The 110602-nt window shown below is 65.9% G+C and carries 113 protein-coding genes and 6 tRNA genes (1 of these 119 cut by a window edge); 65 read left to right on the forward strand and 54 right to left on the reverse strand.

The features are described 5' to 3' along the window. On the reverse strand, window positions 1-734 hold a 734-nt coding region (locus tag K320_RS0114500), incomplete at its 3' end, for an acyl-CoA dehydrogenase family protein (RefSeq protein ID WP_024539552.1). Window positions 735-1053: 319 nt separating this feature from the next. Here K320_RS0114500 and K320_RS0114505 point away from each other — a divergent pair. Continuing rightward, window positions 1054-3012, forward strand: coding sequence for a sigma-54-dependent Fis family transcriptional regulator (locus K320_RS0114505; protein WP_245593898.1), 1959 nt, complete (start codon window positions 1054-1056; stop codon window positions 3010-3012). A gap of 48 nt (window positions 3013-3060) precedes the next feature. Here the strand turns inward: K320_RS0114505 and K320_RS0114510 are convergent, their stop codons facing one another. The 3 genes from K320_RS0114510 to K320_RS19240 are packed head-to-tail and all read right to left on the reverse strand — an operon-like array spanning window position 3061 to window position 5463. After that, on the reverse strand, window positions 3061-3876 hold the full coding sequence (locus K320_RS0114510) for an alpha/beta fold hydrolase (RefSeq protein ID WP_156914008.1): 816 nt from the start codon (window positions 3874-3876) through the stop codon (window positions 3061-3063). Beyond that, complete coding sequence (locus K320_RS0114515; RefSeq protein ID WP_024539555.1) at window positions 3873-4943, reverse strand: alpha/beta fold hydrolase; 1071 nt, start codon at window positions 4941-4943, stop codon at window positions 3873-3875. Before K320_RS0114515 ends, K320_RS0114510 begins: the two co-directional genes overlap by 4 nt. 7 nt (window positions 4944-4950) lie before the next feature. Then, window positions 4951-5463 (reverse strand): hypothetical protein, encoded by a 513-nt coding sequence (locus tag K320_RS19240; RefSeq protein ID WP_034343639.1) that lies wholly within the window; start codon window positions 5461-5463, stop codon window positions 4951-4953. 427 nt (window positions 5464-5890) lie between these two features. Between K320_RS19240 and K320_RS0114525 the strand changes: the two genes are divergently transcribed. The 6 genes from K320_RS0114525 to dcd all read left to right on the forward strand — a co-directional run bounded on the left by K320_RS0114525 (window position 5891) and on the right by dcd (window position 13686). Then, on the forward strand, window positions 5891-6790 hold the full coding sequence (locus K320_RS0114525; protein ID WP_024539557.1) for an SMP-30/gluconolactonase/LRE family protein: 900 nt from the start codon (window positions 5891-5893) through the stop codon (window positions 6788-6790). Window positions 6791-6834: 44 nt separating this feature from the next. After that, window positions 6835-8460, forward strand: a complete 1626-nt coding sequence (locus tag K320_RS0114530; protein WP_024539558.1) for a flavin-containing monooxygenase — start codon at window positions 6835-6837, stop codon at window positions 8458-8460. Window positions 8461-8538: 78 nt separating this feature from the next. Beyond that, a complete protein-coding gene (locus tag K320_RS0114535) occupies window positions 8539-9672 on the forward strand; it encodes an iron-containing alcohol dehydrogenase (protein ID WP_024539559.1) in 1134 nt (377 codons plus the stop codon). A 48-nt stretch (window positions 9673-9720) separates the two neighbouring features. Beyond that, entirely contained in the window at window positions 9721-11367 is a 1647-nt protein-coding gene (locus K320_RS0114540) for a 3-(methylthio)propionyl-CoA ligase (protein WP_024539560.1), read from the forward strand. Between the two features lie 16 nt (window positions 11368-11383). Continuing rightward, window positions 11384-12829 (forward strand): NAD-dependent succinate-semialdehyde dehydrogenase, encoded by a 1446-nt coding sequence (locus K320_RS0114545; protein WP_024539561.1) that lies wholly within the window; start codon window positions 11384-11386, stop codon window positions 12827-12829. A gap of 290 nt (window positions 12830-13119) precedes the next feature. Further along, window positions 13120-13686, forward strand: a complete 567-nt coding sequence (gene dcd, locus K320_RS0114550; RefSeq protein ID WP_024539562.1) for a dCTP deaminase — start codon at window positions 13120-13122, stop codon at window positions 13684-13686. Here dcd and K320_RS0114555 read toward each other — a convergent pair whose 3' ends face one another. Continuing rightward, window positions 13687-14595 (reverse strand): delta(1)-pyrroline-2-carboxylate reductase family protein, encoded by a 909-nt coding sequence (locus K320_RS0114555; protein WP_024539563.1) that lies wholly within the window; start codon window positions 14593-14595, stop codon window positions 13687-13689. It abuts the gene before it with no gap. Continuing rightward, entirely contained in the window at window positions 14573-15265 is a 693-nt protein-coding gene (locus K320_RS0114560) for a pyroglutamyl-peptidase I (protein WP_024539564.1), read from the reverse strand. Before K320_RS0114560 ends, K320_RS0114555 begins: the two co-directional genes overlap by 23 nt. 31 nt (window positions 15266-15296) lie before the next feature. Here K320_RS0114560 and ypfJ point away from each other — a divergent pair, with 31 nt between their 5' ends. Together ypfJ and K320_RS0114570 are read left to right on the forward strand one after the other, a co-directional pair. Continuing rightward, window positions 15297-16172, forward strand: coding sequence for a KPN_02809 family neutral zinc metallopeptidase (gene ypfJ / locus K320_RS0114565; protein WP_024539565.1), 876 nt, complete (start codon window positions 15297-15299; stop codon window positions 16170-16172). A 45-nt stretch (window positions 16173-16217) separates the two neighbouring features. Continuing rightward, a complete protein-coding gene (locus tag K320_RS0114570; RefSeq protein WP_024539566.1) occupies window positions 16218-17654 on the forward strand; it encodes a DEAD/DEAH box helicase in 1437 nt (478 codons plus the stop codon). A gap of 4 nt (window positions 17655-17658) precedes the next feature. On the opposite strand, the gene K320_RS0114575 is transcribed toward K320_RS0114570, so the two are convergent. After that, a complete protein-coding gene (locus tag K320_RS0114575; RefSeq protein ID WP_024539567.1) occupies window positions 17659-18501 on the reverse strand; it encodes a symmetrical bis(5'-nucleosyl)-tetraphosphatase in 843 nt (280 codons plus the stop codon). Window positions 18502-18696: 195 nt separating this feature from the next. On the opposite strand from K320_RS0114575, the gene K320_RS0114580 reads away from it, so the two are divergent. The 4 genes from K320_RS0114580 to K320_RS0114595 all read left to right on the forward strand — a co-directional run bounded on the left by K320_RS0114580 (window position 18697) and on the right by K320_RS0114595 (window position 24447). Further along, window positions 18697-18990 carry an H-NS histone family protein gene (locus K320_RS0114580; RefSeq protein WP_024539568.1) on the forward strand — a complete coding sequence of 98 codons (294 nt, stop codon included), beginning with the start codon at window positions 18697-18699 and terminating at the stop codon, window positions 18988-18990. A gap of 228 nt (window positions 18991-19218) precedes the next feature. Beyond that, window positions 19219-22008 (forward strand): aconitate hydratase AcnA, encoded by a 2790-nt coding sequence (acnA, locus tag K320_RS0114585; RefSeq protein WP_024539569.1) that lies wholly within the window; start codon window positions 19219-19221, stop codon window positions 22006-22008. Between the two features lie 21 nt (window positions 22009-22029). Then, window positions 22030-23250, forward strand: coding sequence for an FAD-dependent monooxygenase (locus K320_RS0114590; RefSeq protein ID WP_024539570.1), 1221 nt, complete (start codon window positions 22030-22032; stop codon window positions 23248-23250). Window positions 23251-23439: 189 nt separating this feature from the next. Then, the gene (locus K320_RS0114595; protein ID WP_024539571.1) at window positions 23440-24447 is read left to right on the forward strand and encodes a diaminopimelate dehydrogenase; all 1008 of its coding nucleotides are present in this window, start codon (window positions 23440-23442) and stop codon (window positions 24445-24447) included. On the opposite strand, the gene K320_RS0114600 is transcribed toward K320_RS0114595, so the two are convergent. Together K320_RS0114600 and K320_RS0114605 are read right to left on the reverse strand one after the other, a co-directional pair. Next, complete coding sequence (locus K320_RS0114600; protein ID WP_024539572.1) at window positions 24448-24888, reverse strand: thermonuclease family protein; 441 nt, start codon at window positions 24886-24888, stop codon at window positions 24448-24450. Window positions 24889-24952: 64 nt separating this feature from the next. Then, on the reverse strand, window positions 24953-25825 hold the full coding sequence (locus K320_RS0114605; RefSeq protein WP_024539573.1) for an inositol monophosphatase family protein: 873 nt from the start codon (window positions 25823-25825) through the stop codon (window positions 24953-24955). Window positions 25826-25923: 98 nt separating this feature from the next. On the opposite strand from K320_RS0114605, the gene K320_RS0114610 reads away from it, so the two are divergent. The 10 genes from K320_RS0114610 to K320_RS0114655 all read left to right on the forward strand — a co-directional run bounded on the left by K320_RS0114610 (window position 25924) and on the right by K320_RS0114655 (window position 34232). Next, a complete protein-coding gene (locus K320_RS0114610) occupies window positions 25924-26697 on the forward strand; it encodes an RNA methyltransferase (RefSeq protein ID WP_024539574.1) in 774 nt (257 codons plus the stop codon). Between the two features lie 63 nt (window positions 26698-26760). Beyond that, window positions 26761-27549, forward strand: a complete 789-nt coding sequence (gene cysE, locus K320_RS0114615; protein ID WP_024539575.1) for a serine O-acetyltransferase — start codon at window positions 26761-26763, stop codon at window positions 27547-27549. Window positions 27550-27756: 207 nt separating this feature from the next. Next, entirely contained in the window at window positions 27757-29067 is a 1311-nt protein-coding gene (gene tig / locus K320_RS0114620) for a trigger factor (RefSeq protein ID WP_024539576.1), read from the forward strand. A gap of 98 nt (window positions 29068-29165) precedes the next feature. Next, a complete protein-coding gene (clpP, locus tag K320_RS0114625) occupies window positions 29166-29774 on the forward strand; it encodes an ATP-dependent Clp endopeptidase proteolytic subunit ClpP (protein WP_024539577.1) in 609 nt (202 codons plus the stop codon). 96 nt (window positions 29775-29870) lie between these two features. Beyond that, the gene (gene clpX, locus K320_RS0114630) at window positions 29871-31136 is read left to right on the forward strand and encodes an ATP-dependent Clp protease ATP-binding subunit ClpX (RefSeq protein WP_024539578.1); all 1266 of its coding nucleotides are present in this window, start codon (window positions 29871-29873) and stop codon (window positions 31134-31136) included. An 87-nt stretch (window positions 31137-31223) separates the two neighbouring features. Next, window positions 31224-33653 carry an endopeptidase La gene (lon, locus tag K320_RS0114635; protein WP_024539579.1) on the forward strand — a complete coding sequence of 810 codons (2430 nt, stop codon included), beginning with the start codon at window positions 31224-31226 and terminating at the stop codon, window positions 33651-33653. A 72-nt stretch (window positions 33654-33725) separates the two neighbouring features. After that, window positions 33726-33801: transfer RNA gene (locus tag K320_RS0114640), tRNA-Gly, on the forward strand. A 54-nt stretch (window positions 33802-33855) separates the two neighbouring features. Then, window positions 33856-33929, forward strand: a tRNA-Cys gene (locus tag K320_RS0114645). Window positions 33930-33964: 35 nt separating this feature from the next. Continuing rightward, window positions 33965-34040 (forward strand) — tRNA-Gly (locus tag K320_RS0114650). Between the two features lie 99 nt (window positions 34041-34139). Continuing rightward, a tRNA-Leu gene (locus K320_RS0114655) sits at window positions 34140-34232 on the forward strand. Between the two features lies 1 nt (window position 34233). On the opposite strand, the gene K320_RS0114660 is transcribed toward K320_RS0114655, so the two are convergent. Next, window positions 34234-36729 carry a heavy metal translocating P-type ATPase gene (locus tag K320_RS0114660; RefSeq protein WP_024539580.1) on the reverse strand — a complete coding sequence of 832 codons (2496 nt, stop codon included), beginning with the start codon at window positions 36727-36729 and terminating at the stop codon, window positions 34234-34236. 256 nt (window positions 36730-36985) lie between these two features. Here K320_RS0114660 and K320_RS0114665 point away from each other — a divergent pair, with 256 nt between their 5' ends. Beyond that, window positions 36986-37615, forward strand: coding sequence for a DUF6806 family protein (locus K320_RS0114665; RefSeq protein WP_024539581.1), 630 nt, complete (start codon window positions 36986-36988; stop codon window positions 37613-37615). A 3-nt stretch (window positions 37616-37618) separates the two neighbouring features. Here the strand turns inward: K320_RS0114665 and murI are convergent, their stop codons facing one another. Continuing rightward, the gene (murI, locus tag K320_RS0114670; RefSeq protein ID WP_024539582.1) at window positions 37619-38485 is read right to left on the reverse strand and encodes a glutamate racemase; all 867 of its coding nucleotides are present in this window, start codon (window positions 38483-38485) and stop codon (window positions 37619-37621) included. Window positions 38486-38614: 129 nt separating this feature from the next. Between murI and K320_RS0114675 the strand changes: the two genes are divergently transcribed. The 8 genes from K320_RS0114675 to K320_RS0114710 all read left to right on the forward strand — a co-directional run bounded on the left by K320_RS0114675 (window position 38615) and on the right by K320_RS0114710 (window position 45639). Further along, window positions 38615-39406: an SDR family oxidoreductase gene (locus tag K320_RS0114675; protein ID WP_024539583.1), complete on the forward strand. Its 792-nt coding sequence runs from the start codon at window positions 38615-38617 to the stop codon at window positions 39404-39406. Between the two features lie 5 nt (window positions 39407-39411). Next, window positions 39412-39843 (forward strand): PaaI family thioesterase, encoded by a 432-nt coding sequence (locus tag K320_RS0114680; RefSeq protein ID WP_407059767.1) that lies wholly within the window; start codon window positions 39412-39414, stop codon window positions 39841-39843. Between the two features lie 70 nt (window positions 39844-39913). Beyond that, window positions 39914-40930, forward strand: a complete 1017-nt coding sequence (locus K320_RS0114685) for an NADP-dependent oxidoreductase (RefSeq protein ID WP_024539585.1) — start codon at window positions 39914-39916, stop codon at window positions 40928-40930. Between the two features lie 9 nt (window positions 40931-40939). After that, on the forward strand, window positions 40940-41842 hold the full coding sequence (locus K320_RS0114690; RefSeq protein WP_024539586.1) for an SDR family oxidoreductase: 903 nt from the start codon (window positions 40940-40942) through the stop codon (window positions 41840-41842). 54 nt (window positions 41843-41896) lie between these two features. After that, the gene (locus K320_RS0114695) at window positions 41897-42775 is read left to right on the forward strand and encodes an EI24 domain-containing protein (RefSeq protein ID WP_024539587.1); all 879 of its coding nucleotides are present in this window, start codon (window positions 41897-41899) and stop codon (window positions 42773-42775) included. Continuing rightward, complete coding sequence (locus K320_RS0114700; protein ID WP_407059769.1) at window positions 42775-43593, forward strand: competence/damage-inducible protein A; 819 nt, start codon at window positions 42775-42777, stop codon at window positions 43591-43593. Before K320_RS0114695 ends, K320_RS0114700 begins: the two co-directional genes overlap by 1 nt. A 76-nt stretch (window positions 43594-43669) precedes the next feature. Beyond that, window positions 43670-45085 (forward strand): type I glutamate--ammonia ligase, encoded by a 1416-nt coding sequence (gene glnA, locus K320_RS0114705; RefSeq protein WP_024539589.1) that lies wholly within the window; start codon window positions 43670-43672, stop codon window positions 45083-45085. Between the two features lie 80 nt (window positions 45086-45165). Next, on the forward strand, window positions 45166-45639 hold the full coding sequence (locus K320_RS0114710) for a hypothetical protein (protein ID WP_024539590.1): 474 nt from the start codon (window positions 45166-45168) through the stop codon (window positions 45637-45639). Here K320_RS0114710 and K320_RS0114715 read toward each other — a convergent pair. Together K320_RS0114715 and xth are read right to left on the reverse strand one after the other, a co-directional pair. After that, complete coding sequence (locus K320_RS0114715) at window positions 45632-46150, reverse strand: low molecular weight protein-tyrosine-phosphatase (protein WP_455423280.1); 519 nt, start codon at window positions 46148-46150, stop codon at window positions 45632-45634. The genes K320_RS0114710 and K320_RS0114715 overlap by 8 nt on opposite strands. Next, window positions 46150-46929, reverse strand: coding sequence for an exodeoxyribonuclease III (gene xth / locus K320_RS0114720; RefSeq protein ID WP_024539592.1), 780 nt, complete (start codon window positions 46927-46929; stop codon window positions 46150-46152). Before xth ends, K320_RS0114715 begins: the two co-directional genes overlap by 1 nt. Before the next feature lie 357 nt (window positions 46930-47286). Between xth and K320_RS0114725 the strand changes: the two genes are divergently transcribed. Beyond that, window positions 47287-48453, forward strand: a complete 1167-nt coding sequence (locus tag K320_RS0114725; RefSeq protein ID WP_024539593.1) for a serine hydrolase domain-containing protein — start codon at window positions 47287-47289, stop codon at window positions 48451-48453. 119 nt (window positions 48454-48572) lie between these two features. On the opposite strand, the gene K320_RS0114730 is transcribed toward K320_RS0114725, so the two are convergent. Continuing rightward, window positions 48573-49250, reverse strand: coding sequence for a sulfite exporter TauE/SafE family protein (locus tag K320_RS0114730; protein ID WP_024539594.1), 678 nt, complete (start codon window positions 49248-49250; stop codon window positions 48573-48575). Between the two features lie 146 nt (window positions 49251-49396). On the opposite strand from K320_RS0114730, the gene K320_RS0114735 reads away from it, so the two are divergent. The 11 genes from K320_RS0114735 to K320_RS18455 all read left to right on the forward strand — a co-directional run bounded on the left by K320_RS0114735 (window position 49397) and on the right by K320_RS18455 (window position 58758). Beyond that, entirely contained in the window at window positions 49397-51727 is a 2331-nt protein-coding gene (locus K320_RS0114735) for a heavy metal translocating P-type ATPase (protein WP_029696204.1), read from the forward strand. Continuing rightward, a complete protein-coding gene (ccoS, locus tag K320_RS19125; RefSeq protein WP_024539595.1) occupies window positions 51727-51864 on the forward strand; it encodes a cbb3-type cytochrome oxidase assembly protein CcoS in 138 nt (45 codons plus the stop codon). Before K320_RS0114735 ends, ccoS begins: the two co-directional genes overlap by 1 nt. Window positions 51865-51929: 65 nt before the next feature. Further along, a complete protein-coding gene (gene ccoN / locus K320_RS0114745; RefSeq protein ID WP_024539596.1) occupies window positions 51930-53369 on the forward strand; it encodes a cytochrome-c oxidase, cbb3-type subunit I in 1440 nt (479 codons plus the stop codon). Between the two features lie 42 nt (window positions 53370-53411). Next, window positions 53412-54029 carry a cytochrome-c oxidase, cbb3-type subunit II gene (gene ccoO / locus K320_RS0114750; RefSeq protein ID WP_024539597.1) on the forward strand — a complete coding sequence of 206 codons (618 nt, stop codon included), beginning with the start codon at window positions 53412-53414 and terminating at the stop codon, window positions 54027-54029. A gap of 19 nt (window positions 54030-54048) precedes the next feature. Further along, window positions 54049-54231 carry a cbb3-type cytochrome oxidase subunit 3 gene (locus K320_RS0114755; protein WP_024539598.1) on the forward strand — a complete coding sequence of 61 codons (183 nt, stop codon included), beginning with the start codon at window positions 54049-54051 and terminating at the stop codon, window positions 54229-54231. Then, window positions 54228-55148: a cytochrome-c oxidase, cbb3-type subunit III gene (gene ccoP, locus K320_RS0114760; RefSeq protein ID WP_024539599.1), complete on the forward strand. Its 921-nt coding sequence runs from the start codon at window positions 54228-54230 to the stop codon at window positions 55146-55148. The genes K320_RS0114755 and ccoP overlap by 4 nt, the downstream gene beginning before the upstream one ends. 64 nt (window positions 55149-55212) lie before the next feature. Next, the gene (gene ccoG, locus K320_RS0114765) at window positions 55213-56601 is read left to right on the forward strand and encodes a cytochrome c oxidase accessory protein CcoG (RefSeq protein WP_051384950.1); all 1389 of its coding nucleotides are present in this window, start codon (window positions 55213-55215) and stop codon (window positions 56599-56601) included. Window positions 56602-56605: 4 nt separating this feature from the next. Beyond that, window positions 56606-56869: a hypothetical protein gene (locus tag K320_RS18450; protein ID WP_024539600.1), complete on the forward strand. Its 264-nt coding sequence runs from the start codon at window positions 56606-56608 to the stop codon at window positions 56867-56869. 37 nt (window positions 56870-56906) lie between these two features. After that, on the forward strand, window positions 56907-57167 hold the full coding sequence (locus K320_RS0114775; RefSeq protein ID WP_024539601.1) for a hypothetical protein: 261 nt from the start codon (window positions 56907-56909) through the stop codon (window positions 57165-57167). Window positions 57168-57271: 104 nt separating this feature from the next. Further along, the gene (gene lipA / locus K320_RS0114780) at window positions 57272-58306 is read left to right on the forward strand and encodes a lipoyl synthase (RefSeq protein WP_024539602.1); all 1035 of its coding nucleotides are present in this window, start codon (window positions 57272-57274) and stop codon (window positions 58304-58306) included. A gap of 44 nt (window positions 58307-58350) precedes the next feature. After that, window positions 58351-58758: a hypothetical protein gene (locus K320_RS18455; RefSeq protein WP_051384951.1), complete on the forward strand. Its 408-nt coding sequence runs from the start codon at window positions 58351-58353 to the stop codon at window positions 58756-58758. On the opposite strand, the gene K320_RS0114790 is transcribed toward K320_RS18455, so the two are convergent. Together K320_RS0114790 and K320_RS0114795 are read right to left on the reverse strand one after the other, a co-directional pair. Further along, the gene (locus K320_RS0114790; protein WP_024539604.1) at window positions 58755-58991 is read right to left on the reverse strand and encodes a hypothetical protein; all 237 of its coding nucleotides are present in this window, start codon (window positions 58989-58991) and stop codon (window positions 58755-58757) included. The genes K320_RS18455 and K320_RS0114790 overlap by 4 nt on opposite strands. Window positions 58992-59123: 132 nt before the next feature. Continuing rightward, entirely contained in the window at window positions 59124-59618 is a 495-nt protein-coding gene (locus K320_RS0114795) for a dihydrofolate reductase (RefSeq protein WP_024539605.1), read from the reverse strand. Between the two features lie 59 nt (window positions 59619-59677). Between K320_RS0114795 and nudB the strand changes: the two genes are divergently transcribed. From nudB to K320_RS0114820, 5 genes are all read left to right on the forward strand, one after another. Continuing rightward, window positions 59678-60133 (forward strand): dihydroneopterin triphosphate diphosphatase, encoded by a 456-nt coding sequence (nudB, locus tag K320_RS0114800; protein ID WP_024539606.1) that lies wholly within the window; start codon window positions 59678-59680, stop codon window positions 60131-60133. Further along, on the forward strand, window positions 60130-60921 hold the full coding sequence (locus K320_RS0114805; protein WP_024539607.1) for an endonuclease/exonuclease/phosphatase family protein: 792 nt from the start codon (window positions 60130-60132) through the stop codon (window positions 60919-60921). The genes nudB and K320_RS0114805 overlap by 4 nt, the downstream gene beginning before the upstream one ends. Before the next feature lie 14 nt (window positions 60922-60935). Then, the gene (gene clsB / locus K320_RS0114810; RefSeq protein WP_024539608.1) at window positions 60936-62153 is read left to right on the forward strand and encodes a cardiolipin synthase ClsB; all 1218 of its coding nucleotides are present in this window, start codon (window positions 60936-60938) and stop codon (window positions 62151-62153) included. An 89-nt stretch (window positions 62154-62242) separates the two neighbouring features. Continuing rightward, on the forward strand, window positions 62243-62953 hold the full coding sequence (gene folE, locus K320_RS0114815) for a GTP cyclohydrolase I (protein ID WP_024539609.1): 711 nt from the start codon (window positions 62243-62245) through the stop codon (window positions 62951-62953). Window positions 62954-62976: 23 nt separating this feature from the next. Beyond that, window positions 62977-63810 carry a DUF429 domain-containing protein gene (locus K320_RS0114820; protein WP_024539610.1) on the forward strand — a complete coding sequence of 278 codons (834 nt, stop codon included), beginning with the start codon at window positions 62977-62979 and terminating at the stop codon, window positions 63808-63810. Here K320_RS0114820 and K320_RS0114825 read toward each other — a convergent pair. Further along, complete coding sequence (locus K320_RS0114825; protein WP_024539611.1) at window positions 63782-64408, reverse strand: hypothetical protein; 627 nt, start codon at window positions 64406-64408, stop codon at window positions 63782-63784. The genes K320_RS0114820 and K320_RS0114825 overlap by 29 nt on opposite strands. Before the next feature lie 23 nt (window positions 64409-64431). Continuing rightward, entirely contained in the window at window positions 64432-65211 is a 780-nt protein-coding gene (locus K320_RS0114830; RefSeq protein ID WP_024539612.1) for an IclR family transcriptional regulator, read from the reverse strand. Window positions 65212-65290: 79 nt separating this feature from the next. Between K320_RS0114830 and K320_RS0114835 the strand changes: the two genes are divergently transcribed. Beyond that, complete coding sequence (locus tag K320_RS0114835; RefSeq protein ID WP_024539613.1) at window positions 65291-66421, forward strand: homogentisate 1,2-dioxygenase; 1131 nt, start codon at window positions 65291-65293, stop codon at window positions 66419-66421. Window positions 66422-66520: 99 nt separating this feature from the next. Here the strand turns inward: K320_RS0114835 and K320_RS0114840 are convergent, their stop codons facing one another. From K320_RS0114840 to K320_RS0114890, 11 genes are all read right to left on the reverse strand, one after another. Then, entirely contained in the window at window positions 66521-67504 is a 984-nt protein-coding gene (locus K320_RS0114840) for a TRAP transporter substrate-binding protein (RefSeq protein ID WP_024539614.1), read from the reverse strand. 36 nt (window positions 67505-67540) lie between these two features. Next, window positions 67541-68818 (reverse strand): TRAP transporter large permease, encoded by a 1278-nt coding sequence (locus K320_RS0114845; protein WP_024539615.1) that lies wholly within the window; start codon window positions 68816-68818, stop codon window positions 67541-67543. Continuing rightward, window positions 68815-69384 (reverse strand): TRAP transporter small permease, encoded by a 570-nt coding sequence (locus K320_RS0114850; RefSeq protein WP_024539616.1) that lies wholly within the window; start codon window positions 69382-69384, stop codon window positions 68815-68817. The genes K320_RS0114845 and K320_RS0114850 overlap by 4 nt, the downstream gene beginning before the upstream one ends. A 128-nt stretch (window positions 69385-69512) precedes the next feature. Beyond that, window positions 69513-70916, reverse strand: coding sequence for an amidase (locus K320_RS0114855; protein WP_024539617.1), 1404 nt, complete (start codon window positions 70914-70916; stop codon window positions 69513-69515). After that, window positions 70913-71488, reverse strand: coding sequence for an aminoacyl-tRNA hydrolase (gene pth / locus K320_RS0114860; protein WP_024539618.1), 576 nt, complete (start codon window positions 71486-71488; stop codon window positions 70913-70915). Before pth ends, K320_RS0114855 begins: the two co-directional genes overlap by 4 nt. 102 nt (window positions 71489-71590) lie before the next feature. Beyond that, the gene (locus tag K320_RS0114865) at window positions 71591-72235 is read right to left on the reverse strand and encodes a 50S ribosomal protein L25/general stress protein Ctc (RefSeq protein WP_024539619.1); all 645 of its coding nucleotides are present in this window, start codon (window positions 72233-72235) and stop codon (window positions 71591-71593) included. Between the two features lie 104 nt (window positions 72236-72339). Beyond that, window positions 72340-73305 (reverse strand): ribose-phosphate pyrophosphokinase, encoded by a 966-nt coding sequence (locus K320_RS0114870; protein ID WP_024539620.1) that lies wholly within the window; start codon window positions 73303-73305, stop codon window positions 72340-72342. A gap of 47 nt (window positions 73306-73352) precedes the next feature. Further along, window positions 73353-73429: transfer RNA gene (locus K320_RS0114875), tRNA-Gln, on the reverse strand. 36 nt (window positions 73430-73465) lie between these two features. Further along, window positions 73466-74332: a 4-(cytidine 5'-diphospho)-2-C-methyl-D-erythritol kinase gene (ispE, locus tag K320_RS0114880; protein ID WP_024539621.1), complete on the reverse strand. Its 867-nt coding sequence runs from the start codon at window positions 74330-74332 to the stop codon at window positions 73466-73468. A 15-nt stretch (window positions 74333-74347) separates the two neighbouring features. Continuing rightward, window positions 74348-74845, reverse strand: coding sequence for a lipoprotein insertase outer membrane protein LolB (locus K320_RS0114885; RefSeq protein WP_024539622.1), 498 nt, complete (start codon window positions 74843-74845; stop codon window positions 74348-74350). Then, window positions 74842-76593 (reverse strand): tetratricopeptide repeat protein, encoded by a 1752-nt coding sequence (locus tag K320_RS0114890; protein ID WP_245593899.1) that lies wholly within the window; start codon window positions 76591-76593, stop codon window positions 74842-74844. Before K320_RS0114890 ends, K320_RS0114885 begins: the two co-directional genes overlap by 4 nt. Window positions 76594-76717: 124 nt before the next feature. Between K320_RS0114890 and mutM the strand changes: the two genes are divergently transcribed. Together mutM and mutY are read left to right on the forward strand one after the other, a co-directional pair. Next, window positions 76718-77533 carry a bifunctional DNA-formamidopyrimidine glycosylase/DNA-(apurinic or apyrimidinic site) lyase gene (mutM, locus tag K320_RS0114895; RefSeq protein WP_024539624.1) on the forward strand — a complete coding sequence of 272 codons (816 nt, stop codon included), beginning with the start codon at window positions 76718-76720 and terminating at the stop codon, window positions 77531-77533. Then, window positions 77530-78567: an A/G-specific adenine glycosylase gene (gene mutY, locus K320_RS0114900; RefSeq protein ID WP_024539625.1), complete on the forward strand. Its 1038-nt coding sequence runs from the start codon at window positions 77530-77532 to the stop codon at window positions 78565-78567. The genes mutM and mutY overlap by 4 nt, the downstream gene beginning before the upstream one ends. Window positions 78568-78606: 39 nt before the next feature. Here the strand turns inward: mutY and rapZ are convergent, their stop codons facing one another. The 3 genes from rapZ to K320_RS0114915 are packed head-to-tail and all read right to left on the reverse strand — an operon-like array spanning window position 78607 to window position 82029. After that, a complete protein-coding gene (rapZ, locus tag K320_RS0114905) occupies window positions 78607-79464 on the reverse strand; it encodes an RNase adapter RapZ (RefSeq protein ID WP_024539626.1) in 858 nt (285 codons plus the stop codon). Window positions 79465-79468: 4 nt separating this feature from the next. Next, complete coding sequence (gene recN / locus K320_RS0114910) at window positions 79469-81130, reverse strand: DNA repair protein RecN (protein ID WP_024539627.1); 1662 nt, start codon at window positions 81128-81130, stop codon at window positions 79469-79471. A 2-nt stretch (window positions 81131-81132) separates the two neighbouring features. Then, window positions 81133-82029 (reverse strand): NAD kinase, encoded by an 897-nt coding sequence (locus K320_RS0114915; protein WP_024539628.1) that lies wholly within the window; start codon window positions 82027-82029, stop codon window positions 81133-81135. Window positions 82030-82110: 81 nt separating this feature from the next. Between K320_RS0114915 and hrcA the strand changes: the two genes are divergently transcribed. Both hrcA and K320_RS0114925 read left to right on the forward strand, forming a co-directional pair. Beyond that, window positions 82111-83115, forward strand: a complete 1005-nt coding sequence (gene hrcA, locus K320_RS0114920) for a heat-inducible transcriptional repressor HrcA (protein WP_024539629.1) — start codon at window positions 82111-82113, stop codon at window positions 83113-83115. A gap of 42 nt (window positions 83116-83157) precedes the next feature. Next, window positions 83158-83234, forward strand: a tRNA-Ile gene (locus K320_RS0114925). Window positions 83235-83465: 231 nt separating this feature from the next. On the opposite strand, the gene K320_RS19130 is transcribed toward K320_RS0114925, so the two are convergent. From K320_RS19130 to K320_RS0114970, 9 genes are all read right to left on the reverse strand, one after another. Then, window positions 83466-83741, reverse strand: coding sequence for a hypothetical protein (locus K320_RS19130; protein ID WP_156914010.1), 276 nt, complete (start codon window positions 83739-83741; stop codon window positions 83466-83468). Window positions 83742-84004: 263 nt separating this feature from the next. After that, entirely contained in the window at window positions 84005-84403 is a 399-nt protein-coding gene (locus K320_RS0114930; protein WP_024539630.1) for a single stranded DNA-binding domain-containing protein, read from the reverse strand. Then, the gene (locus tag K320_RS18460) at window positions 84400-86604 is read right to left on the reverse strand and encodes an AAA family ATPase (protein ID WP_024539631.1); all 2205 of its coding nucleotides are present in this window, start codon (window positions 86602-86604) and stop codon (window positions 84400-84402) included. The genes K320_RS0114930 and K320_RS18460 overlap by 4 nt, the downstream gene beginning before the upstream one ends. Beyond that, window positions 86601-86975 (reverse strand): hypothetical protein, encoded by a 375-nt coding sequence (locus K320_RS19135; protein WP_156914012.1) that lies wholly within the window; start codon window positions 86973-86975, stop codon window positions 86601-86603. The genes K320_RS18460 and K320_RS19135 overlap by 4 nt, the downstream gene beginning before the upstream one ends. Then, entirely contained in the window at window positions 86975-87241 is a 267-nt protein-coding gene (locus K320_RS0114945; RefSeq protein WP_245593900.1) for a hypothetical protein, read from the reverse strand. The genes K320_RS19135 and K320_RS0114945 overlap by 1 nt, the downstream gene beginning before the upstream one ends. A gap of 139 nt (window positions 87242-87380) precedes the next feature. Then, window positions 87381-88424 (reverse strand): hypothetical protein, encoded by a 1044-nt coding sequence (locus K320_RS19140; RefSeq protein ID WP_156914014.1) that lies wholly within the window; start codon window positions 88422-88424, stop codon window positions 87381-87383. Window positions 88425-88524: 100 nt separating this feature from the next. Beyond that, window positions 88525-88821 (reverse strand): addiction module antidote protein, encoded by a 297-nt coding sequence (locus tag K320_RS0114960; RefSeq protein WP_024539635.1) that lies wholly within the window; start codon window positions 88819-88821, stop codon window positions 88525-88527. After that, on the reverse strand, window positions 88818-89141 hold the full coding sequence (locus K320_RS0114965; protein ID WP_024539636.1) for a type II toxin-antitoxin system RelE/ParE family toxin: 324 nt from the start codon (window positions 89139-89141) through the stop codon (window positions 88818-88820). Before K320_RS0114965 ends, K320_RS0114960 begins: the two co-directional genes overlap by 4 nt. Before the next feature lie 21 nt (window positions 89142-89162). Continuing rightward, window positions 89163-90482, reverse strand: a complete 1320-nt coding sequence (locus K320_RS0114970) for a tyrosine-type recombinase/integrase (protein WP_024539637.1) — start codon at window positions 90480-90482, stop codon at window positions 89163-89165. A gap of 204 nt (window positions 90483-90686) precedes the next feature. On the opposite strand from K320_RS0114970, the gene K320_RS0114975 reads away from it, so the two are divergent. Then, a complete protein-coding gene (locus tag K320_RS0114975; protein ID WP_024539638.1) occupies window positions 90687-91814 on the forward strand; it encodes an SPOR domain-containing protein in 1128 nt (375 codons plus the stop codon). A 14-nt stretch (window positions 91815-91828) separates the two neighbouring features. Further along, window positions 91829-92164 carry an I78 family peptidase inhibitor gene (locus K320_RS0114980; protein ID WP_024539639.1) on the forward strand — a complete coding sequence of 112 codons (336 nt, stop codon included), beginning with the start codon at window positions 91829-91831 and terminating at the stop codon, window positions 92162-92164. Window positions 92165-92244: 80 nt separating this feature from the next. Here K320_RS0114980 and hemW read toward each other — a convergent pair whose 3' ends face one another. The 5 genes from hemW to K320_RS0115010 form a co-directional block, all read right to left on the reverse strand. Next, on the reverse strand, window positions 92245-93456 hold the full coding sequence (gene hemW, locus K320_RS0114990) for a radical SAM family heme chaperone HemW (RefSeq protein ID WP_024539640.1): 1212 nt from the start codon (window positions 93454-93456) through the stop codon (window positions 92245-92247). A gap of 88 nt (window positions 93457-93544) precedes the next feature. Then, the gene (rdgB, locus tag K320_RS0114995) at window positions 93545-94144 is read right to left on the reverse strand and encodes an RdgB/HAM1 family non-canonical purine NTP pyrophosphatase (RefSeq protein ID WP_024539641.1); all 600 of its coding nucleotides are present in this window, start codon (window positions 94142-94144) and stop codon (window positions 93545-93547) included. Window positions 94145-94186: 42 nt separating this feature from the next. Further along, window positions 94187-94915, reverse strand: coding sequence for a ribonuclease PH (gene rph / locus K320_RS0115000; RefSeq protein WP_024539642.1), 729 nt, complete (start codon window positions 94913-94915; stop codon window positions 94187-94189). Window positions 94916-94967: 52 nt separating this feature from the next. Next, a complete protein-coding gene (locus tag K320_RS0115005) occupies window positions 94968-95870 on the reverse strand; it encodes a PP2C family protein-serine/threonine phosphatase (protein ID WP_024539643.1) in 903 nt (300 codons plus the stop codon). Next, window positions 95867-96889 carry a serine/threonine protein kinase gene (locus tag K320_RS0115010; protein ID WP_024539644.1) on the reverse strand — a complete coding sequence of 341 codons (1023 nt, stop codon included), beginning with the start codon at window positions 96887-96889 and terminating at the stop codon, window positions 95867-95869. The genes K320_RS0115005 and K320_RS0115010 overlap by 4 nt, the downstream gene beginning before the upstream one ends. A gap of 76 nt (window positions 96890-96965) precedes the next feature. On the opposite strand from K320_RS0115010, the gene K320_RS0115015 reads away from it, so the two are divergent. The 4 genes from K320_RS0115015 to K320_RS0115030 all read left to right on the forward strand — a co-directional run bounded on the left by K320_RS0115015 (window position 96966) and on the right by K320_RS0115030 (window position 101116). Then, complete coding sequence (locus K320_RS0115015) at window positions 96966-97868, forward strand: YicC/YloC family endoribonuclease (RefSeq protein WP_211236128.1); 903 nt, start codon at window positions 96966-96968, stop codon at window positions 97866-97868. Window positions 97869-97899: 31 nt separating this feature from the next. Then, window positions 97900-98520, forward strand: a complete 621-nt coding sequence (gene gmk, locus K320_RS0115020) for a guanylate kinase (protein WP_024539646.1) — start codon at window positions 97900-97902, stop codon at window positions 98518-98520. A 23-nt stretch (window positions 98521-98543) separates the two neighbouring features. Continuing rightward, window positions 98544-98747 carry a DNA-directed RNA polymerase subunit omega gene (gene rpoZ / locus K320_RS0115025; protein WP_024539647.1) on the forward strand — a complete coding sequence of 68 codons (204 nt, stop codon included), beginning with the start codon at window positions 98544-98546 and terminating at the stop codon, window positions 98745-98747. A 95-nt stretch (window positions 98748-98842) separates the two neighbouring features. Beyond that, a complete protein-coding gene (locus K320_RS0115030) occupies window positions 98843-101116 on the forward strand; it encodes a RelA/SpoT family protein (RefSeq protein WP_024539648.1) in 2274 nt (757 codons plus the stop codon). Window positions 101117-101133: 17 nt separating this feature from the next. On the opposite strand, the gene mog is transcribed toward K320_RS0115030, so the two are convergent. Both mog and yjgA read right to left on the reverse strand, forming a co-directional pair. Then, window positions 101134-101745: a molybdopterin adenylyltransferase gene (mog, locus tag K320_RS0115035; protein WP_029696216.1), complete on the reverse strand. Its 612-nt coding sequence runs from the start codon at window positions 101743-101745 to the stop codon at window positions 101134-101136. Next, window positions 101738-102382 carry a ribosome biogenesis factor YjgA gene (gene yjgA, locus K320_RS0115040; RefSeq protein WP_024539650.1) on the reverse strand — a complete coding sequence of 215 codons (645 nt, stop codon included), beginning with the start codon at window positions 102380-102382 and terminating at the stop codon, window positions 101738-101740. Before yjgA ends, mog begins: the two co-directional genes overlap by 8 nt. A 67-nt stretch (window positions 102383-102449) precedes the next feature. On the opposite strand from yjgA, the gene pmbA reads away from it, so the two are divergent. Further along, a complete protein-coding gene (gene pmbA, locus K320_RS0115045) occupies window positions 102450-103838 on the forward strand; it encodes a metalloprotease PmbA (RefSeq protein ID WP_024539651.1) in 1389 nt (462 codons plus the stop codon). Window positions 103839-103933: 95 nt separating this feature from the next. Here the strand turns inward: pmbA and K320_RS0115050 are convergent, their stop codons facing one another. Further along, window positions 103934-104281: a winged helix-turn-helix domain-containing protein gene (locus tag K320_RS0115050; protein ID WP_024539652.1), complete on the reverse strand. Its 348-nt coding sequence runs from the start codon at window positions 104279-104281 to the stop codon at window positions 103934-103936. A gap of 80 nt (window positions 104282-104361) precedes the next feature. Here K320_RS0115050 and K320_RS18465 point away from each other — a divergent pair, with 80 nt between their 5' ends. From K320_RS18465 to tsaA, 3 genes are read left to right on the forward strand one after another with little or no spacing between them, the layout of a single operon-like run. Beyond that, a complete protein-coding gene (locus K320_RS18465; protein WP_024539653.1) occupies window positions 104362-105423 on the forward strand; it encodes a hypothetical protein in 1062 nt (353 codons plus the stop codon). Then, a complete protein-coding gene (locus K320_RS18470; RefSeq protein WP_024539654.1) occupies window positions 105420-106826 on the forward strand; it encodes a cytochrome-c peroxidase in 1407 nt (468 codons plus the stop codon). The genes K320_RS18465 and K320_RS18470 overlap by 4 nt, the downstream gene beginning before the upstream one ends. Before the next feature lie 2 nt (window positions 106827-106828). Next, window positions 106829-107326, forward strand: coding sequence for a tRNA (N6-threonylcarbamoyladenosine(37)-N6)-methyltransferase TrmO (gene tsaA / locus K320_RS0115065; protein WP_024539655.1), 498 nt, complete (start codon window positions 106829-106831; stop codon window positions 107324-107326). 43 nt (window positions 107327-107369) lie between these two features. Here the strand turns inward: tsaA and K320_RS19145 are convergent, their stop codons facing one another. Then, a complete protein-coding gene (locus K320_RS19145; protein ID WP_156914016.1) occupies window positions 107370-107531 on the reverse strand; it encodes a hypothetical protein in 162 nt (53 codons plus the stop codon). On the opposite strand from K320_RS19145, the gene K320_RS18225 reads away from it, so the two are divergent. Further along, a complete protein-coding gene (locus K320_RS18225; protein ID WP_051384954.1) occupies window positions 107530-108288 on the forward strand; it encodes a hypothetical protein in 759 nt (252 codons plus the stop codon). The genes K320_RS19145 and K320_RS18225 overlap by 2 nt on opposite strands. A gap of 89 nt (window positions 108289-108377) precedes the next feature. Here the strand turns inward: K320_RS18225 and K320_RS0115080 are convergent, their stop codons facing one another. The 4 genes from K320_RS0115080 to K320_RS0115095 all read right to left on the reverse strand — a co-directional run. Further along, window positions 108378-109466, reverse strand: a complete 1089-nt coding sequence (locus tag K320_RS0115080) for a tartrate dehydrogenase (RefSeq protein ID WP_024539658.1) — start codon at window positions 109464-109466, stop codon at window positions 108378-108380. A gap of 56 nt (window positions 109467-109522) precedes the next feature. Then, window positions 109523-109969 carry a GatB/YqeY domain-containing protein gene (locus tag K320_RS0115085; protein WP_024539659.1) on the reverse strand — a complete coding sequence of 149 codons (447 nt, stop codon included), beginning with the start codon at window positions 109967-109969 and terminating at the stop codon, window positions 109523-109525. A gap of 86 nt (window positions 109970-110055) precedes the next feature. Beyond that, window positions 110056-110268, reverse strand: coding sequence for a 30S ribosomal protein S21 (gene rpsU / locus K320_RS0115090; RefSeq protein ID WP_012346814.1), 213 nt, complete (start codon window positions 110266-110268; stop codon window positions 110056-110058). A gap of 182 nt (window positions 110269-110450) precedes the next feature. Next, on the reverse strand, window positions 110451-110602 hold the 3' portion of the coding sequence (locus K320_RS0115095; RefSeq protein WP_024539660.1) for a MarR family winged helix-turn-helix transcriptional regulator. Its footprint extends 283 nt past the window's final position; the window shows 152 of its 435 coding nt (coding positions 284-435); its start codon lies beyond the right edge, outside the window — the gene reads right to left on this strand; its stop codon occupies window positions 110451-110453.

A 110602-nucleotide genomic window follows, 5' to 3' on the forward strand; every position in this document is an offset into this window, starting at 1 on the left:
GGGCCCTTGAGGCCCCGCACCTCGGGGAAGGCGTTTTCTTCGGGGCAGAAGACTTCGTCCAGCACGATTTCGCCGGTGATCGATGCGCGCAGACCCACCTTGCCGTGGATGGCGGGGGCCGTGAGGCCCTTCCAGCCCTTTTCGAGCACGAAGCCGCGAATGGCGCCTTCATCGTCCTTGGCCCAGACGACGAAGACGTCGGCAATCGGGCTGTTGGAGATCCACATCTTGCTGCCCGAGAGCGAATAGCCGCCGGGCACCTTCTTGGCGCGGGTGATCATGCTGCCGGGGTCCGAGCCGTGGTTGGGCTCGGTCAGGCCAAAGCAGCCGATCCATTCGCCGCTGGCCAGCTTGGGCAGGTATTTCTGCTTGGTGGCCTCGTTGCCGAAGGCGTTGATGGGCACCATCACCAGCGAGGACTGCACGCTCATCATGGAGCGGTAGCCCGAATCAACCCGCTCGACTTCGCGCGCGATCAGGCCGTAGCTGACGTAGTTCAGGCCCGCGCCGCCGTATTGCTCGGGGATGGTGGGGCCGAGCAGGCCCAGCTCGCCCATTTCGCGGAAGATGGCCGGGTCGGTCTTCTCGTGGCGAAAGGCTTCCTGCACGCGCGGCAGCAGTTTGTCCTGGCAGTAGGCGCGGGCGGCGTCCTGCACGGCGCGCTCGTCGGCTGTGAGCTGGTCGTGCAGGGCAAACGGGTCTTGCCAGCTGAAGGGGGTCTTGGGCTTGGACATGGGTACTCCGGTGGGGTGGAAAAGGGAAGACTCGCTCGTGAGCGAGCCGCCTTGAACCTGCAGGATCAAGCACTTTGCATGCCATGCAGATTCAGGAGAAACGGCCGATGGCTGTCCGCCAGTTGCAAGCGCTTCTTCGTGGGCATTGACTGTCGTGGGGGGTGACCGTTTTCCGGTACGAACGTCCGCTTTCGTGCCCGATTCTCGGGACACGCCCAAGGGTTTTGTCCGGTTTGATCCAGATCAAGGAACTGTGTCTAATAGGTGACTCGATCCACCATGCACCGATCACGCCAGCCTGTATCAAACGAGGAAGATGATGCCGTCGCCCAAGACTCCTTACCTCGGGTTCGAAAAGAACCCGCGGGGAGTGAAGACGCTGTGGGAGCGCTTCAATTCCGGCCTCATCGATCCGGAGACGCCCCGCAATGCCTACGAAACCCTGCTGCTGCAGGAGTGGCAGCGCTGCTCGGCCATCGGCGTGGACGTGGCGATGACGGTGGCGCGCAAGCTCAATGAAGAAGAGCTGCGCCAGCGTGCGGCGTCCAACCGCCTGCTGGTCGAATCCGCCGTGCCCGTCATCCAGGACGTGGGCCGCTTCATCGATTTCGTCCCTGGCATCATCACCCTGACCGAACACACGGGCTGCATCCTGCATGTGGCGGGACAGGCGCACCTCAAGGACGTGGCCGCGCAGCGCTCGGGCATCGTCTCGGGCTCGCTCTGGGGCGAGAAGAGCGCCGGCAACAACGGCATGGGTACGGTGCTGACGACGCTGCAGCCCGCGCATGTGCTGGCTTCGGAGCATTTTTGCGAAGGCTGGCAGGCCTGGTCGTGCGCGGCGGCGCCGATTTTTGATTTCGACGGCCGCTCTGTCATCGGCGTGGTCAACTTCACCACCACCGAGTCGCTGCAGCGTGAGCAGGGCCTGGCGCTGTGCGTGTCCATGGCCAAATCGATCTCGGCGCACATGGCGCTGCACCGCGCCTTCGAGCGCAATTACCTGACCGTGGCCTTCGGCGAGGCCACGCGCCGCTACCCGAATGATGACCTTCTGGCCCTTGATCGCGCCGGAAATGTCGCTCTGCACACCCTCTCCGAGCGGATGCGCCGCACCGTCGAAGACTGGCAAGACGAAAGGGCGCGCCCCGCCGTCAAGGAATCGGTCAACGTCGTCACGCCCGAGACCGGCGAGGTGATCGGCAAAATTCTGCTGCTGACCCGGCCGGCCGGGTACGAGAAGGTGTTTCAGGCTGCCGTCCCTGTCCAGCCCTTGAGGGATGCGGTTCAGACCGCCTGCGAGTTCGGCAAATTCACCACCTGCGATCCGGATACCTGCCGCATGCTGGGTGAGCTTGAGCGTGTCGCGGCCAAGGATGTCAACATTCTGCTGCATGGCGAGACCGGCACCGGCAAGGATTTGATTGCCCGGCATATCCATGCCCGCAGCACGCGCCGGGGCGAGCCCTACCTGGCCGTCAACTGCGGCGCGATCAGCGCGGAACTCGTGGAGAGCACCCTGTTCGGCTACGTGCGCGGTGCGTTCTCCGGGGCCGATCCGCGCGGCCGGGCCGGGTACTTCGAATCCGCCGCTGGCGGCACCCTGTTTCTCGATGAAATCGGCGAGTTGCCGCTGGCCATGCAGGCTGCGCTGCTGCGCGTGCTGGAGGATGGCAGCTTCAGCCGCGTGGGCTCGACCCAGACCCTGCAGGCGCGCTGCCGCATCGTCGCGGCGACGCACCGCAATCTGGAGGCGCTGATCAGCCGCGGGCAATTCCGCCAGGATCTGTATTACCGCCTGAACATTTTCCAGAAGACCATCAAGCCCCTGCGCGAGCGCCCGGACGACATCCCCTTGCTGATCGAAAAATTCATCGGCGCAACCTGCCAGAAGCACGACCTGCAGCCCAACAGGTTCACGCTGGAGGCGCTCAAGACGCTGCAGTCCTACGCCTGGCCCGGCAACGCGCGCGAACTGCGCAACGTGGTGGAGGCGGCGATGCTGCACACCGACGACGGACCCATGGGAACGGAGTCACTCCCGCCCGAATTGCGCACCCGGCCCGATGCGGCGGCGCCCGCACCGTCTCCCGCAAGCGCCGGCCTGGGCGAGGCCACGCGCGAGTACGAGCGGCAATTGATCATCGGCATGCTGCAGAAGTACCGCAAGATCAACCATGTGGCCAAGGCGCTGGGCATTGCGCGCTCCACGCTTTACCGGAAATTTGCCGAACTCGATATTGACCAAAGCCTGTTCACGGGAGCCGACGCGCAATAGCGCGCGCCCAAAAGCGCTCTCTTGCCCGCGGGCGATGGCGACCCTGGTTCAAGGCGACGCTGAACCAAAGTGCTCGTCGAGCAGCGACAGGATGGCGGTGGTCTGGTCCGTCATCACCCAATGGCTTGCGCTCTTCAATTCGACGTACCGGGCGCCCCGGATGCGTTCGGCCAGCATGCGGCCGTTCTCCGGTGGAATCAGTGCGTCCTCGTCGCCATGCACGACCAAGGTGGGCGCGGCAATGGCGCCGAGATGGTGCCAGCCTGACCAGCCCATCAGACCGTACAGCTGCGCCGCATGATCGCGCGGATCACACGGTGTCGCCAGGCGCACGGCATGATCGGCCGCAATCACGTCCGCAGGCGTCGCCGCGGCATAGACATGCGGGCGCATCAACGCCAGCGCTTCTGCCGGCGTGTTGCGATGCTTTGAAAACAATAGCTGCAGAACCTGCGACTGCGCCTTTACCGAGCCCATCGCACCGCCGTGCGTGGCCAGCAAGGCCAGCCGGCGCGTTTGGCCCGGATGGCTCAGCACGAATTGCTGCGCGATCATGCCACCCAGTGAAAACCCGACGACATCCACCGGCTCCGTCTCGCCCGCCGCGTCCAGGACGGCGGCCACGTCGTCGGCCATCGTCGGGATGCGGTGAACCAGCGCCCTGCGCACCTGCGTTCGGCCCACGCCGCGGTTGTCCAGCAGGATGACGCGCCGACGCGCGGCCAGCGCCGGGGCGATGCGAAACCACATCGCCGAACCGCACCCGAGGCCCATCACCAGCACCAGCGCGGGCCGTCCGTGACCCAGCGCTTGCCACCAGATGCGTTCGCCCGTGCCGCGCTCGACCCAGCCGGTGTCCGTCATACCGAGCGCGGCGCCAGCCAGTGCACCAGGGCCGGCCACATCCGCGTCAAGGCGCCGCGGCCCGTGACGAGACCGACATGCCCGCCTTTGATGATGATTTCCTCCTTGTCGCGGCTGCCCACGAGGAGATCCAGCAAGGGGCGCGAAGCGGCGTACGGCACGATGTGGTCCTCGCGCGCGACCAGATGAAGCGCCGATGCGTTGATGCGGCTCGGCTTGGCGTGCAGCCCGCCTATCGTCCACGTGCCCTGCACCAGCCGATTGGTGCGCAGGAAATCACGCACCAGCTCGCGGAATACGCCGCCCGCCATCGGTATGTTGTCCATCTCCCACTTTCCCATGTGCAGGTTCGAGCGCACGGCCTCGGCCTGCCCGACCTGGTTGAGCAGCTGCAGCGCACCAGCGGTCTTGCCGAATGGGCGCAGGGCCCGCATGGCGGTCTGCATCCATTCGGCCGGGACGTTGCCGTATTGCTGCAGCAGCCCCTCTTCATCAAAATGCGGACCCATCCACGCCTTGAATGAAGCCAATCCGTCGCTGTCGACGGGTGTGGCGATGCAAACCAGGTTCTTCAGCGCGGTGTGCTCGTGCAGCGAGGCGTACAGCACCGACAGCAGTCCGCCGAGGCAGTAACCCACCACCGAGAGATCGCGCTCTCCCGAGTGTTCGAGCACGCGCGCGATGCACGCCGGCAGCTTGTCGAGCACATGGTCGGCCAGCGTGAGCGACGCGTGCTCGCGCCGCGGACGCCCCCACTCCACCATGTAGACGTCGAAGCCGGCATCGAGCAGGAACTCGACCATGCTCTGGCCCGGCATCAGGTCGAGAACGGTGGGCTGGTTGATGATCGACGACACCATCAGCAATGGCACGCGGTACACGGAGTCGGTGCGGGCGCGGAAGTGGACCAGCTGGAGCGTGCCGTGCGTCATGAGCACGGACTTCGGACTGCGGCCCAGGGGGGCTGCCAGCGCATCGATCTCGGTGCCGACGTTGCCGAAGGATTCGAGCGCGCGCGCGGTGGCCCCGGCGTTGAGGCGCAGGGTGCGGATGCTGGTGCGTGCCATGGGGCGCTTACCGATCGGTGCGCCGTGCGCTGGAACGCGCAGGACGCACTGGCTGGGGTGCGGGTGCGTTTGCCTTTCTGACGGGCTTTGGTGGAGACTCCGCGTGCGGCGCCGGCGCTTGCGGCGGCTTTCGGTCGCGCTTGGCACGGGGCAGCGCCGCGCCGGGCACGCCCTGCGCGGCGAGTGCGTCACGCAGCCGGTAGAGCGCGGCGGCGACCGAGGCGAGCCCATCCTCGACCCGGCCCAGGCGCTCGTCGAGCATCTCCAGGTCGGTGCGCGACGGCAGGTTGGCCAGGCCCAATCCGGCCTGCGCCGCCTCGACGTACAGCCGGTGCAGGATGCGCCCCTCGTCCACCTGGCGCGCCAGCGTCGGACCCACGCGTTCGTCCCGCATCCACTGGGTGACGACCTCGCTCCATGCGCCTTCGCCCTTGGCCACCCATTCACGCCAGACGGCGATCAAACTGGGCGGCAAGGGCGCGGACTGCGGATCGGAGGGACCAGGTTTGGAATCACTCATGGTGGCTCGATGGCTGTTCAAGGCGCATCGCGTACTGAGATCGGCTCAGTGCCGGGTTTGCATCGTAGTGCATTCGACGGAACGGGTGCAAGCACCGTGCCGACGGTGAGCGCACGCGCCACGCGTGCCCGAATCACCCAGTTTCCGCCCCGTGCCGCTGCGGCGGTCGGGCTGATTGCCCCAGCCCTTTTGTCGCGGCCCGGGAGGACAAAACTGTCCGACCCCCTGGCTTGATTCGGACATTTCACGCGCGACGACTCGGTTCAGGCGGCGAAAACCCATGGGTAAACCCGAGGGTTGATCGTCGCTTGGGATTGGCACGGTTTCTGCCCTTCTCTTGGCAGCGCCGGGCAGTCCTGAGTTCCCCGACCCGCTTGGCGCGTTGCGGGCTTTGCCCGCCCACCCCGACTACATGGAGACCGAGGAAATGACGAAACGAGACATCAAGGTTGTGACGGATGGCCTGACCTATCTGGAAGGCCCGCGCTGGCATCAGGGCGCGCTATGGTTTGTGGATTTCTACACCTACGGGGTGTACCGCGTGAACCCGGATGGTTCGGCGGAGAAGGTGGCGCATGTGGAGCAGCAGCCATCCGGCCTGGGCTGGCTGCCGGACGGCCGCATGCTGGTGGTCTCGATGAAGGACCGCAAGGTGCTGCGCCAGGAGAAGGACGGCAGTCTGGTGGTGCACGCGGACATCTGGGACCAGTGCGCCGGCCATGCGAACGACATGGTGGTCGCTCCCAGCGGCAACGCCTACGTGGGCAACTTCGGCTACGACCTGATGGGCGGCGCGCCGCACAAGAACACCACGCTGGTGCTGGTGCGCCCGGACGGCAGCTCGCAGGTGGTCGCCGACGGGCTGGCGTTTCCCAACGGCATGGTCGTCACGCCGGACCAGAAGCGGCTCATCGTCAACGAGCTGTTCGGCAACCGCATCTCGCAGTTCGACATCAAGGCCGACGGCACGCTGGGGCCGCGGCGCGACTTCGCCAACTATGGCGAGCTCGGCGACGAGGGCGACGTCGGCAAGCGCATCGAGCGCGCGACGATTCTGCCGGACGGCCTGGCGCTGGATGCCGAAGGCGCGGTCTGGTTTGCCGACACCATCCACCAGCGCGCGGTGCGCATGGCCGAGGGCGGAAAGATCCTCGACGAAGTCCACACCGCACCCGACGGCATCTTCGCCGTCGGCCTGGGCGGCGCCGACGGCAAGACGCTCTTCATGTGCGCGGCGCCCGACTGGGACGAAGCCAAGCGCACCGTAGCGCGCGAGGGCCGCATGCTGGCCACCACGGTCGCCGTGGGCCATGCCGGAACCCCTTGATCAAGCCCGGCCGGATTTTCAACCCTCTTTTTCAGGATTCCATCATGGACAACATCACCACCAACAATTCGGTCAACGACACCCTCGATGTCTTGATCATCGGCGCCGGCTTCACCGGGCTGTACCAGCTGCACGCGCTGCGCGAGCGGGGCTTCAAGGTGCACTTGGTCGATGCCGCCAAGGACGTCGGCGGCATCTGGCACTGGAACTGCTACCCCGGCGCCCGCGTGGACACGCATTGCCAGATCTACCAGTACTCCATGCCCGAGCTGTGGCAGGAATTCGAATGGCGCGAGCGCTTTCCCAACTGGGAGCAGATGCGCGAATACTTCAAGTTCGTCGACCGCAAGCTGGACTTGAGCCGCAGCATCAGCTTCGGCGCGCGCGTGCGCACGGCCACCTTCGACGAGGACAAGCGCGAATGGACGGTGTACATGCTGGGCCACCAGCCGATACGCGCGCGCTACGTCGTCGCCAACCTGGGCTTCGCGGCCAAGCCCTACATCCCGAAGATCGAGGGCATGGACCGCTTCAAGGGCGAGATCCACCACACCGCCCTCTGGCCCCAGGGCGGGCTGGACATGACCGGCAAGCGCGTGGCCGTCATCGGTACCGGTGCCAGCGGCGTGCAGGTGTCGCAGGAAGCGGCGCTGGTGGCCAAGCAGCTCACCACCTTCCAGCGCACGCCCAACCTGGCGATTCCCATGCACAACCAGCAGTACAGCGCCGAGGACAACCGCGCCATGCGCCCCGAACTGCCGGCCGCGTTCGAGCGCTGCCGCAACGCGTACGCGGGCTTCGACTTCGACTTCATCCCCAAGAACGCCACCGAGGTGTCCGCCGAGGAGCGCCAGGCCACGCTGCAGGCGCTGTGGGACAAGGGCGGCTTCTATTACTGGTTGGGCAACTTCCAGGACTACCTGTTCGACGACAAGGCCAACGACTATGTCTACGACTTCTGGCGCGACAAGGTGCGCGCGCGCATCAAGGATCCGCAGGTGGCAGACAAGCTCGCGCCCATGAAGAAGCCCCACCCCTGGGGCGCCAAGCGGCCGTGCCTGGAGCAGTGGTACTACGAAATCTTCAACCAGGACAACGTCACACTGGTGGATCTGGGCGAGAAACCCATCCTCGGCATCACCGAAAAAGGCATCGTCACGGCCGACGGCGAGACCGAGTTCGACATCATTGCCCTGGCCACCGGTTTCGACGGGGTCTCGGGCGGGCTGACCAACATCGACTTCCGCGACGGCCAGGGCCGCACCTTCAAGGAAAAATGGTCGTCCGGCGTGCGCACGCATCTGGGCGTGTCGGCGGCGGGCTTTCCCAATCTGCTGTTCGGCTACGGGCCGCAATCGCCGGCCGGCTTCTGCAACGGGCCGACCAGCGCCGAAGTGCAGGGCGAGTTGCTCGTCGACCTGCTCGGCCACCTGCGCGACAAGGGCATCACGCGCATCGAGGCCACTGAAGCGGCGCAGGAAGACTGGTTCAAGCTGGTCGAGGACTTCTGGGCGATGTCGCTGTTCCCCAAGGCCAAGTCCTGGTACCAGGGCGCCAACATTCCGGGCAAGACCCAGCAGTCGCTGAACTTCCCCAACGGCCTGCCGACCTACACCGCGAAGTTCAAGGAAGCCGCGGCCAACGGCTACGCCGGATTCGTCCTGAACTGACCGCCACCTGGTCTGCCGCCACCACCGTGCTTTTCGGCCGTGGCGGCCGCCCCATGTCCTGCTCCTCTGGAGATTACCTTGGCTTTACTGAATTACGGCAACCCCATCCGCTTTGACTTTGGCGCCATCACCCATCTGCCCGATGGCCTGGTCCGGCTGGGCGTGCGCCGCCCCCTGCTCGTGACCGACCGCGGCGTGAGCGCCAGCGGCCTGGTCGATCGCCTGCTGGCCACCCTGCCGGCCGATCGGCGGGCCACGGTTGCGATCTACGACGACACCCCGGGCAACCCGACGGAGAACGCGGTGCACGACGCACTGGCGATCTACCAGGCGCACGATTGCGACGGCGTCATCGGCCTGGGCGGCGGCTCTTCGATCGACCTGGGCAAGGCGGTGGCGCTGCTGGCCAAATGTCCGTCGCCACTGGCGCAGTACGACCCGCTGCAAGGCGGCAACAAGCTCGTCAAGGACGTGGCGCCCATGGTGGCCATACCGACCACGGCGGGCACCGGCAGCGAGGCCTCGATCGGCTTTCTGATCAGCATGAACGACGGGCGCAAGATGACCTTCGCCAACCCGCGCTTCCTGCCCGCGCTGTCCATCTGCGATCCGGAGCTGACGCTGAGCCTGCCGGCCCGCTTGACCGCCGCCACCGGCATGGACGCGATCACGCATTGCATCGAGGGCGTGCTGGCCCCTGGCGGCAACGCGCCGGCCGACGGCATCGGGCTGGATGGCCTGTGGCGCGGCTGGCGCAACCTGCCGCGCGCCGTGGCCGACGGCTCGGATCGCGATGCGCGCTGGCAGATGATGATGGCCGCCACCGAAGGGGCGCTCGCCTTCACCAAGGGGCTGGGCGCGGTGCATTCGATGAGCCACGCCGCCGGTCACGTCGAATCGCTGCACCTGCACCACGGCACGCTCAACGCCGTGATCCTGCCCACCGTGCTGCGCTTCAACGAAGCGGGCAGCGAGGAGGCTTACGCCCGGTTGCGCCAGGCCATGGGTCTCGCCGAAGGCGCCGACATCGCGCGCGCGGTCGAGGCCATGAACGAGCGCCTGGGCATCCCCAAGGGTCTGGCATCCCTGGGCGTGACCGAAAGCATGATCGACGAGCTGGTGCCGCACGCCGTCGTTGATCTCTCGACGCGCACCAACCCGCGGCCCGTGGACGCCGGCGACTTCGGACGCCTGTTTCGCGAGGCCATGTAGCCATCGCGCCGGCGCCGCGCCGGCGGCCGCGCACAAGGAGACATCCAAATGAATGCACTGATGGGGCGGATGATGCAGATGCCGCTGCTGATCTCGGCGCTGATCACGCACGCGGCGCGCCACCACGCCGAAACCGAAATCGTCTCTCGGCTTGAAGACGGGCGGACGCACCGCTACACCTACCGCGATGCGGAGCTGCGCTCGCGCCAGTTGGCGCAGGCGCTGGGACGCCTGGGCACCGAGCCCGGCGACCGCATAGCCACGCTGGCCTGGAATGGCCATCGCCACTTCGAGATCTACTTTGGCGCCTCGGGCTCGGGGCGCGTGTGCCACACGATCAACCCGCGCCTGTTTCCCGAGCAGATCACCTGGATCGTCAACCACGCCCAGGACCGGGTGCTGTGCTTTGACCTGTCCTTCCTGCCGCTGATCGAGAAGATCGCGCCGCAACTGGCTTCGGTACGCCACTTCGTCGCGCTGTGCGAGCGCGCGCAGATGCCCGGGCAAACCACGCTGGCGAACCTGCAGTGCTACGAAGACCTGGTTGGCGCGGAAGACGGCCACTACGCCTGGCCGAGCTTCGATGAAAACACCGCATCCGGCATCTGCTACACCTCGGGCACCACGGGCAACCCCAAGGGCGCCGTCTACAGCCACCGCTCGACGCTGCTGCATGCGCTGGCGGCGTCGCTGCCCGACACGCTGAACTTGTCGGCGCAGGACACGATCCTGCCGGTCGTTCCCATGTACCACGTCAACGCCTGGGGCATTCCCTATTCGGCCGCGCTGGTGGGCTGCAAGCTGGTGCTGCCGGGCCCGCATCTGGATGGCCAGTCGCTGTACGAGCTGTTCGAGGCCGAGGGCGTGACCATGGCCGCGGGCGTGCCGACCGTGTGGCTGGCCGTGCTCGGCCACATCCAGGACAAGAAACTCAAGTTCTCGACCCTGCAGCGCCTGGTTTTTGGCGGCTCGGCCGCGCCGCCGTCGATGATGAAAACCTTCCAGCGGGACTACGGCGTCGATGTCATCCACTGCTGGGGCATGACCGAGATGTCGCCGCTGGGCACCTTCGCGCGGCTGAAGAACGGCCAGTCGGCGCTGGGCGAAGAAAGTCAGCGGCGCATCCTGCAAAAGCAGGGGCGCGCGATCTTCGGCGTGGACATGGCGATTCTGGGCGACGACGGCCAGCCCCTGCCCTGGGACGGCGAGCAGTCGGGCAACCTGATCGTGCGCGGTCCCTGGGTCATCGCGCAGTACTTCGGCCATGACGATTCGCCGCTGATCGACGTTGGCGGCCAGCGCTGGTTCCCCACCGGCGACGTCGCCACCATCGATGTGTACGGCGGCATGCAGATCACCGATCGCAGCAAGGACGTCATCAAGTCCGGTGGCGAGTGGATCAGCTCGATCGAGCTGGAAAACATCGCCATGGCGCATCCGGCGGTGCACGAGGCCGCGGTCATCGGCTGCAAGCACCCCAAATGGGACGAGCGTCCGCTGCTGGTGGTGGTCAAAAAGCCCGGCACTGAGGTCACGCGCGAGGCGCTGCTGGATTTTTTCAACGGCCAGATCGCCAAATGGCAGATCCCCGACGACGTGGCCTTCGTCGATGAAATCCCGCACACCGCGACCGGAAAGATCCAAAAACTCACCCTGCGCAAGCAGTTCGCGGATTACCGCCTGCCCACGGCCTGAGCCCGAAAGCATAGCCATGAACACCACCACTTACCCAGACACCCGGCTGCTGATTGACAACGAATGGATCGATGCGCGCGGCGGCAGGACGCAGGACGTGCGCAATCCGGCGACCGGTGCCGTCATCGGCACGATGGCACGCGCTTCGATCGAAGACCTGGACGCGGCGCTGGCGGCGGCGCGGCGCGGCTTTGCCGCCTGGCGCGGCATGCCTGCACACGAACGCGCGGCCACCATGCGCCGCGCCGCCGCGCTGGTGCGCGAGCGCGCGGACGACATCGCCCGCACGATGACGCTGGAGCAAGGCAAGCCGCTGGCCGAGGCGCGTTATGAGGTCACTTCCAGCGCCGACATCATCGACTGGTTTGCCGATGAAGGACTGCGCGTCTATGGGCGCATCGTGCCCTCGCGCAACCTGGCGGCGCAGCAGCTGGTGATGAAGGAACCCGTGGGCCCGGTGGCAGCCTTCACGCCCTGGAACTTTCCGATCAACCAGGTGGTGCGCAAGCTCGCCGCGGCGCTGGCCAGCGGCTGCTCCTTTTTGCTCAAGGTACCGCAGGAAACTCCGGCCTCGCCGGCGGCGCTGCTGGCCGCTTTCGTCGATGCCGGCACGCCGGCGGGTGTCGTCGGGCTCGTGGCTGGCCCATCGGCGGAAATTTCCGAACACCTGATTGCCAGCCCCATCATCCGCAAGGTCACCTTCACCGGCTCCACGCCGGTGGGCAAGGAACTGGCGGCGCTGGCCGGCCGGCACATGAAGCGCGTGACAATGGAGCTCGGCGGCCATGCACCGGTCATCGTCGCCGAGGACGCCGACATCGCGCTTGCCGTCAAGGCCAGCGGCGGCGGCAAGTTCATCAACGCCGGGCAGGTCTGCGTCTCGCCCACGCGCTTTCTGGTGCATCGCAGCATCGCGCGGGAGTTCGAAGAGGTGTTTGCCAAGTATGCCGAACGCATCAAGGTCGGCGACGGCCTGGCGCAGGGCACGCGCATGGGGCCGCTGGTCAACACGCGCCGGGTCGATGCCATGCTGGCGCTGGTGGCGGACGCCCGAACCAAGGGCGCGCGCGTGGTCACGGGCGGCGAGCGCATCGGCGGCGAAGGCAGCTTCTTCACGCCCACGCTGCTGGCCGATGTGCCACTGGATGCGGCCGTATTCAACGATGAGCCCTTCGGCCCGATCGCGGCGATGCGCCCCTTCGACACGCTGGACGAAGCGATCGCCGAGGCCAACCGCCTGCCGTTCGGGCTTGCAAGCTATGCGTTCACGCGCTCGATCAGGACCGCGCACGAACTGGCACAGCGCCTGGAGGTGGGCATGCTCTGGATCAACCAGCCGGCGCTGCCATCGGCCGAGATGCCGTTTGGCGGCGTCAAGGATTCCGGCTACGGCACCGAGGGCGGGCCGGAGGCGATGGAACCCTATCTGGTCACCAAGGCGGTGTCCATTCTCGGGGTCTGACCGCTGGCGCTCGGTGGTATCGCCTCGGGATTGAATAAAGGCAACGCTGAACAAGTCCCTCGCACGCGGCGCATCCCTGGCTTGGGCGGTCTGCGTCGTTGCAAATGCTCGCCATGGCTGCGGCCATGTCTGTGCTTTGCGCCTCGCAGCCCATCCCAAGCCAGGGCGCGCCGCATCGCGGGGACTTATTCAGCGTCGCCTAAAGGCAAAAACCACTGGTAGCGCTTGTGTGGCAAGCGCTGTCAGCTATTGTTTCAGGAGGATACAATCGGACGACAGGAGCATCGACCATGAGCATCAAGAGCGACAGATGGATACGCCGCATGGCCGAGCAGCACGGCATGATCGAGCCGTTCGAGCCCGGCCAGGTGCGCGAGGTCGAGGGCCGCAAGGTCATCAGCTACGGCACCAGCAGCTACGGCTACGACATCCGCTGCGCGCGCGAATTCAAGGTGTTCACCAACATCCACAGCACGGTGGTCGATCCGAAGAACTTCGACGAGAAGAGCTTTGTCGATTTTTCGGGCGATTTCTGCATCATCCCGCCCAACAGCTTTGCGCTGGCGCGCACCGTCGAATATTTCCGCATTCCGCGGGACGTGCTCACCGTCTGCCTGGGCAAGAGCACCTACGCGCGCTGCGGCATCATCGTCAACGTTACGCCGTTCGAGCCCGAATGGGAAGGCTATGTGACGCTGGAATTTTCCAACACCACGCCGCTGCCCGCCAAGATCTACGCCGGCGAAGGCTGCGCGCAGGTGCTGTTCTTCCAGAGCGACGAAGTCTGCGAAGTGAGCTATGGCGACCGCAAGGGCAAGTACCAGGGCCAGCAGGGCGTGACGCTGCCGCGCGCCTGATCAGGCGCGTGCAAGCGCCAGCCGCGCCGCCGCCAGATCCCATCCGGCCCAGCCGCAGCTCTTGAACAGCACGGGGCCGCTTTTCGCAGCGAGTTCTGCCCGCACCACATCCTGCAGGGTTGCCAGAGGCGCAACGGCAATGCCCGCCTGCAGCAGATCGCCCGCCTCATGGTCGGCATCGCGCGAATCGACCACGATGCGGCCCTGGGTGGCGAAGTGACGGCACAGCGGCGCATCCAGTTCCACCATCCGCGGCGTGAAGGCGCCCACCGCGGCAACGAAGGCATCCGGCCGGGGCCGGGCACGCAGCACCACGCCGCTGGCCGGCGTGCAGGTGACGGCGAGCGGGCAGTCGGCAAGCGCCGCGTCGGCATCCAGCATGGTGCCGGCGTGCAGGCCAAGCGCACGCGCATGCTGCACGAGCCTGTCCGCGCCGGCCTGGCTGCGCGATGCAATCCGGAACTCGCGCACGCCGAGCACGCCGGCAAAGGCCTCCAGGTGCGCCCGGCCCTGCACACCCGCGCCGACGATCAGCATGGGCCCGGCGGCGTTGGGCGCCAGCCAGCGCGCCGCCAGCGCCGAGATGGCCGCGGTGCGCCGGGCGGTGACCGTCGGGCCGTCCAGGATCAGCTGGCGCGTGCCGGTGGCAACGTCGAAGACCACCGCATCGCCTTGTATCGTCGCCCGGTCGCTGCCCGCATTGCCGGGCGTGAAGGAGATGAGCTTGGTCATCGCCACCTGGCCGTCGGTGGCGGGCATGACGAAGAGCACCGCGCCGTCGGCCGTGGGCAGTACGGTGCGCGCGGGGATGCGGACATCGCCCGCCTTCAGCAGGGCAGCGATCGCCTCGACCAGCGCTTGCCAGGGCAGGGCGGCGGCGGTCTGTTCAGCGTTGAGCGCGGCAGGCATGGGTCCTGGTCTGCACGGAAGTGGCTGCAAGGGCGCAGCGTATGCCGGTGCGCACGCCGTGCACCATTTGCGCCAGCGGCATGTGGGGCGAGCCCTGTTCCGGCAGCTGCGGCAGATGGATGAAACCGCCGCGTGCGCCCTGCAGCGCGGGAACGCTCGCCAGGCGATGCATCAGGCCGAAGAACAGGTGGTTGCAGACGAAGCTGCCGGCGTTCCGCGACGTTTGCACCGGCACGCCCGCCGCGGCCATGCTGCGCAACATGGCATCAATGGGCAGGCTGCTCAGGTAGGCGGCGGGGGCGCCCGGGATGACGGGCCTGTCCTGCGGCTGTGCGCCGTGGTTGTCCGGGATGCATGCGTCTTCGCGGTTGAGTGCCACGCGTTCGAGCCGCAGCGCCTCGCACCCCGCGGCGAGCCCCAGGCAAACGACCAGCATGGGCTGGTGGCGCGCCAGCAAGGCGTCAAGCCGTTCAAGGCACAGGCCGAATACCGTGGGCAGCGCTGCGGCAATCACCCTGCAACCGGCGATCTGGCGCTGGTGCAAGGCCTGGGCCACGAGCGCACTGGGGTTCACCGCATGCGAGCCAAACGCATCAAACCCCGTCACCAGCACGGTGTCGCGGGCGCTGGCCTTCACCGGCTGGAGCGAGGTCGGGAGCGGCGTTACCATTGCCACAATTTACTGCACCGGGAATACCAACATGCGCTGGGAAGGTGAACGCCAGTCGGACAACGTCGAGGACCGCCGCAGCGGTGGCGGTGGCGGTGGAGGCTTTGGCATCGGCGGGCGCAGCATAGGCGTCGGCACCATCGTGCTGGCGCTGATCGGCTGGGGGGTGTTCGGCATCAATCCGCTGACCACCATAGGCATGCTCTCGGGCGGTGGCGGGGCGCCGCAGGTGCAGCAGGCCCCGGCCAGCCACCCGCCGCAGGACGACAAGCAGGCGGCCTTCGTCTCCACGGTGCTGGCCTCGACCGAGGATGTCTGGAGCGACATTTTCCGCAAGGGCGGTGCGCAATACCCGGCGCCGCGCCTGGTGTTGTTCCGCGGCGTGACGCCCACGGCCTGCGGCACCGGGCAATCGGCGATGGGACCTTTCTACTGCCCGGGCGACCACAAGGTGTACCTGGACATGGATTTTTTCGACACCATGAGCCGCCAGCTCGGCGCGCCCGGCGTGTTCGCGCGCGCCTACGTCATCGCGCATGAAGTGGGCCACCATGTGCAATCGGTGCTGGGCACCACGGCCAAGGTGGACGGCATGCGCGGGCGCGTCAGCGAGCGTGAGCAGAACGCGCTTTCGGTGCGCCTTGAACTGCAGGCCGATTGCTACGCCGGCATCTGGGCCAAGTATTCCCAGCAGGCCAAGAACTGGCTGGATCAGGGCGACATCGAGTCGGCGGTGAACGCCGCCCAGCAGATCGGCGACGACACGCTGCAGAGGAAGAGCACCGGCACCGTGCGCCCCGATGCCTTCACCCACGGCACCAGCGCGCAGCGCGTGCACTGGTTCACGCAGGGCCTCCAAAGCGGCAGTCTGCAGTCCTGCGATACCTTCAGCGCGCGCACTCTGTAGCCGATATTTGCCCGTTTTTTGTTGCAATGCGACAATTGCGGGCTCATGACGACTCCATATACCTCAGTAGCGCTGGCTGAACCCCTGCAGCGCGCCGTAGCCGAGATGGGCTACGAAACCATGACGCCGATCCAGGCGCAGGCCATTCCGGTGGTGCTCACCGGCAAGGACGTGATGGGTGCGGCGCAGACCGGCACCGGCAAGACGGCGGCGTTTGCGCTGCCGCTGCTGCAGCGCATGCTGGCGCATGAAAACACCTCGGCATCGCCGGCGCGCCACCCGGTGCGCGCGCTGGTGCTGCTGCCCACGCGAGAGTTGGCCGACCAGGTGGCGGAGCAGGTGGCGCTGTATGCCAAATACACCCAGCTGCGCAGCACCGTGGTGTTCGGCGGCATGGACATGAAGCCGCAGACGCTTGAACTGAAAAAAGGCGTGGAGGTGCTGGTGGCCACCCCTGGGCGGCTGCTGGACCATATCGAAGCCAAGAACGTGGTGCTGAACCATGTCGAGTACGTGGTGCTGGACGAGGCCGACCGCATGCTGGATATCGGCTTTCTGCCGGACCTGCAGCGCATTCTCTCCTACCTGCCCAAGGCGCGCACCACGCTGTTATTTTCGGCCACCTTCTCGCCCGAGATCAAGCGCCTGGCGGCCAGTTACCTGCAGGATCCGGTGACCATCGAAGTGGCGCGGCCCAATGCCACGGCGTCCACCGTCGAGCAGCATTTCTATGCGGTGAGCGACGACGACAAGCGCCGCGCGATCCGCCAGGTGCTCAAGGATCGGTCGCTCGCGCAGGCCTTCATCTTCGTCAACAGCAAGCTCGGCTGCGCGCGCCTGGCGCGGGCGCTGGAGCGCGACGGCCTCAAGACCGCCGCGCTGCATGGCGACAAGAGCCAGGACGAGCGCCTGAAGGCGCTCGAAGCCTTCAAGAGCGGCGAGGTCGATCTGCTGGTCTGCACCGACGTGGCCGCGCGCGGGCTGGACATCAAGGACGTGCCGGCGGTGTTCAACCATGACGTGCCGTTCAACGCCGAAGACTACGTGCACCGCATCGGCCGCACCGGCCGCGCCGGCGCCTCCGGTCTGGCGGTGACGCTGGTGACGGGCCACGATGCGCGCCTGATGGGCGAGCTGGAGAAGCTGCTCAAGAAGAAGCTCGAAGTCGAACCCGTCGAGCTGGGCAGCGAGCCGCCGCGCGGGCGTTACGGGGACGGGCACGGACACCGGACGGTGCGCGGCGACCCGGATGCCCCGCGCACGCGCGCCCCGCGGCATGCCGGGTCGGGTTTCGTGCCTTCGCGCGACCCCTTCTTCGATCGTCCGTATGAGGCGCATCCCGCAGGCGAGAATCCGGCCGCATGGGAGCAGTCCGCCAAGGCGGCGCCGGCGCGCGGCAGGATCTCTGCCAACATCAAGCAGCGCCGCGTGGTGGCAGCGCTCTTCAAGGCACCGCAGCCCGTCGAAGACGCTGCTGCGTGATCGGCTAGCCGGGCTGCTGTGCCTTGGGGCAGGGCACCTGGCAGTGCTCGCGTTCGGCCAGCGTCGTTCCAAAGCGCACGGCACTCAAGCTTCCGCCCCAGACGCAGCCGGTATCCAGCGCCAGCAGGTGAGGGCGGTTCATCCAGCCCATTGTGGACCAGTGGCCAAAGGCGATCAGGCTGGCTTGCGTCGCCCGCCCGGGCACGTCAAACCAGGGCAGCAAGCCCGGCGGAGGGGTTGCGGCCGCCTCGCTGCTGGAAAAATCCATCACGCCCTCGCTGGAGCAGAAGCGCAGGCGCGTGAGCGCATTGACGATCACGCGCAGCCGGTCCGCGCCTTTCAGCGCATCGGTCCAGCGGTCCGGCTGGTTGCCATACATCCGCTGCAGGAATTGCGGCCAGGCGCTGCTGCGCAAGACGGTGTGCACCTCACCGGCCAGGGCGAGCGCCTGCTCTGCCGACCACTGCGGCAGGACGCCGGCATGCACCATCAGCAGGCTGTCGCCGCCGTGCGTGATGGATCGTGCGAGTGGTTGCCGGCGCAGCCAGTCGAGCAGGGTCTCGCTGTCGCTTGCCTGCAGCAGTGCGTCCAGCGTATCGCGCCGTGAGGGCGCGCGCACGCCGTGCGCCAATGCCAGCAAATGCAGGTCGTGGTTGCCCAGCAAGGCAAGGATGCTGCCTTCCAGCGCGATGCAGCGGCGCAATACCGCGGCGGAGTCCGGACCGCGATTGACGAGATCGCCCAGCAGGTAAAGCGTGTCGCGGCTGGGGGAGAACCCAATATGCGCGAGCAAGCGCTCCAGCGCGTCCGCGCACCCCTGAATATCGCCCGCACAATAAAGCGCCATTGCCGTCCATCCTTGTTTCCGTGGAATGCCATTGTGCTACGCAGCGTGTCCGCCGTGGTTGAATGGTCTATATCCGGATATCGGATTCGCATTGAAGTTGGCCTGCCGCATTTTCATATTGAAAATTCATCAAAAGCCTCTCTATAATCACATTGTCATCAATCAATAAATGCCACCAACCTCCAAAGGATGAACATGACAGCCAGTTACCAGGAATTGCTCAAGCAACGCGAGGCGCTCGATGCGCAGATCCAGCAGGCACGCGAAAAGGAAGTGGCCACGGCGGTCGCCAAGGTGCGTCAACTGGTTGCGGATTTCGGCTTGACGCAGTCCGATGTATTCCCCTCGGGCCGTCGCACCAAGGCAAGTTCCTCTGCGGGCAAGGTGGCGCCCAAATACCGTGATCCGGCCACCGGCCAGACCTGGACCGGGCGTGGCAAGCCGCCGAGGTGGATCCAGGGCCAGGATCGTGCGAAGTTTGCGATCTGATCGTTTCCCGCCCGGGACACGGAAGAAGCCCCTCGTAGCCGCAAAGCCCGCCGTGCGCGGGCTTTTTGTCGGGCGTTCGGCGCATTCCGGGCGCGGCCTGTGGTCATGCCGCGGTGGGCCGATGCAGGGTATTCGTGGGCGTACACTCGCGGCGTGAGCCTTGGATGCCGTGCGGATTTCCCGCGCCGCGCCACTCGATGCACTTGCCAATTCGAAGGAGAATTTCACATGGTTGCCGCCAAGCAAAAAAGGCATGCGTTTGCCGCCACGGTCAAGACGTTCAAGACGGCGTCCGGCAAAGAGCATTCATTCTTTTCGCTGCCTGCATTGGCGCGCAAATATCCCAATGTCAAACGCCTGCCGCGCTCGATCCGAATTGTTCTGGAATCAGTATTGCGCCATTGCGATGGCACCAAGGTGACGGCCGAGCATGTCGAGCAATTGGCCAACTGGAGGCCCAATGCGCCGCGCGTCGATGAAATACCATTTACCGTGGCGCGCGTGCTGTTGCAGGACTTTACCGGCGTTCCATTGCTCGTTGACCTTGCTGCCATGCGGGCGGCAGCGCAAAAGGAGGGCACCAATCCAAAACGGGTGGAGCCGCTCGTTCCGGTGGATCTGGTGGTGGACCATTCCGTCATGGTGGATAACTATGGCACCAAGTCGGCGCTCTCCCAGAACATGAAACTCGAGTTCGAACGCAATCATGAGCGCTACCAGTTCATGAAATGGGGCATGCAGGCCTTTGATACCTTCCGTGTCGTGCCGCCGGGCTTTGGCATTTGCCACCAGGTGAATCTGGAATTCCTCACCAAGGGCGTGCACAAGCGCAAGGATGGCGTGATTTACCCGGATTCGCTGGTCGGCACCGACAGCCACACGCCGATGATCAACGGCGCGGGCGTCGTGGCCTGGGGCGTGGGCGGCATCGAGGCCGAGGCGGCGATGCTGGGCCAGCCGGTGTATTTCCTGACGCCCGATGTGGTGGGCTTCGAGCTCAAGGGCCAGCTGCGCGAAGGCGTGACAGCCACCGACCTGGTGCTCACCGTGACCGAGCTGCTGCGCCAGAACAAGGTGGTGGGCACCTTTGTCGAATATTTCGGCGAGGGCACCGCGTCACTCAGCGTGCCCGACCGCGCAACGCTGGGCAACATGTCGCCGGAGAACGGCTCGACGCTGGGCCTGTTCCCGATCGACCAGCGCACGCTGGAATATTTTGAAGGCACGGGCCGCACCAAGACCGAGATCGAGCTGGTGGAGGCCTACTACAAGGCGCAGGGCCTGTTTGGCGCGCCGCGCGCGGGCGAGGTGGACTATTCGCGCGTCATCACGCTCGATCTGGGCGATGTCACGCCCAGCATCGCCGGGCCGCGCCGTCCGCAGGACCGCATTGACCTGGGCAAGGCCAAAACGCGCTTTGCCGAGTTGTTCACCACGCCGATGGAGCAGGGCGGCTTTGCCCGCCCGGCGGACGCGTTTGGCGAGCGCGTGCACATCACACCGAGCGCGGCGATCGATGCGAAGGCCGAGCCCAAGGGCTTCGAGGTGACCAATGGCGACGTGCTGATCGCCGCCATCACGAGCTGCACCAACACCAGCAACCCGGGCGTGATGCTGGCCGCCGGCCTGCTGGCCAGGAAGGCGGTGGAAGCGGGACTCAAGGTCAGGCGCCACGTCAAGACCTCGCTGGCGCCCGGATCGCGCATCGTCACCGAATACCTGCAGGAAACCGGCCTGCTGCCCTACCTGGAAAAGGTGGGCTTCAGCCTGGCCGGCTATGGCTGCACGACCTGCATCGGCAATGCGGGCGATCTCTCTCCCGAGCTCAACGAGGCGATCAACCGGCACGATCTGGTCTGCGCTTCGGTGCTCTCGGGCAACCGCAACTTTGAGGCGCGCATTCACCCCAACCTCAAGGCCAACTTCCTCATGAGCCCGCCGCTCGTCGTCGCCTATGCGATTGCGGGCAGCGTCAATGTCGATCTGATGACCGAGCCGGTGGGCAAGGGCAAGGGCGGCAAGGATGTCTATCTGGGTGACATCTGGCCGACGAGCGACGAGGTGCAGAAGTTGCTCAAGTTCGCGATGAAGGGCAAGGCCTTCCGTGCCAATTACGCCAAGATCGAGACTGAGCCGGGCAAGCTCTGGGAAAAGATCAAGGGCGTCAAGGGGCAGCTCTACGACTGGCCTGAGAGCACCTACATCGCCGAGCCGCCGTTCTTCGACGGCTTTGCGCTCAAGACGGCACGGTCGGAGGCGGAAAGTGCGCAGCGCGACCATTCCGTGCGCGGCGCCCGCGTCATGGCGCTGTTTGGCGATTCGGTGACGACCGACCACATCTCGCCGGCCGGCCGCATCAAGGAAAGTTCGCCCGCCGGGCTCTGGCTCAAGGCGCATGGCGTGCAGAAGCAGGACTTCAATAGCTACGGCTCGCGCCGCGGCCAGCATGAGGTGATGATGCGCGGCACTTTTGCCAACGTGCGCATCAAGAACCTGATGATCCCGCCGCTGGCCGATGGCTCGCGCGAGGAGGGCGGCGTCACGCTCTACCAGGGCGAGGGGCCGCGGCAGGGCGCCAAGATGCCCATCTTCGATGCCGCCGAGCTCTACATGGCCGGCAAGACGCCGACAGTCATCTTTGCGGGCGAGGAATACGGCACGGGTTCCAGCCGCGACTGGGCGGCCAAGGGCACGCAGCTGCTGGGCATCCAGGCGGTGGTGGCGCGCAGCTTCGAGCGCATCCACCGCTCCAACCTGATCGGCATGGGCGTGCTGCCGCTGCAGTTCCAGGGCAAGGACAGCTGGGAGACCCTGGGCCTCAAGGGCGATGAGCAGGTGGATGTCGTGGTGGACAAGCAGCTCAAGCCGCAGAGCAAGGCCAGGCTGGTCATCCGCTTTGCCAATGGCAGCACGAAAGAGGTGCAGCTCACGCTGCGCCTGGATACGCCGATCGAGGTGGATTACTACCGCGCCGGCGGCATCCTGCCCTATGTGCTGCTGCAGCTGATTGCCGGCTGACCGGCAACCGCCCCCGTCCGCATGCCACGCCGGCAGATTCTGATTGCGGGCGGCGGCATCGGCGGGCTTGCCGCCGCCATAGCCAGCCGGCAGGCGGGCTGGGAGGTGCGGCTTGCCGAGCGCGCCAGCGCCTTCAGCGAAGTGGGCGCCGGCGTGCAGCTCGGGCCCAATGCCGTGCGCTGCCTCGATGCCTGGGGCCTGCGGGCGCCCCTGCAGGCGGTGGCGTGCTTCCCCGAACGGCTGGAAATCCGCAGCGCCATCGATGCCGGCGAGCTGGGGCGGATGCGCTTGGGACGCACCATGGCCGAGCGTTACGGCGCTCCTTACCTCACCATCCACCGGGCCGATCTGCACGCGCTGCTGCTGGCCGCGGTCAGCGACAGGGCCGATGCGCCGTTGCTGCTGGACCACCGATTGACAGATTTCGTGCAGGGTGACGACGCGGTTGCCGCGCGCCTGCTGCGCGGCGATGGCAGTGAGCTGGCGCTGGAAGCCGATCTGCTGCTGGGCGCCGATGGCCTGCATAGCCGCGTGCGCGAAGGGCTGCTGGGCGAGGGCGTGGCACAGCCTGCGGGTCATCTGGCCTACCGCGCCGTGGTGCCGCAGCGCGCACTGGCGCAGCACCTGCGCAGCCAGGTCGTCACCGTCTGGCTCGGGCCGCAGCTGCATGTGGTGCACTACCCGCTGCGCGGCGGTGAACTGCTCAACCTGGTGGCGATTCGCCACGGCCAGCCGCCGGCCGATCTGGTGCATTGGGATCATGGCGCGAATGCCGGCGAGCTGCAGGATGCGCTGGCGCGCACCTGCGCGCCGCTGCAGGACATGGTGCAGGCCGTATCGGACGCCGGTGGGCAGTGGCGGCTGTGGCCGCTGGTGGAACGCGCCCCGGTGGCGGCGGCCACGCAGATGGCGCAGGGCCTGGTGGCGCTGCTGGGCGATGCGGCCCACCCCATGCGCCCGTATCTGGCGCAGGGCGCGGGCATGGCGATCGAGGATGCGGCCGAGCTGGGGCGCGACCTGGGCATGCAGGCGCTGGAGCCCGCGCTGCGGCTGCGCCGCTATGCGCTCAACCGCTGGCAGCGCGTCGCCGCGGTGCAGCGGCGTTCGCGGCGCAATGCCGGCATCTTCCATGCCACCGGGGCGGTGCGGGTGGCACGCGATGCGGCGATGCGCCTGCTGGGCGAGCGGCTGCTGGACATGCCCTGGCTGTATGGCGGCGGGCCGGTGCCAGTCAGGCACTGACGGAGGCCGCGAGTCAACCGCTTGGTTATGCGATGTGTCCGCGCTCTCCATGCTTTTATTGCATAATTTGTTGCAGTGCACTTGCTGCTGGATAGGCATCCGGCAGCAGGCACCGCATAGATGAAAAATCGGCTCCGGCGCTTGATTGGAAAGCGCTGGCAGCTATTGTTTTGATTGAAAGGTAGATCCATGAGCCATCCGCAGAACAGCCACGGTCAAACCCCGCTTCGCATTGCCATCCTTGGCTATGGCAACCTGGGGCGCGGCGTTGAAAAGGCGGTCGCCAAGAACCCCGATACCCGGCTGGTCGGGGTCTACACGCGCCGTGCCCCGGCGGATGTGAAGCCGGCCAGCGGCGTTGCCGTGCATGGTGCGGGCGAACTGCTGGCGCACAAGGGCGAGATCGACGTGCTCATCCTCTGCGGCGGCTCCAAGGACGATCTGCCGGTGCAGACGCCCGAGTACGCGCGCCACTTCAACGTGGTCGACAGTTTTGATACGCATGCCCGCATCCCCGAGCATTTCGCCCACGTGGATGCCGCGGCGCAGGCGGGCAAGACCACGGCGCTGATTTCCGCCGGCTGGGACCCGGGCATGTTCTCGGTGAACCGCGTGATGAGCGATGCCCTGCTGCCCGATGGCGCCACCTACACCTTCTGGGGCAAGGGCCTGAGCCAGGGCCACTCGGACGCCATCCGCCATGTGGCTGGCGTGGCGGGCGGCGTGCAGTACACGATTCCGGTGGAAGCGGCGATGGACAAGGTGCGCAGCGGCGTGCGCCCGCAGCTTTCCACACGCGAGAAGCATCTGCGCGAATGCTTTGTCGTGCTCAAGCCCGGCGCGGACGCCGAGGCGGTGCGCCAGGCCATCGTCACCATGCCCAACTACTTCAGCGACTACGACACCACGGTGCATTTCATCAGCGCCGAGGAACTGGCGCGCACGCATTCGGGCATGGCGCATGGCGGCTTCGTGATCCACAGCGGCGCCACATCGGATACCGCCAGGCACGTGATCGAATACCGCCTGCAGCTGGACAGCAATCCGGAATTCACCTCCAGCGTGCTGGTGGCCGGCGCGCGCGCCGTGCACCGGCTGCACCAGGCGGGCCAATACGGCTGCAAGACCATGCTTGACCTCTCGCCCGCGCTGCTCTCGCCCCGCAGCGCGGCGCAATTGCGCGCTGAGTTCCTCTGATCAAGTTCCGCCGGTGCGCGGGTGGCGCTGGCGGTATTTCCAGGGCGCGAGCGGGCGCTTTTGCGACCACAGCCCGCGCCGCTCGCGCCGCGCCCGCGCTGCCGCCGCGGCCACCTGCGGCCAGGCGCGCATTTGGCTGGGATGCACCCAGGCCAGGCCTGCGTTGGCCTGTTCCAGTGCGGCATCGCGCCCGCGGCAGCGCACCTGCGCCAGGGTGCGCTGGTATTTGTCGCGGCCCAGTGCCCGCACTTCGGCGCGCTGGCGCAGGCACAGGGCGGCCAGCTGCTCGCGCGCCTCTCTGCCCCAGGCCTGGCGCAGTTCGGGCGCGTCTATGCTGGCGAGGCGCACGCGCTGCACCGGCTGGCCACCGCAGCGCATGGAGAGCGAATCGCCATCCCCGATCGCCACGATCAGGCACAGGGCGAGGGCTGCAGCCAGCATGGATTTACAAGGAAAATATGGCGTCGACGCTTATGCACCAAGCGCTGGCAGCTACGAAAAAAACTTATTCTTGCCCTGCCTCGCCACCTTTGGAGAGGCTGGCATGGACGGCCATCTTGTCCTCGACGCCGGCAAACTTGCTGTATTTGCCGAGCAGCTTGACCAATTGGCCATAGATGCGTGCGGGTGCGGCCAGGCATTCGCGCTGTTCCAGAAAATCGGCTTCCCCGGTGAAATTGCCCACCAGACCGCCGGCTTCGGTCACCAGCAGGCTGCCGGCGGCCACGTCCCAGATCGACAGGCCGGTTTCAAAGAAGCCATCGGTGAAGCCCGCAGCCACATAGGCCAGATCGAGCGCCGCAGCGCCCGGGCGGCGCAGGCCGTGGGTGTACTGCATCACTTCGGCCATCATCTGCATGTAACCGGCGAAGTCGTCCCCCGGGCGGTACGGAAAGCCCGTGCCCAGCAGGCATTCCGACAGACGGGTGCGCTTGGAGACGCGCATGCGCCGGTCGTTCATGAAGGCGCCGCGCCCGCGCGTGGCGGTGAACAGGTCGTTGCGTGTCGGGTCGTACACCACGCCATGCTCGATGCGCCCGCGCACCGACAGCGCAATGCTGATGCAGTAGACCGGAAAGCCGTGGATGAAATTCGTCGTTCCGTCCAGCGGGTCGATGATCCAGACATGCTCGGAATCCCGGGCGCCGTGCTGGCGGCCCGATTCTTCGGCCAGGATGCCGTGGCCAGGGTAGGCGGTCAGCAGCGTCTCGATGATGGTGGCTTCGCTCGCCTGATCGACTTCCGTCACGTAGTCGTTGATCTGCTTTTGCGATATGCGTACCGCCTCCACGTCGAGCGCGGCGCGGTTGATGATGGCGCCGGCGGCGCGTGCGGCCTTGATGGCCGTGTTCAGCATGGGATGCAGGTTTGACGACATGAAAAGGAACGTCCAAACAAAAAAAGCGCGGCGATGCGCGCGCAGGGTCGTGATTTTAGTGGCCCGGAGCATTCTCGGCGGCAAGCGACAATTCAACCATGCGAACGCGCTTCATCCTGATCCAGACCAGCCACCCCGGCAACGTGGGCGCCGTGGCGCGCGCCATCAAGACCATGGGGTTTGATGATCTGGTGCTGGTGGCGCCGCGCTGGCCCAATGTGCTGCGCCGCGAGATCGCGATCCAGCGCGCCAGCGGCGCCACCGATGTGCTGGAGAAGGCGCGCATCGTCGCCACGCTGGACGAGGCGCTCGATGGCATGCACCACCTGTGCGCCACGGCGATGACGCCGCGCGACTTCGGACCGCCCACGCGCTCGCCGCGGGAGCACTTCGATTTACTCCTTGAAACGGAGCAAGAGGCGCAGGCCAGCAAAGCGCGAATCGCTGATATGAATGAAAATTCCGGTATCGCCTTTCTCTTTGGCAGCGAGCGTTTCGGCATGGCCAACAGCGACGTCTACCGCTGCCATGTGGCGCTGTCGATTCCGACGGCGCCGCAGTTCGGCTCGCTCAACCTGGCGGCCGCGGTGCAGTTGGTGGCCTATGAATGGCGCCAGGCCCTGGGCGGCTTTGCGGTGCACGACGCCGCCAGCCACGGAACGCCGGCCGATGCACGGCAGATGGCGGGCATGCTGGCACACTGGCAGCAGGCACTTGTCGAGATCGGCTTCCTGGATCCGGCGGCACCCAAGAAACTCATGCCCAGGCTCAACCAGCTGTTCAACCGCGCCAGCCCGAGCGAGGAGGACATCCATGTCCTGCGCGGCATCGCCAAGACCATGATGGCGCTTGCCGCCAGGCAGCCCCGTTGACGGGCGCGCGCCTGCACGCTGGCGCATTGCTCACTACACTGCACGCCTTCACAGCGCCTGCCCATGCTTTCCAGAATCCGCTCCGACATCCAGTGCATCCTCTCGCGCGACCCGGCTGCGCGCAGCACCTGGGAGGTCATCACCTGCTACCCCGGCCTGCATGCCATCTGGCTGCACCGGCCGGCGCACTGGTGCTGGACCCACGGGCTGCGCTGGCTGGGGCGCTTCATTTCCCACATCGCGCGCTGGGCGACGGGCATTGAAATCCACCCCGGGGCGGTGATCGGAGGGTGCGTTTTCATCGACCATGGCATGGGCGTGGTGATCGGCGAGACGGCCGAGGTGGGCGACGGCTGCACCATCTACCACGGTGTGACGCTGGGTGGCACCTCGCTGTACAAAGGCGCCAAGCGCCACCCCACGCTCGGGCGCAACGTGGTCGTGAGCGCCGGCGCCAAGGTGCTGGGCGGCTTCACCGTGGGTGACGACGCCAAGATCGGCAGCAACGCCGTCGTCATCAAGCCGGTGCCGGCGGGCGCCACCGCGGTGGGCATTCCGGCGCGCATCATCGCCTCGCACAAGGACCACGGCCCGGATGTGACCGAATCGCAGGCCGATGGGGCCAAAGGCTTCAGCGCCTATGGCGTGACGCCGCAGCAGGACGATCCGCTGGCGCAGGCGCTGCGCAGCCTGGCCGATTCGGCCGCCGGGCAGGAGCAGCAGATCGCGCTGCTGTGGCAGGCCATAGAAAAACTCTCCGGCCTGCAGCACGGGCCGGACTGCGTGCCGCCCAATGCGCATGTCACCGCCCGCTTCGAGGCGGAAAAGGTCAGCGACATCCTGGGCAAGTAGGCCCGGCGCACCGGTGTCTGCAGGAGCAGGCGCTTCGCTACAATAGAAGGCTTTTCGCGACGAGCTGGCCTCGCGCCTGGCATTTGCCGGGCACTGCAGGCCGTCAATGCTCCGCGAGGACCGAGAGACACCCTGGAGCGCCAGCTGGCACGCCGCAATGCGATGCAGCGGGCGCGTGCGCACACTGACCGACACAAAGGAACCGCGATGGCCGTCACCGTTGAAACATTGGAAAAACTCGAACGCAAGATCACGCTCAGCCTGCCTACGGCAAGCATCCAGGGCGAGGTCGAAGGGCGCCTCAAGCGCCTGGCCCGCACCGTGAAGATGGACGGTTTTCGTCCCGGCAAGGTGCCGCTGAGCGTGGTGGCGCAGCGCTACGGCTATTCGGTGCAGTACGAAGTCATCAACGACAAGGTCGGCGAGGCGTTCTCGCAGGCGGCCAACGAGGCCAAGCTGCGCGTGGCGGGTCAGCCGCGCATTTCCGAGAAAGATGGCGCCGCCGAAGGCGAGATGGCATTCGACGCGGTGTTCGAGGTTTACCCGGAGGTCAAGATCGGCGACCTGGCCGAGGCCGAGATCGACAAGCTGACGGCGGCCGTGGACGACGGCGCCATCGACCGCACGCTGGACATCCTGCGCAAGCAGCGGCGCACCTTCGCCCAGCGCGCCCAGGGCACGCCCGCCGAGGACGGCGACCGCGTGACCGTGGACTTCGAAGGCAAGATCGACGGCGAGCCGTTTGCTGGCGGCAAGGCCGAGGCCTTCCAGTTCCTCGTCGGCGAAGGCCAGATGCTCAAGGAGTTCGAGGATGCCGTGCGCGGCATGAAGGTGGGCGAGAGCAAGACCTTCCCGCTGGCCTTCCCCGAGGACTACCACGGCAAGGACGTGGCGGGCAAGACGGCGGATTTCCTGGTGACGGTCAAGAACATCGAGGGCGCGCACCTGCCCGAGGTGACCGAGCAATTCGTCAAATCCCTCGGCATTGACGGCGGCACGGTGGAGAGCCTGCGCGCCGACGTGCGCAAGAACCTCGAGCGCGAAGTGAAGTTCCGCGTGCAGTCGCGCAACAAGGCCGCGGTGATGGATGCCCTGATGGCCAAGGCGGAACTGGAACTGCCCCAGGGCATCGTGCAGGCCGAGGTGCAGCGCCTGCTGGAAGCGGCGCGCGCCGACCTCAAATCCCGCGGCATCAAGGATGCCGAGGCGGCCCAGATCCCCGAGGACGTGGTGCGCCCGCAGGCCGAGCGCCGCGTGCGTCTGGGCCTGGTCGTGGCCGAGCTGGTGCGCGCCAACGAGCTGCAGGCCCAGCCCGAGCAGCTCAAGGCGCATGTGCAGGAGCTTGCCTCCAGCTACGAAAAGCCCGAGGACGTGGTCAAGTGGTACTACGGCGACCGCGACCGCCTGGCCGAGGCCGAGGCCGTGGTGGTGGAGAACAATGTCACCGATTTCGTGCTGGGCAAGGCCAAGGTCAGTGAAAAGTCGGTTTCATTTGACGAACTGATGGCGCAGAACTGATCGCCGCAGCTTGCGCCGGTCATTGCGATGGGGCTTGCACCAGCCGGTGCAGGCCCCACCTGTTTGCGGCTACAGTCAGCGATTCATTGGAGAACTGCATGAGTGCACAGGATACGAAGGCATTGGGGCTGATCCCCATGGTGGTGGAGCAATCGGGGCGTGGTGAGCGTTCCTACGACATCTATTCGCGATTGCTCAAGGAGCGCGTGGTGTTCCTGGTCGGCGAAGTGAACGACCAGACGGCCAACCTGGTGGTGGCGCAGCTGCTGTTTCTGGAGAGCGAAAACCCGGACAAGGATATTTCTCTCTACATCAATTCCCCCGGTGGCAGCGTGACGGCCGGCATGTCGATCTACGACACCATGCAGTTCATCAAGCCGGACGTGTCCACCATGTGCCTGGGCTTTGCCGCCAGCATGGGAGCCTTCCTGCTCGCCGCCGGCGCCAAGGACAAGCGCTATTGCCTGCCCAACAGCAAGGTCATGATCCACCAGGTGCTGGGCGGCGCGCGCGGCCAGGCGACCGACATCGAAATCCAGGCGCGCGACATTCTGCGCACCAAGGAGCAGTTGAACCGGATTCTGGCCGAGCGTACCGGCCAGCCCTACGAGAAGGTGGTGCACGACACCGAACGCGACTATTACATGACCGCGGACGAGGCAAAAACCTATGGAATCGTAGACCAGGTCATCGCCAAGCGCTCCTGATTCCTTAGCGCTCGAAGGGCGGCGCTTCCCCTGCGGGAAGCGCCGTTTTCAATTGAGTATCATCACTTCACGTTCTGCGTTCCAAGGCATTGCCCCATGGCCGAAAAAAAAGGCTCTTCCAGCGAAAAAACCCTGTACTGCTCGTTTTGCGGCAAGAGCCAGCATGAGGTCAAGAAGCTGATCGCCGGTCCGTCGGTGTTCATCTGTGACGAATGCATTGACCTGTGCAACGAAATCATCCGCGACGAGCAGCCCGCGCTCGATGCCAATCAGGCGGGCCGCGCGGACCTGCCTACCCCCGCCGACATCAAAACCAACCTGGACAGCTACGTGATCGGCCAGGAGCAGGCCAAGCGCACGCTGGCGGTGGCGGTCTACAACCACTACAAGCGCCTGCGCCACAAGGAACACGCGGGCAAGGACGATGTCGAGCTCTCCAAGAGCAACATCCTCCTGATCGGCCCCACCGGCTCGGGCAAGACGCTGCTGGCGCAGACCCTGGCGCGCCAGCTCGACGTGCCGTTCGTGATGGCCGATGCCACCACGCTGACCGAAGCGGGCTATGTGGGCGAGGATGTCGAGAACATCATCAGCAAGCTGCTGCAGAACTGCAACTATGACGTCGAGCGGGCGCAGCGCGGCATTGTCTACATCGACGAAATCGACAAGATCACGCGCAAGAGCGACAACCCGAGCATCACGCGCGATGTCTCGGGCGAGGGCGTGCAGCAGGCGCTGCTCAAGCTCATTGAAGGCACCATGGCCAGCGTGCCGCCGCAGGGCGGCCGAAAGCACCCCAACCAGGACTTTCTGCAGGTGGATACCACCAATATCCTGTTCATCTGCGGCGGCGCCTTCGCGGGCCTGGAGAAGGTGATCGAGAACCGCACCGAGGCCTCGGGCATAGGCTTTGGCGCCACGGTGCGCAGCAAGAAGCAGCGCTCGCTGACCGAGGTGTTCCAGGACATCGAGCCCGAGGATCTGATCAAGTTCGGCCTGATTCCGGAACTCGTCGGCCGCATGCCGGTGGTGGCGGCGCTGGCCGAACTGGCCGAGGATGCACTGGTGCAGATCCTCACCGAACCCAAGAACGCGCTGGTCAAGCAGTACGCGGCGCTGCTGGGGATGGAGGGGGTGGAACTGGAAATCCGCCCGGCGGCGCTCAAGGCGATCGCGCGCAAGGCGATTGCGCGCAAGACCGGCGCGCGCGGCCTGCGCTCGATTCTTGAACAATCGCTGATCGGCACCATGTTCGATCTGCCCAATGCCGTCAATGTGGAGAAGGTGGTGGTCGACGAGTCCTCCATCGAGGAAGACAAGGCACCGCTGCTGGTCTATCGCGAAGCGGCCAAGAAGGCTTGATTTTGAGCGGTGCGGGCAGCGTTGCCGCTGCCGCACGCTTTTCTTTTTCTGGCCTTGCGCTGGCAAGGCCGTCTGTGAGGATTGCCCATGCCTGGACCGACACCCCCGCCGGATTCCGCCATCGTCTTGCCGCTCTTGCCGCTGCGTGACGTGGTGGTGTTCCCGCACATGGTGATTCCCCTGTTCGTCGGCCGCGCCAAGAGCATCAAGGCGCTGGAAGTGGCGATGGGTACGGATCGCAAGATCATGCTGGTGGCGCAGAAGGCCGCCGCCAAGGACGAGCCGCAGGCCGAAGACCTGTTTGACATCGGCTGCGTATCGACGATCTTGCAGATGCTCAAGCTCCCCGATGGCACGGTGAAGGTGCTGGTCGAGGGGCAGCAGCGCGCGCATCTGCAGGATGTCGCCGAAGGCGAAACCCATGCGACAGCCACGGTGCGTCTGGCGCCCGTTCCCGCCGTGCCCGAGCGCAAGGCGGCAGAGCTGGAGGCACTGCGCCGCGCGGTGATGCAGCAGTTCGACCAGTACGTCAAGCTCAACAAGAAGATTCCGAACGAGATTTCCACCTCGATTTCCGGTATTGACGATGCGGGCCGCATGGCCGACACCATCGCCGCGCACATGCCGCTCAAGCTGGAGGACAAGCAGCACGTGCTGGCATTGGCCGAGGTCAAGCCGCGGCTGGAAAACCTGTTCGAGCAGCTCGAACGCGAGGTGGACATCCTCAATGTGGACAAGAAAATCCGCGGTCGCGTCAAGCGCCAGATGGAAAAAAACCAGCGCGATTTCTATCTCAACGAGCAGGTCAAGGCGATCCAGAAGGAACTCGGCGAGGGCGAGGGCGGCGCCGACATTGAGGACATCGAAAAACGCATCAAGGCCGCCAAGATGCCCAAGGAGGCACTCAAGAAGGCCGAGGGCGAGCTCAAGAAGCTCAAACTGATGTCGCCCATGTCGGCCGAGGCCACGGTGGTGCGTAACTACATCGACGTGCTCTGCGACCTGCCTTGGGGGAAGAAGACCAAGGTCAAGCAGGACCTGGTGCGCGCCGAACAGGTACTCAACGAAGACCACTTCGGCCTGGAGAAGGTCAAGGACCGCATCCTGGAGTACCTTGCCGTGCAGCAGCGCGTGGACAAGGTCAAGGCGCCCATCCTGTGCCTGGTCGGGCCGCCGGGCGTGGGCAAGACCTCGCTGGGCCAGTCGATCGCCAAGGCCACGGGACGCAAATACGTGCGCATGGCGCTGGGCGGCATGCGCGACGAGGCCGAGATCCGCGGCCACCGGCGCACCTACATCGGCGCGATGCCGGGCAAGGTGCTGCAGAGCCTGACCAAGGCAGGCGCGAAGAATCCGCTGTTCCTGCTCGACGAGATCGACAAGATCGGCATGGATTTCAGGGGCGACCCATCGAGTGCGCTGCTCGAGGTGCTCGATCCCGAGCAAAACCACAAGTTCGCCGACCACTACGTCGAGCTTGACTTCGATCTGTCGGACGTGATGTTCGTCGCCACATCCAACTCGATGAACATTCCGCCGGCGCTGCTCGATCGCATGGAAGTGATTCGGCTGGCGGGCTACACCGAGGACGAGAAGGCCAACATCGCCACGCGCTACCTGCTGCCCAAGCAGATGCAGAGCAACGGTCTGAAGGCCGGCGAGCTGCATGTGCACGAAGACGCGATCATCGACATCGTGCGCTACTACACGCGGGAAGCCGGCGTGCGCTCGCTTGAACGAGAGCTCTCCAAGATCTGCCGTAAGGTGGTCAAAGGCCTGCTGCTCAAGAAACTCAAGCCCTGCGTAGAAGTGGATGCCAAGAGCCTCGCCGATTACCTGGGCGTGCGCAAGTTCACCTACGGACGTGCGGAGCAGAAGAACCAGGTGGGCCAGGTCGTCGGTCTGGCCTGGACTGAAGTGGGTGGCGACCTGCTCACCATCGAAGTCGCCACCATGCCCGGCAAGGGGGCGATTCAGCGCACTGGCTCGCTGGGCGATGTGATGAAGGAATCGGTCGAGGCGGCGCGCACCGTGGTGCGCTCGCGCGCCCATGCCCTTGGCCTGCGCGATGAAATGTTCGAGAAGCGCGACCTGCACATCCACGTGCCCGATGGCGCCACGCCCAAGGATGGGCCGAGCGCCGGCATTGCGATGGCGACGGCCATGGTCTCGGCGCTCACGGGCATCCCGGTGCGCGCCGATGTGGCGATGACGGGCGAGATCACGCTGCGCGGCGAGGTCACGGCGATCGGCGGCCTGAAGGAAAAGCTGCTCGCGGCACTGCGCGGTGGCGTCAAGACAGTGATGATCCCCGAGGAGAATGTCAAGGATTTGCAGGAGATCCCGGATACTGTCAAGAAGGGGTTGGACATCGTTCCGGTGCGCTGGATCGACAAGGTGCTGGAAATTGCGCTCGAGCGCAAACCAGTGCCGCTGACCGAAGAGGAAATTGCGGCCGCCGCTGCCGTCGCACCCGCGGCGCCTGCGCCCGCACCGGCACGATCGGTAAAACATTGAGAAGTTGGTGCGAAGCGGGCTGAAAACCCCCTATAATCGCACTCTTCCTGCAGGGCACCATCCTTGCAGTACGCGGGAATAGCTCAGTTGGTAGAGCGCAACCTTGCCAAGGTTGAGGTCGCGAGTTCGAGCCTCGTTTCCCGCTCCAGAAACCTGAAACAAAGGGGAGGCAAAAGCTTCCCCTTTTTTCTGAAGGCTTGCTGGCGCGGTAGCAAAGCGGTTATGCACCGGATTGCAAATCCGTAGAGCCCGGTTCGACTCCGGGCCGCGCCTCCAGACAGGGTGCACCGGCCCATTGCGGGTGCACCAACGCGGGAATAGCTCAGTTGGTAGAGCGCAACCTTGCCAAGGTTGAGGTCGCGAGTTCGAGCCTCGTTTCCCGCTCCAGTTCATGCCGTGACGACCCGATGCGGCAGTGAAGCACGGTTTGCCTCGGACCGCATCGTGCGTTAGCCTTGACGCCAGGGCCGCGGACGCCGCAGTCCTGCCTCGGTGGTGAAATTGGTAGACACTGCGGACTTAAAATCCGCCGCTTTCCTGAAAAGGGGCATGCCGGTTCGACCCCGGCCCGAGGCACCATTCATATCGCCGCCTGCTGCTGGCTCAAGGGCGGCTGAAACCGCCTGAGGCGCAGCGCATTGCCCAGCACGAAGACGCTGGACATCGCCATCGCGCCCGCGGCAAAGACGGGCGAAAGCAGCAGTCCGTAAGCCGGGTACAGCACACCCGCCGCCAGCGGAATCAAGGCCGTGTTGTAGCCAAAGGCCCAGAACAGGTTCTGGCGGATATTGCCTATCGTGGCCCTGGAGAGCGCGATCGCATTGGGCACACCCTGCAGGTCGCCGGACATCAGCACGACATCGGCCGATTCCATCGCCACGTCGGTGCCGGTGCCAATCGCCAGCCCTATGTCGGCTTGCGCCAGTGCCGGCGCATCGTTGATGCCGTCGCCGACGAAGGCAATCGGGCCGTGGCTGGCACGCAGGCGCTCGATGGCCTGCACCTTGCCCTCGGGAAGGACTTCGGCCACCACTTCGTCAATGCCCAGCTGCCTGGCAATCGCCTGCGCGGTGCGTGCGTTGTCGCCGGTGACCATGGCGACTTTCAGGCCGAGCTGGTGCAGTGCGGCAATCGCGGTGGGTGTGCCGGGCTTGATCGGATCGGACACCGCGATGATGGCGGCGAGCCGGCCGTCGATGGCCGCGTACAGCGGCGACTTTCCCTCATTGCCAAGGCGTTCGGCCACGGCGGCAAAAACCTCCACGGCCAGACCCAGGCTGCGCATGAACCGGTCGGCGCCCACCTCCACGCGCACACCGTCCACGCTGGCACGTACGCCCATGCCGGTGATGGATTCGAATGCACCTAGCGCAGGCAGTGCATGGCCTTGCACGGTGGCGGCGCCCACGATGGCGCGTGCGATCGGGTGCTCCGAGCGCGTCTCTACCGCGGCCACCAGCGTCAGTACCCGATCGCGTTCAAAGCCCGCGGCGATCTCCAGATCGGTCAGTACGGGGCGGCCTTCGGTCAGCGTGCCGGTCTTGTCCACCGCGACCACTTTCGCGTCCTTGAGCAGCTGCAGCGCCTCGCCCTTGCGAAACAGCACGCCGATTTCCGCACCACGGCCGGTGCCCACCATGATGGAGGTCGGCGTGGCCAGTCCCATGGCGCAGGGGCAGGCGATGATGAGCACGGCCACGGCGTTGACCAGCGCGAAGCTCAGCGCGGGCGAGGGCCCGAAGACCAGCCAGGCGAGGAAGGTGAGCAGCGCGGCCAGCATGACGGCAGGCACGAACCACAGCGTCACCTTGTCCACCACCGCCTGGATCGGCAGTTTGGAGCCTTGCGCCTGCTCGACCATGCGGATGATCTGCGCCAGCAGGGTCTGCCCACCCACCGCGGTGGCGCGCAGCGTGAGCGCGCCCTTCTGGTTGACGGTGCCGCCCACGACGGCGCCGCCAAGCGATTTCTGCACGGGAATGGGCTCGCCGGTGACCATGGATTCATCGACGAAACTCTCGCCCTCGGTCACCTCGCCATCCACCGGCACGCGCTCGCCGGGGCGTACCTGCAGCACATCGCCCAGTACCACGTCGCCGAGGGGAATATCCACGCTGCGGCCATCGCGCACCACGTGGGCGATCTTGGGCTGCAGGCCGACCAGCCGCTGTATGGCCTGCGATGTTCGCCCCTTGGCGCGTGCCTCCAGGTAACGGCCCAGCAGAATCAGCGCCACGATGACGGCCGCCGCCTCGTAATAGACGTTCACCGTGCCCTGCGGCAGCAGGCCGGGCGCGAAGGTGGCGACCACCGAGTAGCCAAACGCCGCCGCCGTGCCCACGGCCACCAGCGAATTCATGTCCGGTGCCAGACGCAGCAGCGCCGGGAAGCCCTGGGCGTAGAAGCGCCGGCCCGGAATGGCCAGCACCAGCGCGGTCAGCACGAACTGCAGGTACCAGCTTTCGCGGTGGCCGATCGTCGCCATCACCCACTCGTGCATGCCGGGAATCAGGTGCGAGCCCATTTCGAGCACGAACACCGGCAGCGAGAGCGCGGTGGCCAGCAGCAGGTCGCGCCGGAGTCTGGCACGTTCGGCATCCTTGTTCTGCGCGGTCTCTTCTGCCGCGTCTGCGCTGGAATCGATGGGGTGCGCCGCGTAGCCGGCCCCGGCGATGGCCGCCAGCAGATCGGCCACCGCCGCCACGCCGCGCACGCTGGCGCGCTCGGTCGCAAGGTTCACGGCCGCCTGCTCCACGCCAGGCACGGCCTTGAGCGCCTTCTCCACGCGGCCGACGCAAGAGGCGCAGGTCATGCCCTCCACGGCCAGCTCGATGCTGCTCGCCGGCACGGCGTAGCCGGCCTTCTCGACGGCCTGGACCAGTGCCATGCGGTCGATGGGGCCGGCTGAGCGGATATCCGCCCGTTCGGTGGCGAGGTTCACGGCCACGCTGCCGACGCCGCCCACCTTGGCAAGCGCCTTTTCGACCCGGCCGACGCAGCTGGCGCAGGTCATGCCTTCAATCGGCAGGCTGATGAAGGGAGCGGCGATCGCGCCGCTGGGATTCGGGCTGTTCATGGTCGGTTTTCCTGCAGTCAAGTTCACAATGCCGCCAGCGTAATGTTTGCCATGATGTCAATGTCAAGGGGCGTGCGAAAATACGGCCTACTTGCGAGCGTTCAGTGTGTTTTTCAGGATCGCCCCCTCAGGCTCCAGGGATGCCCTGCATCGCCCTCGCGCGTCGGTGGTGGTGCAGGCCGTCCGAGGCTGCGCCATCGCCGACCGCAGGGGGTTGGGCAGGACATTCCTAGGCTCAGAGACCAAAGAAGGTTTTATGTCAGATTACAACGCTCCCTTTGAAATTCACGTCCACGGCCAGGTGCAGTTGCGCGCCGACGTGGATTTCGCGCAACTGCAGGATGCGCTCAAGCCGCTGTGGCAGTACGCCGGCGCGCGTTCCCTGGCGGACGGCGCCACCAGCGCCTACGAGGAAGAGCCGGGCATCCAGTTCGATCCCAAGGAACACCTGCTGCAGATGTGCTGGACGGTGCGCGGCGACGATGACTTCCGCCAGTCGCTTGACGAGATGTGCATGAGCCTCAATGAGCTCGCCGACCAGGGCGCCGCGATCGAGGTGACTTTCTACGACACCGAGTTCGACGAGGAAGAGATCGATGATGAGGAAGACGATGACGCCGAATCGCGCGACGACTTCGTGATGCTCTTCGTCGGCCCGACGCCGGCGGCCATCATGCAGGTGCAGCGCGACATGCTGGTGCAGGATGTGGTGAACGTGATGGAGCGCCACTTCGATGCGGCCGAGCTCGGCGGCGTGGTGGCCGAGATCGACAAGCTGTTCACCCAGCGCTTTGATGCGCTGGTGAGCTCGCTTGATCTGGGGCGCCGGCCGCGCGGCGCCGGCGGGCGCGGCGGCGGCAACCGCAGGCCGCGCCATCTGCACTGAAACTCAGGGGGCCTGGGGCAGCGAGACGGCGGCGCACTGCCCAGGCGGCAGCGCCAGCCAGCGCTGCGCCGCCGCCTGCAGCGCGGGGAGTGCGCCGGTGGTGCACAGCAGAATGTTTCGTGCGTGGACCTCCGGTGCCGCTTCCTCATGCAGCAGGCCGGCCGGCTCCAGAATGCGCCGGGTTTGCCGTGCCACGGCCGCTCCGGTTTCGATGATGCGTACCTCGGGCCCTACCAGCGAGCGCAGAACGTCCTGCGCAAACACGTAGTGGGTGCAGCCCAGCACCAGGGTGTCCATCATTCCGGATTCAGTGCCAAATACGCCCAAGGCACTCGTGTAGCGGGCGCAAAGCGCTCTTGTTTTTGATGCTGCTTCCGCGGCCTCGGCGCCGGTGCTTTTTTCGATGGCCTGGGCCAGGCCGTCGCAGGCCTGCACTGAAAAGCGGGTGTGCTCGCCGTGCAGGGCCAGCAGGTGTGCAAAGCGCGCGCTTTGGGTCGTGCCGCGCGTGGCCAGCACGCCGACATGGTGCGTGCGGCTGGCGATGGCGGCGGGCTTGAGCGCCGGTTCCACGCCCACCATGGGCAGATCGGGCAGTTCGCCCCGCAGCAGCGGAATGGCCGCGGCGGTGGCGGTGTTGCAGGCGACGACCAGCGCCTTGATGGCGTGCTCCTGGCGCAGATGCCGGGCGATGGCCAGGCTGCGCTGGTGCACGAAGCCATCGCCCTTTTCGCCATAGGGCGCGTTGCCGCTGTCGGCGAGGTAGATGAAGCGCTCGTGCGGCAGTTCGGCGCGCAGCGCCTGGAGCACGCTCAGGCCGCCGATGCCGCTGTCGAAAACGCCTATCGGTGCGCTGCTGGAAGGGGATGGCATGGAGACGCGGGGTGGAAGGCGGGCAAGCATACCGCGTTCGCACAGGCGACAACGGCCATGCGGTGACCGCGCCACAATGGCTGTTTCGGGCACGGGGCCCGGTGACACCACCTCAGGAGACTTCCCGCAATGGCACGCACGATTCAGCAATTGTTTGATCTTTCCGGCAAGACGGCGCTCGTCACGGGCGGCTCGCGCGGGCTGGGCCTGCAGATGGCGCATGCGCTGGGCGAGGCGGGCGCGCGCATCATGCTGGCCAGCCGCAAGGCCGGGGAACTGGAGCAGGCCGCCGCCGAGCTGCAGGCGGCTGGCATCGATGCGCGCTGGATCGCCGCCGATTGCGCGCAGGAGGCGGATATTCACCGGCTGGCATCTGAAGCGCTGCAGCGCCTGGGCGATGTGGACATTCTGGTGAACAACGCGGGCGCGAGTTGGGGCGCCCCGGCCGAGGACCACCCCACGGCCGCCTGGGACAAGGTGATGAACCTCAACGTGCGCGGCTACTTCCTGCTCTCGCAGGCGGTTGCCAAGGCCAGCATGATCCCGCGCGGCAGGGGCGCCATCGTCAACGTGGCGTCCATCGCGGCGCTGGGCGGCAATCCGGTGGGCATGAAGACCATCGCCTACAACACCTCCAAGGGCGCGGTGCTCAACTTCACGCGCGCGCTGGCGGGGGAATGGGGGCATTACGGCATCCGCGTCAATGCCGTCTGCCCGGGTTTCTTCAAGACCAAGATGGCCGAGGTGCTGATAGAGCGCCTGGGCGAGGAGCAGATGAAGGCGCACGCGCCGCTGCTGCGCCTGGGCGACGATGAAGACTTGAAGGGCCTGGTGCTGCTGTACGCCAGCGATGCGGGCAAGCACATCACCGGCCAGTGGATGGCGGTCGATGGCGGGGTGAGCGCCATCGTCGCGGGATGAGGGCGATGGATCGTCCGGGCTTCGACATCGACATCCCCTTCGTTCAGGCGCTGGGCATCACGCTGGCGGGGATGGGCGAAGGCCGTTCCGAGCTGCATTACGAGGCCCGGCCCGAGCACCTGAACTCCTGGCGCATCACGCATGGCGGCGCGCTGATGACGCTGCTCGATGTAACGCTGGCGATGGCCGCGCGCAGCAACGCGCTGGCCAGCGGCATGGGCATGGTGACGGTGGAGATGAAGACCAGCTTTCTGCGCCCGGCCAAGGGCAGGCTGGTGGCGCGCGGCACCTTGATCCACCGCACGCGCAGCCTGGCGTTTGCCGAGGGCACGGTGTTCGATGCCGAGGGCCAGGCCTGCTGCCATGCCACCGACACCTTCAAATACGTCTCGCGCGTGGGCGATTTCACCGGCGGTGCACGATCAAAAACTGAATGAAATATGGCTGTAGCGCTTGATGGGTAAGCGGTAACAGCTATGTTATTTGAATAAACAGGAGAGATGGACCATGCCACGCAACACACAGATCGTGCTCGACAACCGCCCGCAGGGCGCTGCCACCGAGGGCAATTTCCGCCTCATCGCCACGGATACGCCGCCGCTGACGGATGGCCAGGTGCTGGTGCGCCACCATTACCTGAGCCTGGACCCCTACATGCGCGGGCGCATGAACGAGGGCAAGAGCTACGCCGCCTGCCAGCCCTTGGGCGAGGTGATGATTGGCGGCACCGTGGGCGAGGTGGTCGAGAGCCGCCACCCGCGCTTCGCTGCGGGCGACAAGGTGGTCGGCATGGGCGGCTGGCAGGAATACAGCGTGGTCGATGGCAACGCGCCAGGCCTGCTGCGCAAGGTGGAGGGCGGCCCGGTGCCGCTCTCGTACTACCTGGGCGCCGTCGGCATGCCGGGCGTGACCGCCTGGTATGGCCTGACGCAGATCATCGCGCCCAAGGCGGGCGAGACCGTCACCGTGAGCGCCGCCACCGGCGCGGTGGGCAGCGCGTTCGCGGCGCTGGCCAAGGCGCGCGGCTGCCGCGTGGTGGGCGTGGCCGGCGGGCCGCAGAAATGCCGCTATGCCACCGAGGAACTGGGCTTTGATGCCTGCATCGATCACCGCCTGCACACCGATGTGAAATCCATGTCGCGTGCGCTCAAGGACGCCTGCCCCGATGGCATAGACGGCCATTTCGAGAACGTCGGCGGCACCATTCTGGATGCCGTGCTGCTGCGCGCCAACGCGTTTGCGCGCGTGGCGCTGTGCGGGATGATCGCGGGCTACGACGGCGCGCCGCTGCCCTTGCAGAACCCGGCACTGATGCTGATCAACCGCATGCGGGTGGAGGGCTTCATCGTGAGCGAACATATGCAGCTCTGGCCGCAGGCCTTGCAGGAACTGGCCGCTCTGGTGGTGGCCGGAACGCTGCATCCGCGCGAAAGCATTGCGCAGGGCCTGGCGAGTGCGCCGGCCGCCTTCATCGGGCTGCTGCACGGCAAAAACATGGGCAAACAGCTCGTCAAACTCATCTGAGGGGGCAGGATGATCACGGAATTTGCAGGCAGGACGGCGGTGCTCACGGGCGCCGGCTCGGGTTTCGGGCTGGAATGCGCGCGCATCGCCGCGCGGCGCGGCATGCGTGTGGTGCTGGTGGATGTGCAGCAGGACGCGCTGGACAAGGCTGCGGCGGAATTGCAGCAAGCAGGTGCCGAGGTGCTGGCGCGGCGCGTGGATGTGTCGGATGCCGATCAGATGCAGGCGCTGGCCGATGCGGTGGCCGAGCGCTTTGGCGCGCCGCACCTGGTCTTCAACAACGCAGGCGTGGGCTCAGGCGGCCTCGTCTGGGAGAACACGCTGGCCGACTGGCAATGGGTGCTGGGTGTGAACCTCTGGGGCGTGGTGCACGGCGTGCGCCTGTTCACACCGATGATGCTGGCGGCAGCCAAGGCAGATCCGGCCTGGTGCGGTCATATTGTGAACACCGCCAGCATGGCGGGACTGCTGACGCCGCCCAACATGGGCATCTACAACGTCAGCAAGCATGCGGTGGTGGCACTGACGGAGACGCTCTACCAGGACTTGAGCTTGGTGACCGAGCAGGTCGGCGCCAGCGTGCTTTGCCCCTACTTCGTGCCCACCGGCATCACGCAGAGCGAGCGCAACCGGCCAGAAAGCCTGCGCGATGCTTCCCTCACGCCCAGCCAGCGCATCAGCCAGGCCATGATCGACAAGGCAGTGACCAGCGGCAAGGTCTCCGCCGCTGAGGTGGCGGCCAAGGTGTTTGATGCGGTGGTGAGCGGCGCTTTTTATATCTATAGCCACCCGCGGGCGCTGGGCAATGTAGAAAGCCGCATGCAAGCCATCGTGGAGGGTCGCAATCCGCCCGACCCGTTCGCCGAGCGGCCCGAGGTGGGAGAGCAGCTCAAGGCGGCGCTGCGGCGCTGAGCGCCTGCAGGAGGCGCTATGCCGAATAGCGCCCAACACTACACTAGCGCGACCATGGGTCCAATGATCGATTCCTTCTGGCGCGCGGTGGGCTATTGCCTGATGCCGCGCATCATCGCGCTGTCGCTGCTGCCGCTGGTGCTGATTGGCGCGGTAGCGGGGCTGGGCTGGTACCTGTTCTGGACCCCCGCCGTCGCATGGACGCAGTCACTGCTGGATGGCATGGCCTGGCTGGGCACGGTCTGGGGCTGGCTCGCACACCTGGGGGTCAGCGATGTGCCGTCCATGCTGGCGCCGCTGTTGCTGGTGATGGCCACTACGCCCATCGTCGTCTTCGCCTGCGTGTTGGCGGTTGCCGCGCTGATGGTGCCGGCCGTCGTCGATCTGGTGGCCAAGCGGCGCTTTCCCGAACTGCGGCGCCTCAAGGGCGCGGGGCTGGTGGGCAGCCTCTGGTGGTCGCTCTCGTCCACCGTGCTGGCGCTGCTGGCGCTGGTGCTGTCCATGCCGCTGTGGCTTGTTCCGCCGCTGGTGCTGATTCTGCCGCCGCTGATCTGGGGCTGGCTCACCTACCGCGTGATGGCGTTTGATGCGCTCTCCGAGCACGCCAGCCGGCAGGAGCGCAGGGCGCTCTTTGAGCAGCACCGCGGCAGTCTGCTGGTGATCGGCGTGTTCTGCGGCTTTCTGGGCGCCGCGCCGGGCATCGTCTTTGCCTCGGGCGTGGTGTTCGCCGCCGCCTTCTTCATCCTGATCCCGGTGGCGATCTGGATTTACACGCTGGTGTTTGCGTTCTCGTCGCTGTGGTTTGCGCATTTCTGCCTGGCGGCACTGCAGCAGATGCGCGGGCAGCAGGCGCCCGCCATGCCGCCTGTCAAGGCGCCTGATGTGATCGACGTACAGGCCAAACCGCTGCTGCCCGGAGGCGATGCATCGTGATGCCCGCCTTCGGCCTCATCCTCGTCGGCGACGAAATCCTCTCGGGCAAGCGCGTGGACAAGCACCTGCCCACCGTGATCCGCCTGCTCGCCGAGCGCGGCCTGTCACTTTCGTGGATGGAGCTGGTCGGCGACGACCGCGCGCGCATCACCGCCGCATTGCAGCGCGCCTTTGGGGGCAGCGACGTGGTCTTCAGCTGCGGCGGCATAGGCGCCACGCCGGACGACCACACGCGCCAGTGCGCGGCAGCCGCGCTGGGCGTGCCTTTGCTGCCGCACCCGGAGGCGCAGGCCCTGATCACCGAGCGCATGCAGGACGTGGCGCGCGAGAAGGGCGAGGTGTTCGCGCCCGACCGCCCCGACAACCTGCACCGCCTGCAGATGGGCGTGCTGCCGCGGGGCGCGCGCACCATCCCTAACCCCTACAACAAGATTCCCGGTTTTTCCTGCACGGGCGCGGGCGGCGCGCAGGTGCATTTCGCGCCGGGCTTTCCGGTGATGGCCTGGCCGATGATCGAATGGGTGCTGGACACCAGTTGCGCGCAGTGGTTTCACCGCGCGCCGCAGGCGGAGCATTCCATCGTGCTGCACGACGCGCCCGAATCGCTGCTGACGCCGCTGATGGAGAGAATCGAGGCCGAGCACCCCGGCATCAAGGTCTTCAGCCTGCCCAGTGTCGATCACCCGGTGCACGGCGCGCATCTGGAACTGGGCGTGAAGGGCGCGGCCGATCGCGTGCCCGCGGCCTGGCAGGCGCTGGTGGCGGGGCTGCAGAGGCTTTCGGTGCGCCTGGGCCCTGAAATCGAGCGTGGGCATTGAGAGTGCGCCCGTAGAATTCAATCCTTTCGCCCGCGCCGTACCGGTGCGCGGCTCTGAAATGTCCAGGAGTTCCCAGATGGCCAAGACCGTCGCCGACGTGATGCGCATGGTGCAGGAGAGCGAGGTGCGCTATGTCGATCTGCGCTTTACCGACACGCGCGGCAAGGAGCACCATGTGACGGTGCCCGTCTCGCATTTCGACGAGGAAAAATTTGCCAACGGCCACGCGTTCGATGGCTCGTCAATGCCCGGCTGGAAGGGCATCGAGGCCTCGGACATGCAGCTCATGCCCGACCCGGCAACGGCCAACATCGACCCGTTTTTTGAAGAAACCACGCTGATCCTGCAGTGCGACGTGGTCGAGCCTGGCGACGGCAAGGCCTACGACCGCGATCCGCGCTCGATCGCCAAGCGCGCCGAGGCCTACCTCAAGGCCTCGGGCCTGGGCGATACCGCCTACTTCGGACCCGAGCCCGAGTTCTTCATCTTCGACGGCGTGCGCTGGGGCACCGAGCCGGGCCGCGTGTTCTTCGAGATCGAGGAATACGAGGCGCCGTGGAATACCGGCACCAAGTTCGACGGCGGCAACCGCGGCCACCGCCCCGCCACCAAGGGCGGCTACATGCCGGTGCCGCCGGTGGACAGCGGCCAGGACTTGCGCGCCGAGATGGCGGGCGTGCTGGAATCGCTGGGCATTCCGGTCGAGGTGTTCCACCACGAGGTGGGCGGCGCCGGGCAGAACGAGATCGGCACCCGGTTTTCCACGCTGGTGCAGCGCGCGGACTGGACGCAGCTGATGAAGTACGTGATCTGGAACGTCGCCAATTCCTACGGCAAGACCGTCACCTTCATGCCCAAGCCCTATGCGGGCGACAACGGCAGCGGCATGCACGTGCACCAGTCGATCTGGAAGGATGGCAAGAACCTGTTCGCGGGCGACGGCTACGCTGGCCTGTCGGACTTTGCGCTGTACTACATCGGCGGGCTCATCAAACACGCCAAGGCGCTCAACGCCATCACCAACCCGGGCACCAACAGCTACAAGCGGCTGGTGCCGGGCTTCGAGGCGCCGGTCAAGCTCGCCTACAGCGCGCGCAACCGCTCGGCCTCGATCCGTATTCCATATGTCGCCAATCCCAAGGGGCGGCGGGTGGAGGCGCGCTTTCCCGATCCGCTGATGAACCCCTACCTGGGGTTTGCCGCGCTGATGATGGCGGGGCTCGATGGCGTGGAGAACAAGATCCACCCCGGCGAGGCCGCCACCAAGGACCTCTACCACCTGCCGCCCGAGGAAGACCGGCTGGTGCCCACGGTCTGCGCCAGCCTGGAAGAGGCAGTGGCGGCGCTGGATGCCGACCGCGGCTTTCTCACGCGCGGCGGGGTGTTTTCCGACGGCATGCTCGATGCCTACATCGATCTCAAGCAGGCCGAGATCCAGCGTGTGCGCATGACCCCGCATCCGGTCGAGTACGACCTGTATTACGCTTTGTGACGTCAGCCGTAGGCATGCGCTTGCGTTTGGGTGATACTTGCCCGCACGATTGCGCCCGTAGCTGCTCTCCAAGGTATTGCATGAAGACTTTTTTGTTCGCCCTGACCGCTCTTGCCGGCACGCTGGTGCTGCAACCCGCCAGTGCCCAGGACAAAATCTACCGCTGCGGCAACGAATACACCAACAACGTGAGTGATGCCAAGGCGCGCGGCTGCAAGCTGGTGGAGGGCGGCAACGTCACCGTGCTGCAGGCAAGCAAGCCTGCGGCAGCGCCAGCAGCAGCGTCCCCGGCGAATGCGCCCAAGGTGAGCGACGCCGACCAGAAGGCGCGCGATTCGGATCGGCGCGCCATCCTGCAGGATGAGCTGCGCAAGGCCGAGGGAAAACTGGCGGAGCTGCGCAAGGAATACAACGACGGCGCGCCGCAGAAAAGCGCGCTGGAGCTGCGCAACACGCAGGCCTACCAGGACCGCGTGACAGAGCTCAAGGCCAATCTGGACCGCGCGCAGGCCGACGTGGACGGCATCCGCCGCGAGCTCGACCGCACTAAATAAGACGTAGCGCGGTAAGCAGGCCCTCGCAGGCGTCTTCCACCAGGTCCAGCACCTCTTCAAACCCGCGCTCGCCGCCGTAGTACGGGTCTGGCACTTCGGTGGCTTGGTGCCGGGTGCAGAAATCGGTCAGCCGCATCAATCTGGCGCGGGGCTGCGCTGGCGCAAGGCGCCGCGCCAGCGTTTCGTTGGCCGTATCCATCACCAGAATCAGGTCGAAGCGCTCGAAGTCCTTGCGCGTGAGCTGGCGCGCGCGCTGCGTTGAGAGGTCATAGCCCCGGCGCAGTGCATGCTGCTGCGTGCGGGCATCGGGCGGGTCGCCGATGTGGTAATCATGCGTACCAGCCGAATCGACCTCCAGCGCATGCTGGATATGCGCTTTCAGCACCTTTTTTTGTAGTACGCCGTGGGCGGTGGGGCTGCGGCAGATATTGCCCATGCAGACCATCAGCACCCGGATGGGTTGGCCGCTCTGGCGTTTGGCCAGTTCCGACAGATCGGGCAGGGCGGGCATCATGGCGCGAGTGTTGCGACCACCGGAGTGTGGTCGCTCGGCTGCTTGTTCTTGCGCGGCGCGCGATCGACGGTGCAGGCGGTGACAGAGCCGCGCAGCGCATCGCTCACCAGAATGTGGTCGATGCGCATGCCGCGGTTTTTTTGGAAGCCCAGCATGCGGTAATCCCACCAGGAGAAGGTCTTTTCAGGTTGCTCGAACAGGCGGAAGCTGTCGCAGAGGCCGAGCGAGAGCAGCTCCTGGAAGTGCGCGCGCTCCTCGGGCGTGTGGTGGATGGTGCCGCGCAGGCCTTCAGGGTCCCAGGTGTCGCGGTCGTCAGGCGTGACGTTGAAATCCCCCAGCAGCACCAGACGCGGATGCACCGCCAGCTCTGCGCGCACGAATGCCGTCAATGCCGCGAGCCAGCGCAGCTTGTAGGCGAATTTTTCGCTGCCCGGCTCCTGGCCGTTGACGAAATAGCCGTCGATGACGCGCAGCGGCCCGGTCGGCGTCTGCACGGTGGCGGCGATGATGCGCGCCTGCTCGTCCTCGAAGCCCGGCATGTTGCGCACCACGCCTTCCAATGGGTGGCGGCTGATCAGCGCCACGCCGTTGTAGGTCTTCTGCCCGAAACACGCGCTTTGATAGCCCGCCATCTCGAAGGCATCGTGCGGGAACTTGTCGTCGGTGAGCTTGAGCTCCTGCAGACCGAGCACATCGACGGGGTTGGCTGTCAGCCAGGCGAGCACCTGCGGCAGACGCACGGCGAGGGAATTGACGTTCCAGGTGGCGATTTTCATGTATTTTTCTCTTGTGAAGTCGATAGGTTGCAGCATCGTTTGCGGTGAACTTGTGATCTGGCTGCCAGTGCAGCCACCAGCAATTCAGACGCTTCACGATGGCGGTTTGCCTTCATTCTGGACTACGCCAGCGCTCAGATGCCGATCCAGAGATTCAGCGGTGATCCCGCTGGCACGCGGATTGGGACGTGTAGCCAACCCTTGGGACGACACGACAACAAGGCGTGGTGGTTTGGGCGATGTTCTGTTTCAAACTATCGGTGCCGGGTTGCCGGTATGCGGCGGCCGTGGTCGTTGCAGTTTCTGGAAACCACGCTTTTTGTGCGATTTCCACAGATCAAGAGCAGGAGAGTTTGCATGAAAGAGTTGGACACCCCGGTTTACCAGACGCTGACGCGCAGGAGTGTGCTCGGGCTGGCCACTGCCGGTGGGTTGGTGCTGGCCGGATGTGGCGGTGGCTCGGGCGACGCTGAGCTGCCGGTGCAACTGCAGGCGCGCCTGCAGCAAATCCTGGACCAGAACCGAGCACTGTTCAGCTTTCCCGGCGCGCAGGCAGGGATATGGACGCCGCAAGGCTCATGGGTGGGCGTGACAGGCGTGGCGGAACAGGGCGGCAGCAGGCCGCCCGCGCGCGCTGACCATACGCGCATCGGCAGCATCACCAAGACGTTTACCGTGATCCTGATCCTGCAACTGGTGGACCAAGGCTTGATCGGGCTGGACGACCCGATCGGCAAATACGTGCCTGGGTTGCCCAATGGCGACACCGCCACGATCCGCATGTTGGCGAGCATGACGAGCGGTATCCCGTCGTACACCTTTGAGCCGGCGTTTTTGGATGCGTTGTTCAGCAATCCGCAGACCGTTTTCACGCCGCACCAACTGCTGGATTACGTTCGAGGCAAGCCGGCCGATTTCCCGGCGGACTCGCAGGTGGCGTACTCGAATACCAACACGGTCGCGCTGGGCATCGTGGTCGAACAGAAAACCGAGTTGCCGTTTGCTCAAGCACTGCAACAGAACATCCTGAAACCGCTGGAGCTGACGCAGACCCTCGCCCCCACATCGAGCGACATCCCGAACCCGTACTGGCGCGGCATCACAACCCAGGGCTACCCCGATGGCGTGGTGAAAGACGCGACCGACTGGAATCCGTCCTGGGGTTTCTCGGCGGGCAACATGGTTTCGACGCTGGATGATTTGCGCCGTTGGGCCGTTGTGCTGGGTACGGGAGGTGGGATCGTCTCGCCCGCGATGCAGGCCATCCGCATGGCGTCGATGAACAGCGCCGTGCCGCCCAATTCATTCGCACGCCGCTATGCGCTGGGATTTGGTGGGTTCGACGGCTGGATCGGCCATACGGGCGAACTGCCCGGCTTCAATACGTCGATTTTGTATGACCCGAAGACGGCGACATCCATGGTAGCCATGGTCAACAGCGATATCGCGGCCCAAGTTAACGGCAGTTCGGCCGAACCGGCGCCGACGATCACCTCGGAGTTCGTTGCTGCACTGGGTGATTGATGATGCTTCGCAGGGGCGACGTCGTTGCTCGATAGGCGGCCGAACCATGAATTTTGCGTCGGCCTGTGGTCCTGGGGCAAGGTGCAGGCGTGGACGATGCGCTGGCGCGGTGGACAAAGCTAGGGCGCAAGACACCACGGCGCCTGGTCGTGCGCCAATCCCATCCACAGCGCCCAGACGGCGGACAACAGCAGCGCCAGCCCGGCAAGGCGCATGCCCCAGCCGCCCGATCCCTGTCTGCCCAGGCGCAGCAGCAGCCAGGGCCCGGCCCAGAGCGCGGCCCCCGAGCCGACGGCAAACAGCGCCATCACCAGCGCGCCGCCGGCTACGCCATCGGCCAGCGCCGCCACCATCACCGCCGAATACAGCAGGCCGCAGGGCAGCAGCGCCCAGGCGGTGCCTATGGTGAGGGGCGCGGCCAGCCCCATGGATTGCGTGGCATTCCTCACCCGCAGCCAGACGCGGCGCGCGCCCAGTTCCAGCCAGAGCGGCTGGCGCCCCTGGATGAGCAGCACCAGCCCGACGACGGCCGCGGCCACATGCAGCAGGCTCCAGGCCGGCCTGAGCGCCGCCGAATGCACGGTCAGCCAGCCCAGGCCCTGCATCGAGGCGGCCGCGAGTGCGCCCAGCAGCGCATAGCCCACGAGGCGCCCGAGCTGGAACAGCGCGATGGCCCGCGTGCCGCGCGGCGCGGCGCTCTGGCCTATGCCGGCGCAGGCTGCGCCGCACATCGCGAGGCAATGCGGGCTGCCGACCAGGCCCATGAGCAGGCCGGTGGCTGCAAGGGAAAGCTGCATGGGTGGATTCTATGAAGGCCATGCCGGTCGCCTTGCGCGCCGGATTGACCTGCCTCAACAAGCTGCCGAATTGATTCGGCAATTCAGGCGGTGTCCGTTAGACTGCCCGCTTTCCTCTACCGCCAGCCCCTGGCCTGAACACCGCCATGCAGGGAGCCGACGCGCTGCTGCCCGCACCTTGGCCGATCCCGGCACAGGATGAGGCGCAGCCCCCGCTGTCCGACACCACGCTGCTCGACGAACGCGACGAGTGGCTCGCGTTCAGCTGCGCGCTGCCGGCGCGCGAGGAGGGACAGACGCTGTGGGAGTCCATGGTGGCCTTCGAAGGCATGCACTGCGCCGCCTGCGCGGTGACGCTGGAGCAATTGATGGCGCGTGTGCCGGGCGTCGTGCGCGTGGAGGTCAGCGCGGCGGCGCAGCGCGGCCGCGTGGTCTGGGACGAGGCGCGCACCCGCCCCTCGCGCTGGATGCAGGCGCTTTCGGGCAGCGGCTACCGCGCGCTGCCGGTGCATGACGTGGGCGCCGGTGCGCGCCGCCAGGAGGACAGCCGCCGCATGCTCTGGCGCCTGGGCGTGGCGGCGGTCTGCATGATGCAGGTGATGATGTACGCGGTGCCCGGCTACATCGCCGGGCCCGAGGTGATAGGCGCCAACACCGAGCAGCTGCTGCGCTGGGCGCAATGGGTGCTGTCGCTGCCGGTGATGCTGTTCTCGTGCCGCCCGTTCTTCGCCTCGGCCTGGCGCGATCTGCGCGGGCGGCGCATCGGCATGGACATGCCGGTGGCGCTGGGCATGCTGATCACCTTCGTGGTCAGCAGCCTGGGCACTTTCGAGCCCGAGGGGCCGTTCGGCCATCAGGTGTACTTCGATTCGCTCACGATGTTTGTTTTCTTCCTGCTGGCCGGGCGCTGGCTGGAGCTGCGCCTGCGCGATCGCTCGGCCGGTGCCCTGGAAGCCTTGATGCACCGCCTGCCCGAGGGGGTGGAGCGGCGCGATGCGAATGGGCGCTGGCAGCATGTCGCGGTACGGCGCCTGCGTGTGGACGATGTGGTGCGGGTGCTGCCCGGCGCGGCGTTCCCGGCGGATGGCACCTTGCTTTCGGGTGGCACCACGGTCGACGAGGCGCTGCTGACCGGCGAATCGCGCCCGCTGGCGCGTGGCGCGGGCGAGGCAGTGATCGCCGGCAGCCACAACCTGAGCGCGCTGGTGGAGATGCGTGTGCAGGCGGTGGGCGGCGAGACGCGCTATGCGCGCATCGTCGGCCTGATGGAGCAGGCGGCCAGCAGCAAGCCCGATCTGGCGCGTCTGGCCGATCGCCTGGCCAAGCCCTTCCTCATCGCCGTGCTGCTGGTGGCCGCTCTGGCGGCGGCCTGGTGGTGGCCCACCGACCCGGCGCGCGCGCTGATGGTGGCGGTGGCGGTGCTGGTGGTCACCTGCCCCTGCGCGCTCTCGCTGGCGACGCCGGCGGCCATGCTGGCGAGCGCCGGGGCGCTCGCCAGGCGCGGTGTACTGGTGCGCCAACTGCAGGCCATCGAGGCGCTGGCGGGCGTGGATACCGTGGTGTTCGACAAGACCGGGACACTGACCAGCGATGCTTTCGTGCTCACCGGCGTGCGGCTGCGCGACGGCGTTACCCGGCAAGAGGCGTTCGCGCTGGCGGCCAGCCTGGCGCGCCACAGCCTGCACCCCGTCTCGCGCGCGATCGTGGCGGCTGCTGCGGGGCAGGGCGCCGCCGCGCAGGCGCTGGACGTCAGGGAGGTGGCGGGGCAGGGTGTGGCGGCATCGGTCTCGCTGAACGGTACGCAGAGGCACTGCCGGCTGGGCTCTTCGGCGTTTTGCGACGCGCCACGGGACGCGCAGGCCGATGCGACGCAGGGCCCGGTCAGCCATCTGGCCGACGATGCGGGGTGGCTTGCGGGCTTTCAATTTGAAGAAGATCTGCGTCCGGACGCCTCGAGCACCGTGTCAGCATTGCGGGCGCAGGGCCTGGGCGTGCAACTGCTCTCGGGCGACCGGGCGGCGTCGGCCTTGCGCATCGGCGCCCTCGCCGGGGTGGACCAGGCGGTCGGCGATTGCTCGCCCGACGGCAAGCTGGCGCGGGTGCGCGCCCTGGAGCGCCAGGGGCGGCGCGTTGCGATGGTGGGTGACGGCCTCAACGACGGCCCGGTGCTGGCGGCGGCGCAGGTCTCGTTCGCCTTTGGCCGGGCGGTGCCGCTGGCGCAGGCGCGTTCGGATTTCGTCGTGCTGGGCGCGCGCCTGATGGCGATCGCCGGCGCGCGTGCGCAGGCGCTGCGCACCATGAGCGTCGTGCGCCAGAACCTGGCCTGGGCGCTCGCCTACAACGTCGCCGCCTTGCCGCTGGCGGTAGCGGGCTACATGCCTGCCTGGGCGGCAGGGCTGGGCATGGCGGCCAGTTCGCTGCTGGTGGTGGCCAACGCGCTCAGGCTCAACCGCGGCGAAGCACCGGAGAACACCTGATGGACATTCTGTATCTGCTGATTCCGCTGTCGGTGGTGCTGGCGCTTCTGATCATGGGGGCGCTGGGCTGGGCGATCTTCCGCGGCCAGTTCGAAGACCTGGAACGGGAAGGCGAACGCATTTTTGAACAAGATTGATCCAGATCAAATTAGCCACGCTTGCGCCATGGATAATCCGCGCCTGTATTAGAGGAAACCCTTAGATGACTACAGCGAGCCAATCGATGCCGACCTACAACGACAAGGTTGTCCGCCAATTCGCGGTCATGACCGTGGTCTGGGGGGTGATCGGCATGCTGGTCGGCGTGATCGCCGCCGCGCAACTCACCTGGCCCGAGCTCAATCTGGGCATTTCCTGGCTCAGCTACGGCCGCCTGCGGCCGCTGCACACCAACGGCGTGATCTTCGCCTTTGCGTGCTCGGGCCTGATCGGCACCTCGCTCTACGTGGTGCAGCGCACCTCGCAGGCACGGCTGTTCGGGGGCGATGGCCTCGCGGGCTTCGTGTTCTGGGGCTGGCAGCTGGCGCTGGTGGGTGCGGTCATCACGCTGCCCATGGGCCTCACCTCTTCCAAGGAATACGCCGAGCTGGAATGGCCCATCGATCTGCTCATCACCGTCGTCTGGGTGGCCTACGCCATCGTGTTCTTCGGCACGGTCTCCAAGCGCAAGATGAGCCACATCTACGTGGCCAACTGGTTCTACGGCGCGTTCATCATCGCCATCGCGCTGCTGCACATCGGCAACAACATCGAACTGCCCGTGGGCGCGTTCAAGTCCTACTCGGCCTACGCCGGGGTGCAGGATGCGATGGTGCAGTGGTGGTACGGCCACAACGCGGTGGGCTTTCTGCTCACCACCGGCTTCCTGGGGATGATGTATTACTTCATTCCCAAGGCGGCCGAGCGCCCGATCTACAGCTACCGCCTGTCCATCGTGCATTTCTGGGCGCTGATCTTCACCTATATGTGGGCGGGCCCGCACCACCTGCACTACACCGCTCTGCCGGACTGGACGCAGTCGGTCGGCATGGTGTTCTCCATCATCCTGCTGGCGCCGAGCTGGGGCGGCATGATCAACGGCATCATGACGCTCTCGGGCGCCTGGCACAAGCTGCGCACCGATCCGGTGATCCGTTTCCTGATCGTCTCGCTGTCGTTCTACGGCATGTCCACCTTCGAGGGCTCGCTGCTCTCGATCAAGACCATGAACGCGCTGTCCCACTACACCGACTGGACCGTGGGCCACGTGCATTCCGGCGCGCTGGGCTGGGTCGGCTTCATCACCATGGGTTCGCTCTACTGGCTGATTCCGCGCCTGTACGGCCGCACCAGCATGTATTCCACGCGTGCCATCGACCTGCACTTCTGGATTTCCACGCTGGGCATCGTGCTCTACGTGGCCTCGATGTGGATCGCGGGCGTGATGCAGGGTCTGATGTGGCGTGCGGTCAACGAGGATGGCACGCTCACCTACGCCTTCGTCGAGAGCGTGAAGGCCACCTATCCGTTCTATGCGGTGCGCTTCCTGGGCGGTCTGCTGTACCTGAGCGGCATGGTGGTGATGCTCTGGAACACGTTCAAGACCATGAACGCCGGGCGTGCGCCGGTGGTGACCGTGCCGCCCCTGGTGGCTGCCGCCTGAACCTTGCCTGAAAAGCCTGCCTGACGAAAGAGAACCCAAGACATGGCGCAAGAAGAAATTCGCGGCCACGGCCGCATCGAAACCAACAATTTCCTGATGATCGTGCTGGTGCTGCTGGTCATCGCGATCGGTGGTCTGGTGGAAATCGTTCCGCTGTTCTTCCAGAAATCGACCACGCAGCCCATCGAGGGCCTCAAGCCCTATGCGGCGCTGCAGGTGGTGGGGCGCGATATCTACATCCGCGAAGGCTGCAACAACTGCCACTCGCAGATGATCCGCTCGCTGCAGCATGAGTCGCTGCGTTACGGGCCGGTCTCGGTGGCGGGTGAATTCGTCTACGACTACCCGCACCTGTGGGGCAGCAAGCGCACCGGTCCTGATCTGGCGCGCGTGGGCGGCCGCTACAGCGACGACTGGCACGCGGTGCACCTGAACAACCCGCGCGCGGTGGTGCCCGAATCCAACATGCCGGCCTATCCCTGGCTGACCAGGACGGCGGCCGACAGCCAGACCATCCAGGCGCACATGCGCGGCCTGCGCACCTTGGGCGTGCCGTACACCGATGACGAAATCGCCAAGGCACCCGCCGAGGTCGAAGGCAAGACCGAGCTGGAGGCGTTGATCGCCTACCTGCAGGTGCTGGGCATCCATCGCAAATAACCGAACGCAGGAGAACACCATGGATGTGGAATGGATGCACGGCCTGTATACGGTGCTCGCGTTCGTGACTTTTGTCGTGATCGCGTTCTGGGCCTGGTCGGCGCGCAATCGCCCGGGGTTTGACGAAGCGGCGCGGCTGCCGCTGCTGGACGATGAAGGCGCTGCCCGCAGCGCGGTGGCTGCGGGGGAAGGCAAGATATGAGCGATTTCACGAGCAGTTTCTGGTCTCTGTACGTGGCCGGCATCACGCTGCTGGGCGTGTTGGCCTGCGCCGCGCTGCTGTGGTGGACCTTCCGGATGAATGCCGAGGTCAAGCAGGGCGAATCCACCGGCCATGTCTGGGATGGCGACCTGACCGAGAGGAACAACCCGTTGCCGCGCTGGTGGGTGATGATGTTCGGCATCAGCTGCATCTTCTCGCTGCTCTATCTGGCGCTGTATCCGGGGCTGGGTGCCTTCAAGGGTGTGCTGGGCTGGACGCAGGATGGCCAGCATGCGCGGGAGCAGCAGCAATATGAGGCGCGGATCGCACCGATCTACGCGGCTTTCGCCAACCAGAGCATCGAGCAGCTGGCCAAGGACGCCAATGCCCGCGCGATCGGCGATCGGCTGTTCATGAACAACTGCGCGCAGTGCCACGGCAGCGATGCGCGCGGCAGCATGGGCTTTCCCAATCTGGTGGATGCCCATTGGAACTGGGGCGGCAGTCCGGACGCTGTGCTGCAGACCATCTCTGACGGCCGCACCGGCGTGATGCCGCCCATGGCCGCGGCCGTGGGCACGCCCGACGAGGTGCGCGCGCTGGCCAACTACGTCATCAGCCTCTCGGGCGGCAAGCACGATGCGGCGCTGGCGGACAAGGGCAAGGAGAAATTCATCGTCTGTGCCGCCTGCCATGGCGAGGCGGGCAAGGGCAATCCCGCGCTGGGTGCGCCCGACCTGACCGACGGCGTCTTTGCCCATGGCCCGGACAACGTGGACCATGTGGTGGCGATGATCGACCACGGCAAGATGGCGCAGATGCCGGCCTGGAAGGAGAAATTCTCTCCCGAGCAGCTGCGCGTGCTCACGGCCTATGTCTGGGGGCTGGGCGGCGGCCAGCCTGCGGCTGCGCAGTGACGCACCTGCCGATCCCTCTCACTGAACGCCGGTGCGTGCTGCACCGGCGCTCTGCCTGATTCGTATGGCTGGCGCCGGCAACGCGGTACCGGTTCCCGGGCACTCCAAGATCTACCCGCGCAGCGCCAAGGGGTTCTACACCCGCTGGCGCTGGTTCTTCGTGTTTGCCACGCAGCTTTTCTTCTATGGCATGCCGTGGCTGCAGTGGGGCGGACGCCAGGCGATGCTGTTCGACATCGACGCGCGGCGCTTTTACATCTTCGGCCTGGTGCTCTACCCGCAGGATGTGTTCTACCTCGCGGCGCTGCTCATCATCTCGGCGCTGCTGCTGTTCCTGTTCACGGCGGTGGCGGGGCGCCAGTGGTGCGGCTACGCCTGTCCGCAGACGGTCTATACCGAGATCTTCCTGTGGGTGGAAGAAAAATTCGAGGGCAACCGCGCGCAGCGCATGCGTCTGGATGGCGCGCCGCTTTCCTGGAACAAGTTCTGGCGCAAGGGCGGCAAGCACCTGGTCTGGCTCGTGATCGGCCTGTGGACGGGCTTTACCTTCGTGGGCTACTTCACGCCGATCCGCGAGCTGGCGCTTCAGGTGCTGGCGTTCTCCGTTGGACCGTGGGCGCTGTTCTGGATTCTGTTCTACGGCTTTGCCACCTGGGGCAATGCCGGTTTCATGCGCGAGCAGGTCTGCAAGTACATGTGCCCGTACGCGCGCTTTCAGGGCGCGATGTTCGACCGCGACACGCTCATCGTCACCTACGTCGCCAAGCGCGGCGAGCCGCGCGGCAAGCGCTCCAAGAAGGCCGACTACAAGGCCGACGGCCTGGGCGACTGCATCGATTGCACCATGTGCGTGCAGGTCTGCCCCACCGGCATCGACATTCGCGATGGCCTGCAGTACGAGTGCATCAGCTGCGCCGCCTGCATAGACGCCTGCGACGACGTGATGGACATGATGGGCTACCCGCGCGGGCTGATCCGCTATTCCACCGAAGCCGCCATCGAGAAGGATTGGGGCAAGAAGGAAATCGTGCAGCGCGTGAAGCGCCCGCGCGTGCTGATCTACGCCACCGTGCTGCTGCTGGCCAGCGTGGCGCTGGCGACCAGCCTGTGGCTGCGCACGCCGTTCAAGGTGGATATCCTGCGCGACCGCGCGACGATGGCGCGCCTGGTCAAGGGCGGCGAAATCGAGAACGTCTACCGCATCCACGTGATGAACGCGACCGAGCGGGAGCAGACCTTTGTGCTGGCGGTCGAGGGCCTGCCGCACCTGGCACTGGCCGAAGGCACGCGCACGGCGGTGACCATAGGGCCAGAGCAGTCCGCCTCCGTGCCGGTGCAGTTGCGCCTGCCCCATGGCGAGGCGTCGCCCGGATCGCACCGGATTGCGTTCGTGGTGAGTGCGGAGGGCGTGGGCAGCGTGCGGGAAAAATCCGCGTTCATCGTGCCGCGGTGAGGCCATGAGCACCCACCCGGAGCCGTCGCCCGCGCCGCGCCCCATGCCGTGGTGGCGCTCGGGCTATCTGTGGCTCATCATCGGACTGACGCTGGCGATGGTTGCAGGTGGCGTGGTGACGGTCTGGCTGGCGCTGCAGCAGCCCCATGCGCCCGTGGCGGCACCGGCACCGCAGGCGGATCAGGGCGGGGCGCTGGAGCCCGCCATGCAGGCGCGCAACCGGACGTCCAGCCGCAATGCGAAAACGCTGGGCGCAGGAGGGGACTGAAGTCCCGCTCCGTCATCGACAAAGAACAGGAGGCAGGATGGCAGGCAAGAAATGGATGGTGATCGTGTGGCCCGCCTTCATGGTGGCCGCGGCGCTGGAGATGATGGTTTTTGCCGTGCTCGACCCTGAGTCGCTGGCGCTGCTGGGCGAGCAGGTGGACTGGTCGCGCAATACGGTGTATTCCATCACCTTTCTGATCTTCTGGTGCATGTTCATGGTCTGCAGCGCCATCACCTTGCAGCTGGCCAACCCGGGGAGGGATGTCAACCGAGGCCTGCACCACGAAGAGCGCGCATGAGGCGCCGGCCGCTTCGGCACTGCCAGGCATGTGGTTGAGGGTGCGCCGATAAAATCAGCGGTTCTTTCACGCTGCAGGCAAGGCCTGCCCATCAGGTTTTCCCCATGCAAGCACCCGCAGCCCGCCCGGCTTCCGGCACCAAGTTCACCAGCCGCCAGGGCACGCGCGCCGTCAAGGATGGCGTCAAGCCCAGCGGCCTGACGGCCGTTCCCAACGCCGAGCGCAAGCCCGACTGGCTGCGCATCAAGCTGCCCAACGGGGCCAAATACCAGCAGATCAAGGAGATTGTCGATTCGCACAAGCTCTCCACGGTCTGCGCGGAATCCAAGTGCCCCAACATCGCCGAATGCTGGGGGCGCGGCACGGCAACGCTGATGCTCATGGGCTCGGTGTGCACGCGGGCCTGCAAGTTCTGTTCGGTCAGCACCGGCAACCCCAACGGCTGGCTCGATCCGCTGGAGCCGGTGAACGTGGCCGACGCGGTGGCGCTGATGGACCTGAAGTACGTCGTGCTGACCTCGGTCGATCGGGACGACTTGAAAGACCTGGGCGCCGGGCATTACGCTGCCTGCATCCGCGAGATCCACAAGCGCATGCCCGATACCGCGGTGGAGGCGCTGACGCCCGACTTCCAGGGCCGGCACGATCTGGTGGCCCAGGTGCTCGATGCCGGCCTGGCCACCTATGCGCAGAATCTGGAGACCGTGCGGCGCCTGACGCACCCGGTGCGCGATCCGCGTGCGGGCTACGAGCAGACGCTGGACGTGCTGAAGTTCGCCAAGGGCTACGCGCCGCAGACCATCTCCAAGACCAGCCTGATGCTGGGCCTGGGCGAGACGGACGCGGAGATTGATGAAGCGCTGGACGATATCCGTGCCGCCAACGTCGATGTGGTCACCATGGGGCAGTACATGCGGCCGACGCAGCACCACCTGCCGGTGCAGCGCTATGTGTCGCCGGAGCAGTTCGCGCAGTACCGCGAGATGGCGCTGGCCAAGGGCTTCGTCGAGGTGGTGGCGGGGCCGTTCGTGCGCTCCAGCTACCGCGCCGAGCGTGTGCTGGAGCACAACAACGTGGGGCTGGACGAAAGCGTGCTGGAGAGCCTGCGCAATTCCGCCGCCAACGCGATGCGCTGCTGATGCCAGACGCGCCTTCCAGGGTAGCACCTTTTTCCGTACTGGGCTTGGCTGCCGTTGTGGGCGGCGGCGGCCTGGCGGCTGCCATTGCGCACCGGCCCACGCAGGGCCTCGTTTGGCTGGTGGCCTATCTGGTGCTGGTGGTGGGCGTTGCCCAATACCTGCTGGGTGCGGGTCAGGCGGTGCTGGCGCCCACTGCACCGTCAGCCGGTGTGCTCTGGGGCCAGTGGGTGCTGCTCAACCTGGGGCATCTGGGCGTGATTGGCGGCCGGCTGGGCGAGCGCTCTGGATGGGTGTTGGTGGGTACCTTGGCCTACGCGGCGGCGCTGCTGTGGCTGGTGCGATCCACCCGCCGCGCGCCCAGTGGCAAGCGTCTGTGGGCCTACCGGCTGTTTGCGCTCTTTCTGCTGCTCAGTTCGCTGACAGGCGTGGCGCTTGCCGTGCTTCGCCGCTAGAGCTTCTTGGCGCCATAGTCCCAGGGCTGGGCCTGCTGCAGCAAGGCGCGCAGCGCACCATCGTCCAGTTGGGCGAGCTCTTCCTCCGCCTGCGCCAGCGTGTCGGCGGCCATCTGCTGGTGCAGGATGGCGTCGCCCTCCAGCGCGCTGAAGACCAGCAGCATCTGCCCGTAGGAGGCGGACAGCGGCGCGGCTTGCCAGTGCCGCCCTTCGGTGTCGAGAAAATCGCGCATGCAATGAAATCCTTGAAACGGGCAGACCTTATTCCATTTCCAGATCCATCGATTACTTCGTCGGCTTCGCTCGCCGTGCTACAGCACTGTCTTCGCTTCGCCTTCGCGTACTCGAATGATATGGAGTTGGAATTACGCCAATCGCTCGTAGCGCGCAAAACGCAGGCTCGGGCCCTGGCTGCTGACGTGGTCGCTGTGCGCGGTGAGCCGCCATTCGCCGCCGAGCGCGGGCGCCCAGGTGTCGCCCTCGAAATCCTGCGCGATTTCCGTCACCTCGGCGCGCGCGGCCAGGGGTAGTGCCTCGGCAAAGACCTGCGCGCCGCCGATGACCCAGGCGGTTGCGGTGCCTGATTGCTCCGCCGTTGATAGCGCTTCACGCAAGCCAGAAGCGCGCTGAGCGCCGTTTTGATTCCAATCGGGCTGGCGCGTGATGACGATGTTCAGGCGCCCCGGCAGCGGGCGGAAGCGCGGCGGGAGCGAATCCCAGGTCTTGCGGCCCATGATCACCGGCTGGCCCTGTGTCAGTGCCTTGAAATGCGCCAGATCCTCGGGTAGATGCCAGGGCATGCGGCCGCCTCGGCCGATGACGCCATTGGCGGCGCGTGCGTAGATCAGGGCGATTTCCATGGGGTTTGTGCGGCGGGTGGTGGCAGGAATATAGCGGCAGCCTACGATAGCGCCTGTCCATGTTCAAGATTCCGCTTTCCGTCCTCGTCGTCATCCATGCGGCGGATCTGCAGGTGCTGCTGATCCGCCGTGCCGATGCGCGCGAGGACTTCTGGCAATCCGTCACCGGCAGCAAGGACAGCGAGCAGGAGAGCTGGCGCGAGACGGCGCTGCGCGAGGTGAGGGAGGAAACCGGTATCGACGCCGCGGCGCCGGGCTGCAGCCTCATCGATTGGGGCATGGAGAACGTCTACAGCATCTACCCCCAATGGCGCCACCGCTACGCGCCGGGCGTGGTGATGAACACCGAGCATGTGCTGGGTCTGCGCGTTCCGGCGGCGACGCCGGTGACCTTGAATCCGCGCGAACACACGGCATATGCATGGCTGCCGTGGCGCGAGGCGGCGGACCGCTGTTTCTCTCCCTCCAATGCCGAGGCCATCCTCTGGCTGCCGCGTTTTGAATCGCTTGCATGACTGCAGAACTCTTGTCCGAAACCGATTTTGCGCCGTCGGAGCTGCCCGCTCTGCCCGGCGGCATCCTGCGCGTGGCCACCTACAACATCCACAAGGGCGTGCAGGGCCTGGGTCCGGCGCGGCGGCTGGAGATCCACAACCTGGGGCTGGCGATAGAGCAGCTCGATGCCGACATCGTCTGCCTGCAGGAGGTGCGCGCCAGCAACCGGCGCGAGGCCGCCTACTTCGATCGCTGGCCGCAGGTGCCGCAGGCGCAATACCTGGCGCCCGAAGGCTACGAAGCCGTCTACCGCACCAACGCCTACACGCGCGACGGCGAACATGGCAATGCGCTGCTCACGCGCTGGCCGGTGCTGGCCAGCAGCCATGAAGACATGTCCGACCACCGCTTCGAGCAGCGCGGCCTGCTGCATGTGCAGCTCAAGGTGGCGGGCCGCCTGGTGCATGCCATCGTGGTCCACCTGGGGCTGGTGCCGGGCAGCCGCATCCGCCAGGTGGCGCAATTGCAGGGCTACATCCGGCGCAAGGTGCCCGATGATGCGCCGCTGGTGGTGGCGGGTGATTTCAACGACTGGGGCAACCAGCTGGCGCAGATGCTCGCGGGCTTCGGGCTGCTGGAGTTTGACCATGCCAGCAGCCTGCACACCTACCCTTCGCGCCTGCCGATCGCGCGGCTGGACCATGTCTATGCGCGCGGGCTGCTGCCGGTCTCGCTGACGGTGCCGCGCGGGCGCATCTGGTGGCGCATGTCCGACCACCTGCCGCTGATCGCGGAATTCCGGCTCTGAACGATTGAATCCGCATGCCGCTGCCGCCCTACGCCGGTTCGGATCACCAGATACGGCTGCTGCAGGGCGCGCAAGAGCTGTTTCCGGCACTGATTGCCGAGATCGACGGCGCGCGCTCGGACGTGCAGTTCGAAACCTACATCTTTGATGTGGCGGGCGATGGCGCCGAGGTGGCGCGGGCGCTGGAGCGCGCGGCGCGGCGCGGCGTGCGGGTGCATCTGGTGGTCGATGGCGCCGGCACCGGGCAGGTGGCCGAGCCTTGGGGTTCGCGCCTCGTCCAGGCGGGCGCGCAGCTGCAGGTGTATTCGCCGCTGGGGCGCCTGGGGCTGCTCTTGCCGCGGCGCTGGCGGCGGCTGCACCGCAAGCTCTGCGTGGTGGATGGCAGCGTGCTGTTCTGCGGCGGCATCAACGTGCTGGGCGATTACGAAGACCCCAACTGGGGGCGCCTTGCCGCGCCGCGCCTGGATTTTGCGGTGCGCGTGCGGGGCACGCTGGTGGCTTTTGCCAGCACGGTGATGGAACGGTTCTGGCTGCGCCTGCTGGCCATGCACGACATGCGCCAGCGGCGCCTTGCGCAGGCGCTTGCGGACTGGCGCGCGGTGCGCCTGCTGCAGCGCGCGCCCCGGCGCACGGTTGGCGGGCGCGGCATGGTGGCGGCGCTGCTGCTGCGCGACAACCTGCGCTTTCGCACCCGCATCGAACGCTCCTACCGCCGCGCGATTGCGCAGGCGCGCAAGGAAATCATCATCGCCAACGCCTACTTCATTCCCGGCGGCAAGCTGCGCCGCGCGCTCGTCCTGGCCGCGCGGCGCGGCGTGCGCGTGCGGCTGCTGGTGCAGGGGCGCTATGAATATTTCATGCAGTACCACGCCGCGCGTCCCGTCTATGGCGCGCTGCTGGCGGCAGGGGTGGAAATCCATGAATACGCATCGAGCTTTCTGCATGCCAAGGTGGCCGTCATCGATGCCGACGGCGCACGCCCCTGGGCGACGGTGGGTTCGAGCAATCTCGATCCGCTGAGCCTGCTGCTGGCGCGCGAGGCCAACGTGATGGTGCGCGATGCCGGTTTTGCGCAGCAGCTGCGCTCGCGCCTGATGGCGGCCATCGCGCAGGGCAGCGGAGCGCTGGACCCGCGCACCTACGCCAGCCGTCCCTGGCGTGAACGGCTGCTCGATCGCGTGGCCTGGACCGTGATGCGGACGGCACTCTGGCTGACAGGGAAAAACTACTGAATCCATAGCTGATGGCGCTTGTCAGATAAGCGAAAAACGCCGAAATCATTCAAATTCCCGCATTCGAAATTCACTGGTAGGATCGACGCATGAGCGAACCATCCAGCCCCGTGCCCTTCGAAGGCGTGCCTCTCTCGATCAAGATCCGCGAGCGCCTCAAGGCCGCCGGCCAGCCGTTTCTGGCCAACGACAACATCGCCGGCTTTCTCGAACCCGGAGAGCTGGAAGGGCTGCTCGACGAGGTCGAGACGAAGATGCAAACGGTGCTCGACAGCCTGGTCATCGACACCGCCAACGACCACAACACCCGCAACACCGCGCGGCGCATCGCCAAGATGTATGTGAACGAGGTGTTCCGCGGCCGTTACGTGGCGCAGCCGCCGGTGACCGAATTCCCCAACGCCGCGCGCCTGAACGAGCTGATGATCGTCGGCCCGATCACCGTGCGCAGCGCCTGCAGCCACCATTTCTGCCCGGTGATCGGCAAGATCTGGGTCGGTGTGATGCCCAATGAGCACACCAACGTGATCGGCCTCTCGAAGTACGCGCGCCTGGTGGACTGGGTGATGGGGCGGCCCCAGATCCAGGAAGAGGCCATCGTGCAGCTGGCCGACCTCATCATGGAAAAGACCCGGCCCGACGGCCTGGCGGTGGTGATGGAAGCCAGCCACTTCTGCATGTCCTGGCGCGGCGTGCGCGAGATGGACAGCAAGATGGTCAACTCCATCATGCGCGGCGCCTTCCTCACGGATGCGTCGCTGCGCCGCGAATTCCTCGCGCTGATTCCCGGCAGGCCATAAATCCGCAGCAGACGGCGCTGTCCATGCTGGTTGGCGTGGATTTCACCAGCCGCCCCACGCGGCGCAAGTCCATCGTGATGGCCTGCGGTGCGCGCGACGGCGATCTTGTGCAATTGCAGAGCCTGCGCTGCTTTGAAAGCCTGGATGCGTTTGCCGCGTGGTTGGCCGAACCGGGCGACTGGATCGCCGCTCTGGATTTGCCCTTCGGCCTGCCGCGCGAGCTGGTGCAGCACCTGGGCTGGCCCACCGACTGGCTGGCCTGCATGCGGCATTACGCCAGCCGCTCCCGCGTGGAGATACGCGAGTGCTTCGCCGCGTTCTGCGCCGCGCGCCCCGCGGGCGGCAAGTTCGCGCACCGCGCCACCGATGGCCCTGCGGGCTCCAGCCCCTCGATGAAATGGGTCAACCCGCCCGTGGCGTTCATGCTGCATGCCGGGGTACCGCCCCTGATCGCAGCGGGCGTGCACCTGCCGGGCCTGCACGATGGTGACCGGCGCCGCGTGGCGCTGGAGGGCTATCCGGGCCTGCTGGCGCGCGCATGCATTGGCCGCGCGAGCTACAAGAGCGATGAGCCGAAGCGCCAGACCCCTGAGCGGCTTGCCGCGCGGCGGCAGATGCTGGAAGTGTTGCAGCGGGGCGCGCCCCGGCTGGGGCTGCGTCTGGTGGTGGCTGCCGATCAGCGTGCGTTGCTGGCGCGGGACGCCAGCGGCGACCGGCTCGACGCCGTCCTCTGCCTGATGCAGGCTGCCTGGGCCGAGCGCGCGCATGCCGCGGGCGATATGCGCTATGGCCTGCCGAAGCGGTTGGATCCGCTGGAGGGCTGGATCGTCACCGCCCCGGAGAGCGCTGCCCGTTGATCAGCGCGAGGTAGGCGCTGCGCGTTTGCGGCGTGACGGAGGCGATGACCTGCGTCCACGGCGTGTGCTGGCGCGCCATCAGCCGCGCGGAAGCGACGGTGCGCGACTTGCAGAACCAGTGGCAGCTGTGCTGAAACAGCAGCAGCTCGGCGGTCACGGCAAAGGCGCGGTCGCGCGGGCTGGCCGCGGCATCGGCCATGGCGCGGGCGATGCCTTCCGCATGGATGGCGAAGGCGCGGCGCAGATCAAAGCTGGCGGATGCCAGCCATTGCGTGGCCCAGGGCAGCGAGATGGGCAGGCGGCTGGTACGCGCGAGAGCCTCGGGCGTTTTCTGAAAATCGGCGGCAAGGCGCTGCACCTGCGTGCCCAGCTGCTCCTCGCTGCCCTGCAGCGTGCCGAGCACCTGCATGCGCCGTTCGTCGCCGGCTTCACCCATGGCGCGCAGATAGCCCTGGATCAGCGTCTGCATCAGGCGCTCGATCTGGTAGGGCTGCAGCGCCCGGGCCAGCAGGGCGATGCGCTGGCGCTGCTGGCGGTAGTTGACGAAATACAGCAGTCCTGCAGCGAAGAACAGCTCAAGCAAGGTGTTGGGTGACATGTGCTGGCGATTGTGCCTTGCCGTCACTCGGCTGCCGGCTGCCAGCCCAGCGCCGCCGAGATGCGCCCGCAGGCGTCCTGCAAAGCGAGCGCCGCTTCGCCCTGCGCATCGGCCTGCAGCGAAGCCTGCGGACCCACGAGGGTGAGTGCCAGCAGCAGATGGCCGTGCACGTCGAACACCGGCGCCGCGATGGCATTGATGCCCGGCGCGTGTTCGCCGTCGACCACGGCGACGCCCTGTTCACGGATGCTCGCGCGAAGTGCCGCGGGAATGGCCTTGGAGGGTGGATCCGACCAGGTGGCAAACACCCTGCCGGTGGCCGAGGTGTGCGGATCAAAGAGCGCGCCCTGTGCCACGCCCACCGAAACCCCTTGCCCCGGCTGGCAGACGCGTATCGCGGTCACCCCGGCCTCGGCCTGCACGGCCACCAGGCAGGTGTTGCCCAGCGATTGCGCCAGGCTATGTGCCTCGGCTGCGGCCAGTTCCAGCCAGTCCTGGCGGCTCATCCAGGCCAGCGCCAGCCCGCGCACGGCCGGGCCCAGCTCGTACAGGCCGTTTTGCGCATCCTGCTGCACCCAGCCGGCGCGCATCAGGCTGACGAGGTAGCGGTAGGCCTTGGCCCGGTGCATGCCCGCCTGGCGCGCCAGCGCGGACAGGCCGCAGCCCTGGGCTTGCGTGGCGAGCAGATCAAACAGCGCCAAGCCGACCTCCAGCGACTGTATGCCCACGGGGCCGGTGGCGGCGGTCTGCGTGCTTTCGGCGGCGAGGGAGCCCTGCTTGCTGGTGCGGTCAACGCTTGACATGTCAAGAAGTATGCCCTAAATTCCGTTCGTTGTGTTAATCATAACGTTGTTAACTTAATAGTAACATTGGAGCAAAGGCATGAAGAAGTACATCAGTTTTCCCCTGCGCGAAGGCGTGCACAGCCGTCAGGCGCATTGCGACATCCCCGACGGGCTTTATGAGCGCGAACACGGCCGCAACGGCTTCTTCGGGCCCGCCAGCCACATCCTGCACAAGCACAAGCCGACGGGCTGGACCAAGTGGGAAGGGCCGCTGGAGCTGACCCTGCTCGACCTGAACAAGCTCGAAGACAGCGCCCCCTGCCCCTGGAAGGCACGCCGCTTCATGCACAACGGCCAGACGCAGGTGCACTTCTGGAAGTTCGGCGCCTCCATGCCCGACCTGGCGCGCAACGGCGACGGCGACATGATCCTGTTCTTCCACAAGGGCGAGGGTGATTTCTATTGCGACTACGGCCACATGACCTACCGCGAGGGCGACTACATCAACATCCCGCGCGGCACCTCCTGGCGGCTGGAGACCCAGGTGCGCAACGAGGTGCTGACCATTGAAGCCACCGAGGACTTCTTCATGCTGCCCGAGCGCGGCATCCTGGGCCACCACGCGCAGTTCGATCAGGCAACGCTCGATACGCCCAAGATCGACGACGCCTTCAAGGCCCAGTACAGCGACACGCAGGAAAGCCGGGTGCGCGCCAAGCGCCGTGGCGAGGTGACCACCGTCACCTTCCCCTACAACTTCCTCGATGCGGTGGGCTGGCATGGCGACTGTGTGCCGGTCAAGCTCAACTGGCGTGACATCCGCGAACTGCTGTCGGACCGCTACCACCTGCCGCCCACGGTGCACGCCACCTTCCTGTCGAACACCATCATCGTCTGCACCTTCGCGCCGCGCCCCATCGAGAGCGACCCCGGTGCGCTGAAGGTGCCGTTCTTTCACAACAACGACGAGTTCGACGAGTCCATCTTCTACCACCAGGGCAACTTCTTCTCGCGCGACAACATCCAGCCCGGCATGTTCACGCTGCACCCCTCGGGCTTTCACCACGGCCCGCATCCCAAGGCCTTCGCCGCCGCCGCGGCCAACAACAAGGGCGAGCGCAAGTACACCGACGAGGTGGCGGTGATGATCGATTCGCGCTACCCGCTGGAGCTCGACAACGTGGACGCGGTGAAGGTGCCCAACTACATCGACTCCTGGAAAGAGTGAGTCTGGCGGATACAGCAAAAAGCGCTGCAAGGTTTTGAACCTTGCAGCGCTTTTGTTTTGCTAGCTGCGCACGCTTGCCCAGCATGCGCAAAAGGCCAATTACTTCTTTATTTCAGCCTCAATCTGCTTGACCAGATCGGCACCCACGTCGGGCGTGAACATGTCCCACACCGGCTGCACCGCAGCGCGCATGCGGGCGCGTTCTTCCGGTGTGACTTCGTTCACCTTCAGGCCCTTGCCGGCCATCATCTTCTGCGCGCCGGCCGCCTGGTCACGCGCCACCTGGCGCTGGAACGCGCGGGCCTCGATGGCGGCGTCCTTCACGATCTTCTGCTGGTCGGGCGTGAGCTTGTCCCAGAACTTCTTGGAAGCCAGCGGAATGAAGGCGCCGTAGGTGTGCTGGGTGATCGAGAGGTACTTCTGCACTTCGTACAGTTTGAGCGCGGCGATCACCGCGTTGGGCGTGCCCTGGCCGTCGATGGTGCGTGTCTCCAGCGCCGTGTAGAGCTCGGGCACCGCCAGCGGCACCGGGTTGGCGCCCAGCGCCTTGATGGTTTCCTGCGTGATCCTGGCCTGGATGGAGCGGAATTTCAGCCCCTTGAAGTCCTCCACCTTGGCGATGGGGTGCTTGCTGTTGGTGGCGTTGAAAAAGCCGTTCTCCCAGTACGCCAGGCCCACCAGGCCATGCGCGGGCAGCAGGTCCATGAGTTTCTGGCCGATCGGGCCGTCGAGTACCTTGTCGGCTTCCTGGGTGTTGGCGAACAGGAAGGGGAAATCGAGGATTTCATAGGGCTTGACCATGCCGGTGAGCGTCGAGGTCTGCGGCACGGTGAATTCGATGGTGCCGCCCTGCAATGCGGAAGTGACCTTCACGTCGTCGCCCAGCGCGCCGCCGTAGTAGGGCTTGATGTCGATCTCGCCGCCGCTCTTGGCCTTGACCAGTTCGACGAACTTGGCCACGCCCTGGCCCTGGTGGGATTTTTCCGGCAGGGTCACGGCGAACTTGCCGGTGACGGCGGCGAGCGTGGTGCCCGAGAGTGCCGCGGCCAGCAGGCCCAGCAGCAGGGAAGTCTTGAATTTCATGGTGGGTCTCTCCTATCGTGGATGAAAGAGTGGTGGTCAGCGCCACCATTCGGCGGGCACCGTGACCAGTGCGGGGAACAGAATCAGGAGCACGAGCAATATGCCCAGGGCCAGCAGGAAGGGCAGGATGCCGCGCACCGCCTCGTCCATCGTCACCTTGCCGATGGAGCTGACGACGTTGAGCACCACGCCCACCGGCGGCGTGATCATGCCGATCGAGCAGTTCATGATGAACACCACGCCGAAGTACACCGGGTCTATGCCGGCCACGGTGACGATGGGCATGAACACCGGCGTGAAGATCAGCACGATGGGGATGAAGTCGAGCACCATGCCGGCGAAGAAGATCACCACCATCATCGCGGCGACGAGCAGCATGGGCGATTGCACCAGGCCTTCCAGCCAGCCGCCCACCTGGCCCGAGATGTCGGTGATGGTGATCATGTAGGAGGCCACCATCGCCAGCGCCGCCAGCAGCAGCACCACCGAGGTGGTGCGCGCGGTGGAAAGCAGGGCCTCGTAGATGCTGTGCCAGTTCAGCTCGCGGTACACCACCAGGCCCACGAACAGCGCGTAGGCGGCGGCCACCACGGCCGATTCGGTGGGCGTGAAGATGCCGAAGCGCAGGCCGCCGATGATGATCACCGGCATCATCAGCGCCCAGCCGCCCTGGCCGAGCAGGCGCAGGCGCAGCCCCCAGGGCGCGCGCGCGGTGACGGCGGCGTTCTGCGTGCGCGCCACGAACCACCAGGCGATGACCAGCACCGCCCCCATCAATACGCCCGGCACGATGCCCGCGAGGAACAGCCGCGTGATCGAGACATTGGCCGTCACGCCGAAGATCAGAAAGCCGATGGAGGGCGGAATCACCGGCGCGATGATGCCGCTGGCCGCCATCAGGCCACAGGCACGCCCGGGGTTGTAGCCGGCTTGGCGCATCATCGGCACCAGGATGGCGGCCAGTGCCGCCGTGTCCGCCACGGCCGAGCCCGAGAGGCTGGCGAGCATGATGCCCGCGCCGATCGCCACATAGCCCAGGCCGCCGCGCAGGTGGCCGACGAAGGCGCTGGCCATCTCGACGATGCGCTTGGAGAGCCCGCCGGCGTTCATCAGTTCGCCCGCGAGGATGAAGAAGGGCACGGCCATCAGCACGAAATTGTCGGCGCCCGCCACCGCGTTCTGCACCACCACCTGCGCGTCGAACTGCCCGGTGAGCAGCATCAGCGCGATGCCCGCAAACATCAGCGCGAACGCGATCGGCACGCCCAGCGCGATCAGGCCCAGCAGCGAGACCAGGAAGACGGTTGCGCTCATGGCTTGCGCCCCGTGGCCATGTCGCCGGCGTGCGCTTCGCCTTCGATGCGTTCGGCGGCTTTTTCGATGCGGTCGCCCAGGTCCTGCGTCACCTCGTCCAGATCGCCGCGCAGCGCCAGCAGGATGTTGTGGCAGACCGGAAAGATGAGGGCGATGCCGAACACCAGCCCCACGCCGTACAGCCAGGCGTAGGAGATGCCGAGCACCGGGTAGGTGTTGCCCAGGTTGATCACCGTCTGTTTGTAGCCGCCGACGATGAAGACGCCGCAGCCGATCAGGATCAGCACGCCGGAGAAAACGATCAATGCGCGCCGGGCGCGTGGCCCCACGCGCCGCTGCAGGGTGTCAAACCCGATGTGGATACGCTGCGCCGAAGCCAGCACCGCGCCCAGAAAGATCAGCCAGACGAAGAGCAGCCGCGAGAGCTCTTCGGAAATGGCGATGCCCGAATTGAACGCGTAGCGCAGCACCACGTTGCCGAACACCAGAATACCCATGATGGCGAGGCAGGCCACGATGAGGATTTCAAAGCTGCGCGTGATGCCGCGTGACAGCCGCTCAAGCATGGCAGCCGCCTGTTTTTGGGTTTTTTCGCATAGGCCTCCTTGGAAGCCTGCGATTGAATCGCGTTTCTCGCCGCTTGAAAAGCCAAACCCTTGTTTTTTTGTGGTTGGTCAAATTTCATGCATCTGGTTCACGTATGGGGCGGGGCTGGCCATGCTGGCAGCGGATCACGCAGCTGCTCAAAGGCGCGTGCCACCTGCAGCACGCCCAGATCGTCGAAGCGCTGGCCGGCAATCTGCAGGCCGATGGGCAGTCCGTCGCGCGTCATGCCGCACGGGAGGGATGCGGCAGGCTGCTCGGACATGTTGCAGGGCACGGTGAAAGCAATGTGCTCCAGCTGACGCAGTGGATCGTTGGTGGGCGATGGCAGCTCGGCATCGAAGGCGGTGATGGGCGCGGTGGGCGAGAGCACATAGTCCACCTGTGAGCAGGCCAATACCGTCGCCACCCGCGTCACATGGAATTGCTGGCTGGCGTGGTAAATCTGTTCGGCGTTCAGGCCCTGCGCGCTTTCTGCCCAGGCGCGGATGAAGGGCAGCACCTTGTCCCGCTGCGCGGGCGGCAGCTGGCGCAAGTCCATGAGCGAGCGCATGCGCCAGAAGTGATCCATCCCGTCGAGCATCGCGCGGGTGAGGAATGGCCGCATGGGCACGATGATGGCGCCCGCCTGCTCGCACAGCGCGGCGGCAGTTTCAACCGCCGAACGCACTTCTGGTTGCACGGCCAGGCCGCAGCCAGCGTCCGGCAACAGGCCCAGGCGCAGCCCTTTCAGGTGCTGCGGACCGACGGCGTGCCGCTCCCAGGCGATCCGCTGTGGCGGCAGGCTCATGCTGTCGCGTATATCGGGCCGCGCCAGCACCTGCATCATCAGCGCCGCATCCTGCACGCTGCGCGTGATCGGCCCCGCCGCGCGGCCGGTGTAGGGCGGATCGATGGGTACCCGGCCCAGACTGGGTTTGAAGCCGAACACGCCGCACCAGGCGGCCGGCAGCCGGATCGAGCCGCCGATGTCGGTGCCCACGTGCAGCGGGCCGTAGCCGGCGGCCGCGGCGGCGCCCGCCCCGGCGCTGGAGCCGCCCGGGCCTTTGGCAAGGTTCCAGGGGTTGCGCGTGAGCGGATGAAAGCTCGATACGCCCGAAGACAGCATGCCGTAGTCGGGCATCGTCGTCTTGCACAGCAGCACGGCGCCCGCTTCGCGCAGGCGCTGCGCCGGGGGCGCGTTGACCTGCGAGGGTGTGAGCGCCGTGGCGGCCGTGCCCAGCGGCGTCGCGTCGCCCAGGGTGGCGATGTTGTCCTTGAGGGTGACCGGCACGCCGTCCAGCGGCCCGCAGGGCGCGCCGCGCAGCCAGCGCGATTCGCTCGCGCGGGCCTGCTCCAGCGTGCGCTCCGGGCGCAGCAGCCAGCTGGCGTGCAGCTGCGGCTCCCAGCGTTCCATGTGCGCCAGCAGCGCGTGCGCCACTTCGACCGGCGACAGGCCGCGCGCACGGTAGGCGGCCAGCAGTTCGGCGGCGCCGAGCGCGTGGATGGCCGTCATCGCGCGGGCGTATTGATGCGCTGGGTGGCCTTGTCCATCGCGCCTTCCAGCAGTTCGGGCAGGGCCGTGAGTGCGTGGTCCATCGCCTCTTCAATCAGCCTGCGGTCGTCGGACGCGGGGCGGCCCAGCACCCAGTGGATCACCTCGGCCTTGGTGCCCGGATGCCCTATGCCCAGGCGCAGCCGCCAGTAGTCGCTGCTGCCCAGCTGGGCGTGAATGTCGCGCAGGCCGTTGTGCCCGCCGTGGCTGCCGCCGCGCTTGAGCCGCACCTGCCCGGGTGAAAAATCAAGTTCGTCGTGTACCACCAGGATTTCCTCGGGCGCGATCTTGTAGAAGCGCGCCAGCGCCGCCACCGATTTGCCCGAGGTGTTCATGAAGGTCTGCGGCTGCAGCAGCCAGACGGGCTTGCCCTGCACATTGGCGCGGGCCACGAGGCCGAAGTAGCCGCGCTCGGGCATCAGGTGCAGCTTGAGCTGGCGGGCGAGCTGGTCCACCCACCAGAAGCCGACGTTGTGGCGCGTGGCTTCGTATTCGGGCCCGGGGTTTCCCAGGCCGACAAACAATCTGATCATGGCCGGTGATTATCCCGGTGCAGCCCATGGTGCGCAGTGGCGGCGCGCAGGCAAAAAAAACCCACCGCAGGGGTGGGCCATGCAGGGGTCTGCCCTATTGCATTACTTCTTTTTGCCCGCGGGCTTGGCTGGTGCGGCGGCGGGGGCCTCGGCACCTTCGGCCGGCGCTTCGTCGGGGATCACGTCCGGCAGCTTGATGGAAACCAGGGACGGGTTTTTGTTCGAGCCGTGGATGGCCACCTTGATGCCTGCTGGCAGCTTGACGGCCTGCAGCAGCGTGAGCACCGACTTGGAGGTCAGACCGCTCAGATCGACGCTGATGTGCTCGGGCAACTGCGAGGGCATGCAGACCACGTCCAGTTCATGCAGCAGCGGCGTGACGGTGCAGCCTTCGGTGACCACGGCGGGGGATTTTTCCAGGCCCTCGAAATGCAGCGGCACCTTCATGTGGATCCGGGTCTTGTCGTCGATGCGCTGGAAATCGACGTGCAGGATCTGCTGCTTGTAGGGGTGGTATTGCACATCGCGCAGCAGCACCTTGCTGGTTTGGCCCGCCACTTCCATGTCCAGGATGGAGGAGTGAAAGGCTTCCTTCTGCATCGCGTGCCACAGCGCGTTGTGATCGAGCTCGATCATTTGCGGCTGGCTGCCCGCGCCGTAGACGATGCCGGGTGCACGGCCCGTGACGCGCAGACGGCGGCTCGCACCCGTGCCTTGCGTGTTGCGCTCAAAAGCGACGAATTTCATGGGATGACTCCAGTGGTTGGGCGGCCGCGACCAGCCTGCCCGCCTGTTTCAAAAAAGGACTGTGCGCACCATGCGCGCAGCCCGTGCTGTCCTGCGTGGCTTTCTTAGCTCAGCTCCGAGAACAGACTCATCACCGACGCTCCGCTGGCGATGCGCTGGATGGTTTCAGCAAACAGCGGCGCAACGGAGAGCTGGCGAATCTTGGTGCATCCGCGGGCGGTTTCGCTCAGCGGAATGGTGTTGGTGACGACGACTTCGTCGAGCACATCGCCCTGGGCAATGCGTTCGATCGCCGGGCCGGAAAAAATCGGGTGCGTGCAGTAGGCGTAGACCTGCTTGGCGCCGCGCTCCTTGAGCGCGCTCGCCGCCTTCACCAGCGTGCCGGCGGTGTCGATCATGTCGTCCATGATGACGCAGTTGCGCCCGTCGATGTCGCCGATCACGTTCATCACTTCGGAGACATTGGCCTTGGGACGGCGTTTGTCGATGATGGCCAGATCACAGCCCAGTTGCTTGGCCAGCGCGCGCGCGCGCACCACGCCGCCGACATCGGGGCTCACGACGATGAGGTTGTCGTGCTTCTTCTCGTTCAGGTCGCGCAGCAGCACCGGAGAGGCATAGATGTTGTCCACCGGGATGTCGAAGAACCCCTGGATCTGGTCTGCGTGCAGATCCATCGTGAGCAGTCGGTTGACACCCACGGCCTGCAGCATGTTGGCCACCACCTTGGCCGAAATCGGCACGCGCGTGGAGCGTGGGCGCCGGTCCTGGCGGGCGTAGCCGAAGTAGGGGATGACGGCGCTGATGCGCTCGGCCGACGCGCGCTTGAGCGCATCGACCATGATGAGCAGTTCCATCAGGTTGTCGTTGGTCGGTGCGCAGGTGGACTGCACGACGAAGATGTCGCGCGCCCGCACGTTCTGCTTGATTTCGACGGTGACTTCGCCGTCGGAGAAGCGTCCGACCTGCATGGCACCGAGGTTTATGCCGAGGTTTTGCGCGATCTCGGTCGCAAGGCCCGGGTTTGCATTGCCCGTGAAAACCATGAAATCGGTGTGAGGAGCTTGCACGGTCGTCTCGAATGTCTGGCGGCGGGCAGCGCAACGGGCTTGGTGGTTGGCAGGGGAGGAAGGATTCGAACCCTCGCATGCCGGAATCAAAATCCGGTGCCTTGACCAGCTTGGCTACTCCCCTACACGGGCCGCACGCATGAAGCGCGCAGTCCTGCAATCATTCATCCCTGGCCCAGCCGACCAGCGGATGAAGCCCGAGATTCTTACACACTTTGATGCTCCAGCTTGCCGGTGCATCCGCAACATCGATCGTGTGTGTCATTGGCGCAAACACTGCGCTGCCAGAGCCGGTCATGCGCCCTGCCAAACCCTTGTCTGCAAGCCACTGCGCGGCTTTTGCAATATCGGGGCACAGCAGCTGCGCTACCGGCTGCAAGTCGTTTCTGCCAAAACCAAACGGCTTGCGTGCCTGCTCTCCAACGAAGCCCGCGATTGTAGCAGCTTGTGTTTCGCGGTGAAGCGCTGGATGGGAAAAAATCGCCGCGGTTTCCAATCCTGCTTCTGGCTTGACGATGATGAACGGCAACGGAGGAATCAGCGCCTCAGGCGCCAGGGCCTGAAGGTCGTCACCTATGCCCTGCACCCAGGCGTTGCGCCCGCCGATGAAGAACGGCACGTCGGCGCCGAGCGGCAGGGCGAGCCGGTGCAGATCGGCCCGGGACAGACCCAGAGCCCACAGCCGGTTGAGTGCCAGCAGCGTGCTGGCGGCGTCCGATGAGCCACCGCCAAGACCGGCCTGCGCGGGCAGGCGTTTTTCAATGGCGATGTGCGCGCCCAGCGTGCAGCCGGTAGCGGATTGCAGCGCGCGAGCGGCGCGCAGGCACAAGTCGTCTTCGGGCAGGGGGGTGCCGAGGTCTTCGCGGCTGAGCTGTTTGTCGCCACGGCGCTCGAAATGCAGGGTGTCGCACCAGTCGAGCAGCATGAAGACGGACTGCAGCAGGTGGTAGCCGTCCGGGCGCCGTCCGGTGACGTGCAGGAACAGGTTGAGCTTGGCCGGTGCCGGCACATCGTGGATGGCGATCACGGCGCAACCCCTGTATCAGGGCTCCAGCACGATGCGCAGCACGGCCCGGGGCAGCGGCTGCAGGCGGGTGGCGACGATCCGCCCCGAGTCCAGAGCGCTCAGGTCTGCATGCCAGCCGGCGATCCGTGTCTCGCGCCCGTGCAGCCATTCAAACAATGCCATGACGGGCAGTTCGCTGCCGGTGAGCTCCCGGGTGAGCGCGGCAAGCGAGGCCGACTGGCGCTGCACCTTGCCGTCGTCCAGCACCGCTTTCCCGGGCTGCCAGGTCAGGCGCGCCAGCACGTTGCCCAGCGGATTGAACACGGTTAGCGCGCCGCGGCTGGGATCGCCCTGGAGCTCGAATGCGGCGGAAAACGACTGGGCGGAGTTGTCGTCCACCTGCAGTGCCAGCCGCCCGCGCCAGGTATCGTTGCCCTCGGGCAGGGTGCGAGGGGGCTGTGCGCAGGCCGCCAGCAGCAGGCTGGCGCCCCAGACAAGCCAGCGGCGCCGCTGCGCTGGCGCAGGTGCCGTCAAAGGCGAACCCCGAAGCGCCTGAGGGTGTTGTTGAGCGTGGCGTTGTCGCGCTTCAGGCGCAACCCGGCCCGCCAGGCATCGCGCGCACTCGCATGCTCGCCCTGTTTCCACAGCACCTCGCCCAGATGGGCGGCGATTTCCGGATCGGGCTGCTTGCGCATGGCTTCACGCAGCAGTGCCAGTGCACGCTTCGGGTTGCCCAGGCGGTATTCGACCCAGCCCAGGCTGTCGGTGATGAACGGGTCACCAGGGGAGAGCTCCAGCGCCTGCTCGATCAGTGACTTGGCTTCCTCAAGGCGCAGACCGTGGTCGGCGAGTGAAAATCCCAGGGCGTTGAGCGCCTGCGGGTTCTTCGGGTTGCGCGCCAGGATGGAGCGCAATTCGCTCTCCATTTCATCCAGGCGCCCCAGCCGCTCGGCCAGCAGGGCTTTGTCGTACAGGTAGTCGTCGTTGTCCGGCTGCAGTTGCACCGCATGCGATTGCGCCTCATAGGCGCGATCGATCTGTCCTGCCTCGCGCAGCACGATGGCTTCGCTCTGCAGCTTGTCCGCGGCCTGTCTGTCGTCTGCGGCGGGCATGTTGCGCACCAGCGCCAGGGCTTCGCCCAGACGTCCCTGGCGCACCAGGAGGAGCGCGCGCCGCGTTTGCACGTTCAGGTGCGTACCGTCTTCGTCCGTGAGGCTGAGCCAGTGTTCGGCCTGTTTCAGGTCGCCCCGCGATTGGGCGATTTCCGAGCGCAGCAGGTACATCTGCCGGGTTTGCGCCTGCACCTGCTCGGACGCGGGCAATTGCTGGTACAGCTCGGCAAAATGGTTGAGCGTCTTTTCGGCGGCATCGACCTGGCCTGCCTGCAGCTCCAGCGTGCTCTGCAGCAGCCACGCCTGGGCGTTGTCGGGTTGTTCGGATGTCACCGTGCGCATCTGCGCCAGCGCCTTGTCGTACTGGCCGGTCTCGGAGAGATAGCGCGCATAGCCCAGGCGCACTTCCGCCAGCGGGTGTTCGTCGAGGTAGGGCTTGAGCAGCGGCTCGGCCTCTGTCACTTTTTCATCGAGCAGCTGCAACACGAACGCCGCCATGGCGTCGTTCGTGGGGTCCATCTTGTGTGCAAGGCGGGCCGCCACGAGTGCGCCGGGCCTGTCGCCCGCCGCAAGCCGCATGCGGCCCGTCGTGGTCCAGGCGTTGGCGCCGGTGGCAGGCTGGTCCTGCAGCTCGGCAAGAGCGGCTTCCACGACGCGTGCGGCCAGTTCCTTGTCGCTTGCGTGGGCATAGAGCAGCGGAATGGCGTTGATGACGGCAATCTTGCTGCCGTCGGGGGCGTTTGCCAGTTCGCGTGCCAGCGGCTCGCTGCTGTCCTGAATGCGGTTGAGCGCAACCAGTATGCGCAGCACGAAGCGGTTGGCGTCGCGCGACTCGGGATCGGCTTGCCGCCACGCCTGCGCTGCCGCCAGTGCCGATGGGGCCGAGCGCGATTGCAGCGCGATTTCCGTGGCACGGCGATACAGCTCGCTGCTGTGGCTGCGCCGTGCGGCGTCGAGCATGAGTGAATAGCCCTGGCCTGGGTCGCCGCCGCCCACGGCGAGCTCGCCGACCAGCACTTCGTAGAAAAGTTCGGCGGTGGAGGCCGCGGAGACGGCCTCGGTCTTTTCTGCCGCCCTCAGCGCCTTGCTGGCGCCGGGGCCGGCATCGGCGGGGACGGTCGCCCAGGCCGGCGCCGTGAAAATCGCGAGCGCGGCAGCCGCGACAAGCAAGGTGGGGGATGCGAGGCGAGATGTGCGCAGCATCGGCCCATAATAATCGAAGGTTTGCAGCGCCTGTGTCTGCCGCGGTGCTGTGTAACGCCTTCTTTCCACTCTTGCCCTGCGGCGCTGCGCCATGCCCGAACTCCCGGAAGTTGAAGTCACCCGCCGCGGTTTTGCCGATGCGATTGCAGGAGCGCGCATCCGTGCCGTCCTGCTGGGCAAGCCGTTGCGCTGGCCGCTGGGGGTGGAGCCTTCCGTGCTGGTCGATCAAAGGGTGTTGCGGGTCAGGCGGCGCGGCAAATACCTGCTGGTGGATTTGAGCGCGGGCCTGCTGCTGATTCATCTGGGAATGTCGGGCAGCCTGCGCTTTGCGCCAGTGCTGCCGGCGCCGGACGCGCATGACCACTTTGAACTGCAGACCGATCGCGGCGTGCTGCGGCTGCACGACCCGCGGCGTTTTGGCGCGGTGGTCTGGGTGCAGGACGAAGAGGCACCGCTGGCGCGCAAACTGCTGGGACATCTGGGCGTTGAACCCTTATCCGATGCTTTTGATATCGCCACTTTTCAGATGGGGCTCAAGGCCAGCCGCCAGGCCATCAAGCAGGTCCTGCTGGCGGGCCACCTGGTGGTGGGCGTTGGCAACATCTATGCCAGTGAAGCGCTGTTCCGGGCGCGCATCCGTCCCACGGCGATGGCTGCCCGCCTGGGGCCCGAGCGGGTGCGGCGCCTGCATGCCGCCATCCGCGAGGTGCTGGGGGAGGCCGTGGCGCTGGGGGGCAGTACCTTGCGCGATTTCTCTGGCGTGCAAGGGCAGGCTGGACATTTTCAGCTTTCGGCCCGGGTGTATGGCCGCGCCGACCAGCCGTGCGGCGTGTGCGGCGCGGCTATCCGCATGCTGCGCCAGGGCCAGCGCAGCACGTTTTTCTGTCCGCATTGTCAGCGCGCATGAAGGCTCCTGCTGATTTTGCCCAGCGCGTGGTGCACTGGCAGCGGGCGCACGGGCGCAAACATTTGCCGTGGCAGGGTACGCGCGATCCCTACCGCGTCTGGCTCTCGGAAATCATGCTGCAGCAGACGCAGGTGGTGACGGTGCTGGATTACTACCCGCGGTTTCTCGCCCGCTTTCCCGAGGTGCAGGCGCTGGCGGCGGCGACGCTTGCGGATGTGCTGGCGCTGTGGAGCGGCCTGGGCTACTACAGCCGCGCGCGCAATCTGCACCGCTGCGCGCAGGAGGTGGTGTCGCGGCATGCGGGCCGGTTTCCGGCGAGTGCCCTGGCGCTGGCGGCGTTGCCGGGCATAGGGCGCTCCACCGCGGGTGCCGTCGCCGCCTTCTGCTTTGGCGAGCGCACGCCCATTCTTGACGCCAATGTGCGGCGCGTGCTCACGCGGGTGCTGGGCTTTGATGCCGACCTGGCGAAGGCCGCCAATGAACGCCTGCTGTGGGACTGGGCCGAAAAGCTGCTGCCTGGCACTGGGCATGCATCGGATATGCCAGCCTATACCCAGGGGCTGATGGATTTGGGCGCGACGGTATGCCTTGCGCGCGGCCCCGCTTGCGCGCGCTGCCCTCTGGCGGACATCTGCGCCGCACGCCTGGCGGGCAACCCGGAGCACTACCCGGTGCGCACGCGCAAACTGGTGCGGCGCAGCGAAGACTGGTGGCTGTTGCTGCAGGTGGATGCCAGCGGGCGCTGCTGGCTGGCGCCGCGTCCGCAGCGCGGCATCTGGGCGGGCCTGCATTGCCCGCCTGTGTACACGCAGCGCGAGGCACTTGATGCGGCGCTGCAGGGCGCGGCTGCCGAGGAATGGCCCAGCTTTACCCATGTGCTGACGCACCGCGATCTGCAATTGCACCCGCTGCTGCTGCGCACCGCAACGCCGCATGGCGCCGGCGCCTGGTTCAGCGCCGACCAGTGGCAGGCACTCGGGCTGCCGGCACCGCTGCGCAAGCTGCTGCAGCAACTGAAAAATAAGCTGATTTGATAGCTGGATGCGCTTGATGGTCTTGGAGAAAAGTGGAATTCAATCCAATTCCCGGTGGCGTTTGAGCGTCGTCCACCGGGCTGAAAAATATTCCGCCAATTGCTCGACCAGGTAGACCGAGCGGTGCTGACCGCCAGTGCAGCCAATGGCCACGTTGACGTAGCTGCGGTGGTTGTGCGCCAGGGGAGCCAGCCAGCGTGCTATGAATTGCTGAATGTCCGCCTGCATCAAGCCGACTTCGGGCTGGCGCAGCAGAAAACCCATGACGGGCGCATCGCGCCCGGTGAGCGGGCGCAGCTGCGGGTCGTAATGCGGATTGGGCAGCATGCGCACGTCAAAGACGTAGTCGGCATCCAGCGGCACGCCGCGTTTGAACGCGAAGGACTGGAAGACCAGCGTCAGCCGCCCCGGCGGCACGGCCATGATTTTTTTGACATAGGCCAGCAGATCCGCATTGCGCAGGGTGCTGGTGTCGATCACCAGCGATTGCTCGCGCAGGTCGGCCAGCAGTTCGCGTTCAAGCCGGATGCTCTGCACCAGGGCCTGCCGTCCGTCCTGCAGCTCTTCCTTGGAGAGGGGGTGGCGCCGGCGTGTTTCGGAAAAGCGGCGCACCAGGGTGTCAGTGCTGGCTTCAAGGAAGAGTGATTGGATTTTCACGCCGCTCTTGCGCAATTGCTCCAGCTGCGCGGGCACCAGCGGCAGCGCGGTGGCGCTGCGCACGTCGATGGCAAGGGCCACGCGGTTGGCATGCTGCTGGTGCTCGAGTTGTGCAAAGGGCAGCAGCAATTCCGGCGGGAGGTTATCGACGCAGTAGTAGCCGGCATCTTCCAGCGCATGCAGCGCCAGCGATTTGCCCGAGCCGGACATGCCGGTGATGAGTACGAGTTCCAGAGCCATGTAGTCAAGATTCCACGGAGCTGCCCAGCATCTCGGTGGCGTGGGCGATGGTGGCGGGCGAGAGTTGCTCTCCCCCCAGCATACGGGCGATTTCCCGTGTGCGCTGCCGGCCTTGCACAGGCGCCACGCTGCTCGTGGTCTGCGCCTTGCTGCTGTGCTTGGCGACCACCCAATGCTGATCGCCGCACGCGGCCACCTGTGGCAGGTGGGTGACGGCAAGCACCTGCCGGTCGCGTCCGAGCTGGCGCATCAGGCGCCCGACCGTCTGCGCCACGGCGCCGCCCACGCCGGAATCGATTTCATCGAAGATGAGGGTGGGCACCTCGCCCAGGCGGCTGGTGGTGACGGCAATCGCCAGCGCGATGCGTGAGAGTTCGCCGCCCGAGGCGACCTTGCCGATCGGGCGCGGCGTCATGCCAGGGTGACTGGCGACCAGGAATTGCACTTGGTCCGTGCCATGCATCCCGGGCTCAATGGCAGAGAGCGCCACTTCAAACCGGCCTCCTGCCATACCCAGCCCCTGCATCGCTTGCGTGATGGCAGATGCCAGCAAGGGCGCGGCCTTGGCACGGGTACGCGACAGCGCGCGCGCCGCCTTGTCATAAGCGCCTTGGTGCATGCGCTCTGCGGCCTCGAGCGCGGTCAAGTCCGCTGCCGCATCGAGCTGCTGCAACGATTCTTTCCAGCCCGCCAGCACGCAAGGGAGCTCCTCCGGTCTGCGCCGGTAGCGGCGCGCCAGCTGAAGCCACAAGGACAGGCGTTCATCCAGCTGCTGGATGCGTGCGGGATCGGGTTCGGCATGGCGCAGGTAGCCGTGCAGCTGGTGTGCCGCATCCTGCGCCTCCGCCATGCTGGAGGCGAGGGCGGTGCACAGGCTGGCAAATTGAGGCTCCACCTGCGCGTGCTGCTGCACTGCCTGCTCCGCGTGCGCCAGGCCCTGCAGGGCACCGCCTTCATCATCGCCGCCCTGCAAGGCCTGGAGGGCAGCCTGTGCGGCGGCCAGCAATGCTTCGCTGCTGGCCAGGCGCTGGTGCTCCTGGTTGAGCTCGTCCCATTCGCCGTCCACCGGCGCGAGTTTGCCGACTTCATCGATCTGCCACTGCAGGCGCTCGCGCTCCTGCTGCAGCGTGCCTTGCGTTGCCCGTGCCTGTTCCAATTGCGCTTGCGCGCTGCGCCAGGCTTTCCAGGGCTGCGCCAGGGGGCTGCTGTCAACGCCAGCGTAAGCATCCAGCAGCCCGCGAACGGCCTCGCCGCGCGTCAGGCTTTGCCAGGCATGCTGGCCGTGGATGTCGATCAGCCTCTCGCCCAATGCCCGCGCCTGCGTGGCAGTGGCGGGCACGCCATTGATCCAGGCGCGGCTCTTGTCCTGTGTATCGATCGTGCGGCGCAGCAGCAGGCTTTCTTCTGCCGGAAAACCTGCGTCCTCCAGCCAGCTGGCGAGCGTGCCGGCGGGTGCATCGAATTCGGCGCTCAGGTCGGTGCGGTCTGCGCCCTCGCGGATGACGCCGGTGTCCGCACGTGCGCCCAGCACGAGCTGCAGCGCATCGATCAGGATGGATTTGCCGGCGCCGGTTTCGCCGGTCAGTACCGTGAAGCCGTCTTTCACCTCCAGTTCAAGCGTGGTGACGATGACGAAGTCGCGCAGGGCAATGCGGCGCAGTGCCATGTTCAGGCTCCTCCTTCATTCCAGCTCAGCTTGTTGCGCAGCGTGGCGAAATAACTCCAGCCTACCGGATGCAGAAAGCATGCGCTGTACGGTGAACGGTGCACGACGACCCGGTCCCCGAGCTTGAGTGTGGCCAGTGATTGCATGTCGAAATTGGCACTGGCATCACGCCCGTTCACCAGCTCGATCACCACCTCGCTGGCGTCGGGCAGAACGATGGGGCGGTTGGTCAAGGTGTGCGGCGCGATCGGCACCAGCACCCAGCCGGGAATGGACGGATGCAGCATGGGCCCGCCGGCCGAGAGCGCGTACGCGGTGGAGCCCGTCGGGGAGGCGACGATCAGGCCGTCGGCCCGCTGGTTGGCCACGAAGCTGCCGTCGACTTCCACGCGCAGCTCCACCATGCCCGAGGTGGAGCCGCGGTTGACCACAACGTCATTGAGCGCCAACGCCTCATAGACGCAATCACGTCCGCGCAGCACGCGCCCGTGCATCAGCGGGCGCACGTCCTCTTCGTACTCGCCCGCGAGCATCGGGGCCAGGGCCGCCTCGTAGCCCTCCAGCGGAATGTCGGTGATGAAACCCAGCCGGCCCATGTTGATGCCCACCAGCGGCGTGCCGTGGCTCGCCAGGCGCCGGCCGACACCCAGCATGGTGCCGTCGCCGCCCATGACCAGGCCCAGGTCGCAGTGCCGCCCGATCGCATCCAGGTCGCGCGTGGCGTAGCCCCGCAGGTGGGTGTGCGCAGCCGTCTCGTCTTCCACCGTCACTTCGCAGCCTTGCGCCTGGACGAAGTCAGCAATGGCGCGGATGGACTGGCACAGGTTCGCAGGCGCTGCGCGCGTGCGCGAGGCCTGGTATTTCCCGATGACGGCAACGCGGCGGAAAATGGACGACATGGCGTGATTACATCATCAAGGCGGCTGCCATGAAGGTGATTGCAGCGGTTGCGATGTTACGCGTTGTCCTAGAATGTTTTCATGCTGGACGAGCGCGCAAAACTTCTGCTCAAGGCGCTGGTGGAGCGCTACATCGCCGATGGGCAGCCCGTGGGCTCGCGCACGCTCTCGCGCGCGTCGGGACTGGAGCTTTCGCCCGCGACGGTGCGCAACGTCATGTCCGACCTGGAGGAGCTGGGTCTCATCGTCAGCCCGCATACCTCCGCCGGGCGCGTGCCCACCGCCAAGGGCTACAGGCTCTTTGTGGACACCATGCTCACCGTGCAGCAGGAAAGCCTGCCCGCGCTGCAGATCAAGCCCGAGCAGCCGCAGAAGGTGATCGCGCACGCGGCGCACATGCTCTCCAGCCTGTCGCAATTCGTCGGCGTGGTGATGGCACCGCGCCGGGCATCGGTCTTTCGGCACATCGAATTTCTGCGCCTGTCCGAAAAACGCGTGCTGGTGATCATCGTCTCGCCCGATGGCGACGTGCAGAACCGCGTGATCTTCACCGAATCCGACTACACGCAATCGCAGCTGGTGGAAGCCGCCAACTTCCTTAACGCCAACTACGGCGGCCTGGCCATCGAGCAGGTGCGCGAGCGGCTCAAGACCGAGGTGGACAGCCTGCGCGGCGAGATCGCCCAGCTGATGCAGGCGGCGGTGAGCGCCAGCAGCGAGGCGTTGAGCGCGTCGCAGGATGAAGTCGTGATCTCGGGCGAACGCAACCTGCTGGCCGTGAGCGATTTTTCCAGCGACATGGACAACCTGCGCCGCGCCTTCGGCCTGTTCGAGCAGAAGACACAGATCCTGCGCCTGCTCGATATCTCCAGCCGCGCCGAGGGTGTGCGCATCTTCATCGGCGGCGAGAGCCACGTGGTGCCGTTTGAAGAGCTTTCGGTGGTGAGCGCTCCGTATGAGGTTGACGGCAAAGTGGTCGGCACGCTGGGCGTGATCGGCCCCACGCGCATGCCCTACGACCGCATGATCCAGATCGTCGACATCACGTCCAAGCTGGTTTCCAATGCGTTGAATCACCGGGCATAGCCTCTACAATGCGCACGGTCCGCAACAGGCGGGCGCGCACGCGGGCCGTTAGCTCAGTTGGTTAGAGCAGAGGACTCATAATCCTTTGGTCGTTGGTTCAAGTCCAACACGGCCCACCAATACAGATAAGGAAAGCGTGCTATGTTTTGCATAGTTCACTTTTTCTTTTTGTGTTGCCTGTAGGCAATTTGTAGGCAACTTTGCTTTTTTTGGCAGTCCACAAACCCGGCAAACAGGCAAAGAAAACCCCGCACGCGGCGGGTGTGGGTGGCGCTGGGTAAGGGGGCACACAAACTGCGTACCCTTCCCTCGCGGGCGCGTGCGTGACGGGGTTTTGGTGTGTAGCGTCGTCAGGCCAGCAGCACTACCGGCTCGATAACCTCGCACTCGACATCAATCGTCAGGCTTGCCGGGTCAGCAGCGGCGCAGGCTTTGCGCAGTCTGGCCTTTGCTGCGGCTTCTTCCTTGCGGGCGTCAGCCAATCCCTGCGATGCCCGGCCATAGTGCGGATGAAGAAAACTACCAGGTACACGCTTTGCCATTGCGATGCGGCGCAGCCGGGCACGGTTCCATGCCAGTGCAGCAGTGGCCACGGCCTGTAGTTCACGACGTTCAATGGATGGCATGGGGCTTTCCTTTCTTGTCGATAAGCGGGGCTGTCAGAGCTTGCGGGCACTTTGTGGCCTGAATTTCCATTTTCCGCGCGCGTGAAAATTCGAGGAACCGGCCCGTTGCAGAATCTCGATTCACCGTGGTTTCACCCCTCCCCCTGGGGCCTTCCCGCCCGTTGCTGGGGTTTGATTGTTTTGCCATGCGGGGGATTTTTTCTGCGCGTGAGGAACCGCGTGGTTTCCGTGAACGAAGGGCTCCAGGGTTTTGATACCCCCCCTCAAAAACCCATCGCCCCATCGTCCTGCGCCATTGCCTGCCAGGCTTCATCACGCGGGCGCTGGGGCTTGTCTGTCGCCTGTGCGGCCTTGCGCTTCCTACTCACGTTGTAGGCGCTCAGAACGGCATGCGCGAGTAAATCCAGCCCCACACGCGGCGCGCCGGTTTTGTCTGCCCATGGTTTCGGCGTCAAGGTTCCAGACAAGGCCACGCTTTCACCATCGGACAAGGCCAGCAGCGCGGCGCATGGTTCAGGCGAAAAGCACACGGCATTGATGAAGTGGCTTTCCCCAGCCCCATCGGCGGCGCGCAGCTTGCAGGTGACGAACGGGCGGCCATTCTTGCCGGTGCGTTCTTGCGGTTTGCCGTACACAGTGCCAGCAATCAAAGCGTCAATCATGGCTGTTGTCCTTGTTCACGTGTTCCAGGGAAGGGTTGTTTTGCGGTGACTGTGTGTGCGCTCTTTCCCCCATACCCCCTAGCGGAGTCGCCGCAGTCGCCGCACTCCTCTGCGGTGGGTGCGGTGACTTTCTCAACCCCATAAGTCGCCGCAGTCGCCGCAGTCGCCGCAAGCCCGGCAAATTCCCTGCCCTTGCTGGTGACTTCCCAGCACTCGCGCGGCTTCCTGTCAGCACCACGGTGAATCACGCGCGCAAGCTGCCCGGCACGTTCCGCACGGCGCAGCAGGTTGAACACGTCGGCAGATTTGAGCCCCTTCGGGAAAGTGCTTTCAGTGGCCAGCAGCTTCGCGGCATTGGTGCGACTTGTGGTGGCGCTGGTGACGTGCTCACCACGTTCTGCAAATTCCGCAATCAGCCGCAGCAATGCCTTGGTGTTCACGCTATCGGCAATGTGCGCAACGACACCAGTAGGGGCGCTGTCCACTTGCGGCAGGCCGTCGCACGGCCAGAACAGGCTCAGCGGCTCGCGCAGTTGCTTCCCATGATTTCCTTTCTGGTGCTCCAGCTTCAGCGTCCCGGAGTCGTCGCGGCTCATGAAGAGGCGGCTTCTGACGCTGTTGTTCCAGGCAGTGCTGCCGCTGTAACCTTCGCCGCCTTCGGCCTTGCGTGCCCGTGATGTGGCCTTGTCCACGTGCGCCAGCAGCAGCATGGCGGCGTCGTTGCTCTTGGCAATGGCGGCAAGGTGGCGAATGAAGGCGCGCACCTGCCTGCGCTGGATTTCATCGCCCCCGTAGGCATCGCTGCTGTTGTCAATCACGACAAGCCCGGCACCTTTGGCAATCTCACACAGTTCCGCGTAGGTGGCTGTTGTCAGGCCATCGTCCCGCCTGTCTGCGCTGTAAAGCTCAGGGTTAGCGGTGCCGTCAACGATGGCCAGGTGCTGGGCTATCTGTTCTGGTGCAATGCCCCATTCGCGGCAGATATGCGCCAGGCGGTGGCGTACCACATCGCCCGAATCTTCCAGGCTCACGAACACCACGCAGGCGGGTTCGGTGGCGATGCCGAAAAGCTCGCGGCCTGTTGCCACGGCAACGCAAAGCATCAGTGCAATAAAACTCTTGCCTACGCCACCATGCGCGCTCAGTAGCGAGACAACACCACGCGGCAGATAGCCATCCCAGACAAAGCGCGGCGGCGCGCTGGGGTGGGTGAACACCCCGGCAACGTCAACCGGCAGCAGCAGCGGCGCGGGCTTGGGCGGCTCGCTGGCCGATTCCAGCAAGTCCGCCAGCACATCCGCACCTTCGCGCTGGGCGTAGTCGTTGCAATCAAAGTTGGGCGGCTCACCCTCAGGCAGGCAGGCCACCAGGCAACCCAGCTCGGCAGCGATGCGGCGGGCGTCGGCTTCTTTGCCCACGTCAGGCACCAGCACCAGCCGGGCGGCGCTGTCCTTTTTGTGGATAGCGCGCGCCACGGTGGCGACGTTGCCCCAGCCAAAGCAGCAGACAACGGCGTGCCCGGTGGCCTGCCAGATGGCCCATGCCTGCCCGATACCTTCCACGATGTAAAGCGGCGCATCGGCCTGGGGCGTGCCCACGGTGAACGAAGCCCCGGCCATCGCATAGCCGGGCAGGTTCATCTTCTTGCCCTGGGACGGAATCAACTGCAGGCTTTGCAGCTCGCCCGTTTCGGCGTAGGCGGGAACAACCAAAGCCCCGGCCATCGCCTGCCCACCAATGCGCAAAGCATCATCGGCAGGCAGGATGCGCAGGCTTTCGAGCGGCACGCCAGCCGCACCCTTGCGCACGATGTAGGCGTGCTGTTCCGTAGCGGGCACGCAGCGCGCCAGAACGTCGGCAGGGACCATGCCAGCGCGCGGCGCGGGCAACGCCACCACGGGCCGAATAGTGGCCTTCCTGGGGCGTTGCTGCTGCTGGGGCTTGTTCATGCGCCAGCCATGCGCGGCGGCAACGTGAAACAGGGTGCCAGCGCCTACGCCTTTGCCCGGCTTGATGCTGCGCAGGGTATCGGCAAAATCGCGGGCGTTGTAGCTGCTGCCCTGTTCGCTCCAGACGCGCAGCTCGTCGACATCAAGCCCGGCGGATTGCCCGGCCATCAGCACGTTTACCCATTCATCGCGCGGCAAATCGGCAGGGATGCAATGCAGCGCATCGCGGGCGCGTTCGGTGTCCATCATCATCGTGCACCCCCTTGCATCGCCAGCGCCTGGGCGGTGTATTTCGCATCAAGGCGGTAGAGCGCAATCACCCTGCCCGGGCAATCGTCGGTGGGGCTTGGGATTTCGATAGATTCCACAGGCCAGCCAAGCTCGCGTACCAGCCTGAAAATCGCGGCGCTCAGACGCCACGAACCTGTTTCCGCTTCAAAGTCGGGATGGTCAATCAGGCGGCCATCCATCAGCATCGCCAAAGCCTTGTCAGGAAGGGTCCCACGCGTGGGCCAAATCGGGCAAAATGGCGGCGGTGGCAGAAACGAAAGTTGTTCGCCATAGCCCCCGGTAGCTTTGGACGGTTGCGGGGGCTGTTTTTTTGTCTGGGTGGTGCGCGCCATTACTGCACCCCCAGCACGGCGCGCAGGCCAGCCACGGGCCAGCCAAGGCGGCCATTGATGCGGATAGGGTGCAGGCCAGCGGGGAAGGTTTCAGCGCAGGCCCAGCCCCTGAGAGTCTGCGGGCGGCGGTTCAGGTAGTGCGCTGCGGCTTCGGTGGTGACAGTCGGGGAAGTGACTACGCCCAGCGGCGGATATTTTTCATGCGCGGCAATTTTTGCCGGGCTTACCAGCTTGGGCGCTGGTGTTTGCTGGATACCGTTTTGCATGGCGGCGTTTCCTTGCATGTTGAACATGCCGCCATTGCGATTGCGGGGTATTTGCAGGGGAAATAACCCTGCCAAGCCTTCCTATGACAACCCGGTTAAATCAGAGTGCCATCCCGGATAAATGGGGTGTTTAACCCTGTCAATCGTCGCGCGTGTCGCCTACGCTGTATCTGGCATACACATCAGGAAACCACTGCTCCAGCAAGCGCCAAGCGGTGCCCTCGGGCAGTGCGGCGGCATCGCGCCTTGGCACCATCAGGTAGCGCAAAACGTCGATTACTCTGAACAATGGCGGGTAACCGCCCTTGCCCTTCTTGCCTGCAATTTCGCACGCTGCCTGCAGCTTGGGCCTGTCTTTCAAGCTGCGAAACCATGCAGTGTCCATGCCGGTTGCTTTCCCAAAAGCGGCAATCAATTGCTCAGGTGTTGCCAGCATGGCGTAGTCATGTTTTGGGGCTTCGTCCTGGGGTTGTGCTGGGACTTCGAATGCATCGGCTAGGGCACGAGCGTTGTAGCCTGTCACGCGGCAATCAGCGGGCACGGTTTGAAAATCCGGTTCTCCATCTAGAAGTATTCCCTTCGCGTAGCGCCACTTTGCACCGTCCGCATCTTTGAAGCCGTCAAACGTGCGCCAGCTTGCATGCCCTATGTTGGCAAGGTGCTGGCAAGCAGTCAGCGGCAATATCACGATGCAGCCTGCAGGCACGATATTTTGATTTTCCTGCCCCGCATTGCAAAACACGCGGCCATCATGGGCGCGCACTTGTGCTGTACGGTGAACAATGGCGTGTAACGTGATTTCCCCTCTACCGGCAGCGCGTAGAAAATCGGCAATGGTGATTTCCTGCCAGGCATGTTTGGATGCCATTTGCGCAGCTTCTTCAAGCGTCAGAACGTCAACGTTGGTAATGCGTCCGCCATTCCACTCGCTGCGCGGTTCAAGTCGTTCCCACTGCACCAATTGGAGGCTGACAGGCATGGATTCGGGCGGTTCTGGTGTTTGGCATAAGGCGTCCAGTTCTTCCGAAGAAAACGCCTCATAGTCGCCATGGTGCAAAGCTTCAATCTTTTCCTGGGACACCCCCAGCCACGCGGCAGCTTCAATATCGCTCAGGCATCGGTAGCGAATTGCAGTGCTCAGGTGTTGCACTGTTGCGGCGCGTGCCCTTTGAGTCATAGTCATAGCACCCCCTTAGTGCAGCCCTGACAAGGTGCCCCAGCAGGCGGGCAGGGAACCCGCTTTTCGGTTCGCGGGCCTAGCTGGGGCTTCGCGGTGTTCAGTGTCAGGTGTGCGCTGGTGCCACGCTCAGGCGCAGGCCCAATGCGTGCAATACCTTGCTGACGGTGGTGATAGTCGGGTTGCCCTTGTCGCTCAGGGATTTGAACAGGGCTTTGTCGCCCACCTCCGCGCGGCGTGCCACCTCAGCCATGCCGTGCGCCTGGGCAACGTGACGCAGCGCCACCAGCAACGCGGCGGTGTCGTCCTGCTCTATGGCGGCCTCGATATAGGCTGCGGCTTCCTCCGGGTTCGTCAGTGCCCGGGCGATGCTCTCTGCATAGCTCTTGTCGCGTGCGTTCATGGCTTGCCCCTTTGCTTCCAGTCGTTCAGATAGGCGATGGCGTTTGCAATCTCGCGGCGCTGGTCGCTCTTGTCGCTGCCACACAGCAGCAGCACCAGCACTGCGCCTTGCCTACTCAGATACACGCGATAGCCCGGGCCGTAGTCAATCCGAAGCTCTTGCACGCCATCGCGCAACGGCTTGCAGTCACCCAGATTTCCAGCCTCTACGCGCGCCAGGCGGGCGCGGATTTTGGCCCTTGCCTGCCTGTCTGCCAGCTCGTCCAACCAGCGCTCAAACGGTGCGCGCCCCTCGCTGTCGATGTAAATGCGCAGTTCCATGATGGTATCGTAAAGAGTACTTCAATGCACGGCGCGCAGCTTGCCCGGCTCCGCGCTGGCATCAAACGGCACCCCGGCCTGTTCCAGAATCCACGCTTCAAACTTTTCATGATGCAGGCGCAGCAAATCGAGCGGGCGCACGCGGTAATGCTTTTCAGCGGTGGCGCTGGGCTTGTGCCCTTGAATCTGCGCCACCACGCCAGCGGGCAATTCCAGCCATTCGGCAAGACTGCCAAAGCTGCGGCGCAGGCCGTGCAGCGTCAGGTGCTCTATGCCTGCCACGGCGCAAACATCGGCCAGGCGGTGGTTCGGGCGGCTTATCGGTTGCGCCAGGGTGTCGCTGCTGAACACCCACTCACTGCGGCGCGGCAGGGCGGCTATCAGGTGGTGCATGTAGGGCGTAAGGGGAATCATGCGCGTGCCATCCTTGCCCCCTTTCGATTCGTCCTTGTCGCGGATGGAGAGGCTTTTCCACTGCGTGTTCACGTCGTCCCAGCGCAAGCCCAGCAGCTCGCCAGTGCGCGCGCCAGTCAGCAGCAGGCCCAGCAGGTAGGCACGAACCGTCGGGTTCAGCCCCAGCACGGCGGCAAAGAATGCCGGTAGCTGCTCCTTCAGCAGTGCGTCGCTTTTGGTTTGTGCCTTGCCCAGCGCCTCGCGGGTGGCGCGCCCCTTGGTGGCGTTGCTGGTGACAACCGGCGCATATTGCGGCTGTTCGCTGCACCAGTTCAGGAAGGCACGCAGCAGGCGCAGCGCAAGGCGGGCGCTTGTCGGGCGGGTTTGCCCTTCGCGCTGCGCCCATGCCTGCACATGCTCGGGCGTCACGTCGGCAAGTTGCATCGGCGCAAAGCACGCCAGCAGGCCGGGCGCGGTGGTGCCTTCGCGGCGCTTCATCGGCTTGCCCCCTGGGGCCATCATGTCCACGTTGTCGCGCAGGTGCAGTGCCCCCCAGTGCGGGCGACGGTTTTCAACGTAACTTGCCCACGCATCGCCCACGGTGACGGCCTGGGCCTGCTGCTGCGCTTGCTGGGCTTCGCGTTCTGCCTGCTGCTGGCGCTTGGTTTCGCGCACGTCCTGCCCGGTGTCAGTTACCATCTTCAGGCGCTGGGCTTCGGTACGTGCTGCTGCCAGTGCCCAACTTTTCACGTCGCCTATGGTTTGCCGAATGGTTTTGCCGTTCAGCCGGGCTTCAAAAACATAGGTTTTGCGCCCACCAGCAGCGGCGCGCAGCAGCAGGCAAGGGGCGTCACTGTCCCAGAGAAAGGCTTGTGACTTGCCGGGCGGGCAGGTGAAGGCGTCAACCCGTCCGGCGGTTAGTCTGGTGCGGCTTTTGGGTGTCGGCATGGAATCTGTAGGCAATCTGTAGGCAAATTGAAGCGAAACCGATGAACGCCAATCAACGCGAAAACCATGAAAAGTTTTGCTAAGTTGTTGATTTGCATTGATTGTAGCTACGGCAATCAATACATGCAAATAGTTTTCTAGCCCGACTCATAATCCTTTGGTCGTTGGTTCAAGTCCAACACGGCCTACCACTATTTCCTCTCCATGCAGGATACCGACGCTGCGACAGCTGTAGATAATCCCGGCCAGCAGAGCCAGGGTGGCGCGGGAGGGCTGGCGGCGCGGCTGGCCGGAGCTGCACTGGGGCCCGTGGGTGCAGACCATTACCTGAGAGCCTTCGATCGCCTGGACGCGGCGGGGCGGCCGGTACTGTCGTGGAACTGGGGCGCTGCCTTGGCGGGGCCTGCGTGGCTGGCGTTTCGCGGCTTGTGGCGTTTCCTGCTCGTCTATGGTCTGGCCCTGGCTGCGGTGCTTGCGGCATTGGCGTTTGCCAGCAGCCAGGCTTTGCTGCCCGGTGCCATTGCTGCCGGACTGGCGCTGGCCATTCTGCTTGCGGGAGCCGTGGGTCTGGGGCTGCGGGCCGATGTGCTGTTGCATGGCCAGGTGCAGCGGCGCATTCAGTCGGCGGTGGCTGCGGCGCCCACCATCCAGCAGGCCATCGATGCGCTGGGCAAGGCAGCACCCGGCAAGGCCAGGCTGTGGCTGGTGGCGCTGGCCTCCGTTGCGTGCGCTGCCGTGCTGGTGCTGGCGGGGCTGGCATGGCGCGGCGGTGCCTTGGAAGGGAATGCGCCGTTGCGCAGTGAATCCGTGTCCGGCCCGGTGGGTTCGATGGCGGAGGCTGCGCCGCGTGCACGAGCGCCGCAGCCGAAGCCGGAACCCGCGGCTGTGGTTGCAGAGATTCCGGAGCAGGATGGGGGGCGGGCGCAAGCGGTTCAGGATGGCACGGAGGCGGCGCTGGCGGCGTTGGCCAAGCCGGCCGCGGTCGCAGGCAAAGGTGCGAGCGCACGGCCACCGGCGCGCGCGCCGGTGGCCGCAAAGCCAAAGGGTGCTGCTGCCGGGAAGGAGCCTGCCCGTGCAGCCACCGCTTCCGGCGCCGGCGGACGCAGGCTCTACATCAACGTGGGCATTTTCGCGGACCCTGCCAACGCCCGCCGTGCCAATGATCAATTGCGCCAGGCAGGACTGCCTTCCGCCGTGGATACCCTGGCGCGCCCGGGCAACAAGCAGCTGCAGCGCGTGCGCGTCGGCCCGTTCACGTCCGCGGCGCAGGCCAACGAGGCGGCGGCCAGGGTCCGGTCGCTGGGCTTGGATGCCGTGCCGGCCGTGCAGTGAAAAGGAGGCATCGAATGCAATGGATCGAATTTTTGCGGCCTGGCCTGGTCGCCGTGGGTGCGGCGGCGCTGGCGGCCTGCGCTTCCGCCCCGTGGGCGCCTTCGCCGCAACCCGCGCCTCTGGGCCGCGCCGATGCGCCCGCGGGCGGTGCCTGCAATGCCACGGCGGCGCAGGCGGTGCGCGGCAGGAGTGCCGATGCGCAAACGGTGGAGCAGGCGCGCGTATCGTCCGGTGCCCGCAGGGCGCGGGTGCTCTACCCCGGGCAGGTGACGACCAAGGAATTTGACGCTGAGCGGCTCAACCTTGATGTGGATGCCAAGGGGGTGATCCTGGCGGCGCGCTGCGGCTGAAGAGGGCGCCATGGCCTCGCTGAGCGTCCATGGCGCACCTGCGGGCGCGTGACGGAGCCCGTGTCACCGTCATTGCCGGATCACCCGGGCAAAAACAATTCCTGAAGGTCGCTCAGGAAATCAAAGCCGCGTTCGGTGGGCTGGATGTGGACCAGATTGGTCTTGAGCAGGCCCTTGGCTTCGGCGGCCTTCAGGCCTTGCGTGATGGCGGTGACGGGCTGTCCGGTGCGGGTGCAGAAGTCGCGCACCAGAAAGCCGTCCTTGAGCCGCAGGGCATTGAGCATGAATTCAAAGGCCAGGTCCTGTTTGGAGACTTCATGCTCCTGCGCCACGGCGTTGCCGGCCAGTGCGTGCTCCATGTACTGTTTCGGGTCGCGATAGCGCACCTGGCGCATCACCCGGTGGGCAAAACTCAGCTTGCCGTGGGCGCCCGCGCCTATGCCGATGTAGTCGCCGAACTGCCAGTAGTTGGTGTTGTGCGTGCAGCGGTGCGCCGCCTTGGCAAAGGCGGAAATCTCGTAACGCGCAAGGCCCGCCGCTTCGGTCAATGCCGTGATGCGGTCCAGCATGGCGTAGGCAACATCGCCGTCGGGCAGGCGCGGCGGGTATTTGGCAAACAGCGTGTTGGGCTCTATCGTCAGGTGGTAGATGGAGAGGTGCGGCGGCGCAAAGCCGAGCGCCGTGCGCACGTCTTCTTCCAGCTGCGCCGGGCTCTGGCCGGGCAGGGCGTACATCAGGTCGAGGTTGAAGGTGTCAAAGCACTGTGCGGCTTCCTCGGCGGCGGCGCGCGCCTGTGCCGCGTCGTGCACCCGGCCGATGGCTTTGAGGTGTGCGTCGTTGAAGCTTTGCACGCCGATGGACAGGCGCGTCACGCCGGCGGCGTGAAAGGCCTTGAAGCGGTCCTTCTCGAAGGTGCCTGGGTTGGCCTCCAGCGTGATTTCGCAGCCGGCTTCCAGCATCAGGCGGGCGCGGATCATCGCGATCAGGCGGTCGATCGATTCGGGTGAGAACAGGCTGGGCGTGCCGCCGCCGATGAAGATGCTGCTGACCGTGCGGCCCCAGACGAGTGGCAGCGTTGCTTCCAGATCGGCGGTGAGGGCGTCGATGTAGCGCGCCTCGGGCGTGCCTTCGCCTTCCTTGATGGCGTGTGAATTGAAGTCGCAGTAGGGGCACTTCTTCAGGCACCACGGGATGTGCACGTAGAGGGAGAGCGGCGGCAGGCTGGGCAGGCGCAGCGGGCCGGGGCCGATGTAGCGCTGCATGTCCTGCAGGGCAGGATTGTCGTGGTTCATGGACGGTCCGTTCTGAAACAATAGCTGCCAACGCTTGTCCAGAAAGCGTTGGAGCCCAAAATCACCTGAAACCGGAGGTGCGTCCGGCTCAGAGCCAGCACTCTCGCATGAGAGAAAGCATCTGCTGCGCCGCGCGCCCTCTATGGCTGTGGGCGTTCTTGACTTCCGGCGGCAGCTCGGCAAAGGTCTTGCCGAATTCCGGCAGAAACATCACCGGGTCGAAGCCGAAGCCGCCGCTGCCGCGCGGCGCGCGGGTGATTTCGCCGCGCACGCGGCCGACGGCGATCAGGGGTTCGGGGTCTTCGGGGCTGCGCACGGCCACCAGGGTGCTGACCATGCTGGCGCGCCGGTCGTCGATCGATGCCATTTGCTCGAGCAGCGCACGCACATTGTTGGCGTCGCCCTTCTCGTAGCCGAAGCGCGTGGCAAAGCTGGCCGTCTGCACGCCGGGTTCGCCGCCAAAGGCCTGCACGCACAGACCGGCGTCGTCGGCCAGGGCGGGCAGTCCGCTGGCCTGGCTGGCGTGGCGCGCCTTCACCAGTGCGTTTTCCACGAAAGTGTGAAAAGGCTCCTCGGCCTCGGCCACCCCCAGGGCCTCCTGGGTGACAAGCTCCACGCCCAGCGGCGCCATCAGGGCCTGCAGTTCGGCGAGTTTTCCCAGGTTGTGGGATGCAAGAACAATTTTCATGAAAACAGGCTGTAGCGCTTTACAGTAAAGCGCGGACAGCTCTCATTTGGAGAGTGATTGGTGCTGCAGCGCCAGCAGCTGCGTGATGCCGGTCTCGCCGAGCTGCAGCAGCCGGTCGAGTTCGCCGCGCGAGAACGTGGCGCCTTCGGCCGTGCCCTGCAGCTCCACATACTGCCCGGCGCCGGTCATCACGATGTTCATGTCGGTGTCGCAGGCCGAGTCTTCCACGTATTCCAGGTCGAGCAGCGGCGTGCCCTGCACGATGCCGACCGACACGGCGGCGACGGCGCCCGTGAGCGGGCTTTCGGTGATTGCGCCGCTGGCGAGCAGCGTGGCCACCGCATCGTGCGCCGCCACCCAGGCGCCGGTGATCGAGGCGGTGCGCGTGCCGCCATCGGCCTGCAGCACGTCGCAGTCGAGCGTGATGGTGCGTTCGCCGAGCTTCTTCAGGTCGAACACCGCGCGCAGGCTGCGCCCGATCAGGCGCTGGATTTCCTGCGTGCGCCCGCTCTGCTTGCCCTTGGCGGCCTCGCGCGCGCCGCGTGTGTTGGTGGCACGTGGCAGCATGCCGTATTCGGCCGTCACCCAGCCTTCGCCGCTGCCGCGTTTGTGCGGCGGCACTTTTTCTTCCACCGATGCGGTGCACAACACCTTGGTCGCGCCGCATTCGATGAGCACCGATCCTTCCGCGTGCACGGTGTAGTGGCGGGTAATGCGCACGGGGCGCAGCTGGTCGGCGGCGCGGTTGCCGCTGCGGCAATAAGAGGTCATGGGTCTTCTCTGCTGGATGGGACCGCCCTTGGCGGCCGCGGAACGGGGCGATTCAGCCTTGCGCCTTGCGCGCGGCCGTGCGCCGGATGGTTTCGTTGATTTCGGCGATGGAGCGTTCGATCGCCTTGTCGTCCAGCACCTCGTCTGCCGGATCGAAATCGTCGGTCTGAATGGTAGAGGCAAACCCGTCTTCGCTGCCGGTATCGATGCCATCGTCCTTGTCCGCATCGGGGATGATGGGCGTATCCCATTGCAGGGCCAGCGCGGTGACGTTGTCGCTGCCGCTGCCGGCGTTGCGCAGGGCGAGGTCGACCAGCATGGGCACGGCTTCGGCGACGCGCTGGCGCGAGAGGATCTGCACGATCGCCTCATCGCTCACGGCATCCCACAGGCCATCCGAACACAGCAGCAGGCGATCGCCCGCATCCAGCAGCACGGCGTTGGAGACGTCGTACAGCGGCCGCGCAGGCGAGCCCAGGCAGGTGAAGAGCACGTTGCGGTTGACCGGCTCGGCGCCCAGGGCGCCCTGCAGCTCGCGGTACGAATGGTCGCGGGTGCGCGCCAGCAGCGCGCCGCCGCGCACCAGATAGGCGCGCGAGTCGCCGCAGTGGGCCCAGCGGACCTGGCCGTCCTGCACCAGCGCCACCACCAGCGTGGTGCGCGGCGCATCGGGCAGGGAGCGCGATTTGGCATAGGCCAGGATGGCATCGTGCGCGGCGATCACGCTGGCGGAGAGAAACAGCGCCACATCGTCGAGCGCCGGTCTGGCTTCGCGCTGAAAGCGCAGGGCCACGGTCTGAATGGCGATCTGGGCCGCCACTTCGCCCTGCGGATGGCCGCCCATGCCGTCCGCCAGCACGAACAGACAGGCTTCGCGCGTGTAGGCGTAGCCCATGCGATCTTCGTTGTTGGCGCGCCCGCCCTGGCGGCTGAGCTGGAAAACCGAAAATTTCATTTGGGCCGCATTCCTGTCGCAGCCGGCACCGTCGGCTTGATGATGGTTTTCTTCGCATCGCTGACGAAGGTATCGAGTTGCAAACGCATCTTCTCCGCCATCGACAGACGCGTGTAGCGGCGCTCACCCTCGCGTGAAAGCTCTTTCTGCAGCGCGAACACCGACTGCGGGCGGTCCAGCGGGTTCAGCGCCATGCACCACTCCACCAGCTCGATCAGATTGTCCGAATAGACGCCGCGCAGCTTCTGCAGCGACAGCGCCATCTTGTCCTTGGTCTGGCGCTGCGGCGCCTCGGTCGGCGGATAGCCCTGCATGCAGGCGAACATGCAGGCGCCGATGGCGTAGATGTCCGTCCAGGGCCCCAGCGCCGAATCACGCCGGTACATCTCGGGCGCGGCAAAGCCCGGCGTGTACATCGGGCGGGTGAAGTTGCCTTCCTTCGAGAGTACCTCGCGCGCCGCGCCGAAGTCGATCATCACCGCGCGGTTGTCGTCGGTGATGAAGACATTGGCTGGCTTGATGTCCAGGTGCAGCATCTTGTGCTGGTGCACCACCCGCAGGCCGCGCAGGATTTCATCGAACAGCGAGCGGATCGTGGATTCGCGAAACACCTTGTCCTGCTTGAGGCTTCTGGCAGTGACGATGAACTCCTGCAGCGAAGCGCCCTCCAGGTAGTTCATCACCATGTAGACGGTGTCGTTCTCGCGAAAGAAATTGAGCACCGTCACGACGGATGAATGCGCAATCTGCGCCAGCGCGCGCCCCTCCTCGAAGAAGCTCTTGAGCCCCAGGCGGTAGAGCGAGAGTTTTTCCGGCGCCACCTGCGGCTGCAGTTCGCCCTGCGCGCGCGTCGCCAGCGATGCGGGCAGGTACTCTTTGATTGCCACCTGCTGACCGTCGCGGTCCAGCGCCAGATAGACGACGCCGAAACCCCCGGCGGCGAGGCGCCGCATGATGCGATATCCGCCTATGGACGTGTCTTCAGGCAGCGGTGCAGGCTTGACCTTGGGCGATGACATGGCGCTGGATCAATACGGGCACCTGACCGACACGGGATAATCCCGGAATCGCAGCGCATCAATCACGGAAAGCTTCATGGCAGTTTATAGCATGACCGGCTACGCCAGCGTTCAGCAGAAAGCGGCTCGAACGCAGGGCAGGGACGATGGCGCCAGGCTCGGGTTGGAGGTGCGCTCGGTCAACAGCCGCTTTCTCGATGTGAGCCTGCGTCTGGCCGATGAACTGCGCCAGCATGAATCGGCGCTGCGCACCCTGGTGTCCCGCCAGCTCAAGCGCGGCAAGGTCGAGCTGCGCGCGTTTGTCGTCTCTGCGGAAGCGGGCGCGCTGCACGCGCCGGATACGGCCACGCTGCAGCGCATGGCCGCGCTGCAGGAGGGCGTGCGCGCCTGGCTGCCGGAAGCACGGCCCCTGTCCGTTGCGGACATCCTTCGCCTGGGAACGGCGGTGGGCGGGCCCCAGGCCGAATGGGGCGAGGTACTGCTGGAGCTGGCCCGGCAGGCACTGCAAGGGCTTTGCGCGGCGCGCGAACGCGAGGGCGAGCGCCTGGTGCAGATGCTGCTGGAACGCGTGCAGCAGCTGCGTGCGCTGGCGCTGCAGGCTGGCCCGCTGGTGCCGCAGCTGGTGCAGCAGCAGCGCCAGAAGTTTCTCGACCGCTGGCAGCAGGCTCTTCAATCTGCCGAGGGCAGCCCCATGCCCGAGGCGGCGCAGGAGCGCGCGCTGGCGGAGGCGACCGCCTTTGCCCTGCGCATCGACGTGGCCGAAGAGATCACGCGGTTGCAGTCGCATCTGGACGAGATCGAGCGCCTGCTTCAGCAGGGCGGCGAGGTCGGCAAGCGGCTGGACTTTCTCATCCAGGAACTGCACCGCGAGGCCAACACGCTGGGCTCCAAGTCCGCCAGCATCGAGCTCACGCGCATCAGCGTGGACATGAAGGTGCTGATCGAGCAGATGCGCGAGCAGGTGCAAAATATAGAGTAGTCAAAACAATAGCTGTCAACGCATGCCTATGATGGATTATCCGGGGAATTTGTTTGTGGTTTCAGCCCCCAGCGGCGCGGGCAAGTCGAGTCTGGTGAACGCGCTGATGGAGCTCGATGCGCTGGTGCGTCCGTCGATCTCGCACACCACACGCGTGCCGCGCGGGCAGGAGATGGATGGGCGCGAATACCACTTCACCACGGTGGAAACGTTTGATGCGATGGTGGCCGCCGATGCCTTCGTCGAATGGGCCAACGTGCACGGCAACCGCTATGGCACCTCGCGCCAGGCCATCGAGGAGCGCGTTGCCCAGGGCGGCGACGTGATTCTGGAAATCGACTACCAGGGCGCCGAGCAGATCAAGCGCGCGTTTGCGAACGCGGTGCTGGTGTTCGTGCTGCCGCCGAGCTGGGAAGAATTGCGCGCCCGGCTGCTGCGCCGGGGCGAGGACAGCGCCGACATCATCGACAAGCGCCTCGCCAACGCCGCGCAGGAGATGGACCAGGTGGAAAAATTCGACTTCGTTATAATCAACGAGGTCTTTGAGCGCGCACTTTTCGACCTGAAAACCATTGTTCATGCCCAGCGCCTGAAGGTGGCAGCGCAGCGCAGAGCCCGCGCCGATACTTTCAAATCGCTGCGCCTCGCCTAGATCACACCGGAGAATCTCACATCATGGCCCGCATCACCGTGGAAGACTGCCTCGAGCACATTCCCAACCGTTTCCAGCTCGTGCTGGCTGCCACCTACCGCGCCCGCATGCTCAGCCAGGGGCATGCGCCCAAGATCGAAAGCCGCAACAAGCCCGGCGTCACGGCGCTGCGCGAGATCGCTGCCGGCAAGGTAGGCCTGGAGATGCTGAAAAAAGTGCCCGGTTGACATTACGTCACGCATTTGACACAAAAAGCACCGCAAGCCGGTGCTTTTTTGTTGTCTGCCGGGACTGCAAAGCTGCGTGCCGCTACATTTAGGGGATGGGTGAAGGCTCGAAATTGCAGCTGGCCGATGATGTTGCCGTGCAGGATGCTCCGGCGCGCGCGGCTGTGGCTGCCGATCCTGCCCTGGGCGCTGCGGCCGCGCAGTTTGCCACGCTGGCGCAGAAGCTGCATTATCTGGACGAGGCGGCGAGCGAACGGGTGCGCCAAGCCTACCACTACGCCGATCAGGCGCACCTGGGGCAGTTGCGCAACAGCGGCGAGCCCTACATCACCCACCCGATTGCGGTCGCCAGCCTGTGTGCGGACTGGAAGCTCGATGCCGAGGCACTCATGGCCGCCCTGCTGCACGATGCGCTGGAGGACTGTGGCGTCAGCAAGGCCGATCTGATAGAGCGTTTTGGCGCACCGGTGGCCGATCTGGTCGATGGGCTGACCAAGTTGGACAAGCTGCAGTTCAACACGCGCGAGGAAGGCCAGGCGGAATCGTTTCGCAAGATGCTGCTGGCGATGGCGCGCGATGTGCGCGTGATCCTCATCAAGCTGGCGGACCGTACGCACAACATGCGCACCCTAGGCAGTGCGCCGCGCAGCAAATGGCACCGCATCGCCTCGGAAACGCTGGAAATTTACGCACCCATCGCGCACCGGCTGGGCCTGAACCAGACCTACCGGGAGCTGCAGGATCTGTCGTTTCGCCATCTGCACCCCTGGCGCTATGAGACGCTGGCCAAGGCGGTGGCGCGCTCGCGCGGGCGCCGCCGGGAGGCAGTGCAGAAGGTGCAGGCCGAGGTCGAGGCCGCATTTGCCCGGCAGGGCATGCCGGTGCGCCTGTCCAGCCGCGAAAAAACCCTGTACGGCATCTACCAGCGCATGCAGGGGCGCCACCTGAGCTTTGCGCAAGTGGTGGACCTTTCCGGCTTTCGCGTGGTTGTACCGACCATCACCGATTGCTATACCGCCATCGGCGTGCTGCACCAGCTCTACAAACCGGTTCCGGGCAAGTTCACCGACCACATTGCCATCGCCAAGGCCAATGGCTACCAGTCGCTGCACACCACGCTCGTGGGGCCCGCCAGCCTGAACATCGAATTCCAGGTGCGTACCGAGGAGATGCACATCGTCGCCGAGGCAGGCGTGGCGGCGCACTGGCTCTACAAGGCGCAGCACAAGGGCGGGGCCGAGGCGCAAAAGCTGGGCACGCGCTGGCTGCAGTCGCTGCTGGACATCCAGAACGAGACGCACGACGCAACCGAATTCTGGGAACACGTCAAGGTCGATCTCTTTCCGGACGCGGTCTATGTCTTCACGCCACGCGGCCAGATCATGGCGCTGCCCAGCGGCACGACGGTGGTGGATTTCGCCTACGCCATTCACAGCGATGTGGGCGATCACACGGTGGCGGCGCGGGTGAACCACGAACAGGTGCCACTGCGCACCGTGCTCAAGACCGGCGATGTCGTCGAGATCATGACGGCGCCCGAGGCTGAGCCCAATCCCGCATGGCTGGGCTTTGTGAAGTCCGGCCGTGCGCGCTCCAAGATCCGGCTCTACCTCAAGACGCTGGCGCAGAAGGAATCGGTCGGATTGGGCGAAAAGCTGCTGGCGCAGGCGCTGCGCGCCGAGGGCGTGCAACAGCTGCCGACCGAGCAGGAGCATGCAGCGCTGTGGGAGAAGCTGCTGCGCTTTACCGGCCACCGCACGCGCGATGAGCTGCTGACCGACATCGGCCTGGGCAAGCGCGTGGCGCGCATCGTCGCGCGTCGCATCGTCGCATTGCTCTCCGAGGGCGGCCTGCGCCCCGATGTGCTGCTGCTCACGCGTGAGCGCTACAGCGCCGAGGACAGTCTCTCGCAGGGCGGTGTGCTGCTCGATGGCAGCGAGCGCGCAACCGTGCACTACGCCAGATGCTGCCATCCGGTGCCGGGCGATCCCGTGGTCGGCTACCTGGAGCGCGGCGAAGGCCTGGTCGTGCACCACGCCCAGTGCGAAGTGGCGCGGGAACTCCAGCGCAAGGATGGCGAGCGCTTTCTCAGTGTGGACTGGGCCGATGAGCCCACACGCAATTTCGAAGCCGCCATCACGGTGACGGTGAACAACCACAAGGGCGTGCTGGCGCGCGTGGCCACCGAGCTTGCCAGCTGCGAGGCCGACATCGTGCACATGGACATGGATGACGCCACCGGCACCACGGCCGATCTGCGATTCACCGTGGCGGTGCGCAATCTGGCGCATGTCGAATCCATTCTGCGCAGCCTGCGGCGCATGAATGTCGTGCTCAAGGTGGAGCGGGTGTTTTCCGTCAGCGCCTGAGGAACCCCTGAGTTTTTTCAGCGCTGGTGCCGGATGGCGTTTTTTGGCCGGAAGGCCTTGCAGACCGCATCCACGGTTTCCAGGTAGGGCCCGCCGATCAGGTCGATGCAGTAGGGCACTGCGGCAAAGATGCCGGGCACGAGCCCGCTGCCGTCACTGTTCTTGAGTCCTTCCAGCGTTTCGGCAATCGCCTTGGGCTGGCCGGGCAGGTTGATGATGAGGCTTTGCCCGCGGACCACCGCCACCTGGCGTGAGAGGATGGCCGTGGGCACGAAGTGCGCGCTGATGCGGCGCATCTGTTCGCCAAAGCCGGGCATCACCTTGTCGGCCACGGCCAGCGTGGCCTCGGGTGTCACGTCGCGCGGCGCCGGGCCCGTGCCGCCGGTGGTCAGGATGAGCGAGCAGCCGCGCTGCGCCAGTTCGATCAGCGTGGTGCCGATGCCTTCCTGCTCATCCGGAATCAGGCGCTGCTCGAAGGTGATGGGGTTGAGCAGCGCGCGCGTGAGCCAGTCCTTGAGCGCCGGCAGACCTTTGTCTTCGTAGACGCCGCTGCTGGCGCGATCGCTGATGGAGACCAGACCGACCGTGACGGCTTCGGGCGCGGGCAGGGCAGTGGCGGTGTCATTCATGGTCGTCGTTCGTATCCTGGGGTGTGCCAAGCACCTGCGCGCGCAGCACTTGAAACAGTTCGCGGTAGGCGCGGCTTCTACGCGGCGCGGCGCCTTGCGATACTTCGGCGGCCGTGAGCGGCGGATTGTCCTTGCGTGCCTGGCGGATCAGCGTGCGCAGGTGCTGGATGTCGCTGCCCGGGTACTCGTCCAGCCAGGCGCTCAGCACCTCATCGTCCGCCAGCAGGCGCTCGCGCCATTGCTCGGCCTGGTGCAGCGCCAGCACTTCCTGCTGATGGCCCGCGCCATCGCTGGCAAGGCTCTCGCGCACCTTCGTCAGGGTGTCTTGATCGAGTTTGCGCATCAGTTTGCCCACGAGCTGCATCTGGCGGCGGCGCCCCTCGTGCGCGGTGATGCGCCTGGCTTCTGCCAATGCTTCGAGCAGCCTTTCGGGCAATTGCAGGCCATCGAGGCGATCCGCGCTCAGGGTGAGCAACGCTGCGCCCAGCGCCTGCAGCTCGGTGCTCTCGCGCTTGAGATCGGTCTTGCTCTGGCCGGGCGTGCCGCGCAGCTCGGACTTGAACTGTTCGTCGAGCTCGCTGCCTTCGGCGATGAACTGGCCTTTGACGTAATAGCCTCGGGTGGGTTTGCGTGGCATTGAGATGCGGGGAATTTTGCTTGTGGAGGCCGCCCACGGATGGGCGCCAAGTATCATAGCCGCCGCCATGAATACCACTGCCAACGCAACGCCCGAAGCGGGCTTCAGCTATTCGCGCCCCTTCTTCGAAGACCTGGTCGATCAGGCACTGGCGCATGCCCGCAAGCTCGGCGCGACGGACGCGGGCGCCGATGCGTCCGAGGGCTGTGGCCTGTCGGTCGGCGTGCGCCGCGGGCAACTGGAGAGCGTGGAGCGCAACCGCGATAAATCGCTGGGCGTGACGGTCTATATCGGCCAACGGCGCGGCAACGCCAGCACCTCGGATTTTTCCGTCCAGGCGGTGCGCCAGACGGTGCAGGCGGCGTATGACATCGCGCGCTTCACCGCCGAAGATCCGGTGGCCGGGCTGCCCGATGCGGCGGACATCGCGCCAGAGGCTTCGCACCGCGATCTGGACCTGTTCCACCCCTGGGCCGTCACCAGCGAGGAGGCGGCGCGCATGGCGCTAGAATGCGAAGAGGCGGCACTCAAGACCCACAAGCGCATCACCAACAGCGAAGGCGCGGGCGTCTCGGCGCAGCAAAGCCATTTTTTCAGCGCGCACACGCGCGGCTTTCGTGGCGGCTACGCCAGCTCGCGCCACAGCCTGTCGGTGGCGCCGATCGCCTCGCTGCCTGGCAAACATGGCGAGATGCAGCGCGATTCCTGGTACAGCTCCGAGCGCGACGCGGCGCACCTGGCCACGCCAGCGGCTGTCGGGCGCTATGCGGCCGAGCGCGCGCTCTCCCGCTTGGGCGCGCGCAAGATCGCGACTACCGCCTGCCCGGTACTGTTTGAATCACCGTTGGCGGCGGGGCTGCTCGGCGGCTTCGTGCAGGCCGTGAGCGGCGGTGCGCTGTACCGCAAGAGCAGTTTTCTGCTCGATTCACTGGGCAAGCCGGTTTTTCCGAGCCACATCGAAATCCTTGAAGACCCTTTCGTGCCGCAGGGCAAGGGCAGTTCGCCGTTTGACGACGAAGGCGTGCGCGTGGCGCCGCGCAAGGTGGTCGAAGGCGGGCGCGTGGCGGGCTATTTCCTCTCCAGCTATTCGGCGCGCAAGCTGGGCATGCACACCACCGGCAATGCGGGTGGCTCGCACAACCTCACGCTGATGTCCAAGCGCACCAGGGCGGGCGACGATCTGCCCGAGATGCTGCGCAAGCTTGGCACCGGTCTGTTCGTGATCGAGCTCATGGGCCAGGGCGTGAACTACGTTACCGGCGACTATTCGCGCGGTGCCAGCGGCTTCTGGGTGGAAAACGGCGAGATCGCCTACCCGGTGCACGAGATCACCATCGCGGGCAATCTCAGGACCATGTTCAAGGGCATCACCGCCGTGGGCGCCGATGCCTATGGCTATGGCGCCAAGACGGTGGGCTCCATCCTCGTCAACCGGATGACGCTGGCGGGCAGCTGACCGGCGTACCGGCGGTCGCGCAGCCTGCGTGCCCGGGATGCTGCCGTGGACGCAGGCCCACCCGCCCTGCGTGTTGCCACTATCGTGACCGACGCTCAGGGAGAGAGCATCCCGGTCAGCGCCGCCAGGTCCTGGGCCGCTGCCCGGCTGGCGGTGGCCTCGACATCCCGGTAACGCCGGATCAGCAGGGCGCCCACCGGCGTCAGGCGGGTGCCGCCGCCGTGCGCGCCGCCCAGGGTGGTCTCGATCGCCGGGGAGCGCAGCGCGCCGCTGAGCTCTTCGAGCAGCATCCACGCGCGCCGGTACGACATGCCCATCCGCCGGGCCGCGCCCGCGATGGATCCCGTTTCGGCCACCGCCTCCAGCAGCGCGATCTTGCCGGGTCCGACGGCGATCGTCTTGCCCCGATAAATGCGCAGACGGAATTGAGCTTTTGCCTTCATGCGGCGTATTTTTACCGCCGGAACTGGGGATCCTCAAGATACGATATATTCCTTCAAACATATCGAAGGAGAGGCCACCCATGAAACCCACTACCTATACCCTCCACGGTGTCAGCGGTCTGCTGGCATTGGCTTTGGCCGGCTGTGGCGGCAGCGACGATCCCGTGAAACCCGATCCGCCCGCCGCCAGCATCAGCCTGGCGGGCAGCGTGGCCACGCCGACCGACTTCACCAGCGCCACCCTGAAGGCGAAATACACCGAGGTCGAGCAGACCGTCAGCTACCTTGCCGGCACCACCCCGACGGTCAAGAACTACCTGGGCGTGTCCCTGTTCGACGTGGTGCAGGATGCGCTCGCCGCCGACAACAAGACCCCCGGCGCCACCAACCCCGGCAATGCGGGCCGTCGGCTGATCGAGCATTACGTGCTCGCCACCTCCACCGACGGGTACCAAGTCGCGTATTCGCTCGGCGAGCTGAGTCCGGGCTTTGGCGGCAGTTCGTCCGCCAGCGGCCAGCCGTTGATCGCCTATGCCGAGAAGGCGGGCGGCGCGGTGGCGGCATTGGACGACAGCACCGATGGGCCGTTCCGCATCACCGTGCCGGGCGACGTCAAGGGCGGGCGCTACGCGTCCAACGCCGTCAAGCTCGAAGTGGGGGTTCCGTCAGCGACGCCATACTCCGGCACCGATCCCGCCGGGGGGCAGTCGACCACCGTCATCATCGATGGCAAGGTCAAGGCCGCCCGCACCTTCACCGTGGACGATCTGAAGGCGCTGCCTGTCCAGACCGCCGTCTACAACGGCACCACCTACAAGGGCGCGGGGCTGTACGACCTGCTCAAGACCACCGTGGGCCTGACGACTTCCAGCCGCAAGAACGCCGAGCTGTCGATGTACGCCGTGGCGATTGCCACCGACGGCTTCCGTTCCGTGGTTTCCCTGGGCGAAATTTCCCCCAGCTTCGGCAACCGGCCCGCCATCGTGGCCTATGAGCGCGAGCACGACACCGACCCGACCCTGGGCCCCACCGGCGCACTGCGGCTGATCATCTCCAGGAATGCCGCGACCCCCGAGTCCGCGGGCGCGCGACAGGTCTCCAACCTGGCTGAAATCCAGGTGTTCGAAGCAGGCACGCCTTGATCCTGCGCCCGCTGCTGGCGATCGCCGCCGCTGCCCTGCTGCTGGCGTGCGGCGGCGGCGAGACCGCCAGCCCCGCCGATGCGGCGACGGCCGTGTGCCGCGCCAAGGCCGGCGCCGACGAGCAGCTCGCCTGCTTTACCGCCCTGTACGGCGTGACGCCGTTGGAAGCGCCGCCCGTGGTGTCGGATGCGCGCTTTGCCGCCGGGGTGCGCCTGTTCACCAGCACCCGGCTGTCCGGCACCGGCACGGTGGCCTGCGTTTCCTGCCACGCCAACAACAACGCCGGGGTCGAGGGCTTCACCCTGCTGGATGGCCGCACGCTGGCGCGCGCGCTCCACCCCAGTCTGCGCGGCGGTGATGCCGACGACCCGGCCAACACCACGTCCATCCACCGCAACGCGCCCGATCTGGTGAACAAGCTGCTGGGTGCGCCGCAGTTCATGTTTCACGATGGACGGGTGGCGCTCGATGGCAAGGGCGGTTTCATCACGCCCGTGGGCGACCAGTTGCCCCCCGGGCTGGAGAACCTGGTGGCGGCGCAGGCGCTGATACCACTGCTGGCGCGCGACGAGATGCTGGGCTATGCGCCCGGCAGCAACGGCGGGCGCTCGGAGAACGCGACGGCGGGCCTCGTCGGCGACCCGGTGGAGGCCAACCCGCGGCCCGTATGGAACGCGGTGATGCAGCGCGTGCTGGCCGATCCGGCACTCGCCGGCGTGCTGGCCGACGCCTTTCCCGAGGTGCCGCCCGCCGACCTGGGCATCCAGCACGTGGCCAATGCGCTGGCAGCGTTCCAGACGCGGCGCTGGAACGCGGGGCGCTCGACCTACGGTTTCCACGGCTGGCTGCGCGACCGCGCACGCTGGCCGCTGGCCGCGGACGAACTGCGCGGCGCGCTGACGTTCTTCGACCGGGGGCGCTGCGCCCAATGCCACAACGGGCCGAAGCTGACCGACTCCAGATTCCACAACCTGGCCGTGCCGCAGATCGGCCCCGGCTTCGGCAGCGGCGCCGCCGGGACGCCGCGCGCGGACAAGGGCCGCTACGAGGTGACGCGGCAGGACGCCGACCTGTATGCCTTTCTCACGCCCTCGCTGTGGGAGGTGCGTGCCACCGCGCCGTATTTCCACAACGGCGTTTACGACAGCCTGGAGCAAACCGTCCGCCACCACCTGGACGCCGCCGGCCATGCCCAGGCGTTCCGCTGCGACAGCGACGCGCCGCTGCTGCAGGCGGGCGTCCGCGTCGAGTGCCGCGACAGCCAGAACGCCCCCGCGCTGTATGCCACCATGGTGCAGCGGCTGGCGCCGCAGCTCAAAGACCCGCCCGTCCTAAGCGACGCCGAAATCGCCGACCTGATCGTCTTTCTGAAGCGGGTGACGAACGGCAACAACGGAGGATAGCCATGGTGGACGCCACGACCGATGCCATCACCCTGCGCCCCATCGGCGTAGTGCGCAGCCCCTACCACGCCACGCAAGGCATGCCCATCCAGACCGTGGCGGCAGCGGAGATCGCGGGCGAGCTGCATGTCTTTGACGAGTTCGCCGAGGGTTTGCACGACATTGAAGGTTTCGATTACCTGATCGTGCTCACGCACCTGCACCAGGCCACCGAGAAGCTGCGGGTCGTGCCCTTCATGGACGTGACCGAGCATGGCGTCTTTGCCACCCGCGCACCGGCACGGCCCAACCGCATCGGCCTGTCCATCGTGCGCCTGGATGCGGTGCATGGCACGGTGCTGCGCTTTTTCGGCAACGACATGCTCGATGGCACGCCGGTGCTGGACATCAAACCCTACGTGCCGCTGCTGGACGTGCGGACGACCGAGCGCATCGGCTGGTTCGCGCAGGGCCTGCAGCGGCTGCCGTCCACCAGGTCGGACGACCGGATGCAGCCGTGACCCAGGCGGGTCCGGGCTGGTGGCCCATCCCGGTGCGTCAGCTTCAGGCAATCCGCGCGGCGATCGCATGACCCGCCTCGATGGCGCTGGCGGTGCCGCCCAGAGCTGACGGCATTTCGCAGCCGCTGTGCCTGCTGGCAGAATGCTGCCGCCCCGTTGTTCCACTGAACTCCATCCGGCGGGCGTCATTGAAGGAGAGGTCCATGAATCGTGCAATCGCTGCCGTGGCAGGCTTGGCTGGCTTGTGGTTTCTTATGCTCGCCAGCCCGCGTTCGGCGGGAGAGACCGTGGTGAAGTTCGTTATGGCGGCGGTGCTGCTGCTGTTTGCATACCGCCGTTTCCCGACCGGCCAACGGTATTTAGTGCCAAAGACGGCGGTGCTGCTGCTGTTTGCATACCGCCGTTTCCGGGCCGCACCGCGGAGGACAGCCGAGTACGCGAAACGCTCCGATGGCACGGACACCGTGATGGATGTTGTGCCCGCGGCTGCGCCGGTGAACGTCTTTGCTGCCGTATTGGCCGTGGTTTTCGCGGCTGGAATTGTGGGCAGTGGCGTGCCTTACTTATGGGTGATGGGCCTGTTGTTCGCCGCTGTTGCCGCGCTGGTCCTGCTGAAGGATCCCCGGGGTGCCCGCGCCAGCCGCCGCGCCAGTCTGCGCGTGGGCCCCGGTGGCATTGCCACGGGTGGGCATCAGTTATCGAAGAGTGACGTGCAGTACCTGCGCGTCAGGAATGGCTTGGGTGGTGAGGTGGAAATCATCTATGACGCCCACCAAGGCATCCCCACTGGCACCTTGGCGGGATTGGCGCATCGGCGCAAGCTGGCTGAAGTGGCCTACCGTGTGGAGGCCGAGGCTGCTGGCCGCGCCCATGTATTGGCCGCTGGCCTGGATGAGACCACCGCCCGAGGCCTGCTGACCGAGGTGGGCAAGGCCTTGCATGGCGGCGTGCCAGCGGCCTGAGCGAGCATTGCGCCCGGGCTTCGGCACCGGTGTGTCCCCACATTCGAGGGGGTGCGATGATGACCAGATGTGTCCTGGTCTTGTGCGTGTCAGCCTTGGGCGAGCCGCCCGGCGATCGCCTGACCCACCTCGGTGGTGCTGGCGTTGCCGCCCAGATCGGGTGTGCGCGGGCCGTCCCGCAGCACGGCTTCAATGGCGGTCATGATCGCATCGTGCGCTGCACGGCCCGCGCCCTGGCCGTGGGTGAGGAAATCCAGCATCAGCGCGCCCGACCAGACCATGGCAATCGGGTTGGCGATGCCCTGGCCATGGATGTCCGGCGCCGAGCCGTGCACGGGTTCGAACAGGCTCGGAAATTGACGTTCGGGATTCAGGTTGGCTGAAGGCGCCAGGCCTATCGTGCCGGTGGTCGCTGGGCCCAGATCCGAGAGGATGTCGCCGAACAGGTTGGTGGCGGCCACCACGTCAAAGCGCTCGGGCTGCAGCACGAAGCGCGCGGCGAGGATGTCGATGTGGTGCTTGTCCCAGGCCACTTCGGGGTAGCGCTGCGCCATGCTCGCGGCCTGCGTGTCCCACCACGGCATGCTGATCGCGATGCCGTTGCTCTTGGTGGCGAGTGACAGGTGTTGCTTGGGGCGGCTCTGCGCGAGGTCGAAGGCGTATTTCAGCAGCCGCTCGGTGCCTACGCGGGAATGGACCGATTCCTGCACCACGATTTCACGCTCGGTGCCTTCGAACATCACACCGCCCAGCGCCGTGTATTCGCCTTCGGTGTTCTCGCGCACCACGAGGTAGTCGATGTCGCCGGGTTTCTTGCCCGCCAGCGGGCAGGGCACGCCCTCGAACAGGCGCACCGGGCGCAGGTTGATGTACTGGTCGAATTCGCGGCGGAACTTGAGCAGGCTGCCCCAGAGCGAGACATGGTCGGGCACGGTAGCGGGCCAGCCGACGGCGCCAAAATAGATCGCATCCATGCTGGCGAGCTGCTGCTTCCAGTCGGCGGGCATCATCTGGCCGTGCGCGGCGTAATAGTCGCAGTGCGCCCAGTCGAAGGTACGCAGCGCCAGCGGCAGACCGAATTGGTGCGCTGCGGCCCGCACCACACGCAGGCCTTCGGGCATCACTTCGCGGCCTATGCCGTCACCGGCGATGACGGCAATCTGGAAAGGCTGGGGCATGGTTGATGGTAAAAAGTGGCTGCAACGCTTATGCAGCAAGCGCTATCAGCTATGGTTCATGAATTAAGTAGAGCCTTGACCGCTGCGGACACCATGCCCATGTCGGCCTTGCCCGCGAGCGCCTTCTTGGCCGCGCCCATCACCTTGCCCATGTCGGCCGGGCCGCTGGCGCCGACCTGTGCCACCAGGGCCTTGACGGCTTCGAGCACCTCGGCTTCCGAAAGGCGCGCGGGCAGGTAGGCTTCAAGCACCCGCATTTCGGCCTTTTCCTTGTCGGCCAGATCCTGGCGGCCCGCGCCTTCGTAGGCGGCGATGCTGTCCTTGCGCTGCTTGATGAGCTTGTCCACGATGGCGACGACGGCGGCATCGTCCAGCACCACGCGCTCGTCCACTTCCTTTTGCTTGCACGCGGCCAGCAGCAGCCGGATGGTGCCCAGGCGCTCGGCCTCGTGCGCGCGCATGGCGGCCTTCATGTCTTCGGTGATTTGTTCCTTCAAGGTCATTTTCTTGCTCCAGAAATCAAAAAACCCGCGCCAGGCGTCCCGGGCGCGGGTTGGATGGCGTGGTGCCGCAAGGCGGCAGCCGGTGCTCAGTACAGCTTCTTGGGCAGCTGCATGCTGCGCACGCGCTTGTAGTGGCGCTTGACGGCGGCGGCCTTCTTGCGCTTGCGCTCGGCGGTGGGCTTTTCGTAGAACTCGCGGGCGCGCAGTTCGGTCAGCAGGCCGAGCTTTTCAATGGTGCGCTTGAAGCGGCGCAGGGCCACGTCAAAGGGTTCGTTTTCTTTTACACGGATGGTTGTCATCAGCCAAAAATTTCCAGATATGTGCCGCCAGAGGGCTGGCCGGGAAGATCGGGCCCGGCCAGCCGTGTGCGGCGATGTCCCCGTCTGTTAACTAGTATGGCCGACGGGGCTGATGCCATGAAGCCGAGCATTATATTCAATTTCGGCAGCGGGCCAGGCCCAGGGCCGGTGCGCGGCCGTGCCTATCCGCCATCGCCCGCCGGCCTGGTTGTCTGGCGGATCAGACCGAGCAAGCGTGCGCGGTCTGCGCCGGTCAGGGGCTGCAGGATTTCGTCCTGCAGCTGCCTGACGATGGGCAGCAGGGCGTCGTGGATGCGTGCGCCCTCTTCGGTCA

The sequence above is a fragment of the Comamonas badia DSM 17552 genome (genome assembly GCF_000484635.1).
Lineage (GTDB): Bacteria > Pseudomonadota > Gammaproteobacteria > Burkholderiales > Burkholderiaceae_C > Comamonas_C > Comamonas_C badia.

Bases quoted from the DNA above. Each gene is read 5' to 3' on its own strand.
- K320_RS0114660 (WP_024539580.1), bottom strand. From the start codon at position 36,729: ATGAACAGCCCGAATCCCAGCGGCGCGATCGCCGCTCCCTTCATCAGC.
- K320_RS0114930 (WP_024539630.1), bottom strand. From the start codon at position 84,403: ATGATTGACGCTTTGATTGCTGGCACTGTGTACGGCAAACCGCAAGAA.
- K320_RS0114600 (WP_024539572.1), bottom strand. From the start codon at position 24,888: ATGCTGGCTGCAGCCCTCGCCCTGTGCCTGATCGTGGCGATCGGGGAT.
- lon (WP_024539579.1), top strand. From the start codon at position 31,224: ATGCCTGGACCGACACCCCCGCCGGATTCCGCCATCGTCTTGCCGCTC.
- ccoO (WP_024539597.1), top strand. From the start codon at position 53,412: ATGGCGCAAGAAGAAATTCGCGGCCACGGCCGCATCGAAACCAACAAT.
- pth (WP_024539618.1), bottom strand. From the start codon at position 71,488: ATGATCAGATTGTTTGTCGGCCTGGGAAACCCCGGGCCCGAATACGAA.
- recN (WP_024539627.1), bottom strand. From the start codon at position 81,130: ATGGCACTGCGCCGCATTGCCCTGCGCGACTTCGTCATCGTCACCACG.
- glnA (WP_024539589.1), top strand. From the start codon at position 43,670: ATGGCCAAGACCGTCGCCGACGTGATGCGCATGGTGCAGGAGAGCGAG.
- K320_RS0114820 (WP_024539610.1), top strand. From the start codon at position 62,977: ATGCTGGTTGGCGTGGATTTCACCAGCCGCCCCACGCGGCGCAAGTCC.
- K320_RS0114525 (WP_024539557.1), top strand. From the start codon at position 5,891: ATGACGAAACGAGACATCAAGGTTGTGACGGATGGCCTGACCTATCTG.
- K320_RS0115030 (WP_024539648.1), top strand. From the start codon at position 98,843: ATGGGTGAAGGCTCGAAATTGCAGCTGGCCGATGATGTTGCCGTGCAG.
- K320_RS0114850 (WP_024539616.1), bottom strand. From the start codon at position 69,384: ATGCTTGAGCGGCTGTCACGCGGCATCACGCGCAGCTTTGAAATCCTC.
- K320_RS0114825 (WP_024539611.1), bottom strand. From the start codon at position 64,408: ATGTCACCCAACACCTTGCTTGAGCTGTTCTTCGCTGCAGGACTGCTG.
- K320_RS0114790 (WP_024539604.1), bottom strand. From the start codon at position 58,991: ATGCGCGATTTTCTCGACACCGAAGGGCGGCACTGGCAAGCCGCGCCG.
- pmbA (WP_024539651.1), top strand. From the start codon at position 102,450: ATGAATACCACTGCCAACGCAACGCCCGAAGCGGGCTTCAGCTATTCG.
- tsaA (WP_024539655.1), top strand. From the start codon at position 106,829: ATGGTGGACGCCACGACCGATGCCATCACCCTGCGCCCCATCGGCGTA.
- K320_RS0114605 (WP_024539573.1), bottom strand. From the start codon at position 25,825: ATGTCGTCAAACCTGCATCCCATGCTGAACACGGCCATCAAGGCCGCA.
- K320_RS0114865 (WP_024539619.1), bottom strand. From the start codon at position 72,235: ATGAAATTCGTCGCTTTTGAGCGCAACACGCAAGGCACGGGTGCGAGC.
- K320_RS0114560 (WP_024539564.1), bottom strand. From the start codon at position 15,265: ATGGTAACGCCGCTCCCGACCTCGCTCCAGCCGGTGAAGGCCAGCGCC.
- K320_RS0114945 (WP_245593900.1), bottom strand. From the start codon at position 87,241: ATGCAAAACGGTATCCAGCAAACACCAGCGCCCAAGCTGGTAAGCCCG.
- rpsU (WP_012346814.1), bottom strand. From the start codon at position 110,268: ATGACAACCATCCGTGTAAAAGAAAACGAACCCTTTGACGTGGCCCTG.
- K320_RS0115015 (WP_211236128.1), top strand. From the start codon at position 96,966: ATGGCAGTTTATAGCATGACCGGCTACGCCAGCGTTCAGCAGAAAGCG.
- K320_RS0114855 (WP_024539617.1), bottom strand. From the start codon at position 70,916: ATGACGGCCATCCACGCGCTCGGCGCCGCCGAACTGCTGGCCGCCTAC.
- rapZ (WP_024539626.1), bottom strand. From the start codon at position 79,464: ATGGCTCTGGAACTCGTACTCATCACCGGCATGTCCGGCTCGGGCAAA.
- K320_RS19130 (WP_156914010.1), bottom strand. From the start codon at position 83,741: ATGCCATCCATTGAACGTCGTGAACTACAGGCCGTGGCCACTGCTGCA.
- K320_RS18450 (WP_024539600.1), top strand. From the start codon at position 56,606: ATGAGCACCCACCCGGAGCCGTCGCCCGCGCCGCGCCCCATGCCGTGG.
- ccoS (WP_024539595.1), top strand. From the start codon at position 51,727: ATGGACATTCTGTATCTGCTGATTCCGCTGTCGGTGGTGCTGGCGCTT.
- K320_RS19135 (WP_156914012.1), bottom strand. From the start codon at position 86,975: ATGGCGCGCACCACCCAGACAAAAAAACAGCCCCCGCAACCGTCCAAA.
- lipA (WP_024539602.1), top strand. From the start codon at position 57,272: ATGCAAGCACCCGCAGCCCGCCCGGCTTCCGGCACCAAGTTCACCAGC.
- hrcA (WP_024539629.1), top strand. From the start codon at position 82,111: ATGCTGGACGAGCGCGCAAAACTTCTGCTCAAGGCGCTGGTGGAGCGC.
- K320_RS0114545 (WP_024539561.1), top strand. From the start codon at position 11,384: ATGAACACCACCACTTACCCAGACACCCGGCTGCTGATTGACAACGAA.
- K320_RS0114835 (WP_024539613.1), top strand. From the start codon at position 65,291: ATGAAGAAGTACATCAGTTTTCCCCTGCGCGAAGGCGTGCACAGCCGT.
- K320_RS0114570 (WP_024539566.1), top strand. From the start codon at position 16,218: ATGACGACTCCATATACCTCAGTAGCGCTGGCTGAACCCCTGCAGCGC.
- mog (WP_029696216.1), bottom strand. From the start codon at position 101,745: ATGAATGACACCGCCACTGCCCTGCCCGCGCCCGAAGCCGTCACGGTC.
- K320_RS0114610 (WP_024539574.1), top strand. From the start codon at position 25,924: ATGCGAACGCGCTTCATCCTGATCCAGACCAGCCACCCCGGCAACGTG.
- nudB (WP_024539606.1), top strand. From the start codon at position 59,678: ATGTTCAAGATTCCGCTTTCCGTCCTCGTCGTCATCCATGCGGCGGAT.
- gmk (WP_024539646.1), top strand. From the start codon at position 97,900: ATGGATTATCCGGGGAATTTGTTTGTGGTTTCAGCCCCCAGCGGCGCG.
- mutY (WP_024539625.1), top strand. From the start codon at position 77,530: ATGAAGGCTCCTGCTGATTTTGCCCAGCGCGTGGTGCACTGGCAGCGG.
- ccoP (WP_024539599.1), top strand. From the start codon at position 54,228: ATGAGCGATTTCACGAGCAGTTTCTGGTCTCTGTACGTGGCCGGCATC.
- K320_RS0115050 (WP_024539652.1), bottom strand. From the start codon at position 104,281: ATGAAGGCAAAAGCTCAATTCCGTCTGCGCATTTATCGGGGCAAGACG.
- K320_RS0114960 (WP_024539635.1), bottom strand. From the start codon at position 88,821: ATGAACGCACGCGACAAGAGCTATGCAGAGAGCATCGCCCGGGCACTG.
- K320_RS0114575 (WP_024539567.1), bottom strand. From the start codon at position 18,501: ATGGCGCTTTATTGTGCGGGCGATATTCAGGGGTGCGCGGACGCGCTG.
- K320_RS0114730 (WP_024539594.1), bottom strand. From the start codon at position 49,250: ATGCAGCTTTCCCTTGCAGCCACCGGCCTGCTCATGGGCCTGGTCGGC.
- K320_RS0114675 (WP_024539583.1), top strand. From the start codon at position 38,615: ATGGCACGCACGATTCAGCAATTGTTTGATCTTTCCGGCAAGACGGCG.
- hemW (WP_024539640.1), bottom strand. From the start codon at position 93,456: ATGAACCACGACAATCCTGCCCTGCAGGACATGCAGCGCTACATCGGC.
- xth (WP_024539592.1), bottom strand. From the start codon at position 46,929: ATGAAAATCGCCACCTGGAACGTCAATTCCCTCGCCGTGCGTCTGCCG.
- folE (WP_024539609.1), top strand. From the start codon at position 62,243: ATGAGCGAACCATCCAGCCCCGTGCCCTTCGAAGGCGTGCCTCTCTCG.
- K320_RS0114725 (WP_024539593.1), top strand. From the start codon at position 47,287: ATGAAAGAGTTGGACACCCCGGTTTACCAGACGCTGACGCGCAGGAGT.
- K320_RS18465 (WP_024539653.1), top strand. From the start codon at position 104,362: ATGAAACCCACTACCTATACCCTCCACGGTGTCAGCGGTCTGCTGGCA.
- K320_RS0114970 (WP_024539637.1), bottom strand. From the start codon at position 90,482: ATGCCGACACCCAAAAGCCGCACCAGACTAACCGCCGGACGGGTTGAC.
- tig (WP_024539576.1), top strand. From the start codon at position 27,757: ATGGCCGTCACCGTTGAAACATTGGAAAAACTCGAACGCAAGATCACG.
- murI (WP_024539582.1), bottom strand. From the start codon at position 38,485: ATGCCATCCCCTTCCAGCAGCGCACCGATAGGCGTTTTCGACAGCGGC.
- K320_RS19240 (WP_034343639.1), bottom strand. From the start codon at position 5,463: ATGAGTGATTCCAAACCTGGTCCCTCCGATCCGCAGTCCGCGCCCTTG.
- K320_RS0114710 (WP_024539590.1), top strand. From the start codon at position 45,166: ATGAAGACTTTTTTGTTCGCCCTGACCGCTCTTGCCGGCACGCTGGTG.
- K320_RS0114680 (WP_407059767.1), top strand. From the start codon at position 39,412: ATGGATCGTCCGGGCTTCGACATCGACATCCCCTTCGTTCAGGCGCTG.
- clsB (WP_024539608.1), top strand. From the start codon at position 60,936: ATGCCGCTGCCGCCCTACGCCGGTTCGGATCACCAGATACGGCTGCTG.
- K320_RS0114510 (WP_156914008.1), bottom strand. From the start codon at position 3,876: ATGACGGACACCGGCTGGGTCGAGCGCGGCACGGGCGAACGCATCTGG.
- K320_RS0114965 (WP_024539636.1), bottom strand. From the start codon at position 89,141: ATGGAACTGCGCATTTACATCGACAGCGAGGGGCGCGCACCGTTTGAG.
- K320_RS0115085 (WP_024539659.1), bottom strand. From the start codon at position 109,969: ATGACCTTGAAGGAACAAATCACCGAAGACATGAAGGCCGCCATGCGC.
- K320_RS0114690 (WP_024539586.1), top strand. From the start codon at position 40,940: ATGATCACGGAATTTGCAGGCAGGACGGCGGTGCTCACGGGCGCCGGC.
- clpP (WP_024539577.1), top strand. From the start codon at position 29,166: ATGAGTGCACAGGATACGAAGGCATTGGGGCTGATCCCCATGGTGGTG.
- acnA (WP_024539569.1), top strand. From the start codon at position 19,219: ATGGTTGCCGCCAAGCAAAAAAGGCATGCGTTTGCCGCCACGGTCAAG.
- K320_RS0115010 (WP_024539644.1), bottom strand. From the start codon at position 96,889: ATGTCATCGCCCAAGGTCAAGCCTGCACCGCTGCCTGAAGACACGTCC.
- K320_RS0114505 (WP_245593898.1), top strand. From the start codon at position 1,054: ATGCCGTCGCCCAAGACTCCTTACCTCGGGTTCGAAAAGAACCCGCGG.
- rpoZ (WP_024539647.1), top strand. From the start codon at position 98,544: ATGGCCCGCATCACCGTGGAAGACTGCCTCGAGCACATTCCCAACCGT.
- K320_RS0114805 (WP_024539607.1), top strand. From the start codon at position 60,130: ATGACTGCAGAACTCTTGTCCGAAACCGATTTTGCGCCGTCGGAGCTG.
- K320_RS0114555 (WP_024539563.1), bottom strand. From the start codon at position 14,595: ATGCCTGCCGCGCTCAACGCTGAACAGACCGCCGCCGCCCTGCCCTGG.
- K320_RS0114980 (WP_024539639.1), top strand. From the start codon at position 91,829: ATGCAATGGATCGAATTTTTGCGGCCTGGCCTGGTCGCCGTGGGTGCG.
- K320_RS0114700 (WP_407059769.1), top strand. From the start codon at position 42,775: ATGCCCGCCTTCGGCCTCATCCTCGTCGGCGACGAAATCCTCTCGGGC.
- K320_RS0114540 (WP_024539560.1), top strand. From the start codon at position 9,721: ATGAATGCACTGATGGGGCGGATGATGCAGATGCCGCTGCTGATCTCG.
- dcd (WP_024539562.1), top strand. From the start codon at position 13,120: ATGAGCATCAAGAGCGACAGATGGATACGCCGCATGGCCGAGCAGCAC.
- K320_RS0114530 (WP_024539558.1), top strand. From the start codon at position 6,835: ATGGACAACATCACCACCAACAATTCGGTCAACGACACCCTCGATGTC.
- K320_RS0114515 (WP_024539555.1), bottom strand. From the start codon at position 4,943: ATGGCACGCACCAGCATCCGCACCCTGCGCCTCAACGCCGGGGCCACC.
- cysE (WP_024539575.1), top strand. From the start codon at position 26,761: ATGCTTTCCAGAATCCGCTCCGACATCCAGTGCATCCTCTCGCGCGAC.
- K320_RS0114735 (WP_029696204.1), top strand. From the start codon at position 49,397: ATGCAGGGAGCCGACGCGCTGCTGCCCGCACCTTGGCCGATCCCGGCA.
- rph (WP_024539642.1), bottom strand. From the start codon at position 94,915: ATGACCTCTTATTGCCGCAGCGGCAACCGCGCCGCCGACCAGCTGCGC.
- K320_RS18225 (WP_051384954.1), top strand. From the start codon at position 107,530: ATGAATCGTGCAATCGCTGCCGTGGCAGGCTTGGCTGGCTTGTGGTTT.
- rdgB (WP_024539641.1), bottom strand. From the start codon at position 94,144: ATGAAAATTGTTCTTGCATCCCACAACCTGGGAAAACTCGCCGAACTG.
- K320_RS0114590 (WP_024539570.1), top strand. From the start codon at position 22,030: ATGCCACGCCGGCAGATTCTGATTGCGGGCGGCGGCATCGGCGGGCTT.
- K320_RS0114595 (WP_024539571.1), top strand. From the start codon at position 23,440: ATGAGCCATCCGCAGAACAGCCACGGTCAAACCCCGCTTCGCATTGCC.
- yjgA (WP_024539650.1), bottom strand. From the start codon at position 102,382: ATGCCACGCAAACCCACCCGAGGCTATTACGTCAAAGGCCAGTTCATC.
- K320_RS0114975 (WP_024539638.1), top strand. From the start codon at position 90,687: ATGCAGGATACCGACGCTGCGACAGCTGTAGATAATCCCGGCCAGCAG.
- K320_RS19140 (WP_156914014.1), bottom strand. From the start codon at position 88,424: ATGACTATGACTCAAAGGGCACGCGCCGCAACAGTGCAACACCTGAGC.
- K320_RS19145 (WP_156914016.1), bottom strand. From the start codon at position 107,531: ATGGACCTCTCCTTCAATGACGCCCGCCGGATGGAGTTCAGTGGAACA.
- K320_RS0114795 (WP_024539605.1), bottom strand. From the start codon at position 59,618: ATGGAAATCGCCCTGATCTACGCACGCGCCGCCAATGGCGTCATCGGC.
- K320_RS0114775 (WP_024539601.1), top strand. From the start codon at position 56,907: ATGGCAGGCAAGAAATGGATGGTGATCGTGTGGCCCGCCTTCATGGTG.
- ccoN (WP_024539596.1), top strand. From the start codon at position 51,930: ATGACTACAGCGAGCCAATCGATGCCGACCTACAACGACAAGGTTGTC.
- K320_RS0114830 (WP_024539612.1), bottom strand. From the start codon at position 65,211: ATGTCAAGCGTTGACCGCACCAGCAAGCAGGGCTCCCTCGCCGCCGAA.
- K320_RS0114840 (WP_024539614.1), bottom strand. From the start codon at position 67,504: ATGAAATTCAAGACTTCCCTGCTGCTGGGCCTGCTGGCCGCGGCACTC.
- K320_RS0114685 (WP_024539585.1), top strand. From the start codon at position 39,914: ATGCCACGCAACACACAGATCGTGCTCGACAACCGCCCGCAGGGCGCT.
- K320_RS0114695 (WP_024539587.1), top strand. From the start codon at position 41,897: ATGGGTCCAATGATCGATTCCTTCTGGCGCGCGGTGGGCTATTGCCTG.
- K320_RS18460 (WP_024539631.1), bottom strand. From the start codon at position 86,604: ATGATGATGGACACCGAACGCGCCCGCGATGCGCTGCATTGCATCCCT.
- mutM (WP_024539624.1), top strand. From the start codon at position 76,718: ATGCCCGAACTCCCGGAAGTTGAAGTCACCCGCCGCGGTTTTGCCGAT.
- ccoG (WP_051384950.1), top strand. From the start codon at position 55,213: ATGGCTGGCGCCGGCAACGCGGTACCGGTTCCCGGGCACTCCAAGATC.
- K320_RS0114665 (WP_024539581.1), top strand. From the start codon at position 36,986: ATGTCAGATTACAACGCTCCCTTTGAAATTCACGTCCACGGCCAGGTG.
- K320_RS0115005 (WP_024539643.1), bottom strand. From the start codon at position 95,870: ATGAAATTTTCGGTTTTCCAGCTCAGCCGCCAGGGCGGGCGCGCCAAC.
- K320_RS0114845 (WP_024539615.1), bottom strand. From the start codon at position 68,818: ATGAGCGCAACCGTCTTCCTGGTCTCGCTGCTGGGCCTGATCGCGCTG.
- K320_RS0114915 (WP_024539628.1), bottom strand. From the start codon at position 82,029: ATGTCGTCCATTTTCCGCCGCGTTGCCGTCATCGGGAAATACCAGGCC.
- ypfJ (WP_024539565.1), top strand. From the start codon at position 15,297: ATGCGCTGGGAAGGTGAACGCCAGTCGGACAACGTCGAGGACCGCCGC.
- K320_RS0114580 (WP_024539568.1), top strand. From the start codon at position 18,697: ATGACAGCCAGTTACCAGGAATTGCTCAAGCAACGCGAGGCGCTCGAT.
- K320_RS0114755 (WP_024539598.1), top strand. From the start codon at position 54,049: ATGGATGTGGAATGGATGCACGGCCTGTATACGGTGCTCGCGTTCGTG.
- K320_RS0114715 (WP_455423280.1), bottom strand. From the start codon at position 46,150: ATGCCCGCCCTGCCCGATCTGTCGGAACTGGCCAAACGCCAGAGCGGC.
- clpX (WP_024539578.1), top strand. From the start codon at position 29,871: ATGGCCGAAAAAAAAGGCTCTTCCAGCGAAAAAACCCTGTACTGCTCG.
- K320_RS0115080 (WP_024539658.1), bottom strand. From the start codon at position 109,466: ATGCCCCAGCCTTTCCAGATTGCCGTCATCGCCGGTGACGGCATAGGC.